Raw genomic sequence first — 115343 nt, forward strand, 5'->3', positions numbered from 1 at the left:
CCATCCTGTACCGAAATTCTTTGACCCATAAGGGATGCCCCTTTAGGGTTTTATGAGGTATTAGCAACGGTTTCCCGTTGTTGTCCCTCTGTACAGGGCAGGTTGCCCACGCGTTACTCACCCGTCCGCCGCTAAGTTTATTAAATTCCATCCGAAGACTTCCTTTAATAAACTCCGCTCGACTTGCATGTGTTAGGCACGCCGCCAGCGTTCATCCTGAGCCAGGATCAAACTCTTAATAAAAAATTTCTGGGTTCCATTTTTCTAAATGGATAAATTATATGCTGGCTTAAATCTATACTGTTTAGTTTTCAAAGACCTTCATTAGGCCTTTCGGCCCATCGCCATATCTTAGCGACTTTTATACTTTATCACATTTTGTCGATGTTGTCAAATGTTTTTTAAAATCTTCTTTTTCCTAAGTTAAATTCTTTTAAGGACTTTCGAACCATGTCCACTAAAAGCAACTAGACTACTATATCGTATTTTTAAACTTTTGTCAATATCCTTTTAAATGTTTATTATTTTTTTTGTTACTTTTCGCTATAGTAGCTATAAAATCACAATTTACTCTTAAAAATTTCCTTCTTGTTTTAAGGACAAGTTATACTATACCATGGTCAAGGGACCTTTACAATATAATAATTATTCCATAGGTGATATTTTTTCCCAAAGTTAATTCTTTTTATACATACGGTAATTACACGATACTGCTATTGATTAATTTATGATTGATTTACAGGGATATGGAAGCAAAGATCTCAACACTGATATCTATTTAGATTTAGGAAATACGGTCCCCTTCTTATATATTGTTCAGCTATATTGTTCAGCACATAGCTTTCTTAAAACTATTATAACTCGATAAACTTTTTGTCTCCACAGTTATATACTAACGCTAATACCTTCAAGATTAGTAGCTAATATTCAATTTTAAAACATTTTAATACATTAGCTACGCCACCCTATGCAGAGAAGTCACAATTTTTAACTTTTATTGAATTAATGTAAGTCTAAAATTAGCGATATATTTTTGTTACATATATAATAAAATAAAACAAAGGAGAGTGATGTCAATCTTCACCTATCCCCTTTGTACTATTTATATATTAATAGAATTCATATATTAATATAATTTCTTTTACTAATGTAATTTACTTAGTAATAGAACTTCTTTTTAGAACAGAATCTTCCCATATTATACTTATTCATTTATATTATTCATATCATATAAATGAAGTTAGTCGAGACAATTGACATTATATAACTCTAATTTATATTTAACGGAAGCCTGAAAGTAGATCCTTCAGTGAAAAAAGCAGATGTGAAAATTTTTAATTAGATGCTAGCTATTTTTTTATAGTTTTTTATAAAGTAACGGTTTATAAAGTAACGGGTATATTTCAAACCCACTTCCCCAGTAACTCAACCAACATTCACCTTACAATTACTAAACTTATATTAATAACCACCCAATATACTATTAATCTATTTTTCATAGCTCAATAAAGGTTACAACTAAAGTTTATTTGTAGAACCTTCTTGATCTTCATTGTTTCTATATAACGTAATCATAAACTGACGGTTTTCATAAGCAATTTTCACTTTATCTATCATCATTCCTACTAAGCTTAATTCTCTAAACCCTTGACTCTCACCAGCTAATTCATATAGGTATTCTTCAACTTCATGCCTCCTAGGCACGTCTAGGTCTTGTTGCAACTTTTCTAGCTCATTTTTAGGAAGATTATCAATATCACATTTTAAAGAGATCTCATAATAATCTTCTTTGTTCAATATATTAATGTTCATATTATCGGCGCCTAAGTTATAACAATAAAATGCAATTTCATTAGCAATTTTTAATAACCTAGCTTTTTCATGATCCATTCCTATCATGCTTCCCTTCTTAATGCTTCTAATACAGTCACTAATATAGCAGCTACTATACCTCCTGAAAATCCATTATTATAAAGGTTCATTCCTCCATGGAGTTGACCAACATTCATAACAATTGCCATGTGCAAGAATCCTGCTACAATCCCCGCTTTCCAACCAAACTGTCCCGCTATGGGAGCTAATGTTGTACCGAAAAGAGCAGCTAAAAGGGGCCCAATAGCGTTTACTTCCCACTTCATTAGTGAAGCAGCTAATAATACACCAAGCATTACTGGTAAGATATTTTTTGTATGCTTTCCAAAAGCTCCAAAACCAACTATTGTTAATATACCACCTATAATAGGACCATTCAATTGTCCTCGTACTACCAATATATAAGCTGTAGAGATAAAACCTAATACCCCCATATTAATAAAACTTACCCCAAACCCATTTAATAAAACAAAGTCTTGTACCGATCTACCTGATCTACTTAATAGATTTCGATATCCTTTAAATGTATTTTTATTAAAATACATTCCTATTAATAACATTGACCCAAATAATACAAACAAATAGATACTTAGTGATAAGTTATATCCTTCTAGCAGTATAACTCTTCCTTCGTTTTCAAACCCAAAGGCTCTAAACATAGCCATAAAAAAGGTACCTATTAAGCCTCCAGTAAAACCGACATTATACAGGTTAAATCCCTGATGAAACTTAACTACGTGGGTTGCAACTGCAGGTAAAATGAACCCTGCTACTATTCCACATAAATTACCTACTATTATACTGGTAAGTGATGCTGTTCCAAATCCATAGCTTACTTGACTTATGATGGGGCCAAGGGCTGTTCCAAATAGTGCTGGCAAAATAAACTTTCCGAAGTTTTCATTTTTATATTTACTATATAAAAAAACCCCTAAAAAGATTGACCAAACATTATAGATGTTTTTACCAAACAAAGCAAAGCCTGCTACTGTAAAAACTGCTGCCATTGTTGTTCCTGTCATTTTAACATTGCTCTTCTTAATAAGGAATATTGAGAAGAGGGTTAACATCCCACTATTTAAAAAGGCAGCCCCTATATTTCCTATTTGCATATAATCAGATACTAATATACTTGGGTCAACGATAATGTTAATCATACCATTCATAATCTCTTGTGGCGTGTTAAAGATTAATGAAGATAAAAGTATAATGACCCCGTAAGTGTACATAACCATAAATTTTGCTTTTTCACTTACCTCTATAATAGTTTCCTTCATGAGGTCCTTCCCTTCCTCCGCTGACTTCAAGTTTAAATCAAGTGTTTTTTCCACCATTTTTCCCCCTTCTATCATTTAAAACATATTTCCGAAAAAAGTTATAATATTGTATACAAAGATACTGTTATATTATATACCCTTTGCTTTTCTTTCTCAATATATTTATAGTCTTTCTGGGATAAAATTGTGAAAATATTAACTTATATTTCATTTAATCCTAAGCTTTTCAAAGTCTCAAATTTTAACTAACTATAATTATAAGGTTGCCCTCCATTTACAGAATTATGTTTTATAAATATAGGATTGATAAATATAGGATTTGAAATAAGAAATGTAAAACTGACCTATTGGTATTTTTCTTTAGTCTAATCAATCACTAGAAAAATTGATCCTTAAATTAGATTAAGACTTGTGTATACACGATTGACACAAGTCCTATCCGATTGAACTGTTAACATGAAAGTTTCTAACTTCTATATAGTTCTTGTCCACTAAGCAGGTGTATTTGCATTTTTCATTAATATTCATTTTTCATTAATATTCATTTTTCATTATTCGTTTTTCATTAATATTATTTCCCATTAATGGTTGAAGTGCCAAAAGGATTTTTAAACAATGATACATACACTTTATAGTACAAAACCTTTAAGTTATTAGTATATAGTGTGAACATTTCATGGGATTTGTAGCTTTGACACCCCTAACCATTAATATAAATATTTATATGCAATTTCATCATTTACTAAAATTCATTTAAAAGGTTTGCCATCTCTATAGCCGTTACTGCGGCTTCAAAACCTTTATTACCTGCCTTTGTTCCTGCTCTTTCTATTGCTTGTTCTATTGTATCAACAGTTAGAACGCCAAAAATTGTAGGGATTTCTGTCTCTAAGCCAACCAACGCAACCCCTTTAGTTACTTCACTTGAAACATAATCAAAGTGGGGAGTAGCTCCTCTAATAACTGCACCTAAACAAATTACAGCATCATATTTACCTGACTTAGCCATCTTTTTTGCTACTAGAGGAATCTCAAAGGCTCCTGGAACCCAAGTAATCTCAATATCATCCTCATCTCCGCCATGTCTTTTAATCGCATCAATAGCACCTGATAACAGTTTACTTCCTATAAACTCGTTAAACCTTCCTACTATAATACCTACTCTTAATCCTTCTGCTGTCAATTTTCCTTCATATACTCTCATTATTGTTCCTCCTCTTTAAATTTTAACATATGTCCTAATTTTCTTTGTTTTGTTTTTAAATAATGTTCATTTCTTTCATTATGATTCATTTGAATGGGAACTCTATCCATTACTTCTAAGTCATAACCCGATAATCCCACTAGCTTCCTTGGATTATTTGTCATTAGCTTTATCTTTTTAATTCCCAGATCTTTTAGTATTTGTGCACCAATTCCATAATCCCTCATATCTTCTGGAAAACCTAAGGCTAGATTTGCTTCTACAGTATCATATCCTTGATCTTGAAGATTATATGCTCTGATTTTATTAATTAACCCAATTCCCCTACCTTCTTGCCTCATGTAGAGGATTACACCTCTGCCTTCTCTGTCTATTTGCTCCATTGCAGTGGCTAGCTGATCTCCACAATCACATCTTAGGGACCCAAAGGCGTCTCCTGTTAAACATTCTGAATGGACCCTAAGTAAAACTGGCTCTCCATCAGTTACATCTCCTTTAACTAAGGCTACATGATGCTCTTTATTTAATTGGTTTTCATATCCTACAATAACAAAGTCTCCATGTTTTGTTGGCATTAATGCCTCCGACTGTCTTTTGATAATTTCTTCAGTTCTCCTTCGATAGGCAATTAAGTCTGCAATTGTAATGATTTTTAAGTTATGTTCCTTAATAAAATCCATTAGTTCTGGTACTCTGGCCATAGTTCCATCTTCATTCATAATTTCACAAATAACCCCAGCTGGTGCCAGTCCTGCCAACTGAGCTAAATCTACTGAAGCCTCTGTATGGCCTGACCTCGCCAATACTCCACCTCTTTTAGCTGCAAGGGGGAAGATATGTCCTGGCCGTTTAAAGTCTGATCCTTTTGCTGCTTTGTCTACTGTTTTTTGTATTGTAAGAGCCCTTTCATGGGCTGAAATACCTGTTGTGGTATCTATATGATCTATTGAAACTGTAAAGGCTGTACCATGCTCATCGGTGTTTTTAGTAACCATTTGAGGCATATCTAATTCTCTTAATCGTTCTTCTGTCATTGGTAAACAAATTAGACCTCTACCATGCTTAGCCATGAAATTAACTATTTCTGGAGTCGTTAGTTCTGCAGCTGCTACTAGATCTCCTTCATTTTCTCGGTCTTCATCATCTACTACTACAATCATCTTGCCATTACGTATATCTTCGATGGCTTCTTCAATGGTGTTAAACTGATATTTCATTTTATATCCTCCTTTAAGTATGCTTCAAAAACGACAGCTAAATTAAGAATCTATCCATTATATTAATAACTATCACTGTTATATTAATAGCCTATCGCTGTCTATCGCTTAAAATTCTCTAGCCTTTAGTTTAGAGATTAAAACCGTGTTGGGTTAAAAAATCCATTGTAATCTCTTTTTTTGCTTCTCTATGGTTAGAGCTCATCCCTAATAATCGCTCAACATATTTACCAATCATGTCACATTCTAAATTAACCATTTGACCTACCCCTTTTTCGATAAGGGTTGTTTCGTCTTTTGTATGGGGGATAATAGAAACTTTAAAATGATCTCCCCCTAACTGGGCTACTGTCAAACTTACTCCATCTATTGCTATAGAACCCTTTAAAATGATGTACTTCATTAATAATTGTGGCGGTTTAATAGTAATCCAAATTGCATTATCTTCTTTTTCATAGCCTTCTATTATTCCCACATCATCAATATGTCCACTAACTAAATGTCCTCCTAAACGGTCGCCAACTGCAACTGCCCGTTCTAGATTTACTTTGCTGCCTCTCCTTAAAGTTTCTAGGTTGCTTCTTCTCATGGTTTCTGCCATCACATCTACTCTAAAGTAATTTTTTTCGAAGTGATTAACGGTTAGGCAAACCCCATTTGTAGCGATACTATCTCCCAGTTTTACATCTTCAAGTACTTTTTTAGCTTCTATTATAATGCTGGCCCCATCACCACTGGTGGAAACACTTCTTATTCTTCCTATTTCTTCAATAATACCTGTAAACATTTTCATCTTCCCTTCTTATTGATCCTTCTGTAGATAGGCCTCTATCAATAGATCATCTTGAAAAGTACGATAAGATATATTATTTAATTGATAAGCTTCGGAAATTCGTTCTTTTCCATTTCCTTCTATTGGAGTAATAGCCTCTTTCCCTCCAATCAATTTTGGAGCAATAAAGCTCATAACCTTATCTACTATACCTGCCTCTAAAGCTGAATAGTTTAGTGTGCCACCACCCTCTAAAAGAATACTGTCAATTTTTCTTTTACCTAATTCCTTCATCAGCTGTTTTAGATCAACCTTACCATTAGCTTCTGGTATAACTAATACTTCTACCCCTGCATCCTCTAGTCTTTTTCTATTTTCTACTGACGCATATTCTGTTGTTGCCACTAAAGTTGCTTGTTCTTTAACGGTTGTTACAACCTTACTATTTAATGGTGTTCGACAGCTGCTATCAACAATTATTCTTAGGGGATGCTGGACTTCTTGCCCTTGTATCCTTGTATTTAAGGCAGGATTATCTTTAATGACTGTATCAACACCTACCATAATTCCTGCTGTTCTATTTCTAATTTCATGAACATAAGTTCTCGAATCTTCGTTACTAATCCATCTAGAATCTCCCCTATGGGTGGCTATTTTTCCGTCTAATGTCATAGCTGTTTTTAGGATGACGAAGGGCAATTCTGTAGTAATATACTTTATAAATACTTCATTCAACTTTTGTGCTTCTTCTTCTAAAACACCGGTTACTACTTTTATCCCCTTTGATCTAAGAATATTAATTCCTCTGCCAGCTACTAAAGGATTTGGATCCTTCATTCCAACAACCACTTCAGCAATTTTGCTGTCTATAATGGCATTAACGCATGGTGGTGTTTTTCCGTAGTGGGAGCAAGGTTCTAGATTTACATATAATGTAGCTCCTTTAGCGTCGAAGTTAAGTTTTTTTAAGGCATCCACTTCTGCATGATCTGATCCATATTGATGGTGATATCCTTCTGATATGATCTTACCATCCTTTACAATAACGGCCCCTACTAAAGGATTAGGTCTTGTTTTCCCCCAACCTTGTGAAGCCAATTGTAGTGCTCTTTCCATTAGATGATACTCCATAGTTTCACCTCTTTTTGATTTTTAATTTTAGTTTAACTATTTTGGCAAAATAAAATACCCTGGGGTAGACTTACCTCAGGGCATTAATGATTAATTTAAGAATAATACGTATATTATGTATTAGTGGCTAAAAGATTTTAGTGTAAGACAATTAGAAATTAGTAGTACCTCTATCATTAAATAACAACTATGTTATTTATAAATTAAGATTTGTCTTAGTTAAAAACCTATAGTTAAAAATCTTATACTAATACAACGTAATATTAATAATATATACCTTCTCTCATCCAGACTATACTGTCGGCTCTGGAGTCTCACCAGATCTGCCTATTGGCTCGCGGGCTTCGCTTTAAGCGTTACCGCCGGTGGGGAATTTCGCCCCGCCCTGAAGGATTATAAAGTTTTATTAAATAAAGAATAGCATAGTTTTTTTTGTGGAGCAAGTTATTTTTTTGTTGTTTATTGAATTTGGGGACTAACCTCCTCCGATGATGAATTATGAGCCTTTTTATCCCCTAAATAATTAACTACATAGATACCCAGTAGAATAAAGAATCCTCCGATTAATTGCATTGAATATAGTCTCTCACCTAAAATAATATAGGCTGCAATAACCCCCACCAAAGGCATTAAATTTATATAAATATTTGTTTTAGTTGCTCCTAAATTATTTAAAGCATATAGATAAAGGTAATAGCATAGGGCCGAGCAAATTAATGCTAGGTACATAATGTTAACCCAAGATATTGCTCCTATTGGTTGCCAGCTTTTTCGTTCTAATAACGCCAGCGGAAAAAGGAAGACTGCTCCATATAAGTTTTGCTGATAAGACAGATATAATGTAGGGTATTTACCCTCTAGTTTTTTGTTCATAATTGAGTAAAAGACCCAACTAAAGGCTGCACCTAACATCAAAAGACTCCCAAGAATTTCATTAGGATTGCTACTAACTGATATTGATTTTCCGATAACAAAAACGACTCCTAAGACTGATAACATGACACCTATTGCTTTTTTTAATTCTATAGGGGTTCTAGTAATAATAGCTTCCACTATTATTGTAAATAAAGGTATTGATGCTAAAAGTATTGTTCCGTTGGCTGCACTAATATAGCTTAAACCATAATTCTCAAATATAAAATATAAAGTTACACCCACTGCCCCACATAGAAGCACTTGAAGCCGATCAACCTTATGGCACTTTATTTCAGGATTTTTTATTTTATTGATAATAAATAAAACAAAGGTAGCAATGGTAAATCTAATTAACGCCAGTGTTGCTGGTGGAACTTCCCTTAATACAATCTTATTGCTTGAGGCAGATATTCCCCAAAAAATAATTGTCATCAATATAGCTATGGTAGCCAATACTCTTCTGTCCTTAAACATCTCTTCATTCTCCCCTTTTATATGTCACTCTCTTCCAATTATACTTCTGCACTTTGTAATTGTAAATATAATTTATCTGCTAATCTACAGGTAATCTATCACCTTATTTCGACAGAACTCATACCCTATTAACATATAGACTTTAGGTTAATAAGGAGGGATCTTATGCTACAGGGCATTTTAATCGCCATAGCGATTAGTATAGATAGTTTTAGCGTAGGTGTTGCTTATGGTATAAGGGATATTAAAGTTCCCCTACGTTCTGTACTTATTCTCGATTTTATTTCTGTAGCTTTGTTAAGTATAGGCTTTTTTGCTGGAAATCTACTAAGTCGATTTGTACTACCTGGTACTTCTGAAATTCTTGGGGCCATTACAATACTAATTATCGGACTATGGTATTTTACTCAAGGTTGGTTAAACTACAAATTCCCTACCAATCAATCTGATGAGGTCACCTCAATTGCAACATTTAGTATTAAATCTTTAGGTGTTGCAATTAACATTCTGCGTAGTCCTTTCGATGCAGACTTGGATATATCAGGGGAAATTGATACTAAAGAAGCTATTCTTCTAGGGTTTGCTTTGGCTATTGATTCTCTGGCTGTAGGGGTTGCTGTATCAATTTCTTCTTTTACTATTATATTTGTTACCCTAGGAATTGTAGCAGTCATGAACTTGCTTTTATTATTTACTGGTATGCATCTTGGAAAACAATTTCTTGCGACTCATCTTGGTAAACGCACTCCCCTAATACCAGGGATCATCTTAATTACTTTAGGTTTTATCCGCTTATTTAAGTTTTAGTTTAGTTTTATTAATTATATAAAACTGGACATAATAACTATCATAGTAACTATAGAAAAAACAGTTTCTTGGAGGCTAAAAATGGTTCATATTATAGAGCATTATGTGGAAACCTTTGTAATTTATACAATACTGGTTTTAGAGGTAATTGGTATCTTTATTATTGGTTACTCTGGTATAAGAAGCTTTTTCAATTATGTGAAACAAAAACTTAAATTTAATGACACCTGTATCAAAATCGAGTTGGCTAAAGGTTTAGCCTTAGGTTTGGAATTTAAACTGGGGGGCGAAGTCTTACGTACCATTTTAGTGCGGACAATAGATGAAATAAAGGTTTTGGCTGCGATTATCGTATTAAGAATCATCCTTACTTATGTTATTCACTGGGAAATTTCTTCAGAAATTCACCAAGATGAAGAAATTAGGGAAAGTTTTAGTAAAAAACGTCGGGAACAGTAAAATTGTACTTCAAAAAAATATTGTAGCAACTTACCTTTTATGTTAAAATCCTCTTTTATCTGGGTATAATATTCAACACTAGATATGGAAGGGGGTTTTTTATTGTTAACAACTATTTTAGAACTAATTATTGATAGTGCAGAGGCGGCATTTCTAGAGGTTGGAGCTTTTGTGGGAGCTGTCTTGATTATATTCGGTTATTTTAACTATAAGAAGTCGGGAAGTTTTATTTCTTCTATTGGTAACTCAAAAAAATGGCAACCTGTAATCGGTGCCCTTTTGGGACTAACACCTGGTTGCGGTGGTGCTATATTTGTGATGCCATTATTTTTTAAGAAAGTGGTAACCTTTGGTACTGTCATTGCTACTTTAGTGGCCACTATGGGGGATTCGGCTTTTGTTATTATCGCCAGTCATCCAAAGCAATTTTTAATTGTAAGTGCACTTTCTTTTGTAGTAGCCATCATTACTGGTTATATCGTAGATATGACTGGAATTGGTAAGAATATTCTCGACCGTTATAATGAAAGAAAACTCCACAAGGATGAAGTGAGAAAATTACATGATGATGCAGATCACACGATTCATCAAATGGAATTTAAACAGCTTGGGGATTCTGCTAACCAACAGATTTCCCATATTGGCCACCATGAAGGGGATGAAATTGACCTTGCACTTCACCACAACCTAAAAGGGCATCAGAGTCAAGATACCTTTGGCTATAAATTTACCCATAATAGTTATTATCTCTATTGGATCTTTATTGCAGTTGGTCTTGTTTTAGGAGTAATGGATCTATTACAATTTGAAGTAAATGAATTGCCTATTCCTAACCTAGGATTAGTGATTGGTGTAACTGGAACCATCTTCTCTATTTTAATGATGATTATGGGTAAGAAGTTTTTACAAGACGATACCCATGAAGAAACTGAGTTAAAGCTAATGTCTTTAAAGGAGACGATTATCCACAATGCTCAAGACACAGCCTTTGTTATTACTTGGGTATTTGTTGGATTTTTAGCCTATGAGTTAGTAATCTTAGCAATGGGTGGAGGAGATTATGCTGCAGGTGAACAAATGATTGAAACAGCCTTATTAGCAACTGGTTTTCTATCTATTCTTATTGGTGCAACCATAGGTTTAATTCCTGGTTGTGGACCCCAGATTATCTTTGTTGCCCTATTTACAAGAGGTCTAGTGCCATTTGCAGCTTTATTTGCTAATGTAATTTCTCAAGATGGTGATGCGTTACTTCCTTTAATTGCAATTGATCGACGTTCTGCTTTATGGGCTTCCATCATCACAACTGTACCCGCAATCATATTTGGGTTAATTGTTTATTGGTTTGAGTTAAATACTGGTCTAGGGGATTTCTTTATTTCTAGTCTAGACTATATTAAAAATATCTTTATTCCAATTTAAAACTTTATTCCTGTTTAAAAGGTGCCATTGGCACCTTTTTTTATTGATATACATATGGATTTGCGGGTTCATCTATTTCCTCTAATTCTTCTACAATAATAATTGGTGTAGCAATTTCTCTCTTTAAAGTTTCATCAAAGTACTGGAAGGACTGAAGATTACCCGTTATCCTAACCCAAGTGTTTTCTGGTAATTCATTACCATATTCCCAATGGCTTAGAAGCCCTAAGATTTCGGCATCGGCTGCACAACATTGAATGGCTACTCTTGCAATGGCAAACTGATTAACATCGTAATGGTCTTTTCGATAAATGAAACCCTCTACCTCAATTTCTGCTCCATGAAAATAACTAAAATTATATATTATATTTGTAAGATTTTCTATGTAAGATTCTGCCCCTAAAGACACTTTACTATTAATTATAGGGATGATGAAATCTTCCTCTTTATCTATTGGTGTTTTTTCACTTTCTATTCCTCTATAATTGATTCCCCTCAACTCTATTGAATGATAATCTATCGGTCTATGTTCAGAAAAAAAACCGACGAAAAGGGTAATTAAAAATATTAAATGGAATAACTTTATTCCTCTTGAGGAGGGGGTTGGTTTTAGTAGTTTAGAAATTTCATTAAAGGCTAATATCACTAAAATAATTATTGTAAAATACAATGCAGGTACCATTCTAGGATGAATGTAATACAATATGGTGTTGTCTTTAATTAAACTATATATGAAATAACTAAAAGAAATTAATATTACTGTCTGAATTAGCGATGTTATTCTACCCATTAACTTCATCATATACCTCCATACTATATTCCTATGAAATTAATAATATTTGCCATCAAAAACGTACAGAGTATAATTAATCCTGTAAGCTTCAGAACAAACTTTCCTTTGAAGGTTCCCATCATCATAAGGGTGTTTTTTATATCTAACATTGGTCCCATTAATATGAAGCCTAATATTGAGCCTGTGGTAAATTGACCTACAAAGGTTCTTGCTATGAAGGCGTCTGCCTCTGAACATAGGGACAAAATAAAGGCTAAAGCCATCATGATTATTATTGATAAAATATTACCAGACCCAATATTAAGTAGTAGGCTACGGGGAACATAAACTTGAATTAAGGCCGACATAAAGGCACCTAAAATTAAAAATTTACCAACATCAAAAAATTCATGACCTGTATGATTGATTACTTCCAACACATGATCTACTCTATTTAACTTATTATGGGAATGACCAAAATCACTACAACAACCGCAACCGTTGTGATAATGGTTATGGTTATGGTTATGGGTATTATGGTGATAATTTAGCAATTGGTCTCCCTTAGTAGTAATTCCAATCACATAGGCAATTATTGTTGCTAGGATAAAAGCCATTATTGCCCTAAGTAGAAGATAAACAGTATATCCTCTAAAGGCATAATAAGTAGACAATAAGACTATAGGGTTAAGTATGGGTGCTGCCAGCATAAATGAAATAGCAGCATGAAGGGGCATCCCTTTTTTAATTAAACTTCTGGTTATAGGAATAATTGCACATTCACAAACAGGGAAGATAAACCCTAAAAGACTGGCTGTTAAGATAGCTCCTCCCCGATTTTTAGGTATTATTTTATTAATTTTTTCTGGTGTAAGGAATACTTGGATAATGGCAGAAATAACTGCCCCAACTATGATAAAGGGCAGGGCCTCTAGTAATATACTTAAAAAAATCGTTTTAAATATATTAAACTGCTCTGGGTTCATAAATATTAAACTTTCTTGAAACAAAAGATCCTTCCTTTCTATGGATTAAGTAGTATTAAATTAGGATTGAAATATCTACACCCCTTAAATCTTTAATCGTTTTTGACTACAGAATATTTTCCATATATATGACTTCTAATAATAAATTATACATACCCTAAAGTAGGATTAGTAATTGAGTTTTTTTGATAAAGGAATGATTTTTTTATTCTTTTAAATGTCTTCAAGAAAAAATAGAGGAAGGGACTAAGTCCTTTCCTCTATTTTTTCTATTCCTTTAGATTCTTTTATCGTTTCGATAAAACCATAAATAACAGTAACGATAGGTAATAATACACATAAAAAAGCATAGGGTAGATATTGTAGTGTCGGTACCCCCAGTATAGATGTAATAGCTATGGCATTAACATTCCAGGGAATTAATCCAACTGAAACAACTCCTGAATCGCCTATCGTTCTACCCAATTTTTCTGTAGCTATTTCCCTCTTTATATATTCTTCCCTTAAAAATCTACTGGGTATAATAATTGCTAAACTTTGATTACAGGTGGCTGCCGAAATCATAATACTTAAAGTGGCGGTCTTATAAATTAGATGCCCTGAATTTTTAATTCCTTTAAGGAAATTTTTCATTAAAGGCTCTAGCATCCCCATAGATTCCATTAAACCATTTAAAGCAGTTGAAGCAGTAATGATAATTAGAACATTTTTCATTGATACTAGTCCTCCACCTGATAGCAGTTCTGCTACCTGAATATTTGTGGCAATATATCCCTTTACCATAACCTCCATCAGCTCAACTATACCAACATTCTGGCTATATAAGACAAGGACCATGCTACTCATAAGTCCCGTCATTAAACAGTATAGGATTGGTACTTTAAATAGAGCCAATAATATAATTGCTAATGGTGGAATTAAACTATACCATTGAATTGTAAAATAGCTATTCATTAAATGTTTTATTTCTTCTACCCTTTGATAAACTTCTCCATTAACGGCATAGGCATTTCCTAGTAGGTAGTAGGCTACTATACAAATGATGCCCACAGGAAGTAATGTTTTTAGCATCTCTTTAATCATATCCATTAACTTTGTCTCAGTTACTGCTGCTGTTAGGTTAGCACTACTGGACATAGGTGAGGTACGGTCTCCTATATAGGCACCTGAAATGATGGCTCCTGCAACTGCTGGTAGAGGTGACCCTATGGCATTTCCAATCTCCATTAGGGGTATTCCTATTGTCGTCATCGTACCAATAGAAGTTCCTAATACCAATGAAATTACAGATGTGATTAAGAAGGTTGCCAATAGAAAGTTCATTTTTGTAAGATACTGAAATCCTAGAAGCATCATTGCTGGTATTGTTCCACTCTTCATCCAAAGGGCTGAAAGCATACCGATCAAGCCCATAATCACAAGGACAATCATTGCTTTTTTCACACCAGACTCCATCATTTTTATTAATTCTTTTAAGGTATAACCCCCACGATAGCCAACCGATAGGGTCAAGAATAGTCCAAGAATTAGTCCGTAATGGGCTTTTCCAGCCCAAAAGATACCTACTATAATACCTAGCAGTGTAATACTTAATATTGTTAGGGTTGTAGTATATTTAATTGTCTTATTTTTCATCATTAACCTTCTTTCTGTTTTATGACAATTTAGCTGCTTATATTATTTTATCATAGTAATTGAGGAAATTGCACCACTTGAGAAATAGCATTACTAAAAGAATTGCATCACTAGAAAAATTGCATCCTAACGGAATTGCATCCTAGCGGAATTGCATCATTAATTTAAAATTAGATTAATGCAAAATGAAAACTTCACTGCTTAATCTTCTATGAATAATATAAATGATGTTAGAAACCTACATTCTAATAGTTGGATTTTTGTGTTGCTTTTATAAACATTTATAGTTAGTATTCAAATTTATAACAAAGTCTATCTTAAAAAGATCTCAAGTATGACTTTAGATAAAGAAACTAAGGGACTTACACAATTAAATCCAAATTAAATTGCTTATCTGCTTATATTGAAGCTTATATTGAAACTATTTACAGAAGTTTTTTTATATAATATCAAAGTAGATGATTCCTATTGTTATAACAAGGGACTGTCTTGAAATTAAAATTTCGGCTACCTGTTATCCATAATGGCAACTCAACCTCATATTTGATAAGTTATATATAAGTTCATTGTTATGAGATGATTCAATTGCCTCAATCATATTTTAAAAATAATAAGGATATTGATGGAAATATAATGCAACCGATTGCATAATATGCTATAATGAAGTTAGGCTTTTTACTAACCATGTAAGGGGGAGTTTTTATGGCTAAATCATCACCTATGACTTTACGAAATCATGTTATTTATTCTGTATACGTAAGAAATCACTGTGGGGTTGGTACCTTCAATGCCTTACTTGATGACCTTCCTAGAATTAAAGACTTAGGGGTAGATATTATATGGCTTATGCCTATTCACCCTATCGGTGTTAAAAACAAAAAAGGATCCCTTGGCTGTCCTTATGCAATTCAAAATTATCGAGAAATTAACTCTGAATATGGTGACTTAACCTCCTTTAAGAAACTAGTGGAATCAATTCACCACTTGGGTATGAAGTGTATGATTGATGTTGTTTTTCATCACACCTCACCTGATTCTGACCTTTATCATAAGCACCCCGAGTTTTTCTACATGAAAAATGGTAGAGTTGGTAATAAAGTCGGTGACTGGTATGACATTATTGACTTAGATTTTTCTAACATCCAATTATGGCATGAACTCATTGATACCCTTAAGTATTGGGTTAGTTTAGGGGTAGATGGTTTTAGATGTGATGTTGCCTCCCTTGTCCCCATTGATTTTTGGCTTATGGCTCGGGAAGAGGTTGCAAAGATTAAAGAGGATGTTTTATGGCTATCTGAAACAGTTGAACCTCATTTTGTAAGTGATGTACGTCGGGAAGGTTATTATGCTGCTTCTGACTCTGAGAGCTATCAAGCTTTTGATATAACCTATGATTATGATGGTTTTTTATATTTTAAGAATTACTTAGAGGGTCGCAATACGCTGGAGGATTATTTAGAAAAGATAAGACAGCAGGAATATATCTATCCTAATAATTATGCGAAATTACGGTTTATAGAAAACCATGATCAATCTAGAATCAAAACACTAATTCCTAATGGGGACTTATTAAAAATTTGGACTGCATTTATGTATTTTCAAAAAGGCCCTGTTCTTTTATATGCAGGGCAGGAAGCTCAGGAGATCCATAGACCTAGTTTATTTGATCTAGATCCTATAAGTTGGGATAATTTAAATGATGATTTTGTTGATTATCTAAAAAATCTATATAAAATAAAACAGAAAACCATTTTTGCTAATGGATATTATCATATACATAGAATTGATAAGAAAGGGGTTATTTACGCCACCTATGAGATTAATAATAAGATTCTTGCAGGTATTTTTAATGTAGAGAATAAAGCAGGCACAATTAAAGTTGAATTGCCCGATGGAAACTACACTAACTTAGTTGATGGTAGCCCCATTATGATTGAAAAGGGTGAGATAGTCCTTAAAAATAGTGCCATTATTCTTGAGATCGTTTCTGCTTAGCATGTTTTTAATATAAAAAAGGATTGGGATACCCAATCCTTTTTTATATTAATTTCGCCAATTATAAACTGGTGTATCACTTACTCCTGTAGGACTACTAGATGAGGTAAAACTTCTATTACTACCACTTTCCCAAATTACATTTCCACTTTGATCCTTTTTAATAAACTTAAATTCAAAGGTTGTACCCCGAGGAATACTTACTGGTAAAAACCATTCAGGATGGTGGGGATTCATCATCGCCTCTGTTGAGAGATCTGGATTCCAGCTTCCTAGTTCGGGGATGTTACCCACAACGTGAATATTCTCTCCCATATTTGTTTGGGCGTTTACTTTAAAGATTACTTGAACAAGGTCCCCCGAAAGAACATGGTATCTAAAAGGATTACTTGTATTGCCACCTTTTGTAACTGTGATATTTTGAATTCCTGGCGTTGTATTTGGAACAATTGCCGTTATCACTTCGTTGTTATTACTAACCACCTGTGCTTGTGTATTGCCAAATCTAACTGTTACTGCGCCCCCTAGCCCAGTACCGTAAATATAGACTAAGTTACCTGCTCTACCCATAGTTGATACAACATCCCCTACTCTAGGTATTGTTGTACCTAATGAAGGATTATAGGACCATACATTAACCTGACCACCTGCTAAGGTGAAACTTCCTATTCTGTTTTGTCCCCCCACATTTGTAACAGACACCGATTTACCAAGTAATAAACCGCCTAGTACATCTTGATATGTACCTGTTGGTAAAGTCGTATTTAAAGCTGGAACAGTGAAACTCTGGTTTGGCTGTCTATTTACGGCAATAATGACTTGCTTATTATAGAATTGACGCTTAAATACTAATACATCATTTGTACTGTATAAAATTTCTGTTGTTCCATAGGCTATTGCTTCATTCTGTTGTCTTAAATCGGATAAGATTTTAATTGTTTTATAAGCAGTGGTATTTGTATTGAAATCTGTTTCCCGCTGCATAAACACTCTGCCTGCAATGTCACTGGCATCGGCAGCACTTAGGTATTGTTCTGTACCGTAATAAATGTTTGGGGTTCCCCTTGATGTCATTAATGTAGCTATAGCAGCGTGATAGGGCTTATTATTAGGTTGAATATATCTAAAACGGGTAACATCGTGATTATCGATAAAGGTAACTGCTTGATTCTCGTAAATGTAGTCATTACTTGTTTTAATCATCATTTCCCCAAAGGCTGTCATTGTTTCTGAGAAGTTACCAAATGCATTTGTAGCTACTCTATAATATTCGAAATCTAAATTATTAACGCCGGTACGGTCTGGGAATGTTCTATATTCATCATATTTAGGGTCTGGTCTACCAATAAAAAATTCGCCAAAATGGGTAATCGGACCTCCGGGAGCTGAGTCAACTGCATCCTTAAACCCTTGCACGAATGCCGGGTTCATGTGAAGTGTCGCATCGTGTCTTATACCGTCAATCCCCTTTGACTTCCAAAATAGCGCTGCTTTTTCTAAGTGTTGTACTACAAGTTCATTTTCTTGAGAGAAATCTGCTAAGGACCCTAGTTCCTTATGTCTAAATCCAAATCTAGAATTATCATTTCCTCGATCACCTAAACCGTGAAAGAATCCATTAATATCATTATGGGGATCTGCCAATAGATACTCTCTTTTACCGTCACCATTATGGTCGTATGTATTACCATTACTATCAAAAATATAGTTACCGTTACTGTCTTTAGCTGGTTCATATAGCCTTCCGTCTTCTGGTTCGAAGTTTCTTGTAGGATTTTGCCACCTACTTGTATGATTTGCAACAAAATCGATTACCAACTTTATTCCATTACTGTGAAGGGCATCCCTCAAGGCAATGAAGTCTTGCATTTCGCCAAAGTGCTTGTTTGTTTCAAAGTAGTTTCTTACATGATAGCCGTGAAAGCTTGTCCACCTATCAATTGAGCCATTTGGTTGATAGTCGTTTATAACGGTGTCACGATTTGAATAGGGGGCTGAAATCCAAACTGCTGTAATTCCCATTCCCTTTAGGTATGGAATTTTATCTATGATTCCCTGCCAATCGCCCCCTTGATAGAGCTTTAAATCATTTCCTGTTCCATCAAAAAGTGATGGGTCAAAACCTGGGGGGATATTATTGGACAAGTCTCCATCATAGAAACGATCTGTTAAAATCTGATAAACTGTGTCCTTGGGAGTGATGGGTCCTAACCCTTGATAACCTGTAGATGCTTCTGTTTCACTAGGTTGAAATCCTATACTTGCAATGACAATCACTAAGGTCAGTATAACTAGGCTAACTCTTTTTCTGAATAATCCCTTCTGAATAAAATTACTCATTGTTTTTACCTCCTCTAAATTATAAAATTTTAGCCTACTGAAAATAATAGCAGTTTGTATATCACCTCCTTTAAATACATTGGCTTATGATCCTAACTTTTTACTGCACCTTTGGTTAAACCTTCTACAATATGTTTTTGCAAATAGATAAATAGAATTGTTATTGGAATTGCTACTAAAACACTACCCGCAGCAAATACGGTAAATTTAGTATTATGCTGTTGTACTGCCATTTCCCACAATCCAATGGCTAATGTTTTCTTATCAGCGCTTCTTAATATTAATCTTGGAAGTATGAAGTCCATCCACGGGCCAATGAAGTTGGTAATTGCGATAAAGGCAATGATTGGTTTTGCTAATGGTAGAATGATCTTTCTAAAAATCATTAGGTTGGATGCCCCATCGATTTTAGCTGCTTCGTCTATACTCCTTGGTATTCCATCAAAGTAACCCTTTGCCAACCATGTATTATAGGGAATTTGCCCAGTTGCATAAACTAAAATTAGTCCCATGTGGGTATTTAATAATCCTACTTGTAATAAGAGGACATAGATGGCGGTCATTGCTAAAAAACTAGGGAACATTTGCAAAATTAACATTGTCATTAATCCAAACTTCCTGCCCTTAAAACGATACCTAGAAAATACATAGGCAGCACTTGTCGTTAATAATACTGAAACAAACATATTAATAGTTGCGATCTTTAATGTGTTCTTGTACCAAATAGGAAAGTCTGTTTCTCTAAAGAGGGTTCTAAAGTGGACTGTACTGAAGTTTTTGGGTATTATAGTGGAACTGAACAGGCTGTTGCCTGGATTAAAGGCGGCTCCAACTATCCATATAATTGGCACAATTACAATAACAGATATCGTCAGTAGCATAAAATAGATTAATATTTTTACAAATATATCGCTTATCTTAAAATTTTTAGTTGAATGATGGGTGCTTTTAGTTCCATTATCTTGCAATTGGCTAGAAGGTTTATTCTCTTTTATCTTTACTGTCATTGCATTAGATCCTCCTCTTTAAAGGATTTTGTTTTAGAAAATGTTAATGCGGATACTGTTGCAATAAATATAAATATGAGTATTGATACAACCGATGCCATGTGGAATTGATTTTGCTCTAATGTTAGCTTATAAATCCATGAAATGAGAATATCGGTATCTCCAGCATAACGGTAAGCTGGATTTGCTGGATTACCGCTGGTTAATAAGAATATAATCATGAAGTTATTAAAGTTATGGGTAAAACTGAGGATCAACAGTGGTGATGTCGCATGAAAGACTAAGGGTAATGTAATTTTAGTGAATTTTTGGAATCTTGTTGCTCCATCTATATCAGCTGCTTCATACAAATCATTAGACACATTTGTTAAAATACCCGACATTAATGCCATAAAATATGGTGCGCCTAACCAAATATTGACTAGTATGAGCATAACTTTTGCAAGGGTTGAGTTGGTTAACCAAGGTACTCTTTCAAAACCTAAGCTTACTACGATACTATTAATGGGACCTAAACCTGTAAACATCAGTCTCATTACTAATATTGATATAAAGGCAGGTATTGCATAGGGTAATATAAATATACTTCTCCAAAATTTCTTGAGTTTCACTTCTTTTGCATTAATTAATAGGGCTAAAAATAGACCTGCAAAATAACTTGTTACTGACGACAACACTGCCCATATAACGGTCCATATGGCAACTCCTATAAAAGTACTATTCCATATTGGCATATTAACTAGGTTCCTAAAATTTTCAAACCCTACCCAATCGACAAGATTTTTAGGTGGTAGCTTAAAGGGTGCGGCATAGTTTGTAAATGCAATTGATATGGAAAATAGTAAAGGTAATACTGTAAGAAATAGCATTAATATAAAGCATGGGGTTAGAATAATATATGGGAAATACTTATCAAATGAGTATTTTACAAAACTCTTAAAACTCATTGGTTTGATACCTTTTTCTCGAGCTATTGCAGTTCTTTGAGCATCTGTAACATTAAGTATATAGATTAAAATAAATATAAAAATTACTAATACTGCTATAATTCCTTGTATTAATAGAAATATGGAATGATCTCCATAGGCTAAGCCATTATAAAAGTACTGTGGTGTTTCTCCTAATGTTATTAAACCCCAAAAAGAATAGGTAAAGTAGGGGATATTTATTAGAATGAAAATTTCTATAGCGGCAAAAATGATTCCTTTTATCTTTTCTTTATTATAGAATTGCCCTAACCCCATAAATAGTAGTGACAGTATTGCAGCTTTTTTGGGCTTATTCATAAATCTTCCCTCCTAATTTTTTTAAAAAATCTAGTCATTTGCGACGAACAAATGACTAGATTTTGCTATTTATATTGCCATATTCTTTATTGAGTTTTGATAGCATCCTTAATGGTATTTACAGCTTCATCTAGGGCATCTTGTGGTGGGATATTATTATTCCACATAATTTGGAATGCTCTTGCATAGGGTTCCCAAACTACTCCCATTTGTGGAATTGAAGGCATTGGTACTGCATATTGAGCCTGTTCTAAGAAGGGTGCTACTAATGGATCATTTTTAATGATATCTTCTGACATTAATGATATTACTGGTGGTATTTGCTTAGTTATTTCATATCGTTTTAATAACATTTCATCTGTCGTAACAAAGTCTGCAAATAATTTAGCTGCGTTTGGATACTTTGTATAAGCACTTACAAACATTGTTCTAATTCCAGAGAAGCTTGCAGGATTTTTCCCGTTAGAAAGAGTCGGAAGTGGTGCAATACCAAAGTCTATTCCAGCCTCTTGATAACCTACGATTGCCCATGGTCCATTAATAACCATTGCTACTTTACCTTCGGCAAACAAACCATCCAATACTTGATAGTTTGTATCATCTGTTTTTACAGGCAATATTTCTTGGAAAGCAAGTATTTCATTTCCACCTACTACTGCTCCCTCATTATTCAAGCCGATATCAGTTTTATCTGTTCCACCCGCTCCAAATACATATCCACCACTACCTGCGATAAAGCTATGGGAGTAATATGCGTTTCCGACATCCCACATAAAACCAAACTTATTCTCTCTTGGATTGTTATAGTTCTTGGAGAATTCGATTACTTCTTTGAAAGATTTAGGTGCCTCTTCTATATGTTCTTTATTATAGAATAATACATAGGTCTCTATTGCTGTTGGATATCCATATAATACTCCTTGATAGGAAACTCCATCAATTGCTCCCTGTAGAAACTCACTTTTAATTCTATCTTCAAAAAGATCATTTGGAATGATTAAGCCCGAAGCTACTAATTCTCCAGTATGATCATGGGGCGCAGCAAAAACATCGGCTCCTACTCCTGCTGGACCATCCTGTGCTAATCTATTTCTTGAATCTGAATGGGTAACTGCTTCAAATACAACTTCAACACCATACTTTTCAGTAAACTGCTTAGCTGCATACTCTAAAAATCTTCCTTCAGAGCCTTCACTTTCCCAAACAACTAGTTTTGCATTTTCTTCTGGTACCAACTCACCTGATTCTTTTTCAGGTTGATTTTGATCTCCATGATCAACCTGTTGAGGTCTAGAAAGGCAAGCAGTTAAGGAAAATACTAATACTAAAATCATTAGGTAACTTATTAACTTTTTCATGATTTTCCCCCTTATCATTTTATATAATCATGCAACCGTTTGCATAATTGCCCTAATATAATTATATACTTTACTGGAAGCAGCTGTCAATTATGTTTTTCCAATTTTATAAATATTCTACTGGAATAGGGTTTTAGTTCTAACTTATCAATTACTTCTGGTTTTTCTGTATAAATATCTTTAAATCCCCTAAAGTCTTCATTACTAAAATTAATAGTCTTTATACTATTATGATTATTTATCATAACGATAACCTTTTCCCCTGGAATCGCTCTAGAATAGGCTAATATCCCTTCATAGTTCTCCCATTTAAAGTTACCCCTTCTTAAGGCTTTATACTTTCTTCTTACTGCAAGAAGATTTTTATAATAATTAAAAATTTCTATATTCCAATTGTTTGTATTCCACTCCATTGTTCGTCTACAGTCGGGATCTGCTCCCCCCTCCATACCTATTTCTGTTCCGTAATAAATTGACGGAGCACCTATAAAGGTTAATTGGAATGTTGCTGCCAGTAAAAGTTTTTTAATGTCTCCTCTACATCTTGTTAAAAATCTTGGTGTATCATGACTATCTAATAAATTAAAGGAAACTTCATTACCCTGTTGGGTATTCTTCATTAGCATTTCATTAGTATATTCTTTAAACTGTAGGTCTGAAAGTTCTTCATTTGCAAAATAGCCTATACAATTTCTTAAAAAAGTGTAATTCATTACTGCATCGAACTGATCCCCTTTTAACCAAGGGGAAGGGTCGTGCCACACTTCTCCTATAATAAATATATCTGGTTTAACTGTTCTTACTGTACTTCTGAAATGCCGCCAAAATTCATGATCTATTTCATCTGAAACGTCTAGCCTCCAACCATCAATATCTGCCTCTTCTATCCAATATCGTCCAACCTTTAATAAGTACTCTCTTACCTCTGGATTTTGTGTATTCAATTTTGGCATACTGGCCACGAAGGCAAAGGTGTCATAGCTTGGTGGTTCATGTTCTATAGGCCATTTTTTAATATGAAACCAATCATAATACTTTGACTTACTACCCTTTTCAATAACATCTTGAAAGGGAAGAAACAAATATCCACTATGATTAAATACTGCGTCTAGCACTACTTTTATGTTTCTTTGATGACATTCGGTTACTAGTCTTTTTAATGTATCTAAATCTCCAAAATGTGGATCTACTTTAAAATAATCTATTGTATCATATTTATGATTTGTTGGTGAATGAAAAATAGGTGTTAAGTAGATTGCATTTACCCCTAGTGTTTGTAAATGTTCTATTTTTTTTATAATTCCTTCTAAGTCTCCACCATAAAAATCCATATAAGTAGGCTTTTGGCCCCAAGGCGTTAAAGGATCAGGATTGATTAAAGAATTTCCATTATAAAATCTCTCTGGAAAGATTGAATAAAATACAGTATCTCTGACCCAATCTGGCGTTATATGGATATCTGCTTTGTTTAAGTAGGGATACTGAAATTGAAGGAATATTAGGTACTTATTATCTATGTTTTTTACTAACCCGCCCTCTGTATAGAATAGTATTTCATCTATACCTTCTATTTTAAAATAATAAGCTAATCGGTTATTAACAGGCTTAATGGCTACTGCGAAGTATTGGAAGAGATGATCAAAATAGCTTGCCTCCATTTCAATTTCTTTGCAGTCTTCCCATTGATATTTATCACCATAAATTAAAGTTACGCTTTTCACATCATTCTTAGCAGCTCTTAATCTAATATGTATTGTTTCTTCGTCATAAGCGTAACAATAGCTACTTTTAGGCCGATGTTCAATTGCATGCTTATTCATATTTTTATTCCTCCATATTATCTTTAGCCCTAGTTTTGATAAATTTTATAGTTATGCAACCGTTTGCAAACCCTTATAATAAGTATATTTTAATTATATTAGTTTGTCAATATTTTTATTCTGAATCTTCGTTATATTTAGTTCTTTTTATGACTTTCATATTTGAATAATATTTCAGTAACTTGGATATGAGTTGAAAGTTATGGTATTTACCTTTCTAACATAGAACAAAGTCTTCCTTCGGAAGATTTATAGGATGACTTTAGGTGAAAAAACTAAGCGACTTACACAATTTAATCCATTAAATTGGTTATCTGCTTATCTTGAAACTCATCACGTAAAGTTCTCTTATTTTAATAATAATTAAAGTCGAACTTTCCTATTCGTTATAAAAAAGCAAACACGGAAAATACGTGTTTGCTTTATCTACTGGAATTTCTCTTTATAATTTCTGTATTGACAATATAACTATTCTTTTTAATCTCATTGTCTTTTATATAACTTACCAACAGTTTAGCTGCGTTTGCCCCTAGTTTAGTGGGATGTATTTCAACTGAAGTAAGACTTGGCTTAAGGTATTGGGATAATGTTGTATTATTAAACCCTGTTATTGAAATTTCATTAGGGATTTGATACCCTAATTCTTTTATTGCTCTTATGCTCCCATATGCAATTAAATCATCTGTCGTAACAATTGCATCGATATCGGGAATTTCCTTTAACAATTTTTGTGTAAAGTAATATCCTTCACTTTCACGAAAATTAACTTCTAAAATTAAAGAAGGGTCTGGTTTCATGTTATGATCTAGTAACGCTTTTTTATAACCCTTTAATCTATTTTGAGTAACAATTAAATCTTTTGATCCACCAAGAAATGCTATTTTTTTATGTTGTGTTAGAATAAGCTCTTTTGTAAGATTATACATGGCTTTTTCATTATCATTGTCTACCCATAACATTTCTTTTCTATTTTCTGGTGTCCCTACTACGACAAAGGGAAATTGCTTCTCTTTAAGGAAGGCTATATTTTTATCTTGGTCTCTGATGTTTAATAAAATTATTCCATCTACTCGCTTTGAATAGGCGGTTCGTTGAATTTGTTGTAATTCATTTGATTCATTCTTAGCTGATGATAATAGTAAAGAATAATCTTGACTTTCTAGATAACTGGTTACGCCTAATATAAATCGTGTGAAAAAAGGGTTTTCAAGGCTTTCTTCTGCAGTTACTGGTAAAACTAGACCTAAAGTATAGGATGATTGTTTTGCTAAGCTTCTGGCAATCTCGTTAGGGTGATATCCTAATTCATTTGCGGCATTAATGATCCTGTCTTTTGTAGATTGACTTATTAGGGAACTATTCTTTAAGGCTCTTGAAACCGTTGATGGAGAAACTTCTGCCAACCTTGCTACATCCCTTATGGTTACTTTCATAGGCGATCTTCCTTCTCTTAAAATTTTCATCCTTACTTATATCATCATTATAATAATATCAAATTTCCTCAATTATGTCGAATAAGTAAAACTGTTAAAGGCTAAAATTTCTTTAGGTTGTTTGTCATATTCAGCAGTTTTTTGCTACAATAACCATAAAGGGCGCTTATCATTATTTAGTTGCTATTCTAAGTTGCTTTTTTTATTTACTACCTGTTGTATTGTTTTACCAACTGTGCAAGTTTTTCGATAACTTCTCTTGTTATTTTTTCTGGTCTATATCTCCAGTCCCAGTTATCACCTATTGTCCCTGGCCTGTTCATTCTACCACTGTTATCTAATGTTAATATGTCTTGAAGAGGAATAATTGTAAATATAGATTTCACTCTATAGGCGATCTCTATTAGCTTCCAACAAACCTCCTCTGGTGATAAGTCTGTCTTAATATTATATTGTTTTTCTAAGGTCTCAATTACTTCTAAGTTCTGCTCTTCTACGATGCTTTTATACCACCCAACAGTGGTTTCATTATCATGGGTTCCTGTATAGACGATGGAAAAGTCTTCAAAACCATGGGGTTTTTCGGTTTCAGCATTATCTTTGCCAAATGAAAACTGTAGAATTTTCATTCCTGGAAACTGAAACTTATTTTTTAGTTGAATCACTTCTGGTGTAATAAACCCAAGGTCTTCTACGATTATTGGGAGCTTTCCTAAGTTTTCATGAACAATTGTAAATAGTTCATCTCCTGGTGCCTTTACCCACCTACCGGTTGCTGCTGTTTCTGCTTGAGCCGGTATTTCCCAATAGGCCTCGAATCCTCTAAAATGATCTATTCTGATGATATCCACTAGTTCTAGTAGTTTTTCAAAACGTAATTGCCACCACTTATAGTTATCTTTTTTCATATGGTCCCAGTTAAAATGAGGATTTCCCCAAAGCTGCCCTTTTTCACAAAATAAGTCTGGTGGTACACCAGCAACTAACTTGGGATATCCCTTTTCATCCAACGCAAAAAGATGAGGGTTAACCCATGCATCACTACTGTCATAGGAGACGAAAATTGGTATATCGCCTATAATTTTAATGTCTTTTTCATTAGCATATTTTCTAAGGTTTTGCCATTGTTTATAAAACTGGAATTGAAGAAATTCTTGATATTGTATTTCTTCTGCTAGTAACCTTTCATACTCTATTAATGCCTTTTTTTCTCTAAAAGCAATTGCTTCTTCCCATTTATTCCATGGCAGACCATGAAAATGATTCTTCAATGCCATAAAAAAGCAAAAATCTGGTAACCATTCTAAATTATTTTCCCTATATTCCTGATGCTCTTTGCTTGTTTGCCTTCTCTTGTAGTTTACATAAGCTTTTCTATAATATTTTTCTTTATAGCTTTTTACCCTTTCAAATGCTATTTTGTCTTGGTTAAAGTTGGGCATTTCTTCAATATCTCCCTCTGTTAACAGACCCTCTTCCATCAATAGATCTATACTAATCAACATGGGGTTACCTGCAAAGGCAGAAAAGCATTGGTAGGGGGATTCCCCATATCCTGTGGGATTAAGGGGAAGTATTTGCCATAATTTTTGCTTTGCTTGATATAAAAAATCAATGAAGTTGTATGCATCTTTCCCTAAGTCTCCTATGCCATACTTTGATGGTAAGGATGTAGGGTGTAATAATATGCCACCAGATCTTTCGAAGTTCATGTTAAACCTCCTGTCTTTTCATAATTTAATATCTTGTATTCCTTAAATAGTTTATCTAGTTTATTTAGCCAATTGATTAGATTGTGTTAGATTATGGGGCAATTTAAGCTTAACAGTATAGTTTATCGTAATATTCTAACACCATTCGATCTACAGAAAAAAACGTTTTTGTCGATTGAATACTGGCAAGCATCATCTCTCGCCACTTTGTGGGTTCTGTATAATAAGTGGGGACCACTTCTTCTAATAAAACTTGATAGAGGGCCTTTGCATCTTTTTCATCTTGCTCTAATTCATTATTAAGAACTACTTCATCCCCTATTGCCCACCCATTAATACCATGCTGGCAGGCTTCAGGCCACCAGCCATCAAGTATTGAGCAATTTAACACGCCATTCATGGCAGCCTTCATTCCTGACGTTCCACTGGCCTCATTAGGGCGGCGGGGGTTATTCAGCCATACATCACAGCCTCTAGTAAGGATTTTACCGATCTCCATATCATAATTTTCTATAAATACAACGCTTTGAGGATACTTTTTAGACATTCTAACCAAATCTAATATGATATGCTTACCCGAATCATCTAATGGATGGGCCTTTCCCGAGAAGATAATTTGTACCTCTCCCCTTTCTAAAAGGGTCTCTAAACGCTTCTCATCTCTAAAGATCAGATTACTTCTTTTGTAGGCTGCGGCTCTTCTAGAAAAACCGATTAATAAAGCGTTAAGGTTAAGCTTGATTCCCTTTATTTTCTCTACATAATCAATTAGCTCTTTTTTTATTTCCATATGGTTATTCCACAATTCATCTAAGTTTTTAAATTCATTTGTCATTCTTTCATCCACCCATGTACCCCTATGGATGGCATTGGTAATTCCAATAATTTCTGACTTTCCTACTATATCCGACCACATTGTATTGGCAGTTTCATTATGCAGGGCTGCAACGGCATTGGTCTTTCTCGATAACCTTAGGGCGGCTACTGTCATATTAAAGGGAACGCCCCCAATTTGAGTCATTTCATCAATTGTAAGATTAAGGTTTGCCCCCATATACAATAGGGTTTCTATGTTATGGTGCTCATTACCAGCTTTGATTGGTGTATGGGTGGTAAAAACCACTTCTTTACGGGTATTTTCCCATGCTTGGTGGAAGGACTGCCCTGCTTCCATCTTTTCTCTCACTAGTTCTAATCCTGCTAAAACTGCATGGCCTTCATTAAAATGATAGACATCTACAGTTATTCCCAATGCTCTTAGAGCTCTAACTCCGCCTATTCCTAAAACGATTTCTTGAGCAATGCGATCTTCACTGAAGCCTCCATAGAGTTGTCCAGTTACCCATCTTTGATTATTTTCTGGTAAATCTGTATCTAATAGGTAGAGGGGAGCGTTTCCAAAGTTCTCTACCTTCCATACCTTACATTGAACTTCTTCTTGCCTAATTCTCACTTTAACTCGAACACCTGTATCTTCTAAAAAATCATAGTGGTATTGACGATAGCAATCATATAAGTTTCCCATTTCATCAATTTTCTGCTCTACATAACCCTGCTTCCATTTTAGTCCTATGCCAACTAAGGGAAGATCATTGTCTTTTGCTCCCTTTAGATGATCTCCTGCGAGGATTCCTAACCCTCCTGAATAAATCTTAAAGGAATGATCTAATCCATATTCCATACAAAAATAGGCAACTTGAGGTAAATTTTTCACTATTTTCATCCTCCTTTTTACGCAATCGGTTGCATAACTTTTTATATAATATGCGGTAGTCTTTTTAAATGAAAAAAATCTACCGCTAATTATTAATTTACTAGTATCTATATCGGTAACTACAAACATTAATAGCTAATTTACATTCTTTAATTTTATGTTATGTTTTGTTATAAATATTGAATAGTGGAGATTATTATATACTCTTTCTTAAAAGAATCGCAATCTTATAAAACATTGCATCTTCAAATTTTCTAAGGTCTAAACCTAAAATTTTATGAATTCTATCTAATCTATAGGATAAGGTATTTCTATGTATGTATAGGTTTTTAGCAGTCTCTGCAGCATTTAAGTTGTTTTTTAAAAAAACCTCTATTGTGGACTGTAATACTTCGTCTATTTCATCATATCCTGATTTCCCATATATTTCAATATAAAGTTTTTTTCTTTCTTCTTTTGGTATAGCTAAAAGGGTTTTCTCTAAGGTCATTTCTTCTTCTAGTATTATTCGACTTTTTTGAACAAGGCTTTTCCCTATTTCTAATGACTTCCTAACAGCAGTTAAAACTTCTGGAAGTTTCCTTATGTCTTGAAACTTGGTACTAATCCCAATAAAAAGGTCTAAGAAAAGCTCTGCATTTACCATATCCCTAATCAGTTTTGCTATATTTAATAACCCTTCTTTTGATTTGTCTTCTTCTATCAGTATAAATAACCCTTCTTTAAGGGGAACTGTTGTAAGCTCCTCTTCTTCTCTAAAGCATTCTTCAATTAATTCTAGCACTTCTACAATTTCAGATGCAGGGGGAGTTTCTATAAAAAGAACTCGATAGGCCGAAGCATTAAATAGCTTTTTATAGCGCAGGCTATTACCTTCTATTACAGCTATATCTATATTACCTTCTAACATATATTGAAGAATTTGCTTCTTATTAAGATTATTTAAGTCTTCTAAAAGAATTCCTATCAAAATCTCTAATAGTACTAACGTATCCTTCGATAATTCTTCTTCTGACATTAGAAAGTAACCTCTATTAATAGGGGTTTTAATTGGATAAGTAGCGGGATCTACGGGAGAATCTACTATATTCTCCCCATTACTACTGGTCACAACTGGACGCAGGGTATGGTCCACTATAGTTAGTTTATAGGGATAAGCCCTATGGATTTGCTGAAACAGTTTCGATAATGTATTCATCTAACTCCCCCTATTAGTCTTTAAATCACCGATAATTCTGTTTCTTTGTTGAAGATATGAACCTTATGAGGATTAATTACTAGATTTAACTTTGAATTAGGTTTGACATCTGCATTTGCTCCGATTCTAGCAGTTAAACTATTATCAGCTATTTTTGTATATAGATAAATTTCAGAACCCATCAACTCAGTCACTTCTACAATCCCTTCCACTACAGAATTAGGATACTTTTCTAAGCCTTCATTATGAATATCCTCAGGTCTTATTCCAATGATTACTTCTACATTATGGTAGCTTAATTCCTTTAATTTTTTTGATTTTTCTTCTGAAAGGGCAATTTTATTTTTATCAAATACAAAGTAGGCTGTATCACCATCAATTTCAATTTTACCTTCCACAAAATTCATTTGGGGACTCCCTATAAAACCTGCTACAAATACATTAACTGGAAAATTATATAGGTTTAGGGGTGTATCCACCTGTTGTACGATTCCATCCTTCATTACAACTATCCGGTCTCCCATTGTCATAGCTTCCGTCTGGTCATGGGTCACGTAAATAAAGGTGGTTTGTAGTTTTTGATGAAGTTTGGATAGCTCTGTCCTCATTTGAACCCTTAACTTTGCATCAAGGTTTGATAACGGCTCATCCATTAGGAACACCTTAGGTTCCCTTACAATAGCTCGCCCCAAAGCCACTCTTTGTCGTTGTCCGCCTGAAAGGGCTTTCGGTTTTCTGTCTAATAATTCTTCAATATTTAATACTTTAGCTGCCTCTAACACTCTACGGTTAATTTCTTCCTTTGGCATCTTCCTTAGTTGTAACCCAAAGGCCATGTTATCATAAACAGACATATGGGGATATAGGGCATAATTCTGAAAAACCATAGCTATGTCTCGATCTTTTGGTGCTACTTCGTTAACTAATCGTTCTTCAATGTACATTTCCCCCTGGGTAATTTCCTCTAAACCAGCAATCATCCTTAAGGTAGTTGATTTTCCGCAACCAGATGGGCCTACTAAAACTAAAAATTCTTTGTCTGCTATTTCTAAGTTAAAATCTTTAACAGCTGTAACTTCGCCATTATAAACCTTATGAATCTTTTTCAATGTTAAACTAGCCATCTTCTACTCCCCCTTATATTTATAATCTAAGTTTATTTTACAATATATGGAGGTAATATGACCATTGTGGCAATGCACAAATTTTTTCTATTCTTTTATTGCAGATTGACAATGACTAATTACTTTTTGATAGAGGGTGGGGAGGGCAATATTTTTTAACTCTTCTATTGGTAACCATTGATATTCTTCTTCAATATTCATAGATTTTTTATTACAACATCCTATAAAGATAGCTATATTCCACTTTTGATGGGTGAAGATATGCTTTTCATCCCCTATATATTGATTAATTTTGATTCCCCCATAGCTTAAATCAACCTCTTGTTGAATTTCAGCTATTTTTTTGAATTTCCCTTGGGTCTCTAGGGTTGGTAGTACCCACATACCTGCCAATAGACCCTTTTCTTTATTCTTTTTTATTAGGATTTTATCTTCCCTTTGAATCCATAATATAGCTTTATGGTGTTGGGTAACCTTTGTTTTGTTAATTCTAATAGGTAGGTCATTTTCTTTGCCAAGTTGCTTAGCTAGGCAGTATTCTTGTATAGGACACTGACAACAATTAGGATTTTTGGGAGTACAGACGGTTGCTCCTAATTCCATTAAAGCTTCACTAAAATCGTTGCAATTACCAATAGGCATCATTCCTTCTACCAAATATCTTACTTGATCTATGGTTTTCTTCTCCATGATATCCTGTTCAATATGGTATAGTCGACTATATACCCTCATAACATTACCATCGATTGCCGCCACTGGTTGATTATAAGCAATGCTTAAGATAGCACCAGCTGTATAGGGACCAACCCCAGGCAATTTAATAATTTCTTTGTAGCTACTAGGTACAACCCCTTCATACTTTTCTACCATTTGCTTAGCAGCCTTATGAAGATTCCTGCCCCTAGAATAGTATCCTAACCCTTCCCAAAGTTTTAACACTTCTTCTTCTGAAGCATGGGCTAGGTCTTCTATTTTGGGGAATTTTTTAATGAAACGGTTGTAATAGTCTATAACTGTCTCTACTCTTGTTTGTTGGAGCATTATTTCTGAAATCCATATTAGGTAGGGATTTTTAGTTTCTCTCCAAGGCATCCACCGTTTATTTTCACTAAACCATTTAAGTAGGTTATTAACTAATTCTATTTGTTGGGTCATTTTTCTTTCCCTTCCTTCCTACTTGATCATTTATATTCTAATTGCTAGCAGGGAATCTACCCTATTAAATGCTGTATATTAAGAATCTATATCAATGTCTATATTATGTTAACATATTAAGTAGCATAATAAAAGAGACTGATGACAACCACCAATCTCTCTATGAATTATAGGCTTTTATTCCATTATAAAACTAAGTAGTTATATTGTGTTTAGGCTTACTCTCTATTTTTCACCATAAACTGGCTTCTTTACTAGCATAACCAGCACAGCTGATACTAGGCATAGAATCGCCATATAGTAGAAAATACCATTATAGTTTCCACCGTTGGCACTTACTACATATCCACTTATTCCTGGTCCAATAATTCCTGCTATAAAACCATAGGCAGTAAAGACAAGACCTAAGATTACACCAAAGTGTTTAATTCCAAAGCAGTCTGAAATTAGTGGAGCTGAACAAGCAAATAGTGTTCCATAACCAAATCCGATTAGGCCTGCTAAGATTGATATGGTAACAAGGCTTGAACTGTGGGGCAAAATTAAATAAGCCACCCCTGCTCCAACGAAGGTTATTGCTAAAGTAAGATTTCTACCAATTACATCTGAAATCATCCCTGTTACCAATCGGCTAATTCCATTTGCCAAATTATATACTGACAGTATGGTGGCAGCCGCCGCTAAGCTATATCCTTTAGACATTCCGAAGTTAACAGAGATTGTTACCATCGAAACCCCCGCAGCACCCATTAATGCCCAAATAGCCCATATAAGCCAGAAGCTTTTTGTTTTAGTAGCTTCTTGTGGTGTAAAGGATAGTGGTTCTGCTACAGGTTTTGTTTCTTTATTTGTTGTATTTGCTAGCTGAAAGCCTTTTACCTTCTCTGGCATTTCAGTAAATTGAGAAGCTATTAAACCAATAATAATTGTAATTACAGCTACAATTAAACATAGGGCCTTGTACCCTAAAGATTCTAACATAATTCTGTAGATTGGTACCATAGCTGCTGCTGAGATACCGAAGGTTAAATTTACAATTCCAGAAACTAGACCTCTTTTTTGTGGAAACCATCTCTGAACAGTATTAATTCCTGGCGAATAGATAAAGCAGGAGGACGCCCCCACTAAAAAGGCCCATACATATACCATGATTAGGTTTGTAGCAAAGGTCACCATAATGGTGGCCGCACTGGCAAGAAAAGTACCAATGATCATTAGTTTTCTAACCCCTAAGCTCATGGTCCACTTACCTACGAAAAACATAAATATACCTAAGGACGCTAACATAAAGAACATGGTGTAGCTTAATGCACCTGATTCAATAGCAAGCATTTCCCTCCAAACAGGCCCCATTAGACCTGGGAATCCAAATACAAGAGAACCTGGGAAAAAGATAGCTCCTGCACTTCCTAATACGGCCAATATTCCCCTTCTATTTCGTAATTCTTGTTGGGTAGCATTGATTACGTTTGCACTCAATTAAAACACATTCCTTTCTTCTGTACACTCATTAGATTTTAGTTCAACTTTTTTTGTAATACTTCAATTATTTTTCTATTTTATATTATACAACATTTTTAATGTAATGTCCTACTTTTCCATAAAAATTATAGTTCTGATTTCAAAGTAGGTTATTCATTTTAGAACCTCCTCTAGATAAATTAAATTAATTTATAATAGCACCCTTTAGAAGATTAATGAATACTATTTCTTTGAGGGATGAAATAGAACAATAATTTTATTAAGTATTCTTCTAGGCCTTGGTGTAAAAGTTAGTCTAAGTTAAGTTTATTAGTGGTGAATAACTTTATTGTTTGTAGTTTTTTTAAAGGCACCTTCTATTAATCTCTTTAATTTCTAAATTACAGGAGGTAGATCAATATGAAAAATAAGTTACTAGCTATTTCAATAATTGGGTTACTGTTAGTCGGTTGTTTTATCTATTACATTATTCAAGGGAATACAGCACAGGAAGAGCTGGGAAATAGGCAAGAAGATAGTCAATTAAGGGTAGTAACAACTACTACTCAAATTACTGATCTAGTAAAGATTTTAGGTGGTGAAACCTTAATTATCAATGGATTGATGGGAGCTGGGATAGACCCCCACTCTTACCAAGCTACTGAGGGGGATGTTAAATTACTTCAAGAAGCTGATATTATCTTTTATAACGGTCTTCATTTAGAGGGGAAAATGGATGACCTCTTCGAAGAAATGAGAAAGAGAGGCATTTCTACTTATGCAATTACCGATGCCCTGGATACCTCAAAATTTTTAGAGGGTGAAGATGATTATGAGGGTAGCCATGATCCCCACATTTGGTTTGATGCAACCTTATGGATGGAAGTAACCACCTATGTAGGTGAGCAACTAGCAAAGTATGATCCTGAAAATGAGACACTTTATAGAAGGAACGTAGCGGAATATCTTAAGGAATTAACAGAAACCCATCAGTATGTTTTAGATAGAGCTTTTAGCTTACCTAAGGAACAAAGGGTATTAGTTACTGCCCATGATGCTTTCCAATATTTCGGCAGGGCCTACGATTTTAAAGTTGAAGGAATTGAAGGCATTAGTACAGAGTCCGAGGCAGGTATTGCAGATATAAGGGAGTTAGCAGATTACATTTCTAAGAATAAAATTAAAGCAATCTTTGTTGAATCTTCTGTACCTAGAAGAAATGTTGAAGCGCTGCAGCAGGCGGTAAGGGCCAGAGGATTTAATGTCTCTATTGGCGGTGAAATTTTCTCGGATGCTATGGGAAACCCAGAGACCTATGAGGGGACTTACGTTGGAATGATGAGATACAATATTGATACGATTGTAGATGCATTAAAAGACTAGGTTGATTAGGAGGTATGTGTTATGAAGGAGATGGCATTAATTGTTAATGATCTCACTGTTGCTTATCATGAAAAACCTGTATTATGGGACGTTGATATTAATGTCCCTTCAGGTACTTTGCTGGGGATTATTGGTCCGAATGGAGCTGGTAAAAGTACTTTTATTAAAAGTATACTAGGGATTGTAAAACCTATAGCTGGCAATATATTAATTTATGGCCTCCCCTATAAAACCAATCGTAACAAAGTAGCCTATGTTCCCCAAAGAGGTAGTGTTGATTGGGATTTTCCCATCACCGTATTAGATGTTGTGATGATGGGCATGTATGGAGAGCTTGGCTGGATTAAAAAACCTGGTAAAAAAGAAAAAGTAAGGGCTATGGAATCTTTGAAAAAATTAGGGATGGATGAATATTCTAATAGACAAATTAATCAACTCTCTGGAGGACAACAACAAAGGGTGTTCTTGGCAAGGGCCCTTGTTCAAGAGGCCGACTTATATTTAATGGATGAACCCTTCCAAGGGGTGGACGCATTGACAGAGAAAGCCATTATCAAACTATTAATGGAGCTAAAAGAACAAGGAAAAACGGTTATTGTTGTACACCATGACCTGCAGACTGTTACTGAATACTTTGATTGGGTGATGTTACTTAATATCAGTTGTGTTGCTATAGGCCCGGAAAAAGAAGTTTTTACAAAAGATAACCTTAAGAAAACCTATGGCGATCAATCTGTTTCTCTAATTGATCAAAAAAAATCTCCTACTACGACTAAAGACAGGATAGAAACAAGTACGTTAAAAAACATAAGGAGGAAGGTCTATGATTAATTTCTTCTCAAGTTTATTAGGGGATCACACCCTTAAGACAGTTATGATAGGAGCAACATTTTTGGGAGTTACCAGTGGTTCTATAGGTACTTTTGCAGTATTACGAAAACAGAGTCTTTTGGGAGATGCCATCTCCCATTCTGCCCTTCCAGGAATTGCCCTTGCTTTTCTTTTAACGGGTAGTCGTGCTCCTATCATTCTCTTAACTGGCGGGTTATTAGTTGGATGGATCTCTGCTCTATGTATGATGGTTATCGTTAAATATAGTAGCATTAAGTATGATGGTGCTTTAGGGATTATTCTATCTGTGTTTTTTGGAATTGGAATGGTGTTAATGAGTTTCATTCAAAGATTACCTACCGCTAGTCAAGCTGGTTTAAATAAGTTTTTATTCGGTAGAGCAGCTACACTATTGCAGGAAGATTTAGTTGTTATGGGATGGTTTGGAGGAATCGCTCTTTTATTAATGTTAATATTCTGGAAGGAAATTAAGCTATTATGTTTTAACCCTGAGTTTGGTAGCAGTCTTGGATTTTCGATGCTTGCTCTAGACCTGTTAGTAACAACACTTTTAGTGGTTGCCATTGTTGTAGGGTTGCAAACTGTAGGGGTGGTTTTAATGAGTGTTATGATTATTGCCCCTGGTGTCGCTGCAAGACAATGGACTAATCGATTAGAGATTATGGTGATTCTTGCAGGGGTTTTTGGAGCTTTTTCTGGTATTATTGGTGCTATTATTAGTAGCGAAGTAAGGAGGATGCCCACGGGACCAATTATCGTTCTTGTGAGCTTTCTACTAGTAGTCTTATCTATTCTGTTTGCTCCTAATCGTGGTTTGATATATAACCTTTATCGTAAAAATGCTATTCATAAAAAGATTCGAGAAGACCAAATTCTAATCTATTGTTATCATTTCTATCAAGAGGGTTTAGAAGGGGTTAGTGGAGAAAAATTACTTAACAGATTAAATTTTCTCTCGAATAGAAGAAGAATAAAACTACTCAATCGTTTGATTAAAGATGGTCTCCTTTCATTTGGCTCAAAAGGTTGGCATTTAACCCCCAAGGGGATCAATAGAGTATTAAGCCTAAAGTAGAAATAGGAGGTGATTACCGTGAATAACCCTGCATTGGAGATTCAGATATTGGCTGCACTGGTGGCAGTAACCTGTACCTTGTCTGGTGTCTTTTTAGTATTAAGAAAAATGGCTATGATGAGTGATGCCATTAGTCATTCAATTTTACTTGGGATAGCTGTCGCTTTCCTATACACAAATAGTATTCACTCGCCTTTATTAATTTTAGGTGCAGCCGCAACTGGTTTAGTTACTGTATTTTTAGTGGAATTGTTGAAGCAAACAAATTTAGTGGCTGAAGATGCTGCTATTGGCTTAATTTTTACAGCATTATTTAGCATTGGCGTTATTATCATCTCCCGTTATGCCGCAAATGTTCATTTAGATATAGATGCTGTATTACTAGGTGAGATTGCCTTTGCTCCCTTTAGACGATTAACTGTATTTGGATATGACTTAGGACCAAAGTCAATCTATATAATGGCTGGGATCTTGCTCTTAAACCTCTTGTTTATATCATTATTTTTTAAAGAATTAAAGTTAATTACTTTTGACCCTAAACTGGCGGCTGCATTGGGGTTTACGCCGGCATTAATTCATTATAGTTTAATGGGAGTTGTTTCTATCACAGCTGTTGGAGCCTTTGATGCTGTCGGGTCAATTTTAGTTGTTGCTTTAATGGTTGTGCCTCCGCTAACTGCCTATCTGTTAACTGAAGAACTAGAAAACATGCTGTTAATTAGTGGTGGTTTTGGAGTCGCTATTGGTATATTAGGTTATCAAATGGCTAGAATACTGGATGTTTCTATTGCTGGCTCAATGGCAAGTATGGCTGGTCTTCTTTTCTTATTAACTTTTTTATTGGCCCCCAAGAAAGGATTAATTTCTATCATAATTAGAAGAAAGCAACAACAATTTAGTTTTGCTTGCCTAACCCTTCTAATTCACTTATTCAATCATGAGGATTCTATAGAAATAAATGAAGAATCTAATGAAGAGCATATCATCGACTTCATGAGGTGGCCACCTCCAAATACTTTAAAAATAATTAATCAACTAATTGAGATGGGGTTAATAACTAATGACAAACACATTCTACGTTTAACTGATCAGGGTAGATATGAAGCTAGGATAGGTCTTAATACCATTAAGCCCTCAACAGAAAACTAAAGAAAGAGCCAAAAAAGAAAGCTAAGGTTGATGGGGTTAACATCAACCTTAGCTTTTATGAGGGAAGCCATTTAAGTCTTCAAAATTTTTAATTAAAGCATTTCATCTCCTGGTTTCCAATCGATTGGGCATAATCCACCAGCTTTTAGTCCTTGTAATACTCTGATTGTTTCATCTACACTTCTTCCTACATTTAGGTCATGTACAACAGAGTATCTTAGTACTCCTTCTGGATCTATAATAAATAATCCTCTTAAAGCAATTCCATCTTCTTCAACTAATACCCCGTAGTCTCTTGCTACTTTTTGTGTCATATCTGAAGCTAATGGGAATTGAAGTTGCCCTAATCCACCTTGATCGTGGGCTGCATTAATCCATGCTTTATGAGAATGCTCACTGTCTGTACTTACCCCTAAAATTTCAGCACCTAATTTTTTAAAGTCTTCGATTTTACTATTGTATCCTTTAATTTCTGTTGGGCATACAAAAGTAAAGTCTAGTGGATAGAAGAACATTACTAACCATTTTCCTTTGTAATCTTCTAAAGATACTCGTCCAAAATTTTTACCTTCTCCATCTACTGTTTTCATTTCAAAACTTGGTGCCTTTAAACCTACCATTCTTTCTGCCATTTTATGTACCTCCTATAAATTTTTTCTAATTTTATCTCAGTCAATATATTTATATCCCCTATTTTTTATTTTAAACAATAAAATTTATTAAAAAACAAAAATTATTATTTATTTTTTTCTCAGAAGAAATAAATCTATTTTCTTTAGTATGATTGTTTTTATAGACTTAGTATATGTATATGGTATGATTAAGAATTGTGATAACTAAAGGTACTTCTATAGATATTGCAAATAAGGGCAAGAACCCCTATAAATACTTTTCCAACGATATTAAATTAAATAATTAAAAGGGTTGGTTTAATGGTTTGCCCTAATACAACTTTAGTTGTCTCCTAAGAAAAAAGTATAGGCTACTAATCCGCCTATACTTTTTGGTTTAATATTATTTGGTTTAATATTATTTGGTTTAATATTATTATGTTTTTAGTATTATTTGGCTGACTTAATTTTAAATTACAATTTAAATGTCTATTTCATTTTTAGAAGCCTCATGCCGTTTAAAATTACAATGATAGCAGCACCTGTATCTGCAAAAACTGCCATCCACAGATTAGCCATTCCTAAGAAGGTTAAAACCATAAAAATTGCCTTCACAAAGATCGAAAACCATATGTTTTGCTTAATAATGGTTAAAGTTTTTCTACTTAAATCTATTGCATAGGCTACTTTTGTTAGATCGTCTCCCATAAGGGCAATATCTGCTGTTTCTAATGCTGTATCTGTACCAGCTACCCCCATGGCGATTCCAATATTGGCTGTAGCCAATGCTGGTGCATCATTGATTCCATCCCCAACCATTGCGACTTTTCCATACTTTTCAGTCAGTAGATTGATTTCTTTTAATTTATCCTCTGGCATTAGTCCTGCTCTGTAGGAATCTAACCCGATCTCCTTCGCAACTGCTTCTGCTGTAGCTTCATGATCACCAGTTAACATCGTTATATTTTTTATGCCAGATTTTTTTAAGGATAAAATCGCCTGTTTACTTTCTTTTCTTATGGTATCGGCTACAGTAAATAGAGCTATAATTTCTTTATCTGTTCCCATTAAAATTACTGTTTTACCTGTAGTTTGATAAGCCTGTATTAGATTTTCAAGATTGGATAAATCTATCTTTAATTCATTAAACAAGCGACGATTCCCTAAATAATAAGTTTTATGGTTTATTTCCCCTTTAATGCCTTTTCCTATTAAGGCTTCAAAGTTTTCTACATTTAAATGATAATTAAGGTTAGCTTCTTTTGCTTGTTCAACCACTGCCTTAGCGATTGGGTGCTCTGAACCCTTTTCTAGTGCCGCCGCCAAGGCTAGTGGGTTAATCCCTTCTTCTTCCTTTATAATCTCGACTTCTACAACCCTTGGCTTACCTTCTGTTAAGGTACCTGTTTTATCTAAAGCAATAGCCTTTAGTCTCCCTGTTTCTTCTAAGTGGGCGCCTCCTTTAATTAATATACCTTGTTTTGAAGCGTTTCCTATAGCTGAAACAATTGAAACTGGTGTAGATATAACTAAGGCACAAGGGCAAGAAATAACTAATAGAATTAAAGCCTTTTTCAACCATTCGCTAAATTCCAGACCAAATACTAGTGAAGGTATTGTTGCGATCCCCATCGCTACTATAACAACAATTGGCGTATAGTACTTTGCAAAGACATCCACCATTTGTTGTGATGGCGCTTTTTTATTTTGTGCTTCCTCAACCATGTGCATGATTTTAGCAAGAGTTGTATCTGTAACTAATTTTGTAACTCTTACCTCCAATAACCCCTGTTGATTAATGGTAGCAGCGTAGACTTCATCCCCTATTGTTTTTTCAACAGGTATTGATTCACCAGTTATAGGGGCTTGATTAATTGTGGTATACCCTTTAATAATGGTTCCATCTATAGGAATTTTTGCACCCGGTTTTACAATAATAACATCATCAACCTTGAGATCATCAACTGAAACTAATACTTCCTCCTTTCCATTTTTAAGGAAAGCTTCGTTTGGTGCTAAATCCATTAAAGCTTCAATGGACTTTCTTGTTTGATCCATCGTATAGTTTTGCAATGTATTTCCTACTGAAAAAAGAAATACAACTGCTGCTCCTTCTGACCATTCTCCTAAAAAAGCAGCCCCAATTACTGCCACAGACATTAAAAAGTTCATGTCTAAACTAAGTCTTTTTAATGAATTGAGGCCACTTTTACCGATATAATAACCTCCTAAAATAATTGATGCCAAATAAAAAGGAACTAGGGTATTCTTTTCTATGCCTAACGCACCTAATATAATAGCAGTAGCAAAAATTAGGCCTGAAGCTAAAGTTAGTCTCAATTTTTTATCTTGATACCAAGGTCTTTTTTCTTTTCTATTTTCTTTGCTAATAGAAGACTTGCTAATAATCCTTCCCGAATGTCCACTGGCCTCTATTGCTTGTAAAAGTAGATTTTTATCTAAATCTTTTCTATGTTTGACCTGCATTTTACCTATACTAAAATTTAGTTTAGCATCTTCAACACCTATAACTAATGTAACGCTTCTCTCAACCTTGAGAGCACAACTAGGTCAGTCTACTCCCTCCACCAAGATCACAGTTACCTCACTACCAGTTTTTTCATTAATCGATTCCGCAGTCATTGGTTTTGTCCCCCCTTCTATGAATGTTCTATATGGGCTAATCCTTGCTCTAAAACCTGCATTACATGGTTATCATCTAGAGAGTAATAAATTATTTTTCCCTCTCTTCTGTATTTTACAAGTCTTGCAGCCTTTAATACCCTCAGTTGATGGGAAATAGCCGATTGATTCATATTTAATACCGCCGCAATATCACAAACACACATTTCTGTTTGAAAAAGGGCATGTAGTATTTTTATTCTTGTGGCATCTCCAAAAACTTTAAAAAACTCTGTTAGTTGATTGACTGTAGCCTCTTCTAGCATCTGTTCTTTTACATTTTTTACGTCTTCTTCATGGATACATTGGATTTCACATACTTCAATTTCCTTATCTTTCTTCTTCATTCCTCTCACCTTCCTTTTCATATGAACAACTATTCATATGTTTATATATCTATAATACCTATTTATGGTATTGTTGTCAAGATATAATTTCAAAAAAAAGAAGCCCTTGGGCTTCTAATTATTTAAGAAATTAAACATTCTTTTCTCTATTGGTATTAAAACCTTTATGGATACTCCAATAAACTAATCTTATTAACTAACCTCTTTAACTACAAAGACTTTATTTTTCTTTTTTAGATTCCTTAGCTCTCATTCTTTAGTAATTTTTCAACTACAATTTGAGCCTTGTAGCCTTCATTAAAGTCAATGATCTTTGAAGTTTCTCCATCTATTGCATTAAATACTTCATTAATTAAATCGAGTAGATGATCATCTTCTGGTAATTCTACTAATGTTTTGTTTTGTTCCCTAGAAGTAACCCATAGTTCCCTCCAATTTACTAAAGAAAGGGTCCCTTTCCTTCCAAAAAGAGTTAATGAAAGATCCTCCATCTGGCCTATATCAGAAAAACCATTTAACAACACAGGTGTTCCATCAGATAGGGAGGCAGTTGCAATGATTCCCCCTTCACAACTGGTGGGATCATCTGGATATTCTATCTTTGTATCAATATTTTCTATAGGACCAAAAATCATTTGAACCATTTGGATATAATGGGTAAAGACTTCTCTTACGAATCCACCCTGCTCCCTTGATGAAATCCAGTCAGTCTGCTGCCATGGACGAGGCCATTGAGGAAAGTATGCCTTTAATTCTATTCTTCTTAATTCTCCCAAAAAGCCTTCCCTTAGTAAAGATTCTAATTTTTTGAAGGCTTGTGTATAGATTGTTGGAAAGTTCATTGCATGAACAATTTTTTGTTTCTCTGCAGCTTCTAGCATTTCTTTTGCCTCTAGAGTTGAGTTAGCCAGTGGTTTTTCACATATAATATGTTTATTTGCTTCCATAATCTCCAACGCTAAAGCATGATGGTATTTTGGTGGTACTGCTAAATAAATTACATCAATTTCTTGATTTGATAATAGTTCTTTGTAATGGCTAACCGTGGAAAGGTTATATTGTTGTGCAATATGCTTAAGTCGTTCTTCATTAACATCATAAATACCTAATACATTACTTCTGGGATGCTTTCTTAAGGCTTTAATGAACCTTTCTCCCACGATCCCTACTCCAATTATACCAATATTAATGATTTTATCCATTCTTAAACACCCTCCCTATCCATTTTAAATTACATCATCTTCAAGCTGAATCCCTTAGCAGAAATTATATTCCCCTATGGAATTTTAAAATTTATTTACTAATTCTAATTCTCTAGACTATATTAAAATCCCTTCCTTCTTAAATTAAGGATCTTTCCAAAAATTAGTCTCCATCAGTTTTTACTAACAGATTAAATATGATAAAATTAAAGAAACAAAATAATACATAATGGGGGGGAATCTATATGAGCATGATTGATCAAAGTATTATTATCAATAAAACTAAAGTTAAAAATAGAATATTAATGCCACCTTTGGTCTGTTTCAACTGGGGGGACGAAGATGGTTTCGAAACCTATAACAGGGGTGAACATTATGGAAAAAGAGCAAAGGGAGGAACTGGTCTAATTGTATTAGAAGCCACTGCCATCTCAAAGGAGGGTCGCCTTTGTGATACCGAATTAGGACTATGGAAAGAGGAGCATGTCCCTCAATTTCAACGGATAGCCAAAAGCTGTCATGATGAAGACGCAGTGGTTATTGTGCAGTTGGTTCATGCAGGTATGAAGTCTGTAGGAGACACAGTACTATCATCTTCTGCTGTTGAGGTAGGGGATAAAAAGTGTCTTGAAATGACCTTGGATGATATTGAGAAAGTAAAAAATGATTTTGTTGCCGCTGCTGTAAGGGCTAAAAAGGCTGGACTTGATGGAGTAGAAATTCATGGAGCCCATGGCTATCTTTTAAGTCAGTTTACATCTAAAGAAGTTAATCAAAGAACCGATCTTTATGGAGGCTCTTTAGAAAACCGATTGAGGCTTCCTATTGAAATTATTGAAGCGGTACGTTTAGCCACTGGTGATGACTTTATCATTGTCTATCGTTTTGGGGTAAATGATCCTACTATGGAGGAGGATATTTATTTTGCTAAGAAGTTGGAGGCCTTAGGCGTAGATCTACTGAATGTTTCTGCTGGCATCGGATCTAACGACATTATAGTACCTAAAGATTATCCCTTCTCTTTTGTAACTTATATGGGAACAGAGCTTCATAAGGCTGTGAATATTCCTGTTGCTTGTGTTTTTGGTATTAAGGAGCCTAAGCAGGCTGAGTATTTATTAGAGAACCATATGACTGATATGGTGGCGGTTGGTAGGGCTTTATTGGCTGATCCTGAATGGACTAATAAAGCGATTAGGGGTGAGGCGGTTGATGTCTGTTATCATTGTAAGCCCCGTTGTAAGTATAGTGTGGATGGTAGAACTTGCCCTTGGTATTAGAATTACCTTAAGATAGTATAATGGCTGATATAATAGCAATAAGAGGCTATCTCAATAAAAGATAGCCTCTTATACTTACACTTAGCTTATACTTTAAATTAATCTTTATATTATATTTGATGAATGAATATTTGTTAATTGACTTCCCTTAACTCCTTTAATGGAACTTCCATCACATCATTTGAAAACATATCTTGTTTAATTTCTGCTGTGTTTTTATTGGGATTAACTCCTGCAATCCAAATAGATTGGCCATTATATTGCACTGGTATTTTTTCGTTAGATTCTATGATTTCTTGTGCTCGTCTTGCATCCATTTTTTACACTCCTTTAGATTATTTTTTAAGGTTTCTTAATTTCCTTGATAATATATTCTTTCCACATCTGCCCATGAAAAATTCCTAATTTTTTTTATTCATAAAAAAACTCTTCTCATAAAAAATAGAGAAGAGTAAGCGTATCTTATATTATTTACGGGCTACATTTGTAATCAATGCTGCATTGGCTACTGCTTTTGCCACCTGTTCTACTACTCTTTTATCAAAGGGATCTGGAATGACATAATCTGGGGTTAATTCTGCATCTTCAATGATTCCAGCTATGGCATAGGCCGCCGCCACCTTCATCTCTTCATTAATTTCCGATGCCCTTACATCTAAAGCTCCTTTAAATACACCTGGAAAGGCTAATACATTATTAATTTGGTTTGGAAAATCTGATCTTCCTGTCCCAATTACCTTTGCCCCACCTTCCTTTGCTAAGTCGGGCATAATTTCTGGTAATGGGTTTGCCATTGCGAATACGATGGCATTTTCCTTCATACGACTAATCATTTCTTTTGTAACAACATTTGGTGCTGATACGCCTATAAACACATCTGCACCCTCCATTGCAGTTTCCAACTTTCCTTTTAATTTCTCTTTATTTGTCACTTTTGCCATTTCTTCTTGATATGAATTATTTGAAGGAGCACCTTCATAAATAATCCCTTCTCGATAAACTAAAATTACATCTTGGACCCCCACATTTAATAAGAGTTTCCCTATAGCTATCCCTGCTGAACCTGCACCATTTATAACGACTTTAATCTCTTGAAATTTTTTATTTACTACTTTAATTGCATTAATTAATCCAGAAAGTACAACAATAGCTGTTCCATGTTGATCATCATGAAATACTGGGATATCTAATACCTCTTTAAGTTTTTCCTCTATTTCAAAACATCTTGGTGCAGCAATATCCTCTAAATTAATTCCCCCAAAGGTTGGTGCTAAGTACTTGACTGTTTTTACTATTTCGTCTACATCTTTTGTATCTAAACAGATAGGAAAGGCATCTACATTGGCAAAGCTCTTAAACAAAATTGCCTTACCCTCCATTACTGGCATAGCTGCTTCTGGCCCGATGTCTCCTAATCCTAACACTGCACTACCATCGGAAACTACTGCAACTAAATTTCCTTTTGATGTATAAGTATATACTTGTTCTTTATCTTGGTGTATCATTTTACAGGGTTCTGCTACCCCAGGAGTATAGGCTAAACTTAAGTCTTCCCTTGTTTCGACCTTCACCTTCGAGTTTATAGCAATTTTCCCTACGGCATTTTCATGTAATTTTAAACTTGCTTCAGCATTATTCAAATCTTTTTTCTCCTTTCTATTTGCTACAAATTGTTTTAGCTATGTAGTGATAGATTCTTCTTATGTATTATTGTATCACTATCTATGAAGAGGGAAAACCAAAAAAAATAGGCAGTGAATGGGGTCCCCTGCCTCTCTTATTTATAATAGATTTGATAAATTTATAATAGATTAGAAAGACTAAAACTTTCCTTCTTTTGAATTAAACTGATTACAAACTTTAAGTGGGTAATCTCCCCTACAGTAAGACTGTGATCTTGAACTTCCATATATTTTTCTATTTTAGCCAAAGAAACCTCTATTGAATCTAAGTCATAATGTTCTAGTAGCGTTTCAAAAACCCCTTTAATCTCGTTCCAATCATCTTTAACTTTTTCCAATTTCTCTTTTCCAGTTTCCCAATCTTTCGCCATTATTACCTCATCTAATTCATTAATGGAGGCAATTAAACCTTCAGTTTGAACTCCTACATAGTGGGAAAAGTATAGGGCCCCACCAAAAAAGAGAATTAGTATAATTGTCGTTATCATTACAACCCTCATATGGCCTCCTTATGATATTTGCTTTTTTTGTAGATGAAACTCTCTATTTGAGGTAAGAAATGCAAAAAAGACTTCATTAATTTTTGAAACATTATTTTTTCTTAATTGTTGAGTAAGCCAATCTTCATTAAAACCAGCATTATGTAAATTTTTCGTTAATAGCTGTCCATCTAAAATTAATGTAACTGGTAGCTGTTCCTGTTGCTTATCAATTTTTAAATCCTCTAATAGAACTTGGGTTTTACCTACCTTTGGCATAATACTTATATCTCCATTGGTTTCCATTATTGCATATTCTACGTCACTTAAATTTGGATAATCCTTTAGTCTGAGTTGCTCCAGCAAATCATTCATATTGATTCTTAATCTTCTTAATTCTGACTGATCGATCTGACCTTTATTTATGAGGATACTTGGTTTACCGCAGATAATATTACTTACACTTTCACTCTTAATCGATAAATAGGAGATGATTACCTGTACTGACAGTAGTGTCAAAATAGGCACCACTCCATTTATTAATGGGATTGAGGTGTTTTCCATAGGGGTGGCAGCTAATTCTGCAATCATTAATGTAATAACAAGCTCAAAGGGCTGCATCTGAGCAATTTGTCTTTTTCCCATCATCCTCATAACAACTACAACAATAAAATATAATATAAAAGCCCTTATAAATAATATAAGCATTTTTTCAACTCCTAGCTTTAAATTACTTATATTATTATTACCTATCCTTCTTGTAATATTTAATTAAAGATGGAAGCCAACACTTGTAATTATTGGTTATTTAGGTTTGGCTTTGGGTAAATTAATAGCAATAGAACTCAGGAAAGGATGTTTTATATGTCTAAATTATTTACTCCTATTAAAATCAAGAATTTAGATTTAAAAAACAGAATTGTTATGGCTCCTATGTGTCAATTTTCTGCTGATGAAAAGGGATTTGTTCAAAATTGGCATTTTATTCACTATAGCAGTAGAGCTATTGGTGGAGTAGGCCTTATTCTTTTGGAAGCCACCGCTGTTGACCCTAATGGTAGAATTATGGTTGGTGATTTAGGTATATGGGACGATCAGCATATCGCTGGATTAAAATCTATTGTTGATGAATGTAAAAAATATGGGGCAAAGATTGGAATACAATTATTTCATGCTGGTAGAAAGTGTACCGCACCTGAAAAAGAATCTGTCGCTCCCAGTCCCATTGCCTTTAGCGAAAAATATGCTGTTCCCCATGAACTTACAAAAGAAGAAATTAAGGAGATTGTAGTTGCCTTTCGACTAGCGGCTAAACGCTCATTAGGTGCTGGTTTTGACACCATTGAAATCCATGGTGCCCATGGATATCTAATTCATCAGTTTTTATCTCCCCTGTCTAATTTACGAAAGGATGAATATGGAGGTAGTGCAGAAAATAGAGTTAGGTTCTTAAGGGAGATTCTTGAAGCAGTTAGAGAGGTTTGGGATAAACGTAAGGCCCTTCTCCTTCGTGTATCTGCTGAAGACTACGCTGAAGGTGGTAACACGTCTGAAGACACTGCTTATTTGATTAATCTAGTAAAGGAATATGAAATTGACTTGGTAAATGTTAGTTCAGGAGCCATTGTTCCTGCAGAAATTAATGTTTACCCAGGTTATCAAATTACTTTCTCAGAAATTATCAGGGATCTTACTGGATTACCTACTATTGCAGGAGGACTGATCACTTCTCCTTTAATGGCAGAGGAGATTCTTTGTAACCAACGGGGAGATTTAATTTTTATTGGAAGAGATTTATTAAGGAATCCCTATTGGCCTTTATACGCCGCAAAGGCCCTAGATGTAGAGATGGAATGGCCCAACCAGTATCGAGGTGCAAGATTATAAAGAAAATGAGATGGTAGATTGTGATCCTTCATAACAACAGAGTATGAAAAGGAGGTAAGGGTTCATTTTGTTCCCTTCTACCTCCTTTTCTTTTTTCATATGGAAGTGGACACTTATTTTAATTTTATATTATGGAAATTAAGAAATTCCTTAAATAATGGTAAATTTGTATAACTTATGATGTTTGAAACTTTCTACTAATCCTTTAAATTATAAGTAATTATAGTTTCTCTATTCTATAATTCTATTGAGATATGTTTAATCTCAAGAAAACCTTCGATCCCAAAATGTCCTCCTTCACGTCCAATGCCACTTTCTTTGTAACCACCAAAGGGGGCTTGGGGAGTAGAGGTTCTACCGTCATTAACTCCTATAATGCCAAACTCTAACTTTTCCGCTACTCTAATGGACCTGGAAAGGGATTCCGTAAAGAAATAGGCTGCTAATCCATAATCGGTATCATTTGCCATCTCAATAGCTTCTTCTTCTGTTTTAAAGCTAATGACTGGTAGAACTGGTCCAAAGGTCTCTTCTTTGGCAACCGTCATTCCCTTTCTGACATTTGAAAGCAAGGTTGGTTCCACAAAATATCCCCCCTGCTGACTAATGCCATTGTGATAAGATTTACCACCAAACTCTAATTTTGCACCTTGCTCTATAGCATCTTTTATATGCTGTTGTATTTTATCATAGCTATTTTTATCTATCACAGGACCAATTAAGACCCCTTCTTTCATACCGTCTCCTACAATAAAATCTTTTAATCTGTTTTTAAGTTTTCCAATAAACTCTTCTTTAATTGATTCTTGCACATAAAAGCGATTTGAGGCAATGCAGGTTTGACCACAATTTCGTAGCTTTGATGCTAAGGCCTCTTCTACAGCTTTATCTAAGTTGGCGTCTTCAAATACAATTAAGGGAGCATGTCCACCTAGTTCTAGAGAAATATTTTTAACGGTTTTTGCCGATTGTTCCATGAGTTTTTTGCCAACCTCAGTTGATCCAGTAAAAGTTACTTTTCTTACCCTTTTATCTTCCATTATGGTATTACCAATAACCTGAGCAGAACCAGTTACTAAATTAACTACTCCCTTAGGAATTCCTGCTTCTTCAAACAATTGACATAGTTTTATAGCTGTTAGTGGTGTTTGAGAAGCTGGTTTTAAAACCACTGTGCATCCCGCTGCTAATGCCGGGGCAATTTTCCTAGTAATCATTGCAGCTGGAAAGTTCCAAGGAGTGATGGCTGCAACTACCCCCACCGGTTGCTTAATAGCCAAAATCCGCTTGTTTGGGCTCCAAGCGGGTATTGTTTCACCATAAATTCTTTTAGCTTCTTCTGCATACCAATCAACAAAACCTGCAGCATAAAATACTTCTCCTAAAGCTTCTTTAAGAGGTTTGCCCTGTTCAAATGTCATTAATTGAGCAATTTCTTCTTGTCTTTCAATCATTAACTGATATACCTTTTTTAAGTAATTACTTCTGACATTAGCTGGAAGGTCTGCCCACCGGGGTAAAGCCTCATAAGCAGCTGTGATTGCTTCCTTTGTCTCTTTTTCTCCTCCATTAGGAACATAAGCAATTAATTCTCCTGTAGCTGGATTATACACTTTTATTGAATTTTCTTTCTTACCCGAAATCCATTCTCCGTTAATATACATCTTATAATTTTCCATTGCAATTCTCCCTTCTTCCCCTTATTTCTGCTGAAGTAACTGGCTTTAGTTTAATTGAAAAGCATGTTGATTTTATTTTTACTTATATTTGATTTTAGATTTTCATCATTATTATATCAAAAAATCGCTGTAGAAAAATATCCTTTAATGCATCGTTTAAATTAATCATATAAATTTTAGTAATATCATTATTCTGTTATTGTATTTTATGTTTTTTTATTGGTATAATTGAATATACTTTCTATGGAGGTGTTGACATGAATATTTTTAAAGCAATTATTTTAGGTTTGGTACAGGGACTAACAGAATTCTTGCCTGTTAGTAGTTCTGGTCATTTAGCAGTTACCCAAGGAATTTTGCAAGTACCTGAAGATCGAATCTTATTCTTAACAGTGATGCTTCACTTTGGTACTTTAATGTCTATATTTTTCATCTATTCAAAAGATATCATTAGAATTGTTGTAGAGTTCATTAAGCTTATATTTGAACTACTTAGTGGAAAAGGCCTTAAATTCAACAATGAATATAGAAAATTAGGACTCCTTATTATTATAGCCACCATCCCTACAGGATTAATGGGGATCTTCCTCAATGATATTTTTGCAAGTTTTTATACTTCACAATTAATTATAGGGATCTCTTTGCTAATTACTGGTACCTTATTATGGACGGCAGAAAAAGTCCATAAAGGTAAGAAAGATATTCGTCATATGAAATGGCATGACGCTCTCATTGTTGGTATTTTCCAAGGGTTTGCTATTACTCCGGGAATATCTAGGTCTGGTTCGACTATCGTTGGTTCCCTTTTAAGGGGCTTTAATAAGGAATTAGCCACTCGATTCTCCTTCTTAATTTCTATACCAGCTATTTTAGGGGCTACTGTTTTCGAAGTAAAAGATGCTTTGGAGGTCGGGTTAGGAGATCTAACCTTTGGAATATTATTAGCAGGTATTCTTGCCGCCTTCTTTTCTGGTGTATTTGCTATTAGAACTTTAATTAACTTTATTAAAAAGGAAAAATTATATTATTTCTCTTATTATACTTGGGCCGTAGGAAGTATTATTATAATTTTAACCTTAATAAGATAGCTCAATCAAAAACATATCCATGATTCTATAAGAATTTGACTTAATTTACTACAGATTATAAAGAGTAAAAACAACAAAACCTATAACAAGCAATATAAAAAGGAGTCGTCTAATATGATGGTAATCATTTAGGCAACTCCTTCTTTTATTTAGGTTATTAAGTTATTAAGTTATTAAGCTTTTAAGCTTTTAAGTTCTTAATACTTACTTAATTAACCTTGGAAATAAAACATTGTTTTCTAGGTGAATGTGTTGAAATAAATCCCATTCTAGTTCTTCTAGTCCTTTGTAGGTTAATACATAACTAGTGCAGATTCCTGCAGGTGGCGTATAATCTGATGTTATTTTTCTTAAATTCTTTATAATATCCCCTGCTCCATCGTGTTCTTCTTCAAGTTCTCTATTAACTTGGTTAATTTTATCTAAAAGCTCTGGTGAAGGGTTTTTATCATACTCCTTCACTAGGGGGAACAAAATTTCTTCTTCTTTAATTAAATGTTGCTCTAACTCTAATTTTAACAGGTGGAAGTTTTTATGCACCTTTGTAAGAACTTCTCCATGGTCTACCCCATGAACCCTTAGGATTTTTGTTGTTAAGTCACTTAATCTTGGTAACACTTCCTTTACATAGGTGTGGTGTTTATCAACAATATAATCAATTAATTCAGAATTACTAAACTCAAGATAATCAGCTGCTTTTTCCTTTAGAGCTTGAGCTTCTTCATAGGCCTGATCTAGCTGACTTAAAACTTCTTCAGTTTTTAAACCTTGTTCTTCTATCGCTTCAGATAAAGGTCTATGTCCACCACAACAGAAGTCTATTCCTAAAGTTCTAAAAATTTCTGCTGCCTTTGGAAGCTTAATTACTACATCACCAATCTTTTCATTACTATTAAATATCTTTTTCATTGTTATCCCTCCAATTACTTATTTTATGTCTTTATCTTACCCCATTTTGGGAGGGATTTCTTTGATTTAACTCACATTTAGAATCTTTTTATTTCTACTTTCTTTTTCTTCTATTCTTTTCTTGTCCACCTGTTGGCATCTCTTGTATTAAATTTTTGCATCATTAAATGAAAGGCTTCTTCTAAATCAATATTTAAAGAGTTTGCAAAGCAAACGATGATAAACATAATGTCTGCAAGCTCCATATCAATAGTATTATGGGGTTCGTCTTTTCTTTTTGGCTTTTCTCCATGATAATGATTAACCTCTCTGGCCAATTCTCCTGCTTCTTCTGTTAATCGTGCCATTAAAGCCAGCGGACTAAAATAACCTTCTTTAAATTGACCTATGTAATCATCAACTAATTTCTGCATTTCTTTAAGGGTTAAATCGCTTTTCTGTTTCACTTTATTTCCCTCCTTATTTTCACTCTTCACTGCCAGTGGAAGTTTAATTCGCCAAATGCTACTCCTTCTGTCAAGGATACTGCTCCTATGGCTGCAATTAAAGCCCTACTGACCTGTTCTTTATAAACATTATATAGTTTTTTCCTGAAAGACACAAAAAAACCTTACTGCACAAAAATACTTATACTGTAGTAGTCATTGACTGTTGCATGGGGTTAAAGGCGAACTTCATCAGATAGTAAGAAACTTCTAAGCTATGATATTGGTATGATAAAATTTTTTGATTAATTCTTTGGCTCTTGAATCATACTAGTTATTATTCTTATAATAAGGAGTTGATAAATTGTTTAAGGAAATGCTTCAACCTGACCTGTATCACGGTAGGTCTCCTTGGAATAAATTTGAAGGTTGGTATTTTAAAATTACTAATGAAGCCGCCACTGAATCTTTTTCATTTATACCTGGTATCTTTTGGGGAGACAATCCAAAAGATTCCCATAGTTTTCTGCAAGTATTAGAGGGTTCTTCTGTTAATTACACCTATCACCAATTTTCTACTGAAGCTTTTAGGGCCTATTCTAGTCCTTTTAGGATTTGTTTAGACAAAAATGTCTTCTCCTTAGACGGTGTATCCCTTTCAATCAAAACAGATCATCAGAATATTGAAGGTGAACTTAGGTTTAAAAATCTAATTAAATGGAAGGACCATTTTCTTTCCCCTGGGAGCATGGGATATTTTAATTTTATCCCCTTTATGCAATGTTATAGTCAAGTCTGCGGAATGGACTTAGAAATTTCTGGAGAGCTTTCTATTAATGGAAGGACTTATCACTTTGATCAAGGAAGAGGCTATATTGAGAAAAATTGGGGTAATGCTTTTCCCTATTCTTGGATTTGGATTCAGTCTAATAGTTTTATCCATTCTCGAACTTCTTTAAGTTGCTCGATTGCCCATATTCCCTTCTGGCGTACTAGTTTTAGGGGCTTTTTAGTAGGCTTGTATCATGAAGGAAGTTTTTATTCTTTTACTACCATGAATGGTTCTTCTGCTGTAATTAGGGAGCTAGGAGGGGATGTGACGATCACTTTAGAAAACAAGAACCATCTTTTAAGCATTGTCACTAAAAGTACTTCAGATGATTTTCTGCTATGTAACGGGCCCAGAGACGGAAAGATGGTCCCCTTGGTAAAGGAAAGTTTAAAAGGGAATGTATCTGTTAGTTTAAGGGACCAAAAAAATAATAGTTTAATTATGGAGGGTTTAGGGAGAGCTACAGGTATTGAATATGGTGGAAATTTCAAAAACCTGTATTAATAAAATACAGGTTTTTGAAATAACTTATTTATTTAAAAGTTAAAGGTATATACTTTGTCAATATGCTTCTTTACATCCCAGGTGCATTTTAATCCCTTGGGAAAAGTCACTAGCATTCCTTCTGTTATATGAACAGTTTCATCTGATGTTGTAACGATTACTTCCCCTTCATAGAAGTAGGCTGTCTCTTCTTCTGGATATTCCCAATCGAAGATACTGGGCTCACACTGCCAACGGTTCCATAGGTCGACCTCCATCTCCTTTGCTTCCTGTAGGGTTAATTTTTTTACTTCTATCTTTTCCATTAGTACACCTCAATTATTTTTACATTTTGTGTATTCATCAAATAATAAAATCCTATTACTACTATAGTAAAAAGGACTAACTACTATTATAACAAAAAAACCCTAGGATGATAAAGCCTTTTTCTCCATCATAATCATGTAATTTTATCCTTTTATTTGCTTTTCTAGACTGTTTCTATTAACCTATATCCAAATTATCCATTTAATTTTAAATACTGGTATATCATTTACCTAAATGTTATAATATATAAAATATTCCTTCTCTTCATAAAGATTTAAATAAAACATAACTGAAGAATTAGAAGGCAAAAAATATATGGGAGGAACAAAAATGAAGAAAAGACGTTTGTGTCTATCACTATCTATTCTTTTAATTATTTTTTCAACATTTACCACCTTTGCCGGTGGTGTTGAAAAGGCCATACCATCTACTCCAACTAATTTATCAATTATAATAGATGGTAGCCCCCTTATCACGACAGGTTACGATTTCTATGTCGGTCAAGATGGCTTGACGATGTACCCCTTACGGCTTATTGCTGAAAACCTTGGTGGTGAGGTTTTTTGGGATGCCTCTAGCAATACCACTTTAATTGCCAACGAAAAAGGTAGTATCTATCTTAACCCGACGACTGCCTCAGTAATGATTAATGGTGTGAATAAGAAGATAAACTACAGTTTTGAAACATTTGACTCTAGATTATACGTTCCATCAGATTTTTTTCGTGATGTATATGGGGCAAGGATAAAAATTGATGCCGGTACTGTAAACTTTATTAGCCCTGCTTTAAGCCTTGAATCTTCTGACCTAACAGCACCAGAAGAAGAAATAAAAACTGCTTTGGCATCTTATTTAACCAGCCTAGAGCTAAATAGAAACTTCTCTGGTCAAATTTTAGTATCTAATAGTGGGAGGATTTTATTAGACAGATCCTATGGCTATTCAGATTTCGAAAATAAAATTAATGCTTTTAATTCTACCAACTTCGCAATAGGTTCAGTTACAAAACAGTTTGTAGCAGCTGCTATAGTTCAATTGGCTGAAGTTAACAAGCTTTCCTATGATGATACTATTTCAAAATATTTAGACAATGTTCCTTTTGGTGATGAAATCACAATTCATCAACTACTAACCCATACTTCAGGACTTTTTAATTATACCGATTTATTACCTAATATGTTAGAACAAGATCTTTCAGAATTAACGTTTCCATATCTGATGACATTAATTAAAGATAAGCCACTGGATTTTGAACCAGGAACAAATTTTAACTACTCTAATACTGGTTATCTTATTTTAGGTGAAATTGTTGAAGAAGTCACCGGTAAAACCCTGGAAACGTATCTGACGGAAAATATCTTCCTTCCCCTTGGAATGAAAAATACAAGTATTGCCTATAGATTAGAAGAAAGGCTTGTTGAGGCCAAAGGTTATACAGGTCATACAGAGGTAGTTGAAGACCATATTGATAGGTTGTTATTAAATATGGCCTATGGAGCTGGTTATTTAGCCTCTACTGCCCAAGACCTTTACAAGTGGAATTCTGCTTTATTAGGGTGGGACATTGTTTCAGGTAAAGGACTAGAAACATTATTTGGTAAATCACCAGATATGAATTTAATGGTTCCCTATGCCTACGGATGGATGATTAATACAGGTGAACTAGGTGAAGAAATTTCCCACGGTGGTAACACAATAGGATTTACCAGTGAAAATGCTATTTTTACTGATGCTGATGTTCAAATTATCATTCTAACTAATAAGGGTTATGCAGATCTTCAAAGCATAAAGAGTGATATTATCAGCATTCTTAATGGAAAAGAAGTAGAGCCTTTAGAAGAAATCACTTATGTAACAGTCTCTGAAGAACAGTTAAATAAATATATTGGTAGCTATGAAATTAAAGATCTATTAAAAATCGATATTTTTGTTCATGAAGGATCTCTTATGCTTCAGGGGGAAGACCAACCTGCTATTGAGCTTGCTCCAACCTCTGTAACAACATATGAGTCTCCAATGTTTGGTATTGCAATTGAATTCGATAATATAGATGACCCTACTTATTTTATTCTTCACCAATCAGGGCTACAACTTAAAGCAGAAAAAATACAATAATCTTGTATAAAAGGGACTTCCTAATATGGAGGTCCCTTTATTATACAATTGCTATAAATAATCTAATACAAGATTATGGGTTTTACTATTTAATCTTAACTCGATATTCTTTCATCCATTCATTTATTTGAATGAAATATGCCAACAACTGAGGCCCAGTCATTAATTGCCCAAACCAAGGCTTTTTAAAGCTAGACCCACCTGTATTAACTAAGTCCCATGCATGATGCTTATCAATTATTTTTAATATAGGAGAACTTGGATCTTGAAGGATCATTTTCATTTTCCTTTGTACTGCTTTTAGATATGCTGGATGGTGGGTTTTAGGATACGGACTTTTTTTGCGTTCTAAAATTTCTTGAGGTAATATGTCTACTAAAGCTCTCCTTAGCAATCCTTTTTCTCGATTATCACAATACTTCATCTCAAGGGGAATATTCCACGCATATTCTACTAATCGATGATCTGCAAAGGGTACCCTTACTTCTAGGCCATTTCTCATACTCATTCTATCTTTTCTATTTAATAGAGTGATCATAAACCATTTTAAATTAAGAAAGGATATTTCCCTCATACGATGAACTTCTGGTGTTTCTCCTTCTAACCTAGGTACTTCCTTTAAAGTATCTTCATATTTTGCTGCTACATATTCTTCTAAGGGTAACCTTTTAAAGTTCCCTCCTAACATTATTTTTCTTTCTTTTGTAGCCTTTGACCAAGGGAAGGTATTAGCCTGAATGTCTTCTTGTCTTCTAAACCAAGGGTACCCACCAAAAATTTCGTCTGCACACTCTCCTGATAAAGCAACAGTGGCATTTTCTCTTACAGCTTTACAAAATAAGTATAATGAAGAATCTACATCGGCCATGCCTGGTAGGTCATTGGCTTTTACTGCCTCATCTAAAGCCTCTACTAATTGGGGAATATTTATGACTATATTATGATGCTTTGAACCGATAAATTGTGTCATTTTCTTTACCCACATACTATCCGCATTAGGTTGAAATTCATTGGCTTTAAAATATTTTTCGTTTTCTTCGTAATCTATTGAATAGGTATTTAACTGTCCTTTGCCATCTCTTTTAAAAGCATTGGCTGCAACGGCTGATATGGCACTAGAATCTAAGCCTCCAGATAAAAAAGTACACACTGGCACATCTGAAACTAGCTGTCTTTCTATGGCATCTACTAGAAGTTCTCTTGTATGTTCTACAGTAGTCTCTAAATTTTCATTATGGGGACGACTTTCCAATTGCCAATAGCGATTCAGTTTCCAGCCTGTTTCATCTAACAATAAACTATAGGCAGGAGGTACTTCATAAATATTTTTAAACACACCACTACCTAAAGATCTTGCTGGCCCTAGCCCAAATAACTCCATTAACCCCTCATCATCAAGAATTGGTTCTACTAATGGATGCTCTAACAAAGCCTTTAGCTCTGATGAAAATAATAAATTATTACCTAGCTGAGTATAGAAAAGAGGTTTTACTCCTAAAGGATCTCGTGCCATAAATAGTCTTTTTTCTGATTCATCCCATATACCAAAGGCAAATATACCATTAAATTTTTTAATACATTCGGGCCCCCATGCAATATATGCCGTCAACAGTACCTCAGTATCTGAATAGGATTGAAATTTATAACCTTCATCTAATAATTCTTTTCTGAGATCCTCCGTATTATAAAGCTCTCCATTATATACTATGGTGTAGCTTTTATCTTCTAATTGCCTTGTCATTGGCTGTGCTCCACCTTCTGGGTCAACAACAGTTAGCCTACGATGTCCAAATAATACATTTTGATGGACATAAAAATCTTCTGCGTCGGGACCTCTATTTGCTAGGGCCCTTGTCATATTTTCAATAATCTTGTGTTTTTCCCTTAAATCTTCTCTTAGGTTAACCCACCCTACTATACCACACATAATTTCATCTCCTTTTCCATATAAAAACAAGTATCTGTCTTTATAGCTGCAATTATTCGCCATATATCAACATATGTGTAAAGTATACAATTAATGTTTGTCCTTTTTAAATTTCTTTCTGCTTCCTTTATTCTACAGGCTTATTAATGATGGGAATCCTCTACTTAACTTAGATCTGTCTAAGATAAAATGATAACTTTCTTTAAAAGTAACTTGGCTATCATTTTTATATTAGTGAATATAATTAATGGTTAAGGTATTATGATATTTCCTCCTTAAAAAGCTAGTAATATTTTTAATTATCTTAATTATATGATATAATGTTTTAGTTAGGGTGTCGAAGTATTAAATTATATAAAAGGAGTAAAGAAATTATGAAACGTTTTATTAAGTATTACAAAAATCATCTGCCGTTGTTCTTTTTAAGTTTTGGATGTGCCTTCCTTATGGCTGCTCTAGATTTGGTTTTCCCTATGGCAGCAAGGAAAATTACAAATGAAATTTTACCGGCTATGGATCTAGAGCTTTTATTGAAAATAGGTGCAGGCTTACTGATTCTCTATATTGTTAGAGCTATTCTGAACTATATTGTCGACTATTATGGCCATGTCTTAGGAGTTAGAATGGAATATGATATGAGAAAAGATTTATTTAGTCATATTCAAAAATTATCCTTTAACTATTTTGACAATACTAAAGTTGGTCATATTATGTCTCGTTTAGTAAATGATCTAAATGAAATTTCTGAATTAGCCCATCACGGACCAGAAGATATTTTTATAGCTTCTGTTACTTTACTTGGTTCATTTATTATTATGTTACGAATCAATTGGCAGCTTACTTTAATTGTATATTCAATTATTCCTATTATGCTTATCTTTGCAATATTAAAGAACAAACAAATGAAAATAGCCTTTAAAGATATGCGACTAAAAATTGCCGACATTAATGCTCAAGTAGAAGACAGTCTTTCTGGTGTTCGTGTTGTCAAATCCTTTACAAATGAAGGTTATGAGAAGGAGAAGTTTGAGAAGGGAAATTCAAAATTTAGAATATCTAGAGAAAATGCCTTCAAAGTAATGGCCCACTTTTTTTCAGGTATCCATTTCTTATCTAATTTTATTAATTTAGTTGTTTTAATTGTTGGTGGAGTATTTATTTATCATGGCAGAATGAACTATGGAGACTTATTAAGCTTTATCCTCTTTGTTTCGATGTTTCTTCAACCTATTAGAAGAATTACTGCCCTTATAGAAAATTTACAAAGGGGAGTTGCTGGATTTAATCGCTTTACTGAAATATTAGATATTCACCCTGACATAGTTGATTTACCTACAGCTAAAGAAGCCGGAAGACTTAAAGGACACATAGCATTTGAAAAAGTGAGCTTTAGCTATAATAATTTAGGAAATGTATTATCTGGTCTTAACCTTAATATCAAAGCTGGAGAAACCGTTGCTTTTGTAGGGCCTTCTGGTGCAGGAAAGACCACCCTCTGTAGTTTGATTCCCCGTTTTTACGAAATAGACGATGGAAGTATTAAAATTGATGATACTGATATTAGACAATTCACTCAAAAATCTTTAAGAAACAATATCGGAATTGTACAGCAGGATGTTTTTCTTTTCTCGGGAACAATTCGAGAAAACATTTCTTATGGTAAGATCGGGGCCACCGATGAAGAAATTATTGAAGCAGCAAAAATGGCAAATGCCCATGATTTTATTATGTCTTTAGAAAAGGGTTATGATACTTATATTGGTGAGCGAGGGGTGAAGCTTTCTGGTGGTCAAAAACAAAGACTATCCATAGCAAGAATCTTTTTAAAGAATCCACCCATCTTAATTTTAGATGAAGCAACATCTGCTTTAGATAATGAAACTGAAAAAGTTATTCAGGAATCTTTCCACCAGCTATCTCAAAGTAGAACAACTCTAGTAATTGCCCATCGTCTAGCTACAATTCGTCATGCTGATCGAATTATGGTTCTGACTGAAGACGGCATTGTGGAAGAAGGTTCCCATGAAGAGTTGCTACAAGACGATAAGGGAGTATATTCCAGACTTTATCAGTCACAATTTGATAGGGCTGTTTAAAAAAAGGAGTTCTTTAACTCCTTTTTTAATGCTTAAATCTAATTTCTTAATTAATTTAATGTAAATAAATGTAACTAATAGCTTTCATTCTAACTTTCTACAGTCAGTTCTCCAATCTTTCCATTTACAATTTTAATTAGATCTGATGGATTAAGGGCAATCTGACAACCCCTTACTCCCGCGCTAATTAAAATTTTTGGAAAGTTCTCTATCGACTTATGGAAATATGTAGGGTAACTTTTCTTCATTCCTATTGGCGAAACACCACCTCTTATATAGCCTGTTAGTTGTAGAATTTCCTTTAAGGGTACCATTTCCACTTTTTTATTACCGCTTATACTAGCTAAAGCCTTCAAGTTAAGTTCTTCTCCCCCCGGAACACAGGCTACAATAATACCTGTTTTGTCACCTCTAGCCACTAAGGTTTTAAAGATTTCCTCTAGTGGTACCTCTACTTTAGCTGCTACATTTTCTGCACTTAAATCCCCTTCATCAACTTCATATTCTAATAGTGTATATTTGATTTTATTTTTGTCTAATATTCTTGCTGCATTGGTCTTTTTCACATCTCCACTTCCTCTCATATCTAACCTTATAAAGTATTTTTGCTTTTTTACGCAATAAATCCTTCTTAATAATAGATTTTTATAAGGGATTATAAGAAATAAGAAATTAATTATATTTCTCATAGAAATAAGTCCCATAAAACAACCTAATTATTTTAGCGATAGATAGTAATAAATCCGTTGTATTAACAACGGATTTATTACTATCTTTATTCTATCTTCAACCATATGATAGCTAACTTTATTCTATACCGATTCTACAATTAAGTTGTTTTCCTTCTTAGCGGCAAGGTGAGTGGTTAGTACGATCATAAACCAAATTACGAGAACGATACCTTTAAAAATACTAGTTGAACTGATACTCCACCATACGCCATTTAACCCTAAACTGTCCATTGAAGATAATATAATGGCCAAAGGTATACGAAGAGCATTGAAGAAAATCCCCACAACAGAAGGAGGTACAGTTTTTCCCATTCCATTGAAGGCTCCACCTGTTGTAATCTCAACACACATAAATATTTGAGAATAACCTAATATGCGAAGGTAGTCTATCCCCATTCGTACCGCTTCTTCTTCTGCTAGGAAGAGTCTAAATATTGCTTCTCCACCAAAAATCAATAATAGAGTGGCAAAAATTCCTACGCCTCCTGCTAAGGTAACTGCTTTATAATAACCCTTCTTAATACGATCCCACTTCTCAGCACCGTAATTTTGACCTGTAAAAGCACTAATTGCAGTAGAAAATCCTCCTGCGGTCATCCATGAAATAGCTTCTACTTGACTTCCAATTCTTTGTACTGCAACTGGAATTGAACCCCAATCTGCCACAATTCTAGCTATAAACATTGCAAATACAGTAAATAATCCACTCTGTACAGCTGGCGCTAACCCTAGTCTACTAATTTCTTTAACTTTCGTTTCTCCTGATAGCTTCAATAAATTGAGTCCTCTAAAGAGTTCTGGGTCTTTTCTGATGGTGGAAATAAATATTAAAGATACCATCATTTGTGAAAAAACTGTTGCGATTGCCGCACCTTTAACCCCTAAGGCTGGAAAAGGTCCTATCCCTAAAATTAAAAGGGGGTCAAGGGTCATATTGATCAAAAGACCAATAACATTTATTTTAAAAGGTGTTTTACTATTTCCCGATCCATTGAGTATGGCTGTAAACACTGGATTAATAAAACCAAAAATCATTCCAAACCCTATAATGGATAAGTAACCTACTGCTTGACTTACTACATTTGAATCTTCAATTCCAAAAAATTGAATTAATGGATTCCTAAATAGCATTAGACTACCACCATAAAGTAATGCTAATAACACATTAATTTGTATAGCACTTTTTATATAACTTCTAGCTTCTTTAATATCGTCTCTACCTACTGCCTGGGCAACACCCACTTCTGCACCTATTTTTGAAATAAAAATAAAAGCCATAGATAGCCATGTAAAGAAGCCAGCAGTACCAACAGCAGCAACTGCATTACTTCCAAGTTTCCCAACCCAAAACATATCGGTTAAGTTATAGGCTGTTTGAACAAAGGAAGTTCCCATAATCGGCAGAGCAAGCTTTAAAAGTACATTTGAAATATTTCCTTCTGTTAAGTTCGTTTTAATCATGATGAGATACCTCTTTCTACTCTCGAAATATTTATTACCCTACTAATTATACGGTTTTATAGTAGTACATTTCAATATAATTATTAGATTATTTTCTCATAATTTTTTTTATAGACTAGAACTTATAATTGGGGCATTTTTATTGGTATCTTATTACTGATGTAGTGGTATTAACAGAAGAAATAAGCAATGGCGAAGGATTAAGTGCTTTAATATCCCTCGCCATCTATTTCAATTGAATATTATTGTTGTAAAGGAAACTGAGATTGATATCCAGTAAAAATATCTACTAAATCTTGTATTTCTACTTTAGTAGCAATGTTAGCTTGATATTCTCCTAAGTTGAAAAGTTCATTAAAATATTGAGTATGGACTTGTTGTAAGCGATCTCTATTATTGATAACAATTTGACGTAACTGATCATCAATCATTTCATTGATTCCAATTTGATAACTTACTAAGTTATGCTTTTCCATCAAAAGTATATCATTCAATTGATCTCTAACATTTATATTAGCATCCTTAACTTGGGGTAATTCATTTGAAACTGTCTTTCCTATTTTAGACACCCCTGCCTTTGATGTAATTAACTGCTCTGTATTCATTAGTTCATCTGACCCCCTTGATTATTATTCCCCATATTCATACCATTTTGCATGGTGTTAACTTGGTTAGCATAATTCAATAGATCCATATAATTTTGCTGATGTACTTTCGTTGTTTCCAGAAGCATTTGTTTTCTTTGGGGATTTGTTTCTTGCTGAGCATACTGATAACTTTTTTTAAAACTTAACAATTCCCATGATAAAAAGTCCTTCAGATAGTTTAATTCCTTAGATGCAATATTTTTCATTAATATCCTCCTTCATAACATACTTCTCAAGTAGTTTCTCCATTTTTTAAAATATATCTATCTATATTGTAATGGTATATTTTTCAATTTTATTAAGAAGGTATTATAGAAGCATCTTATTATGTATTTAATATTAAGTTTCTAGTTATAGTTTCTAGTTATATTCATCATTGGGTTTGAATTAAATACAGTTTCTAGTACTTAAATAACATTAAAATAATCCTTAGATTAATCTGTTACGCTAACTCAAAACTATGAATCTTTGGCGTTTAAAAACTAATATCATGTCTATTCTCTTTTATATGCGTTATTTCCCCGGAAATTTTTATATTCGACAACATTTTGACAAAACACTACTGATTACTAAAATTAACTTACTTTTTTTCAAACTTAAATCCTGTTAGTAAGATTAATCCCACTGATCCCTGAATTGCACTAACTATTATCCTTAAAATGTAGTTTGAGAACATTAATGTACTATCCTCATATCCTTCTAGGGAAATGAATTCTACTAGTGGATGGTAGTACATCCCATTACTGAATAAAGTGATCAAGAGAACAATGGTCTTTACGATAACTAGTATTCCAAGAAATGCATTAAAAATCGGCCTATATTGTGATAATAGGATGGAATCTAGAATACTTAATTTCTTTGTGTCCTTATTAATACTAACCTCAATATAATAATAGACAATTAAGCCAACAAGAATAATTATTACCTGACCTATTAATACGCTTTCCATTGGGGAAGGATTAAATAAGTTATTTTCATTTAACCTATTTACAATTATGTATAATGTACCTTCTGTGATCAAATTAAAAGAACTAATGATAACAGAATAGACTATTGCCAACTTGAAACCTAGCTTTACTATCATTTTAGATGACATGACATCCCCTCCTAACCATTTAATAAACCACACTATAGTCACTATATCTAATATATGCAGCTATTAAATACTACGTACCATAATACTTGATTTGAAACGTAATAGAATTGAAAAAAGAGGATATATTCTATCCTCTTAAATTATCATATTTATATAGTTGAGGAAATTGCATAAAAGAAATATAAATTTAGATTTATGGGATGCTGCAATTTCCTCAGTTATTTTATGAAAGAGCTATCTTTTGATTAAAACCTGCGGGAACTGCCACCCCCTCCTCCACTTCCGCCTCTACCTGATGGTCTAATTCCTCTTCCTGAAGAGCGATTTCCTCTACTGGCCATTCTGATGAACATATAGGTGAAGGCCCCTCCTGTGAACTTAAAATCTAAAATGATAAGAGGAACAATTAGTAGCAGACCAATTACCACAAAGATAGGTGATATTGTGGCTTTAGCTAAAGGATTTAGTTGGTCGTTGTTAATACCGTATTCTAGATAAATCTCATTAACAAGAGCGTTAAATCCCTCCATAATTCCTTTACTATAGTCTCCATTTTGAAAGTAAGGTATCATATAATTATCTTGAATTCGTCCTGTTTTTCCATCTGGCAAAGCTCCTTCTAAGCCAAAACCTACTTCGATTCGTGATTGTCTTCCTCCAATATCCAAAAATATTAATAGTCCATTATCATCTTGTTGGTTCCCTATTTCCCACTCTCTAAATAAACCCAAAGAATATTCTTCTAACGATTGATTTTCAATATTTTCTACTGTTACAACGACAACTTGTGCGGTTGTAGCTCTCTCTAAATCTGTCGCAATAGATATAATATGCTGTTTTACAGAAGTACTTAAAACGTGGGCATAGTCATTTACGTAAAACTCCCTAGTAGGAGATGGATAACTTGTAGCCCATGTCTGTATACTTAATAACCCCAATAATAGTAATGTTAATACTAACCCACAAAAGGTCCTTCTTGATCTAATTACCAAATAGACCACCTACATTCGGTACTTGTCGAGCTTCATCTGATGCTTCAAAATAATCCACCTTTTCAAATCCAAACATACCAGCGTAGATTACTGTAGGAAATTTACGAATTTTTGTATTATAAATTCTCGCTGATTCATTATAGTCCCTTCGTGCTGTAGCAATTCTATTTTCTGTGCCAGCTAACTCATCTTGTAACTGGATAAAGTTTTGGTTTGCTTTGAGGTTTGGATAATTTTCTGCAATGGCAATCAATCTAGACAAGGCTCCACCCAATGCGGCATCTGCCTCTGCTTGCTCTGAGATGTTTCCTGCCCCAGCTAACTTTGCCCTTGCTTCTGCTATATCTGTAAATATTTCTTCTTCATGGGAAGCATATCGCTTTACTGTTTCTACAAGATTAGGGATAAGGTCGTTTCTACGCTGTAATTGATTGTCTATTTGACTTAAGGCTATATCGACAACTTCCCGTTTCTCTACTAGACCATTGTAACTACCAACTACACTAACTACTAGTAACAGTAGGATGATTCCTACAACAATTAAAACTTTTATGGATGTTTTCATTTAACCCCTCCTATCTACTTTTATGACTCACTCTATACTATATGCTTCCATCTTTAAACAAAGTATTTCTTTAGAGATAAAAAAGCCTAGAAACAACGAAATAACGCTTCGGTTTCTAGACTTTTCTTTTTTTGTCATTAAAAATTAAATCATTAAATGTTCTTTAGATCTTCTTTAGATTTTCTTTAGGTCTTCTATAAATGCTTCCACAGCTGTTTCTTTTGTTGCCCATGAGGTGACTAGTCTTATGACGGAGGTTTCTTCATCTATCTTGCTCCACACATAGAAGGCGTAATTCTCTTTTAATTTTTCTATAGTCTTGTTGGGCAGTATTGGAAAGATCTGATTAGATTGGGGTGGGGTTAGTAATTGGTATCCCAGTTCTATTATATTTTCGCTAAGTTTCAATGCCATTTGATTTGCATGGTTCCCCAGTTGAAAAAATAGGTCTTCTTTAAATAATTCTAAAAACTGGATTCCAAGTAATCTACCTTTGGCTAACAATGCCCCTTTTTGTTTCATGTTAAATCTGAAGTTGGTTTTTAACGCTTCATTGCTAATGACGATTGCTTCTCCAATCAATGCACCGTTTTTTGTTCCTCCTATATAAAAGACATCTACTAGCTTTACAATTTCTGCTAAAGTTAGATCATTTTCAGATGAACAAAGAGCAGAGCCTAAACGTGCTCCGTCTAAAAATAGTAAAAGATCATTTTCTCGGCAGAACTGATGTAGGTCTTTTAGTTCTTGTTTCTTGTAGATGGTCCCTACTTCTGTTGTGTTGGAGATATACACCATTCTTGGTTTTACCATATGTTCATCAGTATGTAGGTCTAGCAGGTTTTTAATTTTCTTTGGGGATAGTTTTCCATCCTTTACATCTATGGTGTTTACCTTATGACCAGTGGCTTCAATTGCACCTGTTTCATGGGTACTGATGTGACCTGTATCGGCAGCAATCACCGATTCATAGGGTCTTAATATTGATGATATAACAATTAGATTAGCCTGTGTGCCACCTGATACAAAGTGAATATCTACATTGGGGTCTTGTAGCTTTTCTTTTATAGTTTCTATAGCTGCATGACAGTATTGGTCTTCTCCATATCCATCTTGCTGCTCTAGGTTACTGGCCACCAAGGCCTGTAAAATATTAGGGTGGGCGCCTTCACTATAGTCGTTTTTGAAGCTGTAGGTGACTTTTTTATTTTCTTGTTGCATGGCATTCTCTCCTTATTGATTAGGTTTTATATAAATTTTTGTCAGGTCTACCTTATATCTAACAACATCATACCGTTTCCTTTCATACTCTCTATATGTCCATTAACTAGTTTCTCTCTTAGATCAAACACTTTTATTATTGACACTACTTTAATGGCCTTTTTAATTTAATTGCCAAAACCCTTTCCTTCAAAACCCAAATTATTTAAAACTATTTAGAACTGAGTTTCTGATATATTATTATAATAATTATAGCACACTATGTAGTTTTTTCTCATTAATCCTATTGTTTTAGTGCTTTAATCTATATTTTACTATATAAAAAAGAACTGAGTACTTAGCCCAGTCCTTTCTAATTTATAACTATTAATCTACTTTTGTTCTAGTAAATTCCTCTGTTTAATCCATCTCTAATGGCAGAAAGAACCTTGTTAGCTCGAACTGTAGCTCCTGTAAATGTATCGATGTTATCAATAAATTCACCTGGTGTGTAAAGATCAAATAGCTACTCCATAATCGTAATTCCTAATGCCTTTAGTGTTTCATGGGTAATAGTAGGGTTTTTAGGCAAACCATTATCTTTTTGAAACTGATATAACGCATTTTCCATCATGGGCCCGTACTTACCATCAAAGTACTCTACATTGTAATAGCCTAATGCTTTAAGCCTTCTTTGAACTTCTAACACATCTGCCCCAAAGTCTCCAGGTTTTATTACATTTAATCCGTACCCAAAGGGGCCAAAGACACCATTTATGATTGCCACAGGTGTACCATGCTTTACATATTTATACAAGTCCTCTACATCTTCGTTTCTCATCCGTATACAACCTGCTGAAGCATCAAAACCAATAGAGTTTGGTTTGTTTGTTCCGTGTATTCCGTAGGTACCCCACCCCGCGTTGATTTTGGTACTCATTAAAACGGCTTTTTAAATTTATAGTGTATTACGATCTTCTGTTCTTCAAATATTTCTATTTTATCAACCAATTTTGCTATGATTGCTTTACTTATATTATCGAAGCTAGCAATATCCTGCACCAGTGTAATTAGCCTATCTGTTTCACTGTTATGCTGTGCTAATTCTTTTCTAGTTACATCAAGATTGTTTAGGCGCTTATTGAGCTGCTCTCGCTCTTTATTATAATCCTGAGTAAGATCAATGAAATCCAGTTCTGATATAATACCCTTTAGTTTATCTTCATAGAGGTTTTTAATAACCCTTTTTATTTCAGTAAGTCGATTATTGATTTGAGCTATATCATCCTCTAGCTTATTACCCTTAGTGTTGTTGCTCTTATCCTGTGCTATCTTAAGTAACTTCTCTTTGTCAATAGCATACTTAGATATTTGTTTCAGTTCATCTAGTACATGTTTTTCTAGTCCTTCCTCTAAAAATGAATGTCTAGAGCACTTTTTAAATCTCTTGTACTTTGAACATATGCAATAGCTGGTACCCTTGGCTGTCTTGGTAAAGGTCATTCTTTCTCCACAATCCCCACAAAATATTAAACCAGACAACATGTGCTTTGATTTTTCTGTGGAGTACTCATTACTAACCTTTTTATTAATCATCTGCTGTACCAATTCAAACTTTTCTGCAGGAATAATTGGTTCGTGGGTGCCTTTAACCGTTATCCAATTATTCTTAGATATTGCCTTTAACTTCTTTACCTTATAGTTGATCTTTTTAGATCTGTTTTGAGTCAAGTTTCCTGCATAGGTAGGATTGGTTAGTATCCTCTTTATTGTTTCATGGGTCCAAAGGCCAAGCTTTGATTTTGGGTTCTTATACTTTGTTTTCTGAGCCTTATAAGCAGCTGGGGATAGTATCCCTTCATCATTAAATACATGGCAGATATGTGAGTACCCGTGGCCCTGTAGATACATTTCAAAGACTCTTACAATAATCGGTGCTACCTCTTTATCAATGATTAATTTACTTTTATCCTGTGGGTCCTTTGCATATCCATATGGAGCGAACGCACCAATAAATTCTCCATTGTTCCTTTTAGCATCCATAACTGATCGCACTTTTTTAGATATATCCTTTGCATACATATCATTAATAACCGACCTGAAGGGACTCATATCATTGTTACTTGATTCGTTAAAGGTGTCAATTCCATCATTTACTGCGATATACCTTACATTGTGCTCTGGAAAGTACCTTTCTAAGTAATGTCCTGTACCAATGTAATCTCTTCCTAATCTAGATAGGTCCTTTGTTATTACCATGTTGATTCTCTTACTTTCAATATCTTCAATTAACCGCTGAAAGCTAGGTCTATCAAAATTTGTCCCTGAATAGCCATCATCACAATAGACCTCTACTAAATTCCAACCATTCTCTATTACATACCTTGTAAGGTAATCCTTTTGATTTTTTATACTCTCAGACTCAGTTGCATCAAGGTCCTCTCTAGATAATCTAACATAAACCCCTACATTAAAAATCCTATTATCATAGCCATCTATTAAACCTAACAACTTATAACCCCCTTATCCTTGTCCGTTTAATAGATAACTACCTGTCGTATACCACAATTATAAAGTAATGACAGGTAGTTTCAAAGTAATTAACCTCGCTAATTAATGGTAATCTTTACGATTTCCTCTAGTATCTCTTGTAGGGTTTTCCCATTATCACTATATATAGAAATAATCTCTATCCCTTCTTTATCTTTTGTGGAGATGTTGCTTTCACCCAAAGGTGCATTGCTTTGTTTGCTCATTGTATCCCCACCTAAACATTACTAATATTAACTTATGCATGGGTAGTATTAGAAATTACTATATAGCTTATATGAACGTAATCTCAGATAATAAAACTATATCTAATCAATTATAATATCGTAATTATCGTCACTACCGTCATGAAAAGCTCTATAATGCTGGGTCAAGACCACAACTTATCGTAACCTTATAGTCATTCTACGTCACTGGTTAATAGCTTGATTTAAAGCTTTACTGCAATCTGTGTAGATAATTACGATATTTTTCTAATTACAAACATGCGTCCATTATTTGCTCTAAAGGTCTCTACTTCAATTCCCACAACCTTCAGTGCTGGATTAAGTCTTGTAAGCCTATTTTTTATACTCCTATTTGTAGGCCATTTTCTAGAGTGACTTACTCTGTGAGGGACAAAACGACTAAGACACTCTACTAGCTCTGTGGCAGTGCCAGTCCACTCGCCATTGTTTTCTGCCAATTCCAATATAGCCATTGCCACTGGATCTGACTCTAAGCCCACTTCTATAGTTCGTTTACGGTTTTCCTCATAAACTAATTGAAAGCTATTAGGCTCCCAACCTAAAGTTGTTTCAGCCGCTGTTATCCATAGAACAAAGTCTGCCATCCTAGGTAACCTTTTTAATTTAACACCAGGTAAATTTCTTAAAGCACTACTAATCAAAGTATATAGAGCTCCTAAAATTCTAGGCTTAGCAGCTTCAAACTCTTTCCAAAAACTAGCTTCATCTCTTCTTAGTTCTTCAGGAATTGATTTAAGATAAATTACTATCGTACGATCTAATAAATCCTGTCTTGTTGCAATATCGTCTATACCGTTAAGTATAGCTGGTCTCATTACGTAGAAAAGTTTTTCCTCATCGTTGGTAAACAATGACCTAGTAGCAAAACCACCACCTGTTGATAATCTACATAAAGCATCTGAAACCCAATGATACAACCCTGATAAATTGTCTAACGCTAAAACCCAAGTATTATATGCCCTAATTATTAGGTCTTGCTCATTTTTAGGTGCTGTACAAAGAGGTACTGAGGAAGGATCAATTAAAGAACGCAATATTTTGGTGGTGGTACTTTTTGCACTACCTTGTTCTCCTTGTATTATTAATAGAGGAAAAGGTCCATTAGATCTTAATGCAGATAATAACCATGCAACTATTGATCGCCAGACTCTTTCATTAGCACAGTTAATAAACTGTCTTAACTCTTCTATATTCCCTCCTGATGTTGGATTTGGCAAAGCCGCCATACCACCTGTTCTTTTAAAACACACAGGGTAATTTGAAGTCACTCTCCATCCTCTCGTAGTAATTTCCACCGCCCTCCACGTATCATCTCCTAAGTCAATATAAATGGCATTTTCTGTGCTAGCTACCCGAACAAATACTCTTTTTACCGTTCCTTCAAACATTGCTTTTGACTCAAGGTAACCTATTGTGTCTAAAATTGATTGTTTGTTAGGAGGTTTCGTATGTATTTCATAATATTTTATTATCAACCAATTTTTAAAGCTCTTTGATAAAACATTATAGACTTCATAGTGATCTTTTACTGGTATTCGTGCATACACTTCTTTATCTGGTGTTTGAAATAATTCAACTTTAGATGCTAACTCAATTAATATTTCAGTTTGTGTCTTTTTCAGCTCTCTTTCCTCTTCCTCATGTTTTTCAAGCCTTATTATATTTTCTGGAACACTAGCTATGTCCTTCATTTTTTGCCTACCTTTGCCCTTTTTTCTAGTTCACGACCAGCAATTGAGTCGACTACCCTTTTTAATTCATCATTAGGAAGAGGTGGTTCATTACAGATTTGATTCCAACAATATATCAATTGGTAGGTAATAACTGGGTCAATCCTATGTGCTAAAAGGTGCCCTGTAAGAGAGGTGACAGCCATATTCCGCTCTCCTTCTTTAACTCCGTATAATACTAAATCCCTCCATTTTTGAGTATCTCTTTTAGATTTATGTTTGGATCTATTTAGAATTCTAAATAGCCATTTTGGTAAATCGGCAATGTCTGTGTTATCTGGATGAGAGGATAACTCCCACTGGTAAAAATCCCCGCTAACATGTAGACTTGGTGGTGCAACTATATATCCCCCATCACCCCTAATGTCTATGCCAGGTAATATATTTACTGTGGATTTAATGCTATCCCCTCTACATTTAAATAAAATATGTCTCCCACCTCCTCCTGTCAATGATTCGACTGTATCTGGTAATCTCTCATTGGTATAAATCAATTCTTCTAAAGAATCATCTCCACCATGTCTTGGATCGATGTCGATTGCAATAAGTCCAGATACATCACCAGTTACAATTCCGATGTTTGCATCTGGCCAATCTTTCCACCACTTTCTAATCAAATATTCGTTAGTCGTTGCATCCTTTAACCCATTTTGGGTCCTGGGGTGTTTTCCTTTACTCTTGCAATTCCACTTCATTGTACATGAACACCCTTCTTTAGTAGGGGTGTGCAGTGGCACAACTGACCAGCCCTTGTTAGCATAATCCAAGGCACTCCACACATTATTCCTCTTTCTCATTTCTATCTCCCCTTTGTTTTTCTTGGTTCCCTTTGACTAATTTTAATTCTCCTTTTAATTCTTCATCAGGCAATATGAGTTGGAAGATTCTTATTAGTTTCTCTGCCTCTGCTTGACGCATAGCTGCTATACCTGCATCAATGTCTTCCCAGAAAATGGCTTCATCTATTGCTTTTTTTATCAAATCGTCCCGTAATACTCTTAGCACACTTACCTCTGCTGTTTTTCCAATTGCAATAGATTCAGCATTTTCATCAATACCAAAAGGCCTGTATGTTAAAACTGCTTCTACTATATGCATCTTTTTCACCCCTTTCAAAAGGAAAAACCGCTCTAATTAGAACGGTTTTTATCCCTCTATATATAAGGGTGCTATTTTTCAAATTTACTTAACGTTTTTCAAAAAATTTTTAAACTTTTTTCTTTTAACCTTTTGCTGTAAAGATATCCAAGCTGACCAATCTCTGCCTAATTCCTCTATTGCTTCTGCAGGTGTATACCCTTCATCTACAATTAAGTCTATCACCATATTTTCTTTATCTGATGCATATTCTCGTAACATTCGGATCTTCTCTTCATATTCTTCTCTTTCTACTACTATACTAATAGGGTCCCTACATTCTGCATAATCAGTCCCCGTCATATGTCCTTCCAGAGGTATAACTTTTGGCAAATTGCCCCAAATTCTATCTTCTTGTTGCCGTTTTATATAAATTCTTTTTGTTTCTTTAATTACTGATGTTTTTACATACGCAACAACATTGTGAGGATTTAATATTATCCATCTATCCTTTAATATTACTTCTTTCCACATGGCCTGTAGCAGTTCAGTTTCACTATAATTATTTGGATAAATTTTAATCTTTAAAAAACGTTTTATAAATAGCATAACTGCTTCTTTATTTTTATCTACCACCATACAAACTGCTGCTGTAAAAATTATAAAGTAATTAATCCCTCTAACCTCTGTTTTGATTTGTTTTACTAATTGTACAATTGGACTTTTCCCCATCTGTACAATATTATTTTCTATACCATTTATATTTCTTACAATTGTATGTGTGTTTGCTAAGACCTTACCATATTGCTTATTCAAGTTTCCCTCCATTGCCCTAGCTTCTTCTCGGAGCCTTTCAAAACCTCTAATTACAGTTAAATCAACAGATAAAACCATTTGATTCTCCCCCTTTTTTCTTTTGTGGTTAAAGATTTCAGCATATTTTGTTAATATCATCATAGTGTTTGTATGCAGAATATATACCAACAAATATCTAGAAAAATAGAATTTCATAGTAGATTTTATTAAAATAGTAAATCTAACCTCGTAATTTTACTAGCTTATATATGAAAAGTAATTTTAAAATTAAATTACCCAGTTCCCAGTAAATCTTCGTTCTAACCTCCATACAGCCGCCCTATAATCATTCTTAGCCGCATTATATATAACCTGTACATCTTTTACTTCAGCTACTGCCAATGCATGTTCTACCTGTTGTGCGAACTCAACATAAATTTGTTCTCTTTCTCTTATTTCCCGCACATTATCTACCTCTAAGCGTTCTAATTCAGCTTTCCCTCTGTTAATCCACCTTCTTACTGTAGAAACATCTAATCCAGCAAAAGCAGCAGCAGTTTCTAAGTAGTTTCCTAGCTTTATCATCTTTACTATGTGTTCTTGTACCCGTTTATTTAGTTTAGTTGGTCTTCCTCTACCCCTCATTTACTTACCTCCTCCTACAGTGCAAAATTACATAAAGCCATAGCTCTCTTGTTGTAAATATCAGCATTTACTGCCTATAGTCATATATTTCTTTTTCTTCTTTATCATAGGTTATATGACAATTGATATAGCATAATGTTCTATTTTCCTTTAACCATAATTCTTTCTATAAGTTTTTTCATGTTTTTTGCGCCATCCCACTCATTATATTTAGTAGCATTGCATTTCCCGCAAATTGGTCGAATGTTCGCTATTAAATTTAATCCTCCTTTACTTAATGGTTTTATATGATCTATTTCATTAACTGGTTCTCTACATATGTAGCAAATTCCGCCATGGTAATTCCATTTATTAATTAATTGGTCCCTAGTGAACTCTCCACGGTTTTCATAGCGAAAGTTCTTTATATTTGTTTTTGCTTTACTTACTTTTCTTTCAAAGAAAAGTATATCTCTCCTTTTTTCTCTTCTAAATTTATCTAATTTGTTACTACATTTTTTACAGTATCGACTTATTCCATCTCTTACATCATTGTCTTTACCAAACTGTTGTAAATCTTTCCATTGTAGACAATGAGAGCACTTTCTTGTATTTTTCTTTACCCTCTCTTTAAATCGATTGTGTCCATTAATATATTTTTGTGGTTTCCCTTTTATCCATCCTTTTGCTTTGCTTGTGTATTGTGCTATATAAGTATATTCTTCACACCCACATCCACACAGTTGATTACTTTTAAATTCTCTTTGATTTAGTGGCCCTATAATGCTCCTTTTTTCAATCTTTACACCACCAATCATGTCCATCTTTACTTTCTTTTCTCTTATGAAAATCTTTTAATAACTTAATTACTCCACATTTAGTGCATGTCTTATACATTTCAATCACCTCCCACTACAGTGTAAAGGTACGCTTTCAATATATCCATTCCATCTTATGGACCTTCATAACTAAGAATTAATCAGTTATCATTCCACCTTCAGAGTTTTTACCATTCCATTTTTCTATGAAATTTTATACCTTTTATTAATATATACACTAATTCATATCCAGAATTTCATAAAAAAAGAACCGTACCGATATGGTAGGTCCTATAATCAAAATTTAGTATTTATTTTTTATTTTTCGTTCCTTACCTCAAGTAGTTCTTTGTAGGCTTGTTATAAAAACTACGCATCGCTTGTTCCCTCTTCATCAAATAATTTTTTACCTATTAATATTAAAATTCGTACTAATGTCTCAACTAATGTTTCCAATATATCAATTACGCCGATTGTATTAATGAATCTATTTATACTCTTCTTTTTCCTCAGCAACTCTATCTAATGCTATTTCTATAACTTTTGAGCTTTTACAAGAAGATGGTATGCTCTTTTTATTACTTTTCAGCATTGATACCAATACCTTTGTAAGGTTTAATAAATTTTCATTACTGCCTGCGTTTAATGGAAATGCTCCAACTCCATTATATGCATTATAACAAATAGATTCCTCACACCCAACGCACTGTCTTTTTTCATTATATACCTCTGGAATGTCTCCAGGATATAAAACAAATGCACCTACAACATCTCTAATTGCATCCTTATAAGCATGCATTTTGGTTATATCATCAACATTATAGCCAATTTCAGTTTCTTGATTATTTGGCTTATAGCTTGTAACTCTAAATTTGGCATCAAGTATATAGATTTTTTCTAAATTATTATTATCATCAAATATTTCTATAGTAATATCTGGATCATAAGGTTTTGAATATGATAATGGATTTGCATAATTCTTATTATAAAATAGTTTAATTCTAGGCAATATCTTTCTTACATCTTCTAATTCAAAATAATTAGCATTTGTTTTTTTAACTAAGCTCTTATTAAACTCATTTTGATAAACTTTATAAGATAAATTGCTTATATTAACTTTATATATATTACAAATTATCTCAGCTACCATAAAAAAGCAGTAATACTCGTATAACAAATCTAAGCTCTTATTTTCAATAATATCAGATAAATCATCATTAATGTCACTTATTTGAGGCATGGACTTTATTGTTACAAAATAATTATAAAATTGCCTATATCCTTCTCTTCTTTGTAAAACTGTAGAACTAGAAGGTATATATGACAGGTCTCCTACATTCCTGAGAAAAGTAGTATTAATTAAGATTTCTAACTCCTTTTTATATAACAGAGATTTTTCAATAATATCATAATTTATCATTACATCTTTTCTACTGATAAATATATTGGAAAAATAATCAACTATTTCGATAATATATTTAAGAAAAAATTTAAGGAATCTATTCTCATTAGTATCAAAAGTATCTTCCGTTTCGACTTGCAATATTTTTTTAGGAAGGTAGCTCTTTCCATCATTACTTAATTTATCAGTTAGTTTATTTTTAACTCCTTGTACTTCCATCAATTCATCTAAATTAGAAAAAATATCAACCATAACATCTTCATCTACATATGATAACGCATTAACATCCTCATGAAAATAGTTATCATAGTCATTTCTATGGGGGTTGTTTTTAATTAAGTTAAACAAGGTAAATAAGTTTATATTTCTTTGTTTAGTATCAAGCCAATGCATTATCAATATATAAACGTGGTATTCTATATCTGTATGTATCCTTTTATCTCTTTCTATGTTTCCATAAGTAGTCTGATTAAAATCGAACGATAAATTCAATATATAACTATTAATTGTATTGAGCATTTTTTGAAATGTTTCTTCATCTATTTTATTTGAAATAATGAAAACTGTCAGACTTTTAAAAAATGAAAGGCCCGTACAATTTTTAAATGTCAATGTTCCAAAATTATCATTACCATACATCCCTCTTTTAATGAAATCCTTCTCACTGAAAGTATTATCCTTACTTAAAGGTTCAACTTTATATGAAACCCATTCATTTAGATATACTATGTTTGACGTATTTTTTGAAGAACTAATCAACATACTGTCTTTACAACATTCATCATGAATTAAATATTTTTCTTTAGAGTTTTTAAATTTGGTAAGTAATTCATTTGATATGCCATTTACATACAAAAGAATATCCTTCTCCTTTATTGCTAGCAGTTTTATATATCCCATCATATTTCCACCTATTCTATGTAACTACTGAAACCATGCATTTCAAGATTCTTCATCATAGACAGTATTTTTTTTGCACTTCTAGGATATTTGTATTTATTTTTCAACACTTCTTTATTTAAGCTTATTCTTTTATGTCTTTCTTCTTCAGACACAAAGGCTAGTAGCTTTTCTATATCGGAGCTTGTATAGTTTAACTTGTTTTTGTAATCACTTGGGATTTCATTCATACATACTAAAAGTATATTGAATAAAGGATTCCATAGTTTTTCATATGAGCCATGAAATTTGGGTAATATCTTTTGAAGTATTTGTAAGTCAACAGCAATTTGCAATTTATCCTCAAATGAAGTAAATTTGTTGACATTGCAAATAAACAAACTTATTTCATTCATGGTCCTATATCCAAAATGCATATTATACCCTCTTAAAATATCAAATATTGTGAGGATATCTTTAAATCCATCCGCATATATGTTCATAAAGCGCTTGGCATGTTCAGCATTTGGTATATCTATTGTAAATTCTTGAAGCTCCATCTCATCATCAAAATAAAATTTTTCATCCCATATATTATTAGAGTTTTCCCTTAAAATTTCTTCAAAGTCCCCGGTTAAATCTAAAAGATTTTCAAAGTCAACATCATTAAATTCAATTACATTAGCTCTATCTAATACTTTAGGGCTAAACATATATGTTGTCTCATCAATATTTACAGTTCCTATAGTAAAAAGATTTAGAGGTATTGGCATTTTAGGTGGTACTAAATATGTATCTAAACTATTATTATATAACTTATCACATTTATATTTCTCTTCATTATTGTAAGAACATTCAGTTATAGGACAACCTAAATCACTGCACACTCCGATGCACATATCATTGTTATGCAATGTTATTAAATCTTGATAAATTTCAATTGATTCACCATTTATCAATTCAGTATAGGTTTTCTCTAAGCGATCAATAATAGCTCTATCAGATGAATTAAGGCTACTTTTATCTTTTAGCCTATAATTGCGCCCTTCGCCATTTGGAGATTCAAATACTCTATTAGCTAATCTATTCTCACCCTGATTTAGTTCAGTTCTAAATTGAGGCGTCCAATTTTCGTTACTTACGTTACTAAATTGCTCCCTCCATAACTTTGAAAAATTATGCTCTCTATAATCTGCCACTGGGAGATATCTATTTGTATTAAAATCTATAGCAGCTAAAATAATAGCTTCAGATAAAGATGCTCCTTGTTTAAAGTTAAAGTTTTCTTTCAAATTATTATAGTTATTGATATTCGTAGTAGTATTTTTTACTTTCAATTGTCTACTCTCTATCAAACTAAGATAATCAGCAAAATAATGCTCAGTCTTCGCTAAATTCATTTCATCTAATACTAGGAAATATGGATTTTCTGGGTCATTTAATGCCCTAATCATTAATTTGATTAAAGGGGTAACATAGTATGTATTATCTAGCAAATTATGGTACCCAAATAGCCCTTTACTATCTTTCCAGTTTGGTTTAACTGGGATTAATTCGATTTTTGACTTATCGCCTTTCGAGATAATGTCTGCGAACACTTGGGATAGCTTTGATTTACCAGATCCTGATATTCCTGTCAAAATTAAAAAAGGTTTAGTTTTTAAGCAATTAAAATAATTGAATATTAATTCATTATTAAAAAAGAAATTTCTTGATTTGATTTCATTAGTTATATTTTCTACCTTAATCGGTTCCATCTGTAGCAGCTCCTTTCTCAATAAATATACCACAATCCGAACCTTCTCACAATGTTGTCAATTATTTTATTGATTATTTTGTTGAAGTGTGTTAAAATTTCATTTGTTACTAAGATAGACTTGGAGGACTTTGTGATGGATAATAAAAAATTATTAACAACAAAAGAAGTGGCATTAACATTAGATGTATCTCAATCAACTGTACGGCGATGGGCTGATTCTGGATATTTGCCTTGTTACCGAGTTGGTGAATCTAAATATAGAAAATTTGATATTGATGACATTGAAAAAGTAAAATTGAAAATATACTCTAAAGATAGCTCAGCAAATAAAGAGTATATTAATAAGAAAAGAGTAGTTATAAAAAAAGATATACCACCTTTACCACATCCGGCACATTACCTGATGCATAGGTATTGGGGCCGTAAAGCACATAATGTTGTAAGTGAATACATAAAAAATTTTACTAGTGAAGGTGATATTGTCTTAGACCCATTTATGGGAAGTGGAGTAACAAATATAGAAAGTTCAAAATTAAATAGAAGATCTGTGGGTATTGATCTTAATCCAATGTCTGTATTTATCGTTAAAAGCACTATAAGCAATGTAGATATAGATACTTTTAATAAATATTTTAACTCTATATTTAATGAGCTATATGATAAGTTTCATAATCTATACGATACTAAGTGTCCTGAGTGTGGAAATACCTGCGAAACGGAAATTTATGTATGGGAAGAAGATTTCATTAAAAAGGTTCGAGGCAAGTGTAAAGAACATGGCTTATTTATAAAAGATGTAGATGACTTTGATTTAAGTAGGATTGTGCAGTATAAAGAGCTCTTTAATGAACTTAAAATGACAGGTGTATTGGAGTATCCAACAGATCCTATCATGCAATACGTTAAAAGAAGTGGTCGTGAACGCATTGATGAATTATTTACGGAACGTGCACTAATAATGCTCTCTTCTCTTAGAAAGCAAATATTAAACATTGAAGATGAAAATATTAGAAATCTTTTATTTTTATGTTTTACTTCTATGTTGCCTAACGTTTCCAGAATGATTCCTGGTGATGTTGAAAAGTGCACATATAAATCAGGGTGGGTAATTAGTAAATTTTGGACCCCAACTGTTCATACTGAAAGGAACATATTTACATGTTTTAAACTACGTTTTAAAACTATTCTTAAAGGAAAGTTAGAATTAGCATCTATTGACTCTAGCTTAGCGAATATATATAATATGGATTCCTCCAATTTGTTCAATATAGAGTCTAACAGCATTGATTATATATTTACAGATCCTCCCTACGGTGAAAGCATTGCATATTTTGCTCTGAGTCACTTTTGGAATTGTTGGCTGGACTTTAATGTTGATTATAGTAGTGAAATGATAATTGATTCATACAGAAGAAAAGATTACGTTGACTATGCCTTTAGAATAAAACAAGCTTTTAAAGAAATGTATCGAGTATTAAAACCTAATCACTATATGTCATTCACCTTTCATAATAGAGATCTAAATATATGGAAGGCCATTTTAGAAGGTTGTTTAGACGCTGGATTTGAATTAATGGGAATTGTATTACAATCTCAAGCTGTTTCTTCAGGTACACAAGGTATTAACAAGAAAAACACTTTAACTGGTGACTTTGTTTATAACTTTAAGAAAGTAGAAAACAATATAGACAAAACAACCTATGAATATATGAAAAATGCAGAGGAATTCATCGTAAATACAATTAAAGAATTTTTGATTAAAAAAGATGGAGCTACTTCATCAGAATTATATGAGTATATAATACCAATAGTAGCTAAAAATCATGCTTATTGTAATGATGATGGTAAGGTCATAAATATAGAAAGTTTGATAAAGAAGAATTTTGATTATATTGAAGTAATTAAATTTGACGACAAAGGAATTGGTGAGGATTACAAATGGGTAGTAAAGTAAATACAACTAAAAATACTTATTATGCTTTAGATCTTTTTTGTGGGGCTGGTGGCTTTTCAGTTGGTATGGAACAAGCAGGAATTAATGTTGTTGCATCAATAGAATTTAATCAACAAATAGCAGAAACATATAAATATAATAACCCACAAACCCACTTAATAATCGATGATATAAGATTTGTTAAAGCATCAAAAGAAGACATGGATATTACAGTGTCTCCAAATGACTATGCTGTTGATAGTATAGATCAAATTTTTACTAAAAGGGAGTTATCTTGCGATATTATATTTGGTGGCCCACCATGTCAAGGTTTCAGTATGGCAGGTAGGCGCATTAGAACAAATGCTAAATTTCTTGAAGATGAGCGCAATTATCTTTTTAAAGAGTTCATCCGAATGGTTAAGTATTTAAAACCAAAAGTTTTTATTATCGAAAACGTACCTGGAATTCTTAACTATAATGACGGGTCTGTAAAAAGAGAAATATATGAGACTTTTAAAGCACTAGGTTATAATGTACATGCAGATGTTTTATGTGCAGCTGATTATGGGGTTCCACAGATAAGAAACCGTGCTTTTTTCATAGGAAATAATCTTGGACTATGCTCAACTAATTTATTTCCACCAACTACACATAATAAAGATACCTACATATCTGTAATAGATGCAATAAGTGATCTTCCTCCACTAAACTCTGGCGAAGGAGTAGAAGAGATTCCTTATCCTGCTGTTGGTGTGCTCACAGAATATCAGAAAAAATTGAGAAATCCAACTGGAATTATATATAATCATATAAGTTCAAAACATAAAGACGAAACAATATCCATTTTACAAATGATAAATGAAGGACAAACTATGAAAGACTTACCTGAAGAATATAGAACAAAATCTGTTCATAGTGGCGCATATGGTCGTATGAGAGGTAATGCTCCTGCTTATACCCTTACCACTCGTTTAAACACACCTTCAGTGGGTCGAATAACCCATCCGAAACAACATAGAACCATTACACCTAGAGAGGCTGCTAGGATCCAATCGTTTCCTGATGAATATAAATTCTTGGGTGATATAACTTCACTCGGAATGCAAATAGGTAATGCTGTTCCTCCCCTACTTGCAAAATCTCTAGGTAAACAAGTAGTTAAAGTGCTACATTCTTTAGGTATTTAATACTTCTGTAAATTTTAATAAATAATAGTTATTGCAATACGTAATGAATTATGCTTTTATTCTTTTACTGGCCTATACTACGAATAATAAGTAGTATGGGCCAGTATTTCATAATTCAACTCATCAGCTAATTTTTAGTTTCTATTAAATTTTCTTGTAGTGTTTGTCTTTCCTCTTTAATTTTTTGCACATTTCCTTCCATCAGAGGCTTAATGAACTTCTCATAACGTTCTTTTTTAAATTTTTCCAATTGTTCTTTACTCATTTCTTTAATAATTTCTTCTAATTTAACAGACTCTACGCCCTTCACTTTAATCATCCTTTCTAAATTTGTTCTCAAAGAATAAAAAAATCCTTCATAACAATTGTTAAGAAGGATCATATATCATGATTGATCATGGCTTACACCTCCTTATCGTTGTTAGCTGAACCACCTTGCTTTAATAGCAGGTTGGTATAGGGTCATCGAGCTAACTCTCTACCCTAACTCTTGATAGTTTGGTCTTCATATTTTTACTTTTCTATTTTATTCTACCATATACCATATATATAGTAAATGATCTTATATGAACATTTATATCATTTTCACATTCCCTAAGAGTTCCATATCAACCCCTAAGACTCTACTATCTAATTATAGTTCACACCATACCGTTTTTCTAAAATCTCCTTTATATCTTCAATTGATAATCTCATATTTTCACATGTTTCCTCTTCAAGAATATTTAAGAGATAAATAACCCTTTGTCTATTTGTTATTTATCCCATGTTATTCGACTCCTGTTTAATAACTTTCTTCATTAATAATACAATGAAGGCTCTTAAGGCTGCTATTAATATTTTCTAAGTCTATAAAAAATATGACAAGATCCTTCCCTTTTTCAAAGTAGTTGTGGCTATTACCAGCAATATTATTAGGTTTAGGATATATTAGAATTACCTTCTGTGCATTATATTTCTTTATATATGCATACATTTGATACAAGTCACTTTGAGCTATGCCATAGTCCTTATGTTGATTGTTTAATATTTTCCATTTTGTATCCAGTACTATCGTTCTATTGTTTGTTTTTATAACCAAGTCTGGTTTTAACTTAAACCGCTTAGAACTTTCTATAAGATAATATTGAGCATGTTGAGGCCATATTGTACAGTCTCTAAATAGGTTGCTTTTCATTATGCTTTTCTGTATATATTTCTCAAATACCTTTTCCATTGGAAAAAGTAGAGAATATGCTACATCTTGTCCTTTATAGTTCACAAAGCTCTTATCATGCAGAAAAATCTTGCACCATCGCAATATGGCATCATAATGTGTCATTAATCGGTTTGATATGCATTTATTGAAATCTTGCGCGTAATTAATAGATACGTCTACCTCCCTAAAGGATAGAAGGTATTCATTTAACCTTTTGTGGAGCAACTTATTTGTCGTTCTTTTCTTAAGCAATACTAGAGTTGATTTAATTATTCTATTTTCCGGTCTATTGACGCTAAATTCTTCATAGCCTACATAAAATTTATGCTTATTAACAGTGTTTTTAATTACATGCTTATTTACTAGTAGTTTTCCCTTAAAGACATTAAGATTACTTTCCTGGTCTAAGTACGAGGATTTTAATCCCTGTCTAATGACTTGCACCAGTTCATCTAAGAACATCATGATAAATATATCAAAGATATTCATATTAGTAGCCTGTAAATTAGCTTGATTAAATGTTTTTACAGGTAAGTCATCTGAGTATCTTAACATCTTTAGAAATATTTTTTTAGTTTTACTATAGGAGTCATCCTGGTCAGACATGAAAATCTTAGGTAATATTTCTATAGTGCTATTATCTGATGTTTTGATAACTCCCACATAGTTTTTAGCCTTTAGTACCTTGCCAGCATTCTTTGCATACCCTGTCACCATAAATTCATCAATAGTATCGCTATAGTCTACCTTGTTTTGCAGGATGAATTCCTCTAAGTTTAAAAATAGCTTATGGGGCAGCAAAATATTTTCTCCAGTTACGTGGCTAACATATTGATCACTGGCAAAATAGCTGTGTTCTTTAATACAATAAGTTTTACTCTTCATCTGGCATATCTCCATTACGAGATAAAATTTTATCGTAAATTTTAATATAGGCCATTGGATTTGTCAGTGCATCGGTGTTTATCCTATAGGTTGCCATATCTTCTATCAGGTCTACTTCTGAATTGTCTCCAAACAAAGCAGCATCGATATTTTCTTTAATAACAAATTGCATGTTTTCTATACTTATTTGATTATCAGCTAATATAAGTCTGATTTTCTCATAATCATCATAAAAGTACTCTTGTAACAGTGGTATTATTTTATTTTCAAACACATCACTTAGCTTATCTATAGTCTTATTGTGTAATAACTCCATAAAATATGCTTGTCCTATCATATGTTCTCGATCATACAGCACTTCAATCCTTTTATTAATGGTATCAAGCATCTTTTTAATATCCACGCCTTCAATAACCAGCTGCTTATTATCATTCATCTTTTTGAAAATGCTAGTTTCAGGCTCGATTTCAATAAACTTAAATCTTCTTCTTAAAGCAGTATCCATCAGCGCTATTGATCTATCAGCGGTGTTCATAGTCCCTAAAATATATAAATTAGATGGCACACCGAAGGGTTCCTTTGAATATGGCAGTGTGACATAAATTTCTTCCTCTTTTCCTATTCTTTTACTAGATTCTACCAATGTTATTAGTTCACCAAATATCTTCGAGATATTCCCTCGATTTATTTCATCTATTATTATAATGTAATTTTCTTTATAATTACCTTTAGCCTTTTCACTTATTTCTTTTAAAATACCATCTTCTATTTTGTACTGAATCTCTCCTTTTGCCTTTAGTTCTTCTTTATTTGTATGCTCCTTAGCTATTATGGGTTTAATTCCTTCAATAAATTCTTCATATCCATAGGACTGATGAAAGGTGCAGAAAGCTATTTGACCCTTTTTCATATAATCCTTATATTTAGCCTTAACATTAACATAGGGTTCTTCCTTTACTACAACTGGATCTCGGCCTTCAATTATTGATACTGCATAATAAGTAGAGTTATAGGTTTTTCCTGTTCCAGGAGGGCCGTATAGTATTATATTTAAATCTTCGTGCTCATAGTCATTCTCTTTAGCGCCCTCTGGCTTCATTTGTTGTCCATGGAACTCATCAATAATAGGCTGTATTTCTTCGTATTCATCCCCTTGTAGATCTTCAATAGTTTGTTCCATTAGTTCCTTTATTGATAGATCAAAATAAGGTCCCAATATATTTTGTTGAAATACATTAAGCTCTTGGTCTTTAATTTCCATGCATGTAGAGTTATAATTAGGGGTCCACCCCTTCTTTACACCTTCATATCTGTCATCGCTTATACTTTTCTTTATTAATATGTATTTCCTTTCCATCCACCCATCATCTTTGTCTTCTAGCGGCTTAGCATCAGAAGATACTACCCCTAGTGCAACTATTTTTTGTGACCCATAACACAGATAGAAATAATCTCCTACCTTCATCTTATCAGTAAAATTCTGGCCTTGACTTCTACCAGTATCTTTGTGGACAGCAATTATATTTTCTTTAAGATATGTTTCTTTTTCATTTTCGTTAAACTCTCCATTATTTCCATGGGACACTTTCCAAATCCTTTTATCATTATCCCAAAGTTTTCTTATTTCACTGCTGTATAGTATAGATGAATATATATCAGTCAAATTGTTGGGGTTTACAGGTTTGATATCGAATTGCGTAAATTCTTCTTTAACTATATCAGCGAAGTTATCTATGTAATCATTACGTTTAAATAAAATTAAGCTAATCAGTTGTTGATGTACTGGGGATACAATATTAATATTATTCTCTGGATCTATGATGTATCTTAATGAGTTTGCTATATTATCCGATAACTGCTCTAGATTCCGATGTTTCTTATAGTTTAGTAAGTGCTCTACCCATTTATTTTGTCTTACAAAAGGTGTAGACACAACTCTTTTATCTTCATATTCATTGTATTCGTGCTTATTAGCAGCCTTGGAGTCTAAGTAGGATATAAGCTGCCCTATGATCTTTAGAAATTTATATTCCTCATATTCGTCATCATAGTAGCTTAGCAATTTATTAAAGTTAAATTCACCTATTTTATTTAAATCTTCAACAATACCATCTAGGGTACCCTCACCAATATCGTATGCTATAAATTCATTATATTTATTAACTGCCTTTTGAAAATGAAAATCTTTGTTCTCAATGACTTTTTTAATATTATTCTTTTTTAGTACCTCTTTAATCTGCTGTTGTAAATTTGTATCCACTTTTATCCTCCCCTCTATTATCCTAACCCCTTACTTATTATTTCAATAGTCTAATATTTAATGCTATTATATCACTTATTTAAAATTTGTTGAATTTAAGTGGAGCACCTCTACTCTATTATAACGACAACATTAGAATATATTTTTTCATAATGGGAACTCTTCTTCTATAGGAGGGATATTATGACAGGAGTTACTACACAAAAATCTGAATCTATTGCTAAAGGCTTCATTCATGAAAGAATAATATATGAGTATATGAAATATAGGGTAAAATACAGCACTTTGAGAATGAGACACATCGTTAAATCTGGGAATTATAATGCTAAGCAAGAGTACGTAGTAGTTGAAAGACTTCAAATAGACGATACTAAGTTTCCAGATGTTGACGACATAATAATAACTAGTAATTCAGGAGTACATCCTAATCGTGTAGCTGAAATAAAGTTTGTTTCATCTCAGTTTAATTATCATAAAGAAAAAAGATACAAGGATTTTCAGAGTAAAGGTGGATGTATTATAGTTTTAAATCATGATACTTTACCAGCTGCACTTAATATTGATGTTTATCAATTAGAGAGAAGCGATTTTGAAGGTTTTGTTCGCGAAAACTTCGATAGATTATTATCTCATCAATTATTAAGCCGAAATAAAAATGATTACAAAATATGGTTATTTAGTCAGGCTCCTAACTTTTATAAAAAAGTGAAAAATAGCATCACAAAACCTGCTTGTGAATCTGGTATTTGGTGCCCTACACAAACTATGACGGAATTTGATTTAGCTAAGAGAGACAAAGTTATTTTCATTAAATTTGGTGGAGCGGAAAGATTACAACAGGAGCTGCAAAAATACAATAAACGAGGCGAATTATTTCCTGAGTGGAAAATCCAGCAATTATGGATCGGAGAAATTACATCTCCTATCAAAGATAGAGAAGAATATTGCATAATAAAAAACCTTGACCCTTCTCTTCCTCTATGGAATAAAGACACCTATAGGAATAAACCTTTCCCTAGAGTTTTTGAATTTAAAAAATTAAAGGTTATAAATTGCACTATCTATTGTACGGACCTTTTGAAATACTTTCGAGAACTTGTTAAGCCAGTTTTATATGATGTATTTGTTCAACAAGTAGCAAGAGAAATATCTCATGAGGATTATATAAAATTTATTGAATATGTGGCAGAAAAGCAATCTGAACAACTTCCTCATACATTTCAAGGATATGATGAAACTAAGTTTAAAAATTTACTTGATGATGCAATAACAAATCCTCATATGCTTTTGAAGATTCAAGCACACTTAGAAAAAATAGAACAAAATATGCTACATTGATTTCTTAATTATATGGTAATTATATGGATGCTAAGATAATTAATATTGTCATATTATAGTTTTACATATATACCTTCTTGTTTTAATAAACCATAGGATTCTACGAAATCTAAAACATAGTTTTCATTTATTTCAAACCCTATTGCATTCCTCTGCCAGTGAACTGCAGCTTTTAGTGTTGTACATGTACCACAAAATGGATCTAGTACAACATCCCCTTTCAAACTATACATTCTTATTAATCGCTCTGCTAACTCATATGGAAATGTAGCTTGGTGTTTTTTAGTAGAAGTTGAATTAATACGCCAAACTGGATTGAGCCAATCCTGTAGTTCACTCTTTTTTAGAAGGTTGGTAATTTCACCTTGTCTTTCCTCAAGAGTGGGAAGGTTTCTTTGCCCTGGTTTTCTAAAGACCAAAATGTGTTCGGTTAATAAATCATTATATAGATAGGGTGGCACTGCATAATCTTTATATTCCCCTCTGCAAGTTGAACCATAAATAATGCCTTCTTTCTCACCTTTCTTGACACCGTACTTTTCCCAAATAAAATGCTGAAATAAATCAAAATCCATTTCTTCAGTAAAAAAATGTATTAGATCTGCATGTAATGGATATATATTAGGTCTATTCTTATTGTTATACTTACGAGACCTTATATCCCCTACCACAAAACAGGCTAAACCATCTTCCTTTAATATCCTCATGCATTCCAGTAAATTTCTTTTAAGGTAGTGTAGAAATTGCTTGTAAGACATGTTTTTTCCAAGTTGCTCGGAATGATCGTAGTCGACTAAATTCCAATATGGTGGACTAGTTACAATTAAATCAACTGATCCCGTATTTACCTCTCTCATTTCTTCTGTAGAGTCTTTTATATATATTTTAATATCCAAGCCCTCACCCCCATTACCAAGATATGTTTGTGAAAGCTTGTCTAATTACTTAATCAACTCACTTAATTGATTTCTTTAAAAGCTCAGTAGTAAGTAATAGCCCAAAGTCTCATGAATTTCTAAGTATGAGGATTGTTATTTCATGGTCTTTTTTGTATATTTTTTTATTTTAACAAGGACTTTGATCGAATCATATAGAATGTTCTTTAAAGAAAAATAATTATTTAAAGGAGAGGTTCCCGTGTCGCGTGTACTATACATTTCAAAATTAAATCTAGTTTCACGTCATATTTATGATGCGTATGATGATCCTGAGATACTAACACAAATTCTAAAAAATTTATTTTTTGCAATTGATGATAAAATTGAACATACAAGAATTGATACTAATACTGTAGATGGTGAGGAATTGGTCACCTATAAAGCTAGCTATAAATTTTCTGCAATTGAAAAGTCCACTGATTTTATTATAGTCGGAAACTTAATTAAAACATCTAACCTTTACTTTAATGTTAGGAAGGAAGGTACTGATGAATTACAGCAAGATGAGACAGAATTTTCCGAAGTAATACATTTCTGTTTAGATGTATTTAAGGAAAAAGTAGCATTCTATACTAAAAATAGATTTGGATATGATGAGTTTAATAATGCTTTTACACGTTTAATCAATGAATATGCTAATTTAGAAGGTGATAAAAACTATATATTCGAAACTGATACAATAAAGCAGGCTTCAAGTATTAAGACAATACAAGATGAATTAAATCAAATAGGTAATATAAAACAACTTAAAATTACGATTAAGCCACCTAACCCAGATGATCCATTACTTAATGACATACATATTGATATCGAGGAATATTTAAAAGATATTAAAGAGGGTAACATTACAGATACAAGTAGTTTATTTAATTCATCTGCACCTGAGGGGCTTAAACTAAACTCTAGAATTGTTAAAGCTGAGTTTGGAAAAATAGAAGAAATTCATTCTAAGCTCTCTGATGAAGTAGCACTTGCAAATAATTATGTTATAGTCGAAGCAGAAACTAAGTCTGGCAGGCAATATTCTACCAAAAAAAGAAAACCATTAACTATTGAGATAAAAGATTACCAGACCTACGGACCAGAATTTATTAAAGTATGTAAAAATTTATTTTCTGTGTCCAGTCGATAGGAGGAATTGTATTGTTTAACAATTATCCTTCATTTAAAAGATTTAAAACTTATAAAAAGTGGAACTGTTTTTTTGATAAAAATTCCATTGAGTTTCCTATTTCAATTTTAATAACATTTCTGATTGTGATTTCATTCTATTTACTTAATATTTATCCTAATTTTCAATACTTTCAAGAGGCTATCAAAACTATTTGCTTATATATAGCATCATCATTAATAGGTCTAATTGGAATATTGTTAGCAGGAATGGCTTTTATTGCGAGTATACTTACTGAAGATAAGAGAAAAATTATTAATAAAGTAAATAGATCTGGTTCACTTGAAAGTATCTTAGTTAGTTTTGAGTTTTTAGCATTTATCATTGGCATCCAAGTCTTTGCATTCTTCTTTCTTTATTTACTTTTACATAGTCCTAAAGAGGTTATAGTAAGCTGGCTTTTTTATATTATAGTATCTATCAGTACTTACTTTTTTACTTTCACTATCTTTTACACAATAAGTTTAGTTGGCAATTGTGTAAAGTTACATTCTATAGTAAGTGATATTGATAAGATAACTTCTAGTGAAAATAATTTAATCTCCAAAGCTAATGAAGTTAGAATAGATTTTATCTTTAAGCTTATTTTAGATCCTTCTGACCCGCATAAGTTTGTGGAAGAACTAAATAAATATGTTGATAATAGTCAACTTAATAATAAAGAAGCTCTAAAAGCATATTTTAAAAACTATTATAAGTAGTTGTGTAATAGATCTCATCGAAATTTTCAATATGTCTAGTTAGAGTATAAGTAAGTCTGTACTAATTTGATACATCAGTTTCCAAAATGAGAAAAGCTCTTAATTTGGAAACTGTAGCAACTTTTTACGTCAGGTAGTTATCTTCTTATGTTCCAAAAGCTACGCAGACCAAGAAAAATCTACCCCAAATTTAACTATAGATTGTTAATATCAAGGGCTCATAATGTTGATTTAGCTAAATTACTATATTTTTTAAAAATCGAAGAGTAAAAACTAGGATCCAAAAAGGATACTAGTTCACTAGGATACCATATTAAAGTTTAAATAAAAAAAGCTGAGGATACATTCATCCCCAGTCTCTTTATTTACTTAAAACAAGGTAGGTTGCACGTAAGAAGTCAAGAACCGATTAGAGGTTACTTCCACTAATTCTGCCCCCTTAGCATGTTCACTCTCTATGATTTGGGCCCCAGGATTTAGCTTTGATTCATATGTTGTTAAGACATAAATATTATCGAATCGATTATAAATAGAATCTCCTCCAAGGCCTGAAAAACAGATTAATTGAGTATTATATTTTTTAGCTATACTCATTAAAGGTTTTAGGAGATGCTCTGAACTAGTTTGGGCAAATGGATTATCCATAATCAACACCTTTCCTTCTTCATTATTGCCAAAGAAAATACTTTCATCTTTTCCCATGTAGGACAATAAACTAATCAGCACTACAAAGGCAGATACAAATCCTTCTCCTCCAGAGTTTTCTGCAACTTCATTCCATGTAATACTTTCTACTCTTGTTTCTTGAATTTTATATAGTTTAATGTATATTTTGTTAATACCTACAATTTGGTCATATAAATTTTTGGTTGTAATTTCATTTGAAACAAAATCGTCAATACTCTGTCCAATGGATAGTAAATCAGAAGATTTACTTACTATACTCTTTACGTAGTCCTTCATCTTTAGCTTAAACAGTTCATCATTCCAATCAGGTTGTTGAATGGTTAGCATTTTGTAATATCGTTCATTGATTTTACAAGAAGAATTTACATCTATCATATCAATATTAGCATAAATATTTTTAGTGTAATCTAGCAGGGTATTTAATATAATTTCTCTTTCTTCCTCTATCTTTGATAAATCCGATTCTAGTTGTAGTAGCGTTCTTTCATGAATTTCCCCTACAGTTTCTAATATCTTCAATATCTCCATAGGCTTTTCTCGATGGTCGGACAAACTGACAATGGTATGTTTAAAGAATTCTACTTTGCTATATTCAAACCCGCTTGAAAAACTATTAAGATACCTCTCTAGGTCCTTAGAAATATCTGCAGTTTCCTCAATGTTCTTTTTAAACAGATGAACCCAATGAATTCTCTTGGACTCAAGTTCTTTATGGTGAACATCCATTTCTATCTTCTCAAAGATTTCAATGTCGGCGTACTCCTGCATTCGGTCTTTGGTAGTTTTCACAGTATCTAAGGTTTTCTCTAAGTTGCTGATGATTGATTGTATATCAATAGCTTTTTCAAGAACTACCTTCCATCTTCCTGAAAAATCAGTATTGGTAATTTTATCAATGGACAAAGGTTCTTGCTCACCGCTTCTTTTAATCTCTCTTATCTTGTAACTTAATTCTTTTTCTATGCCCTTTAAAGTTAAATCAGTATCTTTTATCTCATCTTCTTTACAGGTTATTTTTCCTATTACATCCTTTAGGGATTCTTTAAGAGACTTATAGGCTATTTTATCGTACGCCATATTTTTATATTCTTCTTCAGTCACCTGGGTTTCATCAGCCTTTTCTAAAAGTTGATCCTCTTTGTTTTTAAAGTTATTTGCCACCCTATTTAACTGTTCCTTGTACTCCTTAACAGTAAGACCTAATTCTTTCGATAAGGATTCATATTTTGATGTTAAGTCAGTAAAATCCATGGGAAGGATATTTCCTTCCCTATATCGGATATACTTTGAAGTCTCTTCTTCCAGCCGTTCTATATGTGTTTTTAGTGAATGGATTATTTCTTTTAGACTGTCAAGGGCTTTAGATTGATCTTCAATTGCCAGTTCCATTTCCCCTTTTTTTCTTCTTACCTTCTGTAAGCGATCTCTTTCTTCAGAAGCCAAGGATAGGCTTTTAATAAAATCATCATATAGTACATAAAAATGATCAAACTCTTTTATTTGTTGGAGAAGATTATTGATTTTGCTTGAGTGATCCCCTTTAATTCCCTCCAGTTTTACTGTTTCCTTCTCTAAGACTTCTCCTTCTTCTTCTGTTCTTCTTTTTTCCCCATCTAGGGATTCAATCTCCTCTTCCGTATTTATGATCTTATCAGTAATCAAGATCAAATCATTTTTCGATAACTGAAGATTGGCAGCCTCCATCTTTTTGAATTGATAGATATCTATTTCCTCTTGTTTTCTTGTGATTTCCTCTTGTATGCGATTTATTTTTTTATTTAACCCTTCAATAAGTTCCCTCATAACCTTTTCATCTAAAAGGTTATCGTTAAAAGAAATATAGAAATTTATAGAATTCACTTCATAAATTTGATTGGATACCACCACTTCTTTTTTCTCATTTAATGAATCTAATTCTACAATTGGAAGTGGAAAGGATAGAAAATATTCTATATTTTGCTGCTTTAAGATTTCAATTTTAGATTTTTCCATCATGATAGAATAAGGGATAAATGGATTTCTCATTAAGATCTCCTTTTTTTCTGCTAAGGGAATGTCTTGACTTTTCATCCACTTTAGTCCATAAAGAACCTGTAACCCTAAATCCTCCAGTTGCTTTAGAAATTCCTTAGGAATATCGATATTTTGCCCAGATGTGTAGGCCTCTTTTCTTCTCTTTACTTCATCTAAGGTTACCTTTAGTTGATGAAACTCTTCTTCTAAATGTTCTATAGTAGTAGTCAGTCTATTTAGAATAGTTCCTTTATCAAACATCTTTTCTTCCGGAAGATTACAATATTTAAGAATAGATTTTAGTTTATGACAGGATTCTTCCATCTTCATTTTTTCTTCTTTTAGCTGATTTTTCTGATTTTTTATATTAACTAATTTGAGACTAATCTCATGGATTTTTTCATGTTTTGATTTGCTTACCCTACGATTATCCTCTATCCGTTGGGTTATATCCGTCAGTTCCTTTTCTAGTTTTTCCATTAAAGTCTTTTGTTCTCTTTGATAATGGGAAAAATAGGTGAACTCATATTCCCCCATAATATTCGTCTCTGCCTGAAACCTTGGATCACGTTGACAATAGACTTCTACTGATTTATGGTACTGCGCAATAGCCTCTTCTGTTTTTGTAATAGACTTTTCCAGTTCAATCTGTTGATCATGAATTATTTTATTTTCCCGCTTGGCTTGACCAATACCTTCTTCTAATTCTTTGACTTCTCTTACCTTTTCCTTTAATAAAGATTTATCCTTCTCTAATTGATCACGATAATATGAGTGAAGAGTGAAGCCGATATCTTTAATTTCTTCTGCCTTTTTAGCATCATCCTTTTCTACATTGTCTAGTTTATTTTCTAGTTCTAGCACTTCTTTTGAAAGATCAATATATTCCTTATATAAACTGGAACATTCATAGACATTAATAGAATGGATTATCATATCTTTTTCTTCTTTTAATTCTTCAAGAACTTTTACAATATCTTTTTTTATCGCCGTTACTTTCTCTTGATTTTCTAGTAATCCATTATATTCATATGATAGCTTTTCATAGGTAATCTGTTCTTTTTCTTTCTCTAATCCCTGTTTTGTTTCCTCAGCAGTCTCTCTTTCTTCTTCTAGATTCTTCATTTTTTTCTCTAAGAAATCATAGTAATTAGCAATGGTATTAGAGAGCTGTTCTTTTTCCTTCATTAAATCCTTTAAGCTATTAGCATATCTCTCTATCGTGTTTGCATATTCTTTAAATTGAGCAATTCCTTCCTTTAAAGCAATTTTATTTTTATTTTCTTCTAACTGATATACAAATTTTTTCAATATCTCTTGAAAATAAAGAATATGATTCTCGGAGTCATTTAACTTTTCATCCACTGCTGGTAAAAACCAATCTTTTATTAATAGAGGAATGGTCTTTGCTTCATTAAAAAGTTCAGAAAGCCCTGATTCTTTTTGATTTATTTTTCTTATGATGCTTTGCCATTCCTTATGATTGATTCCATATTCTTGTAATTTACTGGTGTACTTTTTCTTCTGGTCACTATTGTATATGGGCCAGTAATTAAAAGTATATCGATTTTCTCTTTGAATAACATCAAATAGGTTTTTCATTTCAGTAAAGGACTTTATACGAATTCCTTTTTCAGTTTTATCCACCAAGGGTATTCTATGAATATCATAATCATTTGCACTTTTATACTCATGTATAAAGTTTACAACCTCTACCTCATCGCTGCCTACCTCGTCGCTGGAAGCGGATTTTTTTCTTATAGCACTACCAACTAGAACATATCCAGCATTGTTATCTAACAACCATTCCGTTAAAATATAGGTTGGCTCATTGGTCGTAAAGTAAGTATCAAATTTTCTATCCTTTAAATCTCGATATTTACCAAATAAAAAAGGAGACATAAGCATCTGTACCATAACCGTCTTACCACCGCCATTTCTGAGACTCATTAAGGTACTTTCTCCACCAAGTTCGAATATTTCATCATGGATCCTCATGGAGTTTTTATTGTATTTTAGGCTAATGAACCTAAAAGCATTTAATTTATTCATAGCTACCTCCCTTAAAGGATTATCTCGGCTTCCTCAAAAGCCTTTATAATCGTATCATAATTACTTCTATTCAATATATTCCAATCCATAAAATTATCTAATTTAGGGGTTGGCTTAATCATATCATCCTCTTCGATAAACTCCAAAAGTTTTTGTTCGTCTAAAAATTTTATGACTCCCCTAACAATCCCCTCTTTGGTACTTTTAGAGGTTGTTTTTGTATCAGAGCCCTTTAGGGCGTTCCAGGCTTCGTAAATATTTCTAATAGCCATGCCGCTTTTATTCTCCAACCCCTCTAGTTCATCTACTTCTGAAGCATTTTTTAAACTATCGCTGATCACATTCATAAAATCTCCAAATTTAATGAAGTTTCTGGATTTACTACTTCTCCCATTACTATTGTAGAAGGTTGTGAGAACCGATAGAATAATATATTGAGACAAGTAAAAATCCTTATAACTTGGATTGCTTCTACAAAGAATTTTTTTAAGCTCCGTCTTAGAGAACCCAATAAATTGATTGTCTTCCTTTGGTAATAAATAAATCACCCCATTATACCTTTCGATAAAACAATCACTTTCCTCTGCATAAATACTTAAAATATTAATAATATTTTCATCCTCTGTATAATATCTATATAACTCTTTATTGTCATCAATTGATAACTCTTTGTTTTGTAAAAGATAATAATATATTTTCATTGCCCTAGAGATAGACTGCATATCGTACATAGGCCAACCTCCTCATTGATTAAGTTTAAAAATTATATTACTACACTGGACGGTTTTTACAATACCTTCTTCTGTTTTCGTCCCATAAATTGTAAGTTTCTTATCCCTTAAATCTTTACTAATCTCAATTCTTTTAATCTCTTTAAAGGATTCATAGGTATCTATTAGTCTTAATAGGGTTTTATTTAGCTCAAAGATTTCAATGGAATTTTCACGAACCGATTGTTTTGCCTCTGTTCTTAATTCCTCTATATTGATATTTCCTACCTTTAAAAGTTCAATCATTACTTCCCTAAAAATTTCAATGGTGGGTACTAATTTAGATTTATTACTTAGTTCTTCCGATTGTTTTAGTAAAGCCTCTAATGTAAGAGTTTGATCTTTTGTCTTTAATAATTCAAATAAAACTGTCTCTAAAACTCCTTTGTACTTTTCTTTTTTTAACCGCAATTTTGCTTCTCTTTCTTCCTTAAAGGAAACCTCATCAAAATCATAAACCTCTTCTGTAACATCTTCATCCTGTTTAATAACTCGTTGCTTTTCAGCTGCTTTGGCTATATTATAGACTTTGTCCAGATTTCCAATAAACAAGGGTCGAAGGATTTTAGGTAATGCTTTAATCTTTGTAATGTCTCTTAGTATGGGTTCATACAGATCTCTTTTTATATTGATTCGTTTGATTACAGAAAAAGCTGTCATATCAAGTAACGCATTGGAGTATACCATTTTGAAATCAAAGTGAGAATGGATAATTCGTTGTTGTTCATAGATTACCTTAGATAGATATTTTTTTATGATATTTAATTTTTCTAAAGCCTCTTCATTATCCTTAATGCTCTCCATCGTAATATTACTATCATAGATCTCTTTTTGTCGGGCTTCTACATATTGTCTATAATTTTGAAAACTATCCTTTTGTTTCTTTATGATTTCTAGATTATCCTTTAGGATAGAGTCGTAATTTTCTGCTGAAAAACTTAAAACATTTTCCTTGATCTTTCTAATACTTTCCTCTATCCTTTGCAGTTGGATTCTTGAAATATTAAATAATCCCTTAACATCATCAATAGCTTTTGTGTAGTCGGCTTTATCTAGGTGTAATTTAAATATAAATTCCTGTACCGTTAGTTTTAGATTGCTTTCAATCTCTAGTGTTCCTAATAGAAAATGGTAGCCTTCTTCCGTTAAATAGTAGGAGGTTCTTCTTATGTTATCTACATATATAGTTTTGTTATTTAAATAAGAAATACTTACTTCTTCATACTCTCCTTTCTGGAAATTAAAGCAGGAAAAATACATGGGTTCCCCTTTATTCCCCAGAAGGGTATTGACCATAAAATCTGCAATCTCTTTAGCTCCATCCCTATTAATTTCCTTTAAAAAGTATTTTCTATTTATATCGAAGACAAATTCACTAATATGGTCGATGGTACAATCTTCTTCTTTTAAAGATTTCTCCATGATAAAAATCAAGATAGAAAATACAATGTTTGTACCTTCATAAAGTGGATCGAAGCCATAATTTCTCAAAGTATCTTTATAGAAACTATTGTAATTTAAAAGAGCATACATACCTACATGTTGCATTCGTTTTTCAAAGTGATTTAAAAAATCATACTCCATTGGTACCCTCCCTTACTAAATCTCCGTAATTGATTATCTCTTGGGGAATATATAGATTACTTTCTAACAGATCTATTATTTTCTTCTTATAGGTTTCATCAAAATAATCAAGGAACTGAGTATAATGATTTTTATTTTGACCATCTTTTGTTTTGGACAGTTTCATATTTTCTACTTCCATTTTATTGATCATGTACTTATACCCATCCATAAAGGGTTTTATTTCAACTTTACCTTTAAAGTTATCCTTCAATTGCTGGAATATAAATAGCCCTTCATAATCTAGGTCCCCAAAGTAGTACAGTTCATTCCTCGTGTCTAATAGATAGTCCTCCACCCCTAAGGCAAAGTCAGAAAAACTATTCCATATGGTTTTACCTGACCCATAAATTACTGTCCCTATAGTAGTAGTGAAGAATGTTGTATTTCCTTCTAGTAAATATTTCCGAAAAGTATAATAGGTATCTTTATTTTCGATGATTAAAATATTTTGGGGACTGCTTTTATGTTGGCTATAGTAGGCCAAAGGTTCTGTGGTACTGTATATATTTAGCTTATGCATTGAAAACCTCAGACGATTTAATAGGGATATACCTCCCTCCTTCTCAAGAAACTTTTCTCTACCCCAAATTTGAAAGGACCGTTCTTTAGTAGATATTTGAATTTTTAATTTCTCTTTTTTTGTATTTAAAAACTGACTTAAAGCTCTGATTTCATCTCGATCTTCAACATATCTCTCAGGTCTTTCTTTATAATATCCCATGTTTAATTCGTAATTAATTTTATAATTCATCTCTTCTACTAACCCTGAGTAATCCTTTTCTTCTGGCATAATCCGATATCGGTTATACAGAGGTGGCTTTTTACTATTTCCCTTACTCCTCTTTACGGGAGATAAGATGCCATCATCCACCAACTTTACTACTACTTTTGCAAATGTAGTATAATCTTTAATCTGTAAATATTTTTGCATCAAATCGGTATCTATCATAGATCGATTAGTTTCTTTTTGATACTGTCTAATATCCTTCAATTAATCCACCCCTATAATTAATTTCTTTAGTTCTATTATAGCTTGTCTGCTATACAAAAAAATGTATAACTAACAAAAAAGACACTAATTATTATTAGAGTCTCCATAGTTTTTTGTCATTTTTATTATTTCTTCTTTTATTTTATCTACTAAATATTGTGGCTCTATTACCTTAGCCCTACTTCCCCAATTCAAAATCCAATTCATGAATCCATCATTAATTGCTACTTCTGCCATTAATATAAACTTTTCCTCCGAAATAGGTCTTATATATGCATCTAATCCAAATTTATCTATAATAGCATTTAAAAGCACTATATTAAATTCAATCTTTACCTTATCCACATTTTCACCCGGAAACATATTAAAGGTTTTTTTCAAATATGCCGCAATGTCAAAATCTGGTTTAGGGAAGGTATCATCTAGTGGCTGAACATTCCTCATCCTATCAACTCTAAAACTCGTAATGCCACGTCTTTTTTCTTTAGCAATTAGGTAGTAGAAATCATTGCTCCATACTAACCTATATGGAATTGCATAATAGTAATCTCCATTTCTGCGAAGGTTGAATTTTTTATTTGCATTATAGGCTCCATATTGAAATGTTATTTTTCTCCTCTCAATTAAGGCATCATGAATTATACTGCTATTTTCTATTATGTAGTTATTATCCAACTTCACTCTGCCATCTAAATAGATTTGTGTTTGTAGCTTCTTGGCATTATGTTTACTTGTAAGTGTCTTTATTTTCTTAATCAGTTGCCTCGTTTCCATAACATCTATGAATTTAGCAGAGGCCAACGCATCTACTAATAATCGTAGCTCATGTAACTCAAAGACTCTATTCCTCATGTTGTAGGCTTTCTTATTATGGTTCAGTGTCCTTTCATTTATATCATATCCGCATTCCTTAAGGATTTCGATATCATCCCTTAATACTCTACTGTCTATTTTATAGTTCATACCATACCGTTTTTCTAAAATATCTTTTATTTCATTAAGTGTTATGCCATTAATCTCATCTGTTTCCTCTTTAAGAATATTTAAGAGATCAATAATCCTTTGCTTATTTTTTATTTCACCCATGTTATCTGACCCCAGTTTTATATTTTTTTACACTACTATAGTAAATCTTTAGATTATATATCATCTGCATTAAAATTTATTCTTTTCTCTATTTATCTTAATCCTAAGTATTCAATAATAGCCTTTTCTAACAGTCGCGACACATTTATACCTTCTGACTTTTCTAATCTTTTCATCCATATTGGTATGGTGCAGTTTACTCGATGGATCTAAGTGTCAAATCGATATCTCTATTAAGGAAGATTTACATCAATTAGAACTGCTGTGAATTTGTCAGTTCCAAAAGTATCTATATTATCCTCAGTCAGCTTAATATCCTCTATTGCTGTTGATTCTGGTATATCCTCATTATATTCTATCTTGGTTAATAAAGCCCCAGCTAAACAATCCTTTGCCATATAAACAGCATCCTCGAAATTATCACCAAATGTAGCTATATCGAGATCTGGGAAATAGACACTATATCTGCCTTCTTTCTCATAGAAAAATAATGCAGGGAATATATATGTACTTTTGTGTATTTGTTGACTCCGTTTTTCATATTCTTCCTTGATTTTGTTATATTCTATTTCAAAGTCTTTATTTTTTTTCTTTTCTTCATCAATGATTTTATTTATATCTAGTTTTTCAAATGGCATAATATCTCCTCCTATCTTACGTATATATTGTAATACATAATTTGAATGCGTATCAATGTAATTATTAGAATGTAAACAAGAAAAAGCCGGAATAATCCGGCTTAAAATAATTATTTACTAATTTGCTCATAGTACTGTTCTATAGCTTCTCCTACTATAGTGCTTAGGTTCTTTTTATATTTAAGTGTACTTCTTACTTGTTCTAGTTTATCAATCTGACTTTCTTTAAGCATGAAAGAACGTTTGGCTTTATTTTCCTCTAACTCACTCATACTTATTAAGTCTTCTAGAGCTTTTAAAGCCTCCATACTATTATCTCCTTCAGCTATACAGTCTGGAAGGTCCGGAGCATCTGCAATAAATCTTTGCTTTTTCTCATTCCAATTAATTATAATTTTACTCTTGTTTTTCATATCATCTTCCCCCTCATTTTGTAGATATTATATGGTTTTGCTTTTGCACTCTCTTACATCTATTCTTTATCGTTTCGTACAAGTAGTGAACAGTAATTTACATTAGTTGTATGAGCAAAAGTCCTTCCAATTTAAATTAGAATCTTCTAAAACATAACTCTTTGAAACCTAAATTATACGTCAGGTAGTTACCCTTAATTCATGTTCCAAAAGCTACGCAGACCAGGGTACGTTCAACCCCATCCACCGAGTTCCAAAACCTCCACCCATTAATCTTTTATCAACAACTTTCCAAGACCCTAAAGGCGAAGGGTGTCCTGCTCGTCCACTAGCAATTGCATATTTTTTAATAAGCTCATTCCCATTCAAAAGATATAACCTTTTTTCAGATATATCAATTAAAATTTTTAGGTTATCATAATCTGGATTCTCAGCTAACATATTGTATTCCCACTGGATATATTCATTTAACCCTCTAACATTTTTATTTCTCAAATCCATAAGGTGATCTATTATAATATAGCTCGCTGAGACTATAAAACCGGTTATTAGAGTTATTGTTATAACTTTTACGATCAATCGTTTCAAAACCCTATCCCTCCCTTTACATTCTTTCTAATATATGCTGAGGGATAAGCTGTAAATTCTGTTTAAATAAGCTTAACTATAAATAAATTTTATTATTCCATTCTATTGCATCTAGGTCTCTATATACTTGTTATTACCTTCCTCTGTATAATTCTCTATATTATTTATGCACTCTAACATTTAAATTATATAAGTTTCAGATACATATCTAAGCTTTTCTCAACTTCATATGCAACTAATTTACTAAAATCAGAATAGTCATTGGTTGTATGGGCTTTGTCTAAAGCATTATAGTATTCTAATCTATTTTCTGCTCTAATAATTGTAGCAGGATATCCACTTTTCATAAGCTCTAAATTCATTAAAAGTCTTGCTGTCCTTCCATTGCCATCTACAAAAGGATGAACTCCAACAAAAATCCCATGCAGCTGTGCAGCTCTTTCAACGGGATGTAGTTTTTGGGCTTCATTTTCATACCAATAAATGAGGGCTTTCATTTCATCTGGAACAACCATAAAATCTGGTGGAGTATGTTGAGCGCCACTAATTATTACATTTTGATTTCTATATACACCTGCATACTCATCGCTTATCCCCTTTAAAACTAGCCTATGAATATTCTTTATTTGCCACTCATTAAGTTTTTCACTATTTACTATTTCTTCAACATACAAAATAGCTTCCTTATGATTAATTACCTCTAGGTGCTCTCTTAAGGTCTTCCCACCTATTGTAATACCTTCTAAGACAACTTTTGTTTCCTGTAAGGTTAAAGTGTTTCCTTCTATTGCATTAGAGTTATATGTCCATTCAAGCAATAAATTCTCCCTGATGCTTTTAACAGTATATGTCGGTAAAGGTCTTTTACTATCTAACAATATCTTCTTTTCATCTATTTTTTTTAATAAATCTCTCATCGGGATTTCACCACTCCATTTTAATTTTAATGATTAAGACCTTAGTAAAGTATTTCCTTCATATCTCAATAACCTCTCTTTTAACTTTCTCTCTTATATTCCTATGAAGCGCCTCTTCCGTTACAACATCAACCTTACTATTCAACAGATCTTCCAGTGTATTTTTTAATGCAATCAAGTCAAATAATGTACGTCCTTCTTCAAATTGAACTAGAAAGTCTATATCACTATTAGTAACATCTTCATTTCTGGCGACAGATCCAAAAGTTGGATTTTTACTCCTCCATAGTAATTTGCTATTCTTAGTATATCTTTTCTTTTCTCATAAATTATTTTTCTTATCTTCATCATAATCGCCTTTATTTATTTGACTTTGATTATATATTTTAATCTTACATTATTACCATCACTACCATTATTATACCATACTAACTACTTGAAACAACACAAAAACAGATCACCCAAAGTAACCTGTTAAATATATTATCCACTATTTTTTTCAATATATAGTTTCCTAATTGCATCTTTTTTATTAAGCTCATCCCATTCAAAAGATATAACCTTTTTTCAGATAAAATTTTTAGGTTATCATAATCTGGATTTACAGCTAACAATGTTCCGCTGGATATGTTCATTTAAACCTTTTACTTTCAGTCTTGTTAGGCTTCTAAAATAATCTATCGATCTATCAGCTGCCGAAGCTACCAGAACTAATATTAAGCCCAACGATATCACTGTTGCAATACTTTTTTCAATTTTTATCCCTCCGCTATATAGTTCTGTCAAGTATATGCGGAGGGATAAGCCTTTATTTCTAACAAATTGATTATAGTAAATATTTCATTCAATATGAGTTGATAGGTAATTGACTTATACTTATTTAAAGTTGTTTGCCTACTAACGCAATAACCCTTATAATATACTTTTATTTGCCTTTGGTACTAAATATGGTGGCATTTCATGCTTTAATCTCCATATGATACTCATGGGTTGATTACCTGAATGACTTACATACTCACATGTACCTAAAAATATAAAGGGGGCTGTATGGCCATTTTCCATCTTATATTCCCTCAGAAACATAGCTATTTTATTTCCTGTTTTTTTATGGTTAAGATACCTCTGGGCCATTTTGCTATCTTCTGATACCTTGCTTTGGGTTTGCCAATGAAATAATTTTTCATTTATTGCATAGTCTTCATATAAAGTTGAAGGTGAAAAGTCTTTTTCTGATTTATTAAGGGTTACAAAAAATATATCTAGTTCCTTATCATTAAAATATTTTACCCCCTCTCTAAAAGAGGGTCTCCTTTTCTCGTTATAGTAGCCTAAAGCAGCTAAAACTTGGGCACTGGAGTAGCTACTATGTATCCCTAGAGGACAAGGAAAATTAAATTCATGCTCAATCTCTAGTTGATTTAGGTTGTCATAATTATACTGCAGAATCTCTAGTATCTCTGACTTGATATCCTCATTGTTTAGAATATCTAAAATTCCCTCTTGTATTGAATTAAAACCTGATTTTTGTGGCTCTAGATCATAAAATGAATAATACAACATATTTAACATAAGTTCTTCTTGTTTATTATTCACAACAGGATTGTTTATATAAGTAGTCAAAAATTCTAGCAACTTTCTAGAGTTTAAATGTAAGAGGTTCGATACCCTCTTTGCAAACAAACTTTCACCTATAGCACTATAGTTATCTTTCAAACCTGCATCTACCTTCATGCTATTAAATGTCCTATTGTTAGATCTCCCATATAAATCATATATCGATAAATGATGGTGCTTTAAAAAATTAGATAATGTTAACTCTAAACCCGAATCTTCTTCAAAATATTTTATCTTATTTATAAGATTTTTCTTTGTATTAGAACTCTCCTTTAAGTTCCTTAATACATACTCTTTTGCCTGTTTCTCTAATTGTATAAAACATCCTTTAGGTAAATTATGAAAACCATTTTCTACATAATGCTTTACTGAATGTTTTGTTTTTCCTATTAGGGCTCTAAATTTTTCTTCGAAATTATAATTTTTATGAGCCTGTCCTACAAAGTCTAAGACTGTTAAGCACTCTTTTCCATCTGCTAGTCTCAATCCCCTACCTAACTGTTGCAAAAATATGGTTAAACTTTCTGTCGGCCTCAAAAACAGTACTGTGTTAACTTCTGGAATATCTACTCCCTCATTATACAAATCTACTGTAAATATAAATTTAATTTCTCCACTAATTAATTTGTACTTTGCTTCGTCTCTGATTGTCTTATCTACATCACCATAAAGTGCTATTGATGATATTTTAACTTTATTAAAAAAACTAGCCATATATTTGGCATGTTCTATACTTACACAAAAACCTAACCCCTTAACTTCATCTATATCAGATACATACTTATATATATTTTTTATCACTACATCATAGGTTCTTTTGTCATTTAAGGTATATACCTTTTCTAACTCCCTGATATCATAACCCTTTCTGCTCCATTTAAGTTTAGAAAGGTCCACTGTGTCACTTACACCAAAATATTGGAACGGAGATAATAGTTTTCTATCTATCGCTTCTATTAGCCGCATTTCGCTGGCAATTGTATTGTCAAAGTATTCTAGTATACTTTTTCCATCCATTCTTTCAGGGGTTGCAGTTAGTCCTAACAATACTTTAGGCTTATAATAATTTAGAAGTTGTTGATATGAATTTGCCGCTGCATGGTGAAATTCATCCACAATAATAAAATCATAAAAATCCTCTGTTGTATTTTCTTGAAGCTTATGACTGTTGAAACTTTGAATACTGATAAATAGATTTTCAAGAGAATTAGGGCTGTATCTACCTACTAGTAACTCTCCGAAATTATTGTCCTTTAATATAGCTCTAAATGTATCTCTACTTTGCTTTAGTATTTCTTCTCTATGGGCTACAAATAAGAGCTTTGTTAAACCACCATTTTCTTTTTGATACCTCTTATAGTCAAAAGCAGATATTATAGTTTTTCCAACCCCTGTAGCTGCTACTAATAGATTCTTATTTCTACCATGCACTTTTCGTTCTACCTGTAGCCTCTCTAGTATTTCTTTCTGGTAATGATAAGGCTGAATATCAAAATTAAATGTAAAGTCATTATTATCACTTCGCTTTGTCTTATTCAGGGCGTTTTTTAGCTTTACTATTTCCTGTTCATCATCAACATTAAAGGATATAAACTCCCCATCATTCCAATAGCTTTCAAAAGTTGTCTCAAACTTCTTGATGATATCAAAGGAATCTTTTTCAGTTACCTTAATGTTCCACTCTAAGCCAGAAGTTAAGGCAGGATTTGAAAGATTGGATGAACCTATATAACAAGTGCTAAATCCTGTTTCTCTCTTAAACATGTAGGCTTTAGCATGTAATCTAGTTCTGTCTATATCATAAGAAATCTTAACCTCTGTGTTCTTTAATTTACTTAACTCCAGAATAGCCTTTAGATCAGTAGCCTCCATATAAGATGTTGTAATAACTCTAAGTCTTCCATTCTTCTGTTCAGTAAAGCGCTTTAGCTCCTCATAGATACACCTCAGTCCGCTCCATTTTATAAAGGAAACTAGCATATCTATAGAGTCACAGGTTAATATCTCCTTTTGTAATTCACCTAACATATTAGGTTCATAACTCGACCCAGTGAATAGTGAGCTTTGAGATATTGGTGTAATAGGCCTAACAACACTTTCTCTTTCTATGCTTTTGATACTATTAATTTTAGAGTAAACAGAAGTTAAAATCTCTCCTTCTTCTTCAATCTTTAGTTTATCAAACTCATCAACAGGTAGCCTAACACTTAAGATTTCTATAACATCATTACAAGTTCTTATCTGACTTAACAAAGCTTCTTTGTCATCACTAATATTTTCTCTAACATATCTAAGGGCACGTCTAGTGACTTCTGAGATATAGGAAGATAAAATTTTTCTGGCTTCCTCAACATCAATATTTTCTTTCCCAACATCAAAATGATCTATGGATAATTCCTCTAAATCATTTCTAAGCTTTCTATTTATAATTTCTTCGTAAATCCCTTCCTTAAGCATGCCTATCACCTCAGTTTTTTTCTAAGAGTAACATTCTATAACCCACACTTATTTCAAAGCAATAATGTACAATAAACCTTATAGCAAATATCTAATAATTTATTATCCAGCATGATATCTACTAGGTCCTCTGAATACCTCTTTAACATGCCAATTAACATATATATCTTGCGGTTGATATTCGGGATGAATAGGACTAGCAACTTTTTTACCATGATAACCCATTAACCACTCTTTAAAACCACTTGTTCCGTGGGCTCCTTCAGCAACTAGTAATTGACGTGCATTCGTTAGTGTAAACACACCCCTATCAAAAAGCTTATGGTGCATTGCACATAGGGCAATACCATTATTCTCATTATCTGGACCTCCTGCTTGATGCCATTTTATATGTGCCGCTTCTACTGCAACAAGATTATTTCCTAACCTAACATCAAAACCACATACAGCACATCTATATTCATATGCTCGTAGGATCTTTTCTCTAAATTTTGGATCTCTACGTTTATTAATTACCTCATGAAAATCCAAACCAACTGCCGTGAGTATATCTTCATGAATTGTTTGTGGAAAATGACTATTTAATATTATTTGTGCCACTTCCCTAATAAGTGCTCCATCGCTTACTAATAATGAGTAAGCTTTATCATTGAAGCCTCCAACTACATTATTATTTAGTAGCCACTTATCCCTTATATTGGACTTTTCAATAGAGGTATTTAAATTCCATATTCCATCATTAGTCAGGCGCACAAATGGCTGTTCTGGGTGGTATGATCTTCGTATTGGACCAAACTCGATTAATAACTCTTTTAAGGACTCTCTAACTTCTGCATATGGTAACTGTTGTGCTTTCTTTAGCTGTAGTTGCCCCAGTGCTAATAAAATAAGTAATGGCTTGTGGGGTGCTCTTTCATCGCCTCTCCTCCATACACTTAAGTTTTTAATAGCTTCTTTCAATTGATAGCCATCCATTGTCAATCACCTTCTTTAGTAGTTTTTACCTTAGGTATTATGTAGCCCCTAAATATCTTACCAATTCATCTTAAATAATAATAAAATTGGTAAAACCTATTACCCATCTTCTAATTGATTCTTTCTATATATACTAGTAAGTTTCCTCTTTTTTACACAACACCATTTGGGACAAGTAAGCAGTCCATTGCCATCTACAAAAGGATGAACTCCAACAAAAATCCCATATAGCTGTGCAGCTCTTTCAACGGGATAACGGGATGTAGTTTGATTTCTATATACATGAATAAATCCCTCATTGGGATTTTACCACTCTCTTCTTCTGTACAATATCAACCTTTCTACTCAACAGATCTTCCAACGGGTTTTTGTTATTAGAATATTTATTATATTTAAATAAAGGAAATGAAAATTCAATGTGGAACTATACCTTTAATTTAATAAGGAGGATTGATTTCGTTATGAGTAAAAAAATTATTAATTTTGATAACCCAAATAGGACTATCAACCGATTTATTTATGTAGCCCTCATCATTGCTCTATTAATAACCTCTATCGTCTCCTATAATAGATTTACCACTAAGGAAGTGGTTCAAGTCCCAGCTATGCAAAAAGTTAATAGTAAGTATCCTTCCATAGACTATTCAACAGTAGAGTATAAGGATGGAAATATTATTAGTTCTATATTGCCCTATGCAGATTTCTATAGCTATTTTAGCAAGCTCCCCCTTGGCCACACAAAAGCTTCTGGCAAGGGCGTTAACATAGGTATAATTGGTCAAGGCTATGGAAAGCAGGTTTTAGCGGATATTGTCTATTATACTGCTAGAGATTCTTTTGTCTATCTTAGTGAAGAACTGTCAGTAACCCAGCTTTTAGGTCATGCCATTAATATTGCTATCATTGATGATATTAGCCTTTATGATGCCGATGAAATAACTTCTTTTGTTGCAGATTGTCTTAAGGAAAATATAGCTGTAGTGATACAGGGAGATCTATCAGAGACCGACCCATTAATCGAACTGACCAATCGCTTAGAAAATATGGGTGCAATTACTGTAGGATATGTTAATCGGGAGGGGTTACCCTATTATAGTGAGGAAGTTAGAAAGCCCTATAATAGCAGATTACATGATATTAATATTAATATCTTTACATCTGGCACCTTTGAGAATTTAGAAATCTTGAATTATAGGCAAGCTTTAGGAAGTATAGGTGGCGCATTAGCTATGCTACTTGAGGTTGAGGAATTTACTCCTCTAGCGTTAAAGGCACATCTAATAGAAAACTCAGCTGATGTATGGATTTCATATGATATGTTAAACCCAGATAATTCATTTTTTAATAATGTAGACATTGACCCAATCACCAGTCAGTACATACCTAAAGAAAATTCTTCACTGTACCGCTTTAAACAATTAGATTTTGAAATGTTATTGGATATCAAGTTACCTAACCTATGGGCCAGTAATATCTACAATACTTATAAAGCATGGGATATTTCTAAAGGAAATGTAGATGTGGCTGTTATTGACCAAGGCTTTCATCCAAATGCCCCCTTCTTGAAAAACAATGTTACTGAAGCCAAAGCCTTTGGAGATATAGCTTGGAATGGTAATTTTCATGGTACATCTATGGTAAGATCATTATTGTCAATTGCTCCTGAAGCTAAGCTTCATTTGTTATTGGCAGATGTATTTGAAGACAATGGCGGTCTATATACAGACAATATTATTGCTGCTCTAAATCATTGTATACAAGAAAATATTTCTGTCGTTTCTTTAAGCTGGTCTTTTACTTTATCTAAGGATGAAAACTTAATTAATAAAATTCAGGAAGCTAGAGACAAAGGAATTACAGTCGTTTGGTTCCACTATCCTAAGGATGAAGAGGGAATTATTAGAACCGATTTAATTTATTCATTCCAGTTTTCCCAGATGTATCAAATAACTACATCCCTTGTACCAGCCTTCGATAGATTTTTTGAAGATTCTATGTTTTATCCCCAAGAGATAAATTCTGGACTTTCTAGTACTGCTCCAGCAGTAGCTGGCTTAGTAGCCCTTATTAAGGAGGTAAAACCTGAACTATCTCCCCAAGAAATTAAAGAGCTTCTTATCACGATAGAGCCTTCAGCTAAGAAAGATGGTGGGGTAGTTGTACCTGATATCTATGAAATTATAAAGAATCTATAAAATATCCATAATAAAAGACTCTTTGTCATAATCAGAAGGGTATCCTAATTAAATGAATACCTACACAATTTTGACAAAGAGTCACTGTTTATTTTAAGACAAATTTAGTAAGCTAGCCCTAAGTAAAATATTTTAAATTAAATTTGTCAGATAAACTACTTAAACACCCTTTACTTCTATTTTTCTTTTTACTAGATTTAATCCTTAAATCCACTTTTTAAATATTGTTCTAACTAATAAAATATTCCTCTAATTAATTGATTTATATCTATATTCAGCCCATCAATATAATTGATCATCTCCACAGGGTCTTCCCATTCTTTATAACTATTACTAATAGTTATGACAAATTCTCTAGCATCATATTCCATAAGGTATTCTATTCGACCTATGATATTGGGGTTTTCAAGTTGATAGATTATTTTGTAGGGTACTCCATTAATTTCGACTGTTTCTGTCTTTAACTCTTCATTGTCATAGACCCTAATTCCTGCCTTTACCATTCTTTCTTCATCTAAAATTTCTATAGAAGTGCTTTCCAAATATCTTTCAGCTTCTTTTAAATAATTTAAGCGTATCCCATAGATTCCTTCCTGTGAGACCTCCATTTGATAAATTTTATCTACTTCATAGTCTTCTAAGTTAATTTCTTCATATTTCTTACCTAACTGAACTACTATACCCTTTAAATTAGCCTCGTCAAAAGAATTTTGCACCACAATATTGGGAAAGAATGAAGTAAACTCATCTAAATCTTTAAAATTATATTGGTTACCTATTACACGCTGTTTTTCTCCATTTACTTCAATAATCATAAATTCACCTAGACTTAATTTGCCCCTGGCTGTATTAATTGCTTCTGACATTTCTCTCATTTTTTGCATCTCTTCTGTTTCTTCTGTAATGGTCATCCTATGAAAAAGTTCTTCTCCATTAGTGATCATATAGTTAAAAAGGTCATTACTTAAAGTCTCTAATAACTGAAAATCTACCTTTTCTATTGTGTCCTCTAAAGTATGTATAAAATCAAGTTCTTTACTACTTAACGTTAGGGCAGACCATCCCTTCACAGCAAAGGAGACATGATCTGAAATACCATTATCTATCCTTTCCATCCTGTAGCCTTGTTGATGGAGATAGTTTTCCAAGTTCATCACTAGTGGATTCGTTTCACCTTGATGGGCAATTAATAATGTATCGTCACCCTTTACCCCAATACTATCTAAATTGATATTAACAATCTCCTTATATTCACCTAAAATTGCCTCAACAAATATCTTGCTACCATGAAGTCCTGTTTCTTCTCCATTGAAGCCACAAAACAAGATATCAAAACCTAACTCATGCTCCTTCTGGTAGTCTACTAGTTTGCTGGCTATATCCAACAGAAGGGCCACCCCCGAGGCATTGTCGATGGCTCCGTCAATTTGCTTTTTTCCCACCATCCCCACATGGTCAAAGTGGGCTGATATCACAAGGGCTTTTTCATGATCTTTCCCCTTTAATTTACCGACTACATTAGAAACTTCAACCTCTTCTCTCTCCATTTCAGCTACTATCTTTAAACTTACCTTCTCTAAAGAAGAAAGATAATCATAAAAGTCTGGACTTATCTGTATTCGTGGCACTAGTCCCTTTGCATGTTGAGCACTTTTCTTAAAAACATCCGTCTTAATTAATACCAACTGATCTCCTTCAGTTTTAATTCCACTTCTAGCTTCACTCACTAGAATCTTATTAGAATCATCTACTATGCTAGTGGTATTATTTGTGTCTAAAGTAATTTCCCCTTCTATTGTAAAGCTTTCGGTATAATGAGCAATTAAATAGTCTGCCCCGTATTCTGCCTTTTTCTTTAATACTCCATCTGAAAAGACCTCTAGGGTAAATAGTTGTTCCTGTGGAAGATTTACCTCTTGTCTATAGAGGTGAAGATACCCCTCCTCAAAACCTGTTTCAAGCCCTAGGTCTTTAAAGGCTTGGGCAAGTCGATTTTGTACTTTTAGATTTCCTGCTGTACCCGTCATTCTACCATGTAAATTACTGGCTGTTAGCCACTTAACGGTGGATTCTATGCTACTAAAATCGTTGTTAAAAACAGATGTTAGTTGACAGCTTGTTAGGATGAGTACTTGCAACATAATGAGTAAAATTACACTTATTTTCTTAATAGTTGTTTTTTATTTTTATATTTTTCATCTACATGTTCCTTTCTCTTTTAGATTTTGTCTTTCATTAACCAATATATCTAATCCCTAATATCTAAAATCTAATAAGTTTCTTTGCCCAACATAAGATGTATTAATTAATAGTCAGAGGACTACATAGTAAATATTACCATATTTTAGTCTTGCGTTTTGTAGAAATTTGTCACAAGAACTTGTTTTATACCCCATTATAGTTAACGTTTCGATATTTAATTTCAAAATTAAACTATAATAGAAATTTGTCTCCTTTAGCCTATTATTTAAATCTTATCATAATCAACCTACCCTAAATGTAAAATATGCCCTCTATCTTATATCTATCATTTTTGATACTATTAAAATAGGCATACTTATGATTTCTGTCAGCTAAAAACAGTTTGTTAATATAAAAATCTTATGATTGTTGAACATCCAACTGTCTCAAAAATTAAAGGAGGATTTACAATGTCATCTATAATATCATCAATGTCATCGAAAAAGAAAATTCAAAAAAACTTAGTTTTTTTTATGGTAACCCTTATAATCATTACCACCCTTCCCCTCCATACCTTTGCTACCTCTAATCCTTGGGATCAATACGCTCATTATCTACCCAAAGAAACGCCTATAGCTAAGCGAGACCTACGGGGAACTTGGATCTCGACTGTTATTAATTTAGATTGGCCTTCTGCTGAAACAATTAAAATTGCCAATGATCAAGAGCGAATTAAAAAAAGTAAGGAAGAACTTATTGCTATATTAGATAACGCAGTAGAAATGAACATGAATGCAATTTTCTTTCAGGTCAGCCCTGAAGGGGATGCCCTTTATCAATCTGATATTGTAAATTGGTCAAGATATCTAACCGGAACCTTTGGTAAAGACCCAGGCTTTGATCCCTTAGCCTTTGTGATAGAGGAAGCCCATAAGCGTAACCTAGAGCTTCATGCATGGTTTAATCCTTATCGTATCTCCATGAACACTAGTGATGCTACTAAGGCTTCTCTTAATATTGATAAGAGTGTTTACAAGGATCATCCCCAATGGGTTAGAACTGCCATGTCAAGATTTGTGGTTGACCCTGGGATTCCTGAAGCGAGGAAATGGGTAGTGGATCGAGTAATGGAAGTTGTTAAGAATTATGATATAGATGGAATCCATTTTGACGACTACTTCTACTATGAAAGCACTAATAATGAACTACAAGATGATGAAACCTACAAGAAATATAACTCGGGACAGTTTTCTAATAAAGCAGACTGGCGAAGAAACAATACCTATTTATTAATTAAAGAACTTTCAAATAAAATTAGTGCAACTAAACCTTGGGTAAAGTTTGGCATTAGCCCTACTGCAGTATGGGGGAATCAAAGAGATGGCCATTCGAATGGTACAAATACCAGTGCTGGTCAACCCAATTACGACAGAAGCTATGCAGACACTAAAAAGTGGATAGAAGAAGAAATTATTGACTACATTGCCCCTCAAATTTACTTTACCTTTGGTAACACAAGGGTTCCCTATGGTGAAGTAGCTGATTGGTGGTCTAGAGTTGTTAAAGGGAAAAATGTCCATCTTTATATAGGGCAGGCTCTCTATAAAGTAAATAGCGATGCTGACCCATACTTCAATGGAAGTAGTTCGGTAGAAGAATTTGAGAGACAGCTAAAGTTTAACATTCTAAATTCCGAAATAAAGGGAAGCATTATGTTTAGATATCAAAACTTTAATGATATCAATAAGCTGTCAGTAGTTAATATGATTAAAGAAAAGCCATGGTCTACAAAGGCAATAGTCCCTATTATGCCATGGAAGGGTGGTAAAGCTCCCAATGCGCCAACCCTAGGAAGAATGGAAAATACCGATAAGGGAATTAAGGTAACATGGATGGACCACGATCCTAATACCAGCTACTATGGGATCTACCGTATTGATAAGGGAGCAGATTTTGATCGTAATCGTAATGATAGTGCTAGAAGTTTAGTAACTACAATAAGAAAAAATACCAATGGACTACAGGAATTTATTGATCAAGAAAAGAATATCGACCCCACCAAAACAGCCTATGTCATCACTGCCTTAGATAGACTTCATCATGAAAGTAATGAACTTTTTGTTGGTATTACCATCTCAAAATACTTTAATGATATTAGTACTAATTATGCATGGGCAGTCAGTGCCATTGATTATTTTTATGAAAAACAAATTGTCTTTGGAACTGGAAACGACCTTTTTAGCCCTGCCAATAATACCAAAAGAGGAGATTTTATTCTGATGGTTGTTAGGGCATTAGATTTAAAGGCTGATTTTAAAGATAATTTTGGAGATGTCCCTAAAAGCTCATACTATTATGATGCTATTGGAACAGCAAAGGCATTAGGCATTGCTAAAGGAAGTGGAAATAACGCTTTTAATCCCAACGGAAATATTAGTCGTGAAGACATGATGGTTATTATGAATCGAGTAATAGAAAAATCAGGAGTTAGATTAGAGCCAGCAGGTGAAGAAGCCTTATCGGGTTATCATGATGCCCATCAAATTAGTAACTATGCTAGGGAATCTGTAGCCCGACTAACTAAAGCAGGATTAGTTGTAGGCTCTGGTGGTGGTGTAAAACCTAAAGATTTAGCAACTAGAGCAGAAATAGTGGTTATTTTAGATCGTTTATTAAAGATTATTAATTAAGAATTAAGATTAATAATTAATTGAATTAAAATTGAATTAAACCCATTTTAAGGGATAGTCAGTACTAAAAATTTAACTTTAAATTAAGCTTGTTTAGATAAGCTATAAGGTGATTCTATAGATAAATAATTAGAGTTGTTTAGGAACTAAGTATTACATTAAAAATCAGTAGTACAATATCTAAGTAATACTGTACTACTGAT

The 115343-nt window shown here is 33.2% G+C and carries 93 protein-coding genes, 1 rRNA gene, 1 pseudogene and 1 riboswitch; of the genes and pseudogenes, 21 read left to right on the plus strand and 74 right to left on the minus strand.

Annotation, left to right across the window (positions count from 1 at the left end):
- From T335_RS0110525 to T335_RS0110560, 8 genes are all read right to left on the minus strand, one after another.
- Positions 1–243, minus strand: a 16S ribosomal RNA gene (locus tag T335_RS0110525); the annotation flags it as partial.
- Between the two features lie 1275 nt (positions 244–1518).
- On the minus strand, positions 1519–1890 hold the full coding sequence (locus tag T335_RS20410; RefSeq protein WP_156943671.1) for a hypothetical protein: 372 nt from the start codon (positions 1888–1890) through the stop codon (positions 1519–1521).
- Between the two features lie 5 nt (positions 1891–1895).
- The gene (locus tag T335_RS0110535; protein WP_242837284.1) at positions 1896–3203 is read right to left on the minus strand and encodes a DUF1576 domain-containing protein; all 1308 of its coding nucleotides are present in this window, start codon (positions 3201–3203) and stop codon (positions 1896–1898) included.
- A 688-nt stretch (positions 3204–3891) separates the two neighbouring features.
- Positions 3892–4353: a 6,7-dimethyl-8-ribityllumazine synthase gene (ribH, locus tag T335_RS0110540; RefSeq protein ID WP_026477521.1), complete on the minus strand. Its 462-nt coding sequence runs from the start codon at positions 4351–4353 to the stop codon at positions 3892–3894.
- Positions 4353–5570, minus strand: coding sequence for a bifunctional 3,4-dihydroxy-2-butanone-4-phosphate synthase/GTP cyclohydrolase II (locus T335_RS0110545; RefSeq protein ID WP_034328275.1), 1218 nt, complete (start codon positions 5568–5570; stop codon positions 4353–4355). Before T335_RS0110545 ends, ribH begins: the two co-directional genes overlap by 1 nt.
- 130 nt (positions 5571–5700) lie before the next feature.
- On the minus strand, positions 5701–6357 hold the full coding sequence (locus tag T335_RS0110550; RefSeq protein ID WP_026477523.1) for a riboflavin synthase: 657 nt from the start codon (positions 6355–6357) through the stop codon (positions 5701–5703).
- A gap of 15 nt (positions 6358–6372) precedes the next feature.
- Positions 6373–7473: a bifunctional diaminohydroxyphosphoribosylaminopyrimidine deaminase/5-amino-6-(5-phosphoribosylamino)uracil reductase RibD gene (gene ribD / locus T335_RS0110555; RefSeq protein WP_026477524.1), complete on the minus strand. Its 1101-nt coding sequence runs from the start codon at positions 7471–7473 to the stop codon at positions 6373–6375.
- A gap of 271 nt (positions 7474–7744) precedes the next feature.
- A riboswitch (FMN riboswitch) is annotated at positions 7745–7870 on the minus strand.
- A gap of 62 nt (positions 7871–7932) precedes the next feature.
- A complete protein-coding gene (locus tag T335_RS0110560) occupies positions 7933–8862 on the minus strand; it encodes a DMT family transporter (protein WP_026477525.1) in 930 nt (309 codons plus the stop codon).
- A 165-nt stretch (positions 8863–9027) separates the two neighbouring features.
- Between T335_RS0110560 and ytaF the strand changes: the two genes are divergently transcribed.
- The 3 genes from ytaF (at position 9028) to T335_RS20420 (ending at position 11550) form a co-directional block, all read left to right on the plus strand.
- A complete protein-coding gene (ytaF, locus tag T335_RS0110565) occupies positions 9028–9669 on the plus strand; it encodes a sporulation membrane protein YtaF (protein WP_026477526.1) in 642 nt (213 codons plus the stop codon).
- 81 nt (positions 9670–9750) lie between these two features.
- Positions 9751–10128 carry a DUF1622 domain-containing protein gene (locus tag T335_RS20415; RefSeq protein WP_034328278.1) on the plus strand — a complete coding sequence of 126 codons (378 nt, stop codon included), beginning with the start codon at positions 9751–9753 and terminating at the stop codon, positions 10126–10128.
- Between the two features lie 102 nt (positions 10129–10230).
- Positions 10231–11550: a putative manganese transporter gene (locus T335_RS20420; RefSeq protein ID WP_051569260.1), complete on the plus strand. Its 1320-nt coding sequence runs from the start codon at positions 10231–10233 to the stop codon at positions 11548–11550.
- Positions 11551–11590: 40 nt separating this feature from the next.
- On the opposite strand, the gene T335_RS0110580 is transcribed toward T335_RS20420, so the two are convergent.
- The 3 genes from T335_RS0110580 to T335_RS0110590 form a co-directional block, all read right to left on the minus strand.
- On the minus strand, positions 11591–12349 hold the full coding sequence (locus T335_RS0110580; protein WP_026477527.1) for a TIGR03943 family putative permease subunit: 759 nt from the start codon (positions 12347–12349) through the stop codon (positions 11591–11593).
- Positions 12350–12363: 14 nt separating this feature from the next.
- Positions 12364–13332 carry a permease gene (locus T335_RS0110585; protein ID WP_051569261.1) on the minus strand — a complete coding sequence of 323 codons (969 nt, stop codon included), beginning with the start codon at positions 13330–13332 and terminating at the stop codon, positions 12364–12366.
- 222 nt (positions 13333–13554) lie between these two features.
- A complete protein-coding gene (locus T335_RS0110590) occupies positions 13555–14943 on the minus strand; it encodes a Na+/H+ antiporter NhaC family protein (protein ID WP_026477529.1) in 1389 nt (462 codons plus the stop codon).
- A gap of 702 nt (positions 14944–15645) precedes the next feature.
- Between T335_RS0110590 and T335_RS0110595 the strand changes: the two genes are divergently transcribed.
- Complete coding sequence (locus tag T335_RS0110595; protein WP_026477530.1) at positions 15646–16941, plus strand: alpha-amylase family glycosyl hydrolase; 1296 nt, start codon at positions 15646–15648, stop codon at positions 16939–16941.
- Positions 16942–16989: 48 nt separating this feature from the next.
- Here T335_RS0110595 and T335_RS0110600 read toward each other — a convergent pair whose 3' ends face one another.
- The 12 genes from T335_RS0110600 to T335_RS0110655 all read right to left on the minus strand — a co-directional run bounded on the left by T335_RS0110600 (position 16990) and on the right by T335_RS0110655 (position 34567).
- Positions 16990–19281: an alpha-amylase family glycosyl hydrolase gene (locus T335_RS0110600; protein ID WP_026477531.1), complete on the minus strand. Its 2292-nt coding sequence runs from the start codon at positions 19279–19281 to the stop codon at positions 16990–16992.
- Between the two features lie 92 nt (positions 19282–19373).
- On the minus strand, positions 19374–20288 hold the full coding sequence (locus T335_RS0110605; protein ID WP_084281186.1) for a sugar ABC transporter permease: 915 nt from the start codon (positions 20286–20288) through the stop codon (positions 19374–19376).
- The gene (locus T335_RS0110610) at positions 20285–21574 is read right to left on the minus strand and encodes a carbohydrate ABC transporter permease (RefSeq protein WP_026477533.1); all 1290 of its coding nucleotides are present in this window, start codon (positions 21572–21574) and stop codon (positions 20285–20287) included. The genes T335_RS0110605 and T335_RS0110610 overlap by 4 nt, the downstream gene beginning before the upstream one ends.
- 86 nt (positions 21575–21660) lie before the next feature.
- Positions 21661–22932, minus strand: a complete 1272-nt coding sequence (locus tag T335_RS0110615) for a sugar ABC transporter substrate-binding protein (RefSeq protein ID WP_026477534.1) — start codon at positions 22930–22932, stop codon at positions 21661–21663.
- A gap of 86 nt (positions 22933–23018) precedes the next feature.
- The gene (locus tag T335_RS0110620; protein WP_026477535.1) at positions 23019–24752 is read right to left on the minus strand and encodes a glycoside hydrolase family 13 protein; all 1734 of its coding nucleotides are present in this window, start codon (positions 24750–24752) and stop codon (positions 23019–23021) included.
- Between the two features lie 422 nt (positions 24753–25174).
- Positions 25175–26185, minus strand: coding sequence for a LacI family DNA-binding transcriptional regulator (locus T335_RS0110625; protein ID WP_026477536.1), 1011 nt, complete (start codon positions 26183–26185; stop codon positions 25175–25177).
- Between the two features lie 209 nt (positions 26186–26394).
- Positions 26395–27897, minus strand: coding sequence for a 4-alpha-glucanotransferase (gene malQ / locus T335_RS0110630; RefSeq protein ID WP_026477537.1), 1503 nt, complete (start codon positions 27895–27897; stop codon positions 26395–26397).
- Positions 27898–28006: 109 nt separating this feature from the next.
- Complete coding sequence (gene glgP / locus T335_RS0110635) at positions 28007–29611, minus strand: alpha-glucan family phosphorylase (protein WP_026477538.1); 1605 nt, start codon at positions 29609–29611, stop codon at positions 28007–28009.
- A gap of 196 nt (positions 29612–29807) precedes the next feature.
- A complete protein-coding gene (locus T335_RS0110640; RefSeq protein ID WP_026477539.1) occupies positions 29808–30809 on the minus strand; it encodes a PucR family transcriptional regulator in 1002 nt (333 codons plus the stop codon).
- Positions 30810–30829: 20 nt separating this feature from the next.
- Positions 30830–31933, minus strand: coding sequence for an ABC transporter ATP-binding protein (locus tag T335_RS0110645; protein WP_026477540.1), 1104 nt, complete (start codon positions 31931–31933; stop codon positions 30830–30832).
- Positions 31934–32020: 87 nt separating this feature from the next.
- The gene (mutY, locus tag T335_RS0110650; RefSeq protein WP_026477541.1) at positions 32021–33088 is read right to left on the minus strand and encodes an A/G-specific adenine glycosylase; all 1068 of its coding nucleotides are present in this window, start codon (positions 33086–33088) and stop codon (positions 32021–32023) included.
- A 225-nt stretch (positions 33089–33313) separates the two neighbouring features.
- The gene (locus tag T335_RS0110655) at positions 33314–34567 is read right to left on the minus strand and encodes an MFS transporter (protein ID WP_034328280.1); all 1254 of its coding nucleotides are present in this window, start codon (positions 34565–34567) and stop codon (positions 33314–33316) included.
- Between the two features lie 402 nt (positions 34568–34969).
- On the opposite strand from T335_RS0110655, the gene T335_RS0110660 reads away from it, so the two are divergent.
- From T335_RS0110660 to T335_RS20435, 4 genes are read left to right on the plus strand one after another with little or no spacing between them, the layout of a single operon-like run.
- Positions 34970–35932, plus strand: a complete 963-nt coding sequence (locus T335_RS0110660; RefSeq protein WP_026477543.1) for a metal ABC transporter solute-binding protein, Zn/Mn family — start codon at positions 34970–34972, stop codon at positions 35930–35932.
- A 21-nt stretch (positions 35933–35953) separates the two neighbouring features.
- Positions 35954–36763, plus strand: a complete 810-nt coding sequence (locus tag T335_RS20425; RefSeq protein WP_084281191.1) for a metal ABC transporter ATP-binding protein — start codon at positions 35954–35956, stop codon at positions 36761–36763.
- On the plus strand, positions 36756–37859 hold the full coding sequence (locus T335_RS20430) for a metal ABC transporter permease (protein ID WP_034328281.1): 1104 nt from the start codon (positions 36756–36758) through the stop codon (positions 37857–37859). Before T335_RS20425 ends, T335_RS20430 begins: the two co-directional genes overlap by 8 nt.
- A gap of 18 nt (positions 37860–37877) precedes the next feature.
- Positions 37878–39008: a metal ABC transporter permease gene (locus T335_RS20435; RefSeq protein WP_034328283.1), complete on the plus strand. Its 1131-nt coding sequence runs from the start codon at positions 37878–37880 to the stop codon at positions 39006–39008.
- 92 nt (positions 39009–39100) lie between these two features.
- Here T335_RS20435 and T335_RS0110680 read toward each other — a convergent pair whose 3' ends face one another.
- From T335_RS0110680 to T335_RS0110695, 4 genes are all read right to left on the minus strand, one after another.
- Complete coding sequence (locus tag T335_RS0110680; RefSeq protein ID WP_026477544.1) at positions 39101–39640, minus strand: peroxiredoxin; 540 nt, start codon at positions 39638–39640, stop codon at positions 39101–39103.
- Between the two features lie 468 nt (positions 39641–40108).
- On the minus strand, positions 40109–42106 hold the full coding sequence (locus tag T335_RS20440) for a heavy metal translocating P-type ATPase (protein WP_156943672.1): 1998 nt from the start codon (positions 42104–42106) through the stop codon (positions 40109–40111).
- Positions 42107–42279: 173 nt separating this feature from the next.
- Complete coding sequence (locus tag T335_RS0110690; RefSeq protein WP_026477545.1) at positions 42280–42648, minus strand: ArsR/SmtB family transcription factor; 369 nt, start codon at positions 42646–42648, stop codon at positions 42280–42282.
- A 242-nt stretch (positions 42649–42890) separates the two neighbouring features.
- The gene (locus T335_RS0110695) at positions 42891–43850 is read right to left on the minus strand and encodes a Gfo/Idh/MocA family protein (protein ID WP_026477546.1); all 960 of its coding nucleotides are present in this window, start codon (positions 43848–43850) and stop codon (positions 42891–42893) included.
- Between the two features lie 245 nt (positions 43851–44095).
- Here T335_RS0110695 and T335_RS0110700 point away from each other — a divergent pair, with 245 nt between their 5' ends.
- The gene (locus T335_RS0110700; RefSeq protein ID WP_026477547.1) at positions 44096–45130 is read left to right on the plus strand and encodes an oxidoreductase; all 1035 of its coding nucleotides are present in this window, start codon (positions 44096–44098) and stop codon (positions 45128–45130) included.
- 134 nt (positions 45131–45264) lie between these two features.
- Here T335_RS0110700 and T335_RS0110705 read toward each other — a convergent pair whose 3' ends face one another.
- The 4 genes from T335_RS0110705 to T335_RS0110720 all read right to left on the minus strand — a co-directional run bounded on the left by T335_RS0110705 (position 45265) and on the right by T335_RS0110720 (position 47999).
- On the minus strand, positions 45265–45447 hold the full coding sequence (locus T335_RS0110705; RefSeq protein WP_026477548.1) for an H-type small acid-soluble spore protein: 183 nt from the start codon (positions 45445–45447) through the stop codon (positions 45265–45267).
- Positions 45448–45597: 150 nt separating this feature from the next.
- Positions 45598–46770, minus strand: coding sequence for an NAD(P)-dependent malic enzyme (locus tag T335_RS0110710; RefSeq protein ID WP_026477549.1), 1173 nt, complete (start codon positions 46768–46770; stop codon positions 45598–45600).
- A 161-nt stretch (positions 46771–46931) separates the two neighbouring features.
- Positions 46932–47312 (minus strand): DUF4363 family protein, encoded by a 381-nt coding sequence (locus tag T335_RS0110715; RefSeq protein WP_026477550.1) that lies wholly within the window; start codon positions 47310–47312, stop codon positions 46932–46934.
- Between the two features lie 9 nt (positions 47313–47321).
- Positions 47322–47999 carry a YetF domain-containing protein gene (locus tag T335_RS0110720; RefSeq protein WP_026477551.1) on the minus strand — a complete coding sequence of 226 codons (678 nt, stop codon included), beginning with the start codon at positions 47997–47999 and terminating at the stop codon, positions 47322–47324.
- A gap of 156 nt (positions 48000–48155) precedes the next feature.
- Between T335_RS0110720 and namA the strand changes: the two genes are divergently transcribed.
- Positions 48156–49178 (plus strand): NADPH dehydrogenase NamA, encoded by a 1023-nt coding sequence (gene namA / locus T335_RS0110725; RefSeq protein WP_026477552.1) that lies wholly within the window; start codon positions 48156–48158, stop codon positions 49176–49178.
- Positions 49179–49414: 236 nt separating this feature from the next.
- Here namA and T335_RS0110730 read toward each other — a convergent pair whose 3' ends face one another.
- The gene (locus tag T335_RS0110730; RefSeq protein ID WP_026477553.1) at positions 49415–50857 is read right to left on the minus strand and encodes an NAD-dependent succinate-semialdehyde dehydrogenase; all 1443 of its coding nucleotides are present in this window, start codon (positions 50855–50857) and stop codon (positions 49415–49417) included.
- Between the two features lie 257 nt (positions 50858–51114).
- Here T335_RS0110730 and T335_RS0110735 point away from each other — a divergent pair, with 257 nt between their 5' ends.
- Entirely contained in the window at positions 51115–51945 is an 831-nt protein-coding gene (locus T335_RS0110735) for an undecaprenyl-diphosphate phosphatase (RefSeq protein WP_026477554.1), read from the plus strand.
- Between the two features lie 204 nt (positions 51946–52149).
- Here T335_RS0110735 and ric read toward each other — a convergent pair whose 3' ends face one another.
- The 3 genes from ric to T335_RS22840 all read right to left on the minus strand — a co-directional run bounded on the left by ric (position 52150) and on the right by T335_RS22840 (position 53455).
- Positions 52150–52854, minus strand: coding sequence for an iron-sulfur cluster repair di-iron protein (gene ric, locus T335_RS0110740; protein WP_026477555.1), 705 nt, complete (start codon positions 52852–52854; stop codon positions 52150–52152).
- 110 nt (positions 52855–52964) lie between these two features.
- Entirely contained in the window at positions 52965–53300 is a 336-nt protein-coding gene (locus T335_RS0110745; protein ID WP_026477556.1) for a nucleotide pyrophosphohydrolase, read from the minus strand.
- A 26-nt stretch (positions 53301–53326) separates the two neighbouring features.
- Complete coding sequence (locus tag T335_RS22840) at positions 53327–53455, minus strand: hypothetical protein (protein WP_278246895.1); 129 nt, start codon at positions 53453–53455, stop codon at positions 53327–53329.
- A 188-nt stretch (positions 53456–53643) separates the two neighbouring features.
- Here T335_RS22840 and T335_RS0110750 point away from each other — a divergent pair, with 188 nt between their 5' ends.
- The gene (locus T335_RS0110750) at positions 53644–54615 is read left to right on the plus strand and encodes a tocopherol cyclase family protein (RefSeq protein ID WP_026477557.1); all 972 of its coding nucleotides are present in this window, start codon (positions 53644–53646) and stop codon (positions 54613–54615) included.
- A gap of 32 nt (positions 54616–54647) precedes the next feature.
- Here the strand turns inward: T335_RS0110750 and T335_RS0110755 are convergent, their stop codons facing one another.
- Entirely contained in the window at positions 54648–54920 is a 273-nt protein-coding gene (locus T335_RS0110755; RefSeq protein WP_034328286.1) for a cupin domain-containing protein, read from the minus strand.
- Between the two features lie 331 nt (positions 54921–55251).
- On the opposite strand from T335_RS0110755, the gene T335_RS20445 reads away from it, so the two are divergent.
- Entirely contained in the window at positions 55252–57036 is a 1785-nt protein-coding gene (locus T335_RS20445) for a serine hydrolase (protein ID WP_051569263.1), read from the plus strand.
- Between the two features lie 85 nt (positions 57037–57121).
- Here the strand turns inward: T335_RS20445 and asnB are convergent, their stop codons facing one another.
- Entirely contained in the window at positions 57122–58963 is a 1842-nt protein-coding gene (gene asnB / locus T335_RS0110765) for an asparagine synthase (glutamine-hydrolyzing) (protein ID WP_026477559.1), read from the minus strand.
- Positions 58964–59337: 374 nt separating this feature from the next.
- Here asnB and T335_RS0110770 point away from each other — a divergent pair, with 374 nt between their 5' ends.
- On the plus strand, positions 59338–61059 hold the full coding sequence (locus T335_RS0110770) for an ABC transporter ATP-binding protein (protein ID WP_330371223.1): 1722 nt from the start codon (positions 59338–59340) through the stop codon (positions 61057–61059).
- A gap of 89 nt (positions 61060–61148) precedes the next feature.
- Here the strand turns inward: T335_RS0110770 and ybaK are convergent, their stop codons facing one another.
- From ybaK to T335_RS0110865, 19 genes are all read right to left on the minus strand, one after another.
- Positions 61149–61625 (minus strand): Cys-tRNA(Pro) deacylase, encoded by a 477-nt coding sequence (gene ybaK, locus T335_RS0110775; RefSeq protein ID WP_026477561.1) that lies wholly within the window; start codon positions 61623–61625, stop codon positions 61149–61151.
- Between the two features lie 246 nt (positions 61626–61871).
- Entirely contained in the window at positions 61872–63251 is a 1380-nt protein-coding gene (locus T335_RS0110780) for an MATE family efflux transporter (RefSeq protein WP_034328288.1), read from the minus strand.
- Positions 63252–63493: 242 nt separating this feature from the next.
- Positions 63494–63856 carry a spore coat protein gene (locus T335_RS20450; RefSeq protein ID WP_034328290.1) on the minus strand — a complete coding sequence of 121 codons (363 nt, stop codon included), beginning with the start codon at positions 63854–63856 and terminating at the stop codon, positions 63494–63496.
- Positions 63856–64104 carry a hypothetical protein gene (locus T335_RS20455; protein ID WP_034328292.1) on the minus strand — a complete coding sequence of 83 codons (249 nt, stop codon included), beginning with the start codon at positions 64102–64104 and terminating at the stop codon, positions 63856–63858. Before T335_RS20455 ends, T335_RS20450 begins: the two co-directional genes overlap by 1 nt.
- Before the next feature lie 374 nt (positions 64105–64478).
- Complete coding sequence (locus T335_RS0110795) at positions 64479–64994, minus strand: hypothetical protein (protein ID WP_026477563.1); 516 nt, start codon at positions 64992–64994, stop codon at positions 64479–64481.
- A gap of 245 nt (positions 64995–65239) precedes the next feature.
- The gene (locus T335_RS0110800; protein ID WP_051569264.1) at positions 65240–65986 is read right to left on the minus strand and encodes a TPM domain-containing protein; all 747 of its coding nucleotides are present in this window, start codon (positions 65984–65986) and stop codon (positions 65240–65242) included.
- A complete protein-coding gene (locus T335_RS0110805; protein ID WP_026477565.1) occupies positions 65976–66551 on the minus strand; it encodes a LemA family protein in 576 nt (191 codons plus the stop codon). Before T335_RS0110805 ends, T335_RS0110800 begins: the two co-directional genes overlap by 11 nt.
- A gap of 174 nt (positions 66552–66725) precedes the next feature.
- Positions 66726–67772: a threonine aldolase family protein gene (locus T335_RS0110810; protein WP_026477566.1), complete on the minus strand. Its 1047-nt coding sequence runs from the start codon at positions 67770–67772 to the stop codon at positions 66726–66728.
- A gap of 505 nt (positions 67773–68277) precedes the next feature.
- A complete protein-coding gene (locus T335_RS20460) occupies positions 68278–68691 on the minus strand; it encodes a L,D-transpeptidase family protein (RefSeq protein WP_084281208.1) in 414 nt (137 codons plus the stop codon).
- The gene (locus T335_RS20465) at positions 68691–70262 is read right to left on the minus strand and encodes a recombinase family protein (protein WP_034328294.1); all 1572 of its coding nucleotides are present in this window, start codon (positions 70260–70262) and stop codon (positions 68691–68693) included. The genes T335_RS20460 and T335_RS20465 overlap by 1 nt, the downstream gene beginning before the upstream one ends.
- A gap of 98 nt (positions 70263–70360) precedes the next feature.
- Positions 70361–70507, minus strand: coding sequence for a hypothetical protein (locus tag T335_RS22295; RefSeq protein WP_156943673.1), 147 nt, complete (start codon positions 70505–70507; stop codon positions 70361–70363).
- 254 nt (positions 70508–70761) lie between these two features.
- Positions 70762–72240, minus strand: a complete 1479-nt coding sequence (locus T335_RS0110825; protein WP_051569266.1) for a hypothetical protein — start codon at positions 72238–72240, stop codon at positions 70762–70764.
- Entirely contained in the window at positions 72237–73076 is an 840-nt protein-coding gene (locus tag T335_RS0110830) for a bifunctional DNA primase/polymerase (RefSeq protein WP_026477568.1), read from the minus strand. Before T335_RS0110830 ends, T335_RS0110825 begins: the two co-directional genes overlap by 4 nt.
- Positions 73060–73377 carry a hypothetical protein gene (locus tag T335_RS0110835; RefSeq protein ID WP_026477569.1) on the minus strand — a complete coding sequence of 106 codons (318 nt, stop codon included), beginning with the start codon at positions 73375–73377 and terminating at the stop codon, positions 73060–73062. The genes T335_RS0110830 and T335_RS0110835 overlap by 17 nt, the downstream gene beginning before the upstream one ends.
- A gap of 84 nt (positions 73378–73461) precedes the next feature.
- Positions 73462–74250 carry a hypothetical protein gene (locus T335_RS0110840; RefSeq protein ID WP_026477570.1) on the minus strand — a complete coding sequence of 263 codons (789 nt, stop codon included), beginning with the start codon at positions 74248–74250 and terminating at the stop codon, positions 73462–73464.
- 189 nt (positions 74251–74439) lie between these two features.
- Positions 74440–74796 (minus strand): hypothetical protein, encoded by a 357-nt coding sequence (locus tag T335_RS20470; RefSeq protein ID WP_051569267.1) that lies wholly within the window; start codon positions 74794–74796, stop codon positions 74440–74442.
- Between the two features lie 140 nt (positions 74797–74936).
- Entirely contained in the window at positions 74937–75599 is a 663-nt protein-coding gene (locus T335_RS0110850; RefSeq protein ID WP_084281211.1) for an HNH endonuclease, read from the minus strand.
- Between the two features lie 481 nt (positions 75600–76080).
- Positions 76081–77895, minus strand: coding sequence for a DUF2357 domain-containing protein (locus T335_RS0110860; RefSeq protein ID WP_026477572.1), 1815 nt, complete (start codon positions 77893–77895; stop codon positions 76081–76083).
- An 11-nt stretch (positions 77896–77906) separates the two neighbouring features.
- Positions 77907–79631: an AAA family ATPase gene (locus tag T335_RS0110865; RefSeq protein ID WP_026477573.1), complete on the minus strand. Its 1725-nt coding sequence runs from the start codon at positions 79629–79631 to the stop codon at positions 77907–77909.
- A 135-nt stretch (positions 79632–79766) separates the two neighbouring features.
- Here T335_RS0110865 and T335_RS0110870 point away from each other — a divergent pair, with 135 nt between their 5' ends.
- Both T335_RS0110870 and T335_RS0110875 read left to right on the plus strand, forming a co-directional pair.
- A complete protein-coding gene (locus T335_RS0110870) occupies positions 79767–81587 on the plus strand; it encodes a DNA methyltransferase (RefSeq protein ID WP_034328297.1) in 1821 nt (606 codons plus the stop codon).
- Positions 81572–82756, plus strand: coding sequence for a DNA cytosine methyltransferase (locus T335_RS0110875; protein ID WP_026477575.1), 1185 nt, complete (start codon positions 81572–81574; stop codon positions 82754–82756). The genes T335_RS0110870 and T335_RS0110875 overlap by 16 nt, the downstream gene beginning before the upstream one ends.
- Before the next feature lie 127 nt (positions 82757–82883).
- On the opposite strand, the gene T335_RS0110880 is transcribed toward T335_RS0110875, so the two are convergent.
- The 3 genes from T335_RS0110880 to T335_RS22680 all read right to left on the minus strand — a co-directional run bounded on the left by T335_RS0110880 (position 82884) and on the right by T335_RS22680 (position 87099).
- Positions 82884–83066, minus strand: coding sequence for a hypothetical protein (locus tag T335_RS0110880; RefSeq protein WP_156943674.1), 183 nt, complete (start codon positions 83064–83066; stop codon positions 82884–82886).
- A gap of 474 nt (positions 83067–83540) precedes the next feature.
- Entirely contained in the window at positions 83541–84839 is a 1299-nt protein-coding gene (locus T335_RS20475; protein WP_051569268.1) for an McrC family protein, read from the minus strand.
- On the minus strand, positions 84829–87099 hold the full coding sequence (locus T335_RS22680) for an McrB family protein (RefSeq protein ID WP_051569269.1): 2271 nt from the start codon (positions 87097–87099) through the stop codon (positions 84829–84831). The genes T335_RS20475 and T335_RS22680 overlap by 11 nt, the downstream gene beginning before the upstream one ends.
- Before the next feature lie 183 nt (positions 87100–87282).
- On the opposite strand from T335_RS22680, the gene T335_RS0110895 reads away from it, so the two are divergent.
- Complete coding sequence (locus tag T335_RS0110895; protein WP_026477577.1) at positions 87283–88437, plus strand: hypothetical protein; 1155 nt, start codon at positions 87283–87285, stop codon at positions 88435–88437.
- A gap of 53 nt (positions 88438–88490) precedes the next feature.
- Here the strand turns inward: T335_RS0110895 and T335_RS21655 are convergent, their stop codons facing one another.
- Positions 88491–89333, minus strand: coding sequence for a DNA-methyltransferase (locus T335_RS21655; protein ID WP_026477578.1), 843 nt, complete (start codon positions 89331–89333; stop codon positions 88491–88493).
- A gap of 241 nt (positions 89334–89574) precedes the next feature.
- Here T335_RS21655 and T335_RS20490 point away from each other — a divergent pair, with 241 nt between their 5' ends.
- The gene (locus T335_RS20490; RefSeq protein WP_051569270.1) at positions 89575–90507 is read left to right on the plus strand and encodes a hypothetical protein; all 933 of its coding nucleotides are present in this window, start codon (positions 89575–89577) and stop codon (positions 90505–90507) included.
- A gap of 11 nt (positions 90508–90518) precedes the next feature.
- On the plus strand, positions 90519–91247 hold the full coding sequence (locus tag T335_RS0110910; RefSeq protein ID WP_026477579.1) for a hypothetical protein: 729 nt from the start codon (positions 90519–90521) through the stop codon (positions 91245–91247).
- Between the two features lie 369 nt (positions 91248–91616).
- Here the strand turns inward: T335_RS0110910 and T335_RS0110915 are convergent, their stop codons facing one another.
- From T335_RS0110915 to T335_RS23015, 13 genes and pseudogenes are all read right to left on the minus strand, one after another.
- A complete protein-coding gene (locus T335_RS0110915; RefSeq protein ID WP_026477580.1) occupies positions 91617–95999 on the minus strand; it encodes a coiled-coil domain-containing protein in 4383 nt (1460 codons plus the stop codon).
- 11 nt (positions 96000–96010) lie between these two features.
- The gene (locus T335_RS0110920) at positions 96011–96730 is read right to left on the minus strand and encodes a DUF6063 family protein (protein ID WP_026477581.1); all 720 of its coding nucleotides are present in this window, start codon (positions 96728–96730) and stop codon (positions 96011–96013) included.
- 12 nt (positions 96731–96742) lie between these two features.
- A complete protein-coding gene (locus T335_RS0110925; protein WP_026477582.1) occupies positions 96743–98353 on the minus strand; it encodes a hypothetical protein in 1611 nt (536 codons plus the stop codon).
- The gene (locus T335_RS0110930; protein ID WP_026477583.1) at positions 98343–99386 is read right to left on the minus strand and encodes a Wadjet anti-phage system protein JetD domain-containing protein; all 1044 of its coding nucleotides are present in this window, start codon (positions 99384–99386) and stop codon (positions 98343–98345) included. Before T335_RS0110930 ends, T335_RS0110925 begins: the two co-directional genes overlap by 11 nt.
- 84 nt (positions 99387–99470) lie before the next feature.
- Complete coding sequence (locus tag T335_RS0110935) at positions 99471–100472, minus strand: helix-turn-helix transcriptional regulator (RefSeq protein ID WP_026477584.1); 1002 nt, start codon at positions 100470–100472, stop codon at positions 99471–99473.
- Positions 100473–100705: 233 nt separating this feature from the next.
- On the minus strand, positions 100706–101110 hold the full coding sequence (locus T335_RS20495; RefSeq protein ID WP_051569271.1) for a type II toxin-antitoxin system HicB family antitoxin: 405 nt from the start codon (positions 101108–101110) through the stop codon (positions 100706–100708).
- A 110-nt stretch (positions 101111–101220) separates the two neighbouring features.
- On the minus strand, positions 101221–101523 hold the full coding sequence (locus tag T335_RS20500) for a type II toxin-antitoxin system HicB family antitoxin (protein WP_034328300.1): 303 nt from the start codon (positions 101521–101523) through the stop codon (positions 101221–101223).
- A gap of 213 nt (positions 101524–101736) precedes the next feature.
- Positions 101737–102111, minus strand: coding sequence for a L,D-transpeptidase (locus T335_RS20505; RefSeq protein ID WP_051569272.1), 375 nt, complete (start codon positions 102109–102111; stop codon positions 101737–101739).
- A 185-nt stretch (positions 102112–102296) separates the two neighbouring features.
- Entirely contained in the window at positions 102297–103028 is a 732-nt protein-coding gene (locus tag T335_RS0110955; protein ID WP_026477585.1) for a Fic family protein, read from the minus strand.
- A 58-nt stretch (positions 103029–103086) separates the two neighbouring features.
- Positions 103087–103284 (minus strand): annotated as a pseudogene (locus T335_RS23010) (nucleotidyltransferase family protein); the annotation flags it as partial.
- A 656-nt stretch (positions 103285–103940) separates the two neighbouring features.
- On the minus strand, positions 103941–107099 hold the full coding sequence (locus T335_RS0110960; protein WP_026477586.1) for a DEAD/DEAH box helicase: 3159 nt from the start codon (positions 107097–107099) through the stop codon (positions 103941–103943).
- Between the two features lie 102 nt (positions 107100–107201).
- Positions 107202–108074 carry a phosphorothioated DNA-binding restriction endonuclease gene (locus T335_RS0110965; RefSeq protein ID WP_026477587.1) on the minus strand — a complete coding sequence of 291 codons (873 nt, stop codon included), beginning with the start codon at positions 108072–108074 and terminating at the stop codon, positions 107202–107204.
- A 99-nt stretch (positions 108075–108173) separates the two neighbouring features.
- Positions 108174–108362: a Fic family protein gene (locus T335_RS23015; protein WP_084281230.1), complete on the minus strand. Its 189-nt coding sequence runs from the start codon at positions 108360–108362 to the stop codon at positions 108174–108176.
- Positions 108363–108535: 173 nt separating this feature from the next.
- Between T335_RS23015 and T335_RS0110970 the strand changes: the two genes are divergently transcribed.
- Entirely contained in the window at positions 108536–110269 is a 1734-nt protein-coding gene (locus T335_RS0110970; protein WP_026477588.1) for a S8 family peptidase, read from the plus strand.
- Positions 110270–110502: 233 nt separating this feature from the next.
- Here T335_RS0110970 and T335_RS21660 read toward each other — a convergent pair whose 3' ends face one another.
- Positions 110503–112410 (minus strand): M28 family metallopeptidase, encoded by a 1908-nt coding sequence (locus T335_RS21660; RefSeq protein ID WP_084281224.1) that lies wholly within the window; start codon positions 112408–112410, stop codon positions 110503–110505.
- Between the two features lie 510 nt (positions 112411–112920).
- On the opposite strand from T335_RS21660, the gene T335_RS0110980 reads away from it, so the two are divergent.
- Complete coding sequence (locus T335_RS0110980; protein ID WP_242837285.1) at positions 112921–115140, plus strand: family 10 glycosylhydrolase; 2220 nt, start codon at positions 112921–112923, stop codon at positions 115138–115140.
- Positions 115141–115343 lie beyond the last annotated feature (203 nt).

The sequence above is a fragment of the Alkaliphilus transvaalensis ATCC 700919 genome (assembly GCF_000621485.1).
GTDB classification, from domain to species: Bacteria; Bacillota; Clostridia; order Peptostreptococcales; family Natronincolaceae; genus Alkaliphilus; species Alkaliphilus transvaalensis.

What these genes read in the sequence shown, in the direction of transcription:
- T335_RS20410 (WP_156943671.1), bottom strand. Translation starts at nt 1,890, where the DNA reads ATGGATCATGAAAAAGCTAGGTTATTAAAAATTGCTAATGAAATTGCA.
- ribH (WP_026477521.1), bottom strand. Translation starts at nt 4,353, where the DNA reads ATGAGAGTATATGAAGGAAAATTGACAGCAGAAGGATTAAGAGTAGGT.
- T335_RS0110545 (WP_034328275.1), bottom strand. Translation starts at nt 5,570, where the DNA reads ATGAAATATCAGTTTAACACCATTGAAGAAGCCATCGAAGATATACGT.
- T335_RS0110550 (WP_026477523.1), bottom strand. Translation starts at nt 6,357, where the DNA reads ATGTTTACAGGTATTATTGAAGAAATAGGAAGAATAAGAAGTGTTTCC.
- ribD (WP_026477524.1), bottom strand. Translation starts at nt 7,473, where the DNA reads ATGGAGTATCATCTAATGGAAAGAGCACTACAATTGGCTTCACAAGGT.
- T335_RS0110560 (WP_026477525.1), bottom strand. Translation starts at nt 8,862, where the DNA reads ATGTTTAAGGACAGAAGAGTATTGGCTACCATAGCTATATTGATGACA.
- ytaF (WP_026477526.1), top strand. Translation starts at nt 9,028, where the DNA reads ATGCTACAGGGCATTTTAATCGCCATAGCGATTAGTATAGATAGTTTT.
- T335_RS20415 (WP_034328278.1), top strand. Translation starts at nt 9,751, where the DNA reads ATGGTTCATATTATAGAGCATTATGTGGAAACCTTTGTAATTTATACA.
- T335_RS0110580 (WP_026477527.1), bottom strand. Translation starts at nt 12,349, where the DNA reads ATGAAGTTAATGGGTAGAATAACATCGCTAATTCAGACAGTAATATTA.
- T335_RS0110590 (WP_026477529.1), bottom strand. Translation starts at nt 14,943, where the DNA reads ATGAAAAATAAGACAATTAAATATACTACAACCCTAACAATATTAAGT.
- T335_RS0110595 (WP_026477530.1), top strand. Translation starts at nt 15,646, where the DNA reads ATGGCTAAATCATCACCTATGACTTTACGAAATCATGTTATTTATTCT.
- T335_RS0110600 (WP_026477531.1), bottom strand. Translation starts at nt 19,281, where the DNA reads ATGAGTAATTTTATTCAGAAGGGATTATTCAGAAAAAGAGTTAGCCTA.
- T335_RS0110605 (WP_084281186.1), bottom strand. Translation starts at nt 20,288, where the DNA reads ATGACAGTAAAGATAAAAGAGAATAAACCTTCTAGCCAATTGCAAGAT.
- T335_RS0110610 (WP_026477533.1), bottom strand. Translation starts at nt 21,574, where the DNA reads ATGAATAAGCCCAAAAAAGCTGCAATACTGTCACTACTATTTATGGGG.
- T335_RS0110615 (WP_026477534.1), bottom strand. Translation starts at nt 22,932, where the DNA reads ATGAAAAAGTTAATAAGTTACCTAATGATTTTAGTATTAGTATTTTCC.
- T335_RS0110620 (WP_026477535.1), bottom strand. Translation starts at nt 24,752, where the DNA reads ATGAATAAGCATGCAATTGAACATCGGCCTAAAAGTAGCTATTGTTAC.
- T335_RS0110625 (WP_026477536.1), bottom strand. Translation starts at nt 26,185, where the DNA reads ATGAAAGTAACCATAAGGGATGTAGCAAGGTTGGCAGAAGTTTCTCCA.
- malQ (WP_026477537.1), bottom strand. Translation starts at nt 27,897, where the DNA reads ATGAACTTCGAAAGATCTGGTGGCATATTATTACACCCTACATCCTTA.
- T335_RS0110640 (WP_026477539.1), bottom strand. Translation starts at nt 30,809, where the DNA reads ATGAATACATTATCGAAACTGTTTCAGCAAATCCATAGGGCTTATCCC.
- T335_RS0110645 (WP_026477540.1), bottom strand. Translation starts at nt 31,933, where the DNA reads ATGGCTAGTTTAACATTGAAAAAGATTCATAAGGTTTATAATGGCGAA.
- mutY (WP_026477541.1), bottom strand. Translation starts at nt 33,088, where the DNA reads ATGACCCAACAAATAGAATTAGTTAATAACCTACTTAAATGGTTTAGT.
- T335_RS0110660 (WP_026477543.1), top strand. Translation starts at nt 34,970, where the DNA reads ATGAAAAATAAGTTACTAGCTATTTCAATAATTGGGTTACTGTTAGTC.
- T335_RS20425 (WP_084281191.1), top strand. Translation starts at nt 35,954, where the DNA reads ATGAAGGAGATGGCATTAATTGTTAATGATCTCACTGTTGCTTATCAT.
- T335_RS20430 (WP_034328281.1), top strand. Translation starts at nt 36,756, where the DNA reads ATGATTAATTTCTTCTCAAGTTTATTAGGGGATCACACCCTTAAGACA.
- T335_RS0110680 (WP_026477544.1), bottom strand. Translation starts at nt 39,640, where the DNA reads ATGGCAGAAAGAATGGTAGGTTTAAAGGCACCAAGTTTTGAAATGAAA.
- T335_RS20440 (WP_156943672.1), bottom strand. Translation starts at nt 42,106, where the DNA reads ATGCAGGTCAAACATAGAAAAGATTTAGATAAAAATCTACTTTTACAA.
- T335_RS0110690 (WP_026477545.1), bottom strand. Translation starts at nt 42,648, where the DNA reads ATGAAGAAGAAAGATAAGGAAATTGAAGTATGTGAAATCCAATGTATC.
- T335_RS0110695 (WP_026477546.1), bottom strand. Translation starts at nt 43,850, where the DNA reads ATGGATAAAATCATTAATATTGGTATAATTGGAGTAGGGATCGTGGGA.
- T335_RS0110700 (WP_026477547.1), top strand. Translation starts at nt 44,096, where the DNA reads ATGAGCATGATTGATCAAAGTATTATTATCAATAAAACTAAAGTTAAA.
- T335_RS0110705 (WP_026477548.1), bottom strand. Translation starts at nt 45,447, where the DNA reads ATGGATGCAAGACGAGCACAAGAAATCATAGAATCTAACGAAAAAATA.
- T335_RS0110715 (WP_026477550.1), bottom strand. Translation starts at nt 47,312, where the DNA reads ATGAGGGTTGTAATGATAACGACAATTATACTAATTCTCTTTTTTGGT.
- T335_RS0110720 (WP_026477551.1), bottom strand. Translation starts at nt 47,999, where the DNA reads ATGCTTATATTATTTATAAGGGCTTTTATATTATATTTTATTGTTGTA.
- namA (WP_026477552.1), top strand. Translation starts at nt 48,156, where the DNA reads ATGTCTAAATTATTTACTCCTATTAAAATCAAGAATTTAGATTTAAAA.
- T335_RS0110730 (WP_026477553.1), bottom strand. Translation starts at nt 50,857, where the DNA reads ATGGAAAATTATAAGATGTATATTAACGGAGAATGGATTTCGGGTAAG.
- T335_RS0110735 (WP_026477554.1), top strand. Translation starts at nt 51,115, where the DNA reads ATGAATATTTTTAAAGCAATTATTTTAGGTTTGGTACAGGGACTAACA.
- ric (WP_026477555.1), bottom strand. Translation starts at nt 52,854, where the DNA reads ATGAAAAAGATATTTAATAGTAATGAAAAGATTGGTGATGTAGTAATT.
- T335_RS0110755 (WP_034328286.1), bottom strand. Translation starts at nt 54,920, where the DNA reads ATGGAAAAGATAGAAGTAAAAAAATTAACCCTACAGGAAGCAAAGGAG.
- T335_RS20445 (WP_051569263.1), top strand. Translation starts at nt 55,252, where the DNA reads ATGAAGAAAAGACGTTTGTGTCTATCACTATCTATTCTTTTAATTATT.
- asnB (WP_026477559.1), bottom strand. Translation starts at nt 58,963, where the DNA reads ATGTGTGGTATAGTAGGGTGGGTTAACCTAAGAGAAGATTTAAGGGAA.
- T335_RS0110770 (WP_330371223.1), top strand. Translation starts at nt 59,338, where the DNA reads ATGAAACGTTTTATTAAGTATTACAAAAATCATCTGCCGTTGTTCTTT.
- T335_RS0110780 (WP_034328288.1), bottom strand. Translation starts at nt 63,251, where the DNA reads ATGATTAAAACGAACTTAACAGAAGGAAATATTTCAAATGTACTTTTA.
- T335_RS20450 (WP_034328290.1), bottom strand. Translation starts at nt 63,856, where the DNA reads ATGAATACAGAGCAGTTAATTACATCAAAGGCAGGGGTGTCTAAAATA.
- T335_RS20455 (WP_034328292.1), bottom strand. Translation starts at nt 64,104, where the DNA reads ATGAAAAATATTGCATCTAAGGAATTAAACTATCTGAAGGACTTTTTA.
- T335_RS0110795 (WP_026477563.1), bottom strand. Translation starts at nt 64,994, where the DNA reads ATGTCATCTAAAATGATAGTAAAGCTAGGTTTCAAGTTGGCAATAGTC.
- T335_RS0110805 (WP_026477565.1), bottom strand. Translation starts at nt 66,551, where the DNA reads ATGAAAACATCCATAAAAGTTTTAATTGTTGTAGGAATCATCCTACTG.
- T335_RS0110810 (WP_026477566.1), bottom strand. Translation starts at nt 67,772, where the DNA reads ATGCAACAAGAAAATAAAAAAGTCACCTACAGCTTCAAAAACGACTAT.
- T335_RS20460 (WP_084281208.1), bottom strand. Translation starts at nt 68,691, where the DNA reads ATGAGTACCAAAATCAACGCGGGGTGGGGTACCTACGGAATACACGGA.
- T335_RS22295 (WP_156943673.1), bottom strand. Translation starts at nt 70,507, where the DNA reads ATGAGCAAACAAAGCAATGCACCTTTGGGTGAAAGCAACATCTCCACA.
- T335_RS0110825 (WP_051569266.1), bottom strand. Translation starts at nt 72,240, where the DNA reads ATGAAGGACATAGCTAGTGTTCCAGAAAATATAATAAGGCTTGAAAAA.
- T335_RS0110830 (WP_026477568.1), bottom strand. Translation starts at nt 73,076, where the DNA reads ATGAGAAAGAGGAATAATGTGTGGAGTGCCTTGGATTATGCTAACAAG.
- T335_RS0110835 (WP_026477569.1), bottom strand. Translation starts at nt 73,377, where the DNA reads ATGCATATAGTAGAAGCAGTTTTAACATACAGGCCTTTTGGTATTGAT.
- T335_RS0110840 (WP_026477570.1), bottom strand. Translation starts at nt 74,250, where the DNA reads ATGGTTTTATCTGTTGATTTAACTGTAATTAGAGGTTTTGAAAGGCTC.
- T335_RS20470 (WP_051569267.1), bottom strand. Translation starts at nt 74,796, where the DNA reads ATGAGGGGTAGAGGAAGACCAACTAAACTAAATAAACGGGTACAAGAA.
- T335_RS0110850 (WP_084281211.1), bottom strand. Translation starts at nt 75,599, where the DNA reads ATGGACATGATTGGTGGTGTAAAGATTGAAAAAAGGAGCATTATAGGG.
- T335_RS0110860 (WP_026477572.1), bottom strand. Translation starts at nt 77,895, where the DNA reads ATGGGATATATAAAACTGCTAGCAATAAAGGAGAAGGATATTCTTTTG.
- T335_RS0110865 (WP_026477573.1), bottom strand. Translation starts at nt 79,631, where the DNA reads ATGGAACCGATTAAGGTAGAAAATATAACTAATGAAATCAAATCAAGA.
- T335_RS0110870 (WP_034328297.1), top strand. Translation starts at nt 79,767, where the DNA reads ATGGATAATAAAAAATTATTAACAACAAAAGAAGTGGCATTAACATTA.
- T335_RS0110875 (WP_026477575.1), top strand. Translation starts at nt 81,572, where the DNA reads ATGGGTAGTAAAGTAAATACAACTAAAAATACTTATTATGCTTTAGAT.
- T335_RS20475 (WP_051569268.1), bottom strand. Translation starts at nt 84,839, where the DNA reads ATGAAGAGTAAAACTTATTGTATTAAAGAACACAGCTATTTTGCCAGT.
- T335_RS0110895 (WP_026477577.1), top strand. Translation starts at nt 87,283, where the DNA reads ATGACAGGAGTTACTACACAAAAATCTGAATCTATTGCTAAAGGCTTC.
- T335_RS0110915 (WP_026477580.1), bottom strand. Translation starts at nt 95,999, where the DNA reads ATGAATAAATTAAATGCTTTTAGGTTCATTAGCCTAAAATACAATAAA.
- T335_RS0110920 (WP_026477581.1), bottom strand. Translation starts at nt 96,730, where the DNA reads ATGTACGATATGCAGTCTATCTCTAGGGCAATGAAAATATATTATTAT.
- T335_RS0110925 (WP_026477582.1), bottom strand. Translation starts at nt 98,353, where the DNA reads ATGGAGTATGATTTTTTAAATCACTTTGAAAAACGAATGCAACATGTA.
- T335_RS0110935 (WP_026477584.1), bottom strand. Translation starts at nt 100,472, where the DNA reads ATGGGTGAAATAAAAAATAAGCAAAGGATTATTGATCTCTTAAATATT.
- T335_RS20495 (WP_051569271.1), bottom strand. Translation starts at nt 101,110, where the DNA reads ATGCCATTTGAAAAACTAGATATAAATAAAATCATTGATGAAGAAAAG.
- T335_RS20500 (WP_034328300.1), bottom strand. Translation starts at nt 101,523, where the DNA reads ATGAAAAACAAGAGTAAAATTATAATTAATTGGAATGAGAAAAAGCAA.
- T335_RS0110955 (WP_026477585.1), bottom strand. Translation starts at nt 103,028, where the DNA reads ATGAGAGATTTATTAAAAAAAATAGATGAAAAGAAGATATTGTTAGAT.
- T335_RS0110960 (WP_026477586.1), bottom strand. Translation starts at nt 107,099, where the DNA reads ATGCTTAAGGAAGGGATTTACGAAGAAATTATAAATAGAAAGCTTAGA.
- T335_RS0110965 (WP_026477587.1), bottom strand. Translation starts at nt 108,074, where the DNA reads ATGGATGGCTATCAATTGAAAGAAGCTATTAAAAACTTAAGTGTATGG.
- T335_RS0110970 (WP_026477588.1), top strand. Translation starts at nt 108,536, where the DNA reads ATGAGTAAAAAAATTATTAATTTTGATAACCCAAATAGGACTATCAAC.
- T335_RS21660 (WP_084281224.1), bottom strand. Translation starts at nt 112,410, where the DNA reads ATGTTGCAAGTACTCATCCTAACAAGCTGTCAACTAACATCTGTTTTT.
- T335_RS0110980 (WP_242837285.1), top strand. Translation starts at nt 112,921, where the DNA reads ATGTCATCTATAATATCATCAATGTCATCGAAAAAGAAAATTCAAAAA.